This window comes from Clostridium sp. LS3 (assembly GCF_055330225.1).
This window is the reverse complement of sequence record NZ_CM143921.1, coordinates 2,136,342-2,251,684: the sequence shown is the minus strand read 5'-3', so window position 1 is coordinate 2,251,684 and position 115,343 is coordinate 2,136,342. Positions and strand designations below refer to the sequence as shown.

General features: G+C 28.5%; 111 protein-coding genes and 3 pseudogenes. 105 read left to right on the top strand and 9 right to left on the bottom strand.

The window, feature by feature from the left end:
- The first annotated feature begins 1,467 nt into the window (after positions 1-1,467).
- From ACZJV1_RS10450 to scpB, 15 genes and pseudogenes are all read left to right on the top strand, one after another.
- Complete coding sequence (locus ACZJV1_RS10450) at positions 1,468-1,710, top strand: hypothetical protein (protein ID WP_463650085.1); 243 nt, start codon at positions 1,468-1,470, stop codon at positions 1,708-1,710.
- Positions 1,711-1,739: 29 nt separating this feature from the next.
- Complete coding sequence (locus ACZJV1_RS10445; protein ID WP_463650084.1) at positions 1,740-2,450, top strand: hypothetical protein; 711 nt, start codon at positions 1,740-1,742, stop codon at positions 2,448-2,450.
- A 170-nt stretch (positions 2,451-2,620) separates the two neighbouring features.
- Complete coding sequence (locus tag ACZJV1_RS10440; RefSeq protein ID WP_463650083.1) at positions 2,621-3,154, top strand: hypothetical protein; 534 nt, start codon at positions 2,621-2,623, stop codon at positions 3,152-3,154.
- A 213-nt stretch (positions 3,155-3,367) separates the two neighbouring features.
- Complete coding sequence (locus ACZJV1_RS10435; protein ID WP_463650082.1) at positions 3,368-3,676, top strand: hypothetical protein; 309 nt, start codon at positions 3,368-3,370, stop codon at positions 3,674-3,676.
- Positions 3,677-3,953: 277 nt separating this feature from the next.
- Entirely contained in the window at positions 3,954-4,076 is a 123-nt protein-coding gene (locus ACZJV1_RS10430) for a hypothetical protein (RefSeq protein WP_463650081.1), read from the top strand.
- 311 nt (positions 4,077-4,387) lie between these two features.
- The gene (locus tag ACZJV1_RS10425; RefSeq protein ID WP_463650080.1) at positions 4,388-5,053 is read left to right on the top strand and encodes a recombinase family protein; all 666 of its coding nucleotides are present in this window, start codon (positions 4,388-4,390) and stop codon (positions 5,051-5,053) included.
- A gap of 56 nt (positions 5,054-5,109) precedes the next feature.
- Complete coding sequence (locus ACZJV1_RS10420; RefSeq protein ID WP_463650079.1) at positions 5,110-6,054, top strand: hypothetical protein; 945 nt, start codon at positions 5,110-5,112, stop codon at positions 6,052-6,054.
- A 214-nt stretch (positions 6,055-6,268) separates the two neighbouring features.
- Positions 6,269-6,406: pseudogene (locus ACZJV1_RS10415) on the top strand (sporulation initiation factor Spo0A C-terminal domain-containing protein); the annotation flags it as partial.
- 207 nt (positions 6,407-6,613) lie between these two features.
- Positions 6,614-7,132, top strand: coding sequence for an NUDIX hydrolase (locus ACZJV1_RS10410; protein WP_463650078.1), 519 nt, complete (start codon positions 6,614-6,616; stop codon positions 7,130-7,132).
- Positions 7,133-7,343: 211 nt separating this feature from the next.
- Complete coding sequence (spoIIM, locus tag ACZJV1_RS10405; RefSeq protein WP_411167906.1) at positions 7,344-7,979, top strand: stage II sporulation protein M; 636 nt, start codon at positions 7,344-7,346, stop codon at positions 7,977-7,979.
- Positions 7,980-8,049: 70 nt separating this feature from the next.
- Positions 8,050-8,928: a tyrosine-type recombinase/integrase gene (locus ACZJV1_RS10400; RefSeq protein WP_411167905.1), complete on the top strand. Its 879-nt coding sequence runs from the start codon at positions 8,050-8,052 to the stop codon at positions 8,926-8,928.
- Between the two features lie 56 nt (positions 8,929-8,984).
- Positions 8,985-10,289 (top strand): pyrimidine-nucleoside phosphorylase, encoded by a 1,305-nt coding sequence (locus ACZJV1_RS10395; RefSeq protein WP_460287328.1) that lies wholly within the window; start codon positions 8,985-8,987, stop codon positions 10,287-10,289.
- 86 nt (positions 10,290-10,375) lie between these two features.
- A complete protein-coding gene (locus ACZJV1_RS10390; protein WP_463650077.1) occupies positions 10,376-11,596 on the top strand; it encodes a D-alanyl-D-alanine carboxypeptidase family protein in 1,221 nt (406 codons plus the stop codon).
- 115 nt (positions 11,597-11,711) lie between these two features.
- Positions 11,712-12,461 carry a segregation/condensation protein A gene (locus tag ACZJV1_RS10385; protein WP_463650076.1) on the top strand — a complete coding sequence of 250 codons (750 nt, stop codon included), beginning with the start codon at positions 11,712-11,714 and terminating at the stop codon, positions 12,459-12,461.
- Positions 12,454-13,062, top strand: coding sequence for an SMC-Scp complex subunit ScpB (gene scpB, locus ACZJV1_RS10380; protein WP_463650075.1), 609 nt, complete (start codon positions 12,454-12,456; stop codon positions 13,060-13,062). Before ACZJV1_RS10385 ends, scpB begins: the two co-directional genes overlap by 8 nt.
- Before the next feature lie 42 nt (positions 13,063-13,104).
- Here the strand turns inward: scpB and ytfJ are convergent, their stop codons facing one another.
- Together ytfJ and ACZJV1_RS10370 are read right to left on the bottom strand one after the other, a co-directional pair.
- A complete protein-coding gene (gene ytfJ, locus ACZJV1_RS10375) occupies positions 13,105-13,587 on the bottom strand; it encodes a GerW family sporulation protein (protein WP_463650074.1) in 483 nt (160 codons plus the stop codon).
- Between the two features lie 2 nt (positions 13,588-13,589).
- Complete coding sequence (locus ACZJV1_RS10370) at positions 13,590-14,198, bottom strand: DUF2953 domain-containing protein (protein WP_463650073.1); 609 nt, start codon at positions 14,196-14,198, stop codon at positions 13,590-13,592.
- A gap of 256 nt (positions 14,199-14,454) precedes the next feature.
- On the opposite strand from ACZJV1_RS10370, the gene ACZJV1_RS10365 reads away from it, so the two are divergent.
- The 5 genes from ACZJV1_RS10365 (at position 14,455) to ACZJV1_RS10345 (ending at position 19,419) form a co-directional block, all read left to right on the top strand.
- Positions 14,455-15,501: a D-alanyl-D-alanine carboxypeptidase family protein gene (locus ACZJV1_RS10365; protein ID WP_463652160.1), complete on the top strand. Its 1,047-nt coding sequence runs from the start codon at positions 14,455-14,457 to the stop codon at positions 15,499-15,501.
- A 142-nt stretch (positions 15,502-15,643) separates the two neighbouring features.
- Positions 15,644-16,636, top strand: coding sequence for a sulfide/dihydroorotate dehydrogenase-like FAD/NAD-binding protein (locus ACZJV1_RS10360; RefSeq protein ID WP_463650072.1), 993 nt, complete (start codon positions 15,644-15,646; stop codon positions 16,634-16,636).
- Positions 16,636-17,913, top strand: coding sequence for an FAD-dependent oxidoreductase (locus ACZJV1_RS10355; RefSeq protein ID WP_463652159.1), 1,278 nt, complete (start codon positions 16,636-16,638; stop codon positions 17,911-17,913). Before ACZJV1_RS10360 ends, ACZJV1_RS10355 begins: the two co-directional genes overlap by 1 nt.
- A 474-nt stretch (positions 17,914-18,387) precedes the next feature.
- On the top strand, positions 18,388-19,182 hold the full coding sequence (locus ACZJV1_RS10350) for a hypothetical protein (protein ID WP_463650071.1): 795 nt from the start codon (positions 18,388-18,390) through the stop codon (positions 19,180-19,182).
- 78 nt (positions 19,183-19,260) lie between these two features.
- A complete protein-coding gene (locus tag ACZJV1_RS10345) occupies positions 19,261-19,419 on the top strand; it encodes a hypothetical protein (RefSeq protein ID WP_463650070.1) in 159 nt (52 codons plus the stop codon).
- 234 nt (positions 19,420-19,653) lie between these two features.
- On the opposite strand, the gene ACZJV1_RS10340 is transcribed toward ACZJV1_RS10345, so the two are convergent.
- The gene (locus tag ACZJV1_RS10340) at positions 19,654-20,736 is read right to left on the bottom strand and encodes an NAD(P)H-dependent amine dehydrogenase family protein (protein WP_463650069.1); all 1,083 of its coding nucleotides are present in this window, start codon (positions 20,734-20,736) and stop codon (positions 19,654-19,656) included.
- Between the two features lie 215 nt (positions 20,737-20,951).
- Here ACZJV1_RS10340 and ACZJV1_RS10335 point away from each other — a divergent pair, with 215 nt between their 5' ends.
- Positions 20,952-21,800, top strand: coding sequence for a MerR family transcriptional regulator (locus tag ACZJV1_RS10335; protein WP_463650068.1), 849 nt, complete (start codon positions 20,952-20,954; stop codon positions 21,798-21,800).
- Positions 21,801-22,133: 333 nt separating this feature from the next.
- On the opposite strand, the pseudogene ACZJV1_RS10330 reads toward ACZJV1_RS10335, so the two are convergent.
- Positions 22,134-22,286 (bottom strand): annotated as a pseudogene (locus ACZJV1_RS10330) (IS110 family RNA-guided transposase); the annotation flags it as partial.
- A 562-nt stretch (positions 22,287-22,848) separates the two neighbouring features.
- Between ACZJV1_RS10330 and ACZJV1_RS10325 the strand changes: the two are divergent.
- From ACZJV1_RS10325 to ACZJV1_RS10300, 6 genes are all read left to right on the top strand, one after another.
- Positions 22,849-23,478 carry a hypothetical protein gene (locus ACZJV1_RS10325; protein WP_463650067.1) on the top strand — a complete coding sequence of 210 codons (630 nt, stop codon included), beginning with the start codon at positions 22,849-22,851 and terminating at the stop codon, positions 23,476-23,478.
- Positions 23,479-23,710: 232 nt separating this feature from the next.
- Positions 23,711-23,899, top strand: a complete 189-nt coding sequence (locus tag ACZJV1_RS10320) for a hypothetical protein (protein ID WP_463650066.1) — start codon at positions 23,711-23,713, stop codon at positions 23,897-23,899.
- 174 nt (positions 23,900-24,073) lie between these two features.
- Positions 24,074-24,580, top strand: coding sequence for an HIT family protein (locus ACZJV1_RS10315; protein ID WP_463650065.1), 507 nt, complete (start codon positions 24,074-24,076; stop codon positions 24,578-24,580).
- Between the two features lie 96 nt (positions 24,581-24,676).
- The gene (locus ACZJV1_RS10310) at positions 24,677-24,991 is read left to right on the top strand and encodes a hypothetical protein (RefSeq protein ID WP_463650064.1); all 315 of its coding nucleotides are present in this window, start codon (positions 24,677-24,679) and stop codon (positions 24,989-24,991) included.
- 323 nt (positions 24,992-25,314) lie between these two features.
- Positions 25,315-25,452: a hypothetical protein gene (locus tag ACZJV1_RS10305; RefSeq protein ID WP_463650063.1), complete on the top strand. Its 138-nt coding sequence runs from the start codon at positions 25,315-25,317 to the stop codon at positions 25,450-25,452.
- A gap of 36 nt (positions 25,453-25,488) precedes the next feature.
- Complete coding sequence (locus ACZJV1_RS10300) at positions 25,489-25,662, top strand: hypothetical protein (protein ID WP_460287302.1); 174 nt, start codon at positions 25,489-25,491, stop codon at positions 25,660-25,662.
- 143 nt (positions 25,663-25,805) lie between these two features.
- Here ACZJV1_RS10300 and ACZJV1_RS10295 read toward each other — a convergent pair whose 3' ends face one another.
- Positions 25,806-26,564 carry a polysaccharide deacetylase family protein gene (locus tag ACZJV1_RS10295; protein ID WP_460287300.1) on the bottom strand — a complete coding sequence of 253 codons (759 nt, stop codon included), beginning with the start codon at positions 26,562-26,564 and terminating at the stop codon, positions 25,806-25,808.
- Positions 26,565-26,959: 395 nt separating this feature from the next.
- Here ACZJV1_RS10295 and ACZJV1_RS10290 point away from each other — a divergent pair, with 395 nt between their 5' ends.
- Both ACZJV1_RS10290 and ACZJV1_RS10285 read left to right on the top strand, forming a co-directional pair.
- Positions 26,960-27,508, top strand: a complete 549-nt coding sequence (locus tag ACZJV1_RS10290) for a sigma-70 family RNA polymerase sigma factor (protein ID WP_460287298.1) — start codon at positions 26,960-26,962, stop codon at positions 27,506-27,508.
- Positions 27,505-28,248, top strand: coding sequence for a hypothetical protein (locus tag ACZJV1_RS10285; RefSeq protein ID WP_463650062.1), 744 nt, complete (start codon positions 27,505-27,507; stop codon positions 28,246-28,248). Before ACZJV1_RS10290 ends, ACZJV1_RS10285 begins: the two co-directional genes overlap by 4 nt.
- 423 nt (positions 28,249-28,671) lie before the next feature.
- Here ACZJV1_RS10285 and ACZJV1_RS10280 read toward each other — a convergent pair whose 3' ends face one another.
- The gene (locus tag ACZJV1_RS10280) at positions 28,672-29,565 is read right to left on the bottom strand and encodes a LysR family transcriptional regulator (protein ID WP_463650061.1); all 894 of its coding nucleotides are present in this window, start codon (positions 29,563-29,565) and stop codon (positions 28,672-28,674) included.
- Positions 29,566-29,772: 207 nt separating this feature from the next.
- On the opposite strand from ACZJV1_RS10280, the gene ACZJV1_RS10275 reads away from it, so the two are divergent.
- The 9 genes from ACZJV1_RS10275 to ACZJV1_RS10235 all read left to right on the top strand — a co-directional run bounded on the left by ACZJV1_RS10275 (position 29,773) and on the right by ACZJV1_RS10235 (position 42,882).
- Entirely contained in the window at positions 29,773-31,473 is a 1,701-nt protein-coding gene (locus ACZJV1_RS10275; protein ID WP_411167875.1) for an FAD-dependent oxidoreductase, read from the top strand.
- Between the two features lie 84 nt (positions 31,474-31,557).
- On the top strand, positions 31,558-32,811 hold the full coding sequence (locus ACZJV1_RS10270; protein ID WP_463650060.1) for a YeeE/YedE family protein: 1,254 nt from the start codon (positions 31,558-31,560) through the stop codon (positions 32,809-32,811).
- A gap of 73 nt (positions 32,812-32,884) precedes the next feature.
- A complete protein-coding gene (locus tag ACZJV1_RS10265; RefSeq protein ID WP_460287288.1) occupies positions 32,885-34,231 on the top strand; it encodes an APC family permease in 1,347 nt (448 codons plus the stop codon).
- Between the two features lie 352 nt (positions 34,232-34,583).
- Complete coding sequence (locus ACZJV1_RS10260) at positions 34,584-35,423, top strand: hypothetical protein (RefSeq protein ID WP_460287286.1); 840 nt, start codon at positions 34,584-34,586, stop codon at positions 35,421-35,423.
- Positions 35,424-35,591: 168 nt separating this feature from the next.
- Positions 35,592-38,273 (top strand): FAD-dependent oxidoreductase, encoded by a 2,682-nt coding sequence (locus ACZJV1_RS10255; RefSeq protein WP_460287284.1) that lies wholly within the window; start codon positions 35,592-35,594, stop codon positions 38,271-38,273.
- Between the two features lie 356 nt (positions 38,274-38,629).
- Positions 38,630-39,829: a MerR family transcriptional regulator gene (locus ACZJV1_RS10250; protein ID WP_460287282.1), complete on the top strand. Its 1,200-nt coding sequence runs from the start codon at positions 38,630-38,632 to the stop codon at positions 39,827-39,829.
- Between the two features lie 100 nt (positions 39,830-39,929).
- Positions 39,930-41,105 (top strand): DegT/DnrJ/EryC1/StrS family aminotransferase, encoded by a 1,176-nt coding sequence (locus ACZJV1_RS10245; protein WP_460287280.1) that lies wholly within the window; start codon positions 39,930-39,932, stop codon positions 41,103-41,105.
- 41 nt (positions 41,106-41,146) lie between these two features.
- Positions 41,147-42,268, top strand: coding sequence for a DegT/DnrJ/EryC1/StrS family aminotransferase (locus ACZJV1_RS10240; RefSeq protein WP_460287680.1), 1,122 nt, complete (start codon positions 41,147-41,149; stop codon positions 42,266-42,268).
- A 461-nt stretch (positions 42,269-42,729) separates the two neighbouring features.
- The gene (locus ACZJV1_RS10235) at positions 42,730-42,882 is read left to right on the top strand and encodes a hypothetical protein (protein WP_460287278.1); all 153 of its coding nucleotides are present in this window, start codon (positions 42,730-42,732) and stop codon (positions 42,880-42,882) included.
- Positions 42,883-43,059: 177 nt separating this feature from the next.
- Here ACZJV1_RS10235 and ACZJV1_RS10230 read toward each other — a convergent pair whose 3' ends face one another.
- On the bottom strand, positions 43,060-43,422 hold the full coding sequence (locus ACZJV1_RS10230; RefSeq protein ID WP_460287276.1) for a hypothetical protein: 363 nt from the start codon (positions 43,420-43,422) through the stop codon (positions 43,060-43,062).
- Between the two features lie 510 nt (positions 43,423-43,932).
- On the opposite strand from ACZJV1_RS10230, the gene ACZJV1_RS10225 reads away from it, so the two are divergent.
- From ACZJV1_RS10225 to ACZJV1_RS10100, 26 genes are all read left to right on the top strand, one after another.
- A complete protein-coding gene (locus ACZJV1_RS10225; protein WP_463650059.1) occupies positions 43,933-45,552 on the top strand; it encodes a vanadium-dependent haloperoxidase in 1,620 nt (539 codons plus the stop codon).
- A 329-nt stretch (positions 45,553-45,881) separates the two neighbouring features.
- Positions 45,882-46,679, top strand: coding sequence for a MerR family transcriptional regulator (locus ACZJV1_RS10220; RefSeq protein ID WP_463650058.1), 798 nt, complete (start codon positions 45,882-45,884; stop codon positions 46,677-46,679).
- Positions 46,680-46,801: 122 nt separating this feature from the next.
- Entirely contained in the window at positions 46,802-48,799 is a 1,998-nt protein-coding gene (locus ACZJV1_RS10215; protein ID WP_463652158.1) for an oxidoreductase, read from the top strand.
- A gap of 155 nt (positions 48,800-48,954) precedes the next feature.
- A complete protein-coding gene (locus ACZJV1_RS10210) occupies positions 48,955-50,040 on the top strand; it encodes a UvrB/UvrC motif-containing protein (protein WP_460287270.1) in 1,086 nt (361 codons plus the stop codon).
- 278 nt (positions 50,041-50,318) lie between these two features.
- Positions 50,319-51,017 (top strand): DapH/DapD/GlmU-related protein, encoded by a 699-nt coding sequence (locus tag ACZJV1_RS10205; RefSeq protein ID WP_463650057.1) that lies wholly within the window; start codon positions 50,319-50,321, stop codon positions 51,015-51,017.
- A 484-nt stretch (positions 51,018-51,501) separates the two neighbouring features.
- Positions 51,502-51,732, top strand: coding sequence for a hypothetical protein (locus ACZJV1_RS10200; protein ID WP_460287266.1), 231 nt, complete (start codon positions 51,502-51,504; stop codon positions 51,730-51,732).
- 24 nt (positions 51,733-51,756) lie between these two features.
- The gene (gene rfbF, locus ACZJV1_RS10195; protein ID WP_460287264.1) at positions 51,757-52,521 is read left to right on the top strand and encodes a glucose-1-phosphate cytidylyltransferase; all 765 of its coding nucleotides are present in this window, start codon (positions 51,757-51,759) and stop codon (positions 52,519-52,521) included.
- Complete coding sequence (locus ACZJV1_RS10190) at positions 52,515-53,495, top strand: GDP-mannose 4,6-dehydratase (protein ID WP_460287263.1); 981 nt, start codon at positions 52,515-52,517, stop codon at positions 53,493-53,495. Before rfbF ends, ACZJV1_RS10190 begins: the two co-directional genes overlap by 7 nt.
- A 3-nt stretch (positions 53,496-53,498) precedes the next feature.
- On the top strand, positions 53,499-54,416 hold the full coding sequence (locus tag ACZJV1_RS10185) for a hypothetical protein (RefSeq protein WP_460287262.1): 918 nt from the start codon (positions 53,499-53,501) through the stop codon (positions 54,414-54,416).
- A gap of 27 nt (positions 54,417-54,443) precedes the next feature.
- Positions 54,444-55,622: a glycosyltransferase family 2 protein gene (locus ACZJV1_RS10180; RefSeq protein ID WP_463650056.1), complete on the top strand. Its 1,179-nt coding sequence runs from the start codon at positions 54,444-54,446 to the stop codon at positions 55,620-55,622.
- A gap of 32 nt (positions 55,623-55,654) precedes the next feature.
- Positions 55,655-56,593 (top strand): hypothetical protein, encoded by a 939-nt coding sequence (locus ACZJV1_RS10175; RefSeq protein ID WP_460287260.1) that lies wholly within the window; start codon positions 55,655-55,657, stop codon positions 56,591-56,593.
- A 555-nt stretch (positions 56,594-57,148) separates the two neighbouring features.
- Positions 57,149-57,643, top strand: a complete 495-nt coding sequence (locus ACZJV1_RS10170; protein ID WP_460287259.1) for a helix-turn-helix domain-containing protein — start codon at positions 57,149-57,151, stop codon at positions 57,641-57,643.
- A 421-nt stretch (positions 57,644-58,064) separates the two neighbouring features.
- Complete coding sequence (locus ACZJV1_RS10165; protein ID WP_460287258.1) at positions 58,065-59,081, top strand: alpha-hydroxy-acid oxidizing protein; 1,017 nt, start codon at positions 58,065-58,067, stop codon at positions 59,079-59,081.
- Positions 59,082-59,545: 464 nt separating this feature from the next.
- Positions 59,546-59,968, top strand: coding sequence for a MarR family winged helix-turn-helix transcriptional regulator (locus ACZJV1_RS10160; protein WP_460287257.1), 423 nt, complete (start codon positions 59,546-59,548; stop codon positions 59,966-59,968).
- Positions 59,965-61,173, top strand: coding sequence for an MFS transporter (locus ACZJV1_RS10155; protein WP_460287255.1), 1,209 nt, complete (start codon positions 59,965-59,967; stop codon positions 61,171-61,173). The genes ACZJV1_RS10160 and ACZJV1_RS10155 overlap by 4 nt, the downstream gene beginning before the upstream one ends.
- A gap of 199 nt (positions 61,174-61,372) precedes the next feature.
- Entirely contained in the window at positions 61,373-63,619 is a 2,247-nt protein-coding gene (helD, locus tag ACZJV1_RS10150; protein ID WP_460287254.1) for an RNA polymerase recycling motor HelD, read from the top strand.
- A gap of 235 nt (positions 63,620-63,854) precedes the next feature.
- Positions 63,855-64,841 carry an aldo/keto reductase gene (locus tag ACZJV1_RS10145; protein ID WP_463650055.1) on the top strand — a complete coding sequence of 329 codons (987 nt, stop codon included), beginning with the start codon at positions 63,855-63,857 and terminating at the stop codon, positions 64,839-64,841.
- A 31-nt stretch (positions 64,842-64,872) separates the two neighbouring features.
- On the top strand, positions 64,873-65,253 hold the full coding sequence (locus ACZJV1_RS10140) for a MerR family transcriptional regulator (protein WP_411167849.1): 381 nt from the start codon (positions 64,873-64,875) through the stop codon (positions 65,251-65,253).
- A gap of 952 nt (positions 65,254-66,205) precedes the next feature.
- Entirely contained in the window at positions 66,206-67,219 is a 1,014-nt protein-coding gene (locus tag ACZJV1_RS10135; protein WP_463650054.1) for a zinc-dependent alcohol dehydrogenase, read from the top strand.
- Between the two features lie 25 nt (positions 67,220-67,244).
- On the top strand, positions 67,245-69,185 hold the full coding sequence (locus tag ACZJV1_RS10130; RefSeq protein WP_463650053.1) for an alpha-amylase family protein: 1,941 nt from the start codon (positions 67,245-67,247) through the stop codon (positions 69,183-69,185).
- A gap of 50 nt (positions 69,186-69,235) precedes the next feature.
- Positions 69,236-70,354, top strand: a complete 1,119-nt coding sequence (locus tag ACZJV1_RS10125; RefSeq protein ID WP_463650052.1) for a sugar ABC transporter substrate-binding protein — start codon at positions 69,236-69,238, stop codon at positions 70,352-70,354.
- Between the two features lie 88 nt (positions 70,355-70,442).
- Positions 70,443-71,096 (top strand): dihydrofolate reductase family protein, encoded by a 654-nt coding sequence (locus tag ACZJV1_RS10120; RefSeq protein WP_460287248.1) that lies wholly within the window; start codon positions 70,443-70,445, stop codon positions 71,094-71,096.
- A gap of 70 nt (positions 71,097-71,166) precedes the next feature.
- Positions 71,167-71,829 (top strand): HAD family hydrolase, encoded by a 663-nt coding sequence (locus tag ACZJV1_RS10115; RefSeq protein WP_463650051.1) that lies wholly within the window; start codon positions 71,167-71,169, stop codon positions 71,827-71,829.
- Between the two features lie 57 nt (positions 71,830-71,886).
- Positions 71,887-73,305: an amidophosphoribosyltransferase gene (gene purF, locus ACZJV1_RS10110; protein WP_460287245.1), complete on the top strand. Its 1,419-nt coding sequence runs from the start codon at positions 71,887-71,889 to the stop codon at positions 73,303-73,305.
- A 72-nt stretch (positions 73,306-73,377) separates the two neighbouring features.
- A complete protein-coding gene (locus ACZJV1_RS10105) occupies positions 73,378-74,775 on the top strand; it encodes an MATE family efflux transporter (RefSeq protein WP_463650050.1) in 1,398 nt (465 codons plus the stop codon).
- A gap of 152 nt (positions 74,776-74,927) precedes the next feature.
- Positions 74,928-76,118 carry an MFS transporter gene (locus ACZJV1_RS10100; RefSeq protein ID WP_463650049.1) on the top strand — a complete coding sequence of 397 codons (1,191 nt, stop codon included), beginning with the start codon at positions 74,928-74,930 and terminating at the stop codon, positions 76,116-76,118.
- A 316-nt stretch (positions 76,119-76,434) separates the two neighbouring features.
- On the opposite strand, the gene ACZJV1_RS10095 is transcribed toward ACZJV1_RS10100, so the two are convergent.
- A complete protein-coding gene (locus ACZJV1_RS10095) occupies positions 76,435-77,850 on the bottom strand; it encodes a DUF4317 domain-containing protein (protein ID WP_463650048.1) in 1,416 nt (471 codons plus the stop codon).
- Between the two features lie 437 nt (positions 77,851-78,287).
- Here ACZJV1_RS10095 and ACZJV1_RS10090 point away from each other — a divergent pair, with 437 nt between their 5' ends.
- The 15 genes and pseudogenes from ACZJV1_RS10090 (at position 78,288) to ACZJV1_RS10020 (ending at position 93,485) form a co-directional block, all read left to right on the top strand.
- Complete coding sequence (locus ACZJV1_RS10090; protein WP_463650047.1) at positions 78,288-78,815, top strand: hypothetical protein; 528 nt, start codon at positions 78,288-78,290, stop codon at positions 78,813-78,815.
- Positions 78,816-79,268: 453 nt separating this feature from the next.
- Positions 79,269-81,158, top strand: coding sequence for an endonuclease MutS2 (locus tag ACZJV1_RS10085; RefSeq protein ID WP_463650046.1), 1,890 nt, complete (start codon positions 79,269-79,271; stop codon positions 81,156-81,158).
- A 297-nt stretch (positions 81,159-81,455) separates the two neighbouring features.
- Positions 81,456-82,751, top strand: a complete 1,296-nt coding sequence (locus tag ACZJV1_RS10080; RefSeq protein WP_463650045.1) for an SPFH domain-containing protein — start codon at positions 81,456-81,458, stop codon at positions 82,749-82,751.
- A gap of 18 nt (positions 82,752-82,769) precedes the next feature.
- Positions 82,770-83,435, top strand: coding sequence for a hypothetical protein (locus tag ACZJV1_RS10075; protein WP_463650044.1), 666 nt, complete (start codon positions 82,770-82,772; stop codon positions 83,433-83,435).
- Between the two features lie 24 nt (positions 83,436-83,459).
- The gene (locus tag ACZJV1_RS10070; protein WP_463650043.1) at positions 83,460-84,098 is read left to right on the top strand and encodes a UbiA family prenyltransferase; all 639 of its coding nucleotides are present in this window, start codon (positions 83,460-83,462) and stop codon (positions 84,096-84,098) included.
- Positions 84,099-84,346: 248 nt separating this feature from the next.
- Complete coding sequence (locus ACZJV1_RS10065) at positions 84,347-84,988, top strand: hypothetical protein (RefSeq protein WP_463650042.1); 642 nt, start codon at positions 84,347-84,349, stop codon at positions 84,986-84,988.
- Positions 84,989-85,268: 280 nt separating this feature from the next.
- A complete protein-coding gene (locus tag ACZJV1_RS10060) occupies positions 85,269-86,096 on the top strand; it encodes a helix-turn-helix domain-containing protein (protein ID WP_463650041.1) in 828 nt (275 codons plus the stop codon).
- A 276-nt stretch (positions 86,097-86,372) separates the two neighbouring features.
- Positions 86,373-87,308, top strand: a complete 936-nt coding sequence (locus tag ACZJV1_RS10055; RefSeq protein ID WP_463650040.1) for a DUF5692 family protein — start codon at positions 86,373-86,375, stop codon at positions 87,306-87,308.
- Between the two features lie 90 nt (positions 87,309-87,398).
- A pseudogene (locus tag ACZJV1_RS10050) lies at positions 87,399-87,579 on the top strand (LiaF transmembrane domain-containing protein); the annotation flags it as partial.
- Between the two features lie 164 nt (positions 87,580-87,743).
- The gene (locus ACZJV1_RS10045) at positions 87,744-88,205 is read left to right on the top strand and encodes a hypothetical protein (protein ID WP_463650039.1); all 462 of its coding nucleotides are present in this window, start codon (positions 87,744-87,746) and stop codon (positions 88,203-88,205) included.
- 328 nt (positions 88,206-88,533) lie between these two features.
- On the top strand, positions 88,534-89,196 hold the full coding sequence (locus ACZJV1_RS10040; RefSeq protein WP_463650038.1) for a response regulator transcription factor: 663 nt from the start codon (positions 88,534-88,536) through the stop codon (positions 89,194-89,196).
- 142 nt (positions 89,197-89,338) lie between these two features.
- Positions 89,339-90,655, top strand: coding sequence for a sensor histidine kinase (locus ACZJV1_RS10035; RefSeq protein WP_463650037.1), 1,317 nt, complete (start codon positions 89,339-89,341; stop codon positions 90,653-90,655).
- 264 nt (positions 90,656-90,919) lie between these two features.
- On the top strand, positions 90,920-92,350 hold the full coding sequence (locus ACZJV1_RS10030) for an ABC transporter permease (protein WP_463650036.1): 1,431 nt from the start codon (positions 90,920-90,922) through the stop codon (positions 92,348-92,350).
- A gap of 12 nt (positions 92,351-92,362) precedes the next feature.
- Positions 92,363-93,034, top strand: a complete 672-nt coding sequence (locus tag ACZJV1_RS10025; protein WP_411167830.1) for an ABC transporter ATP-binding protein — start codon at positions 92,363-92,365, stop codon at positions 93,032-93,034.
- 238 nt (positions 93,035-93,272) lie between these two features.
- Positions 93,273-93,485: a hypothetical protein gene (locus ACZJV1_RS10020; protein ID WP_411167829.1), complete on the top strand. Its 213-nt coding sequence runs from the start codon at positions 93,273-93,275 to the stop codon at positions 93,483-93,485.
- Positions 93,486-93,690: 205 nt separating this feature from the next.
- Here the strand turns inward: ACZJV1_RS10020 and ACZJV1_RS10015 are convergent, their stop codons facing one another.
- Positions 93,691-94,641: a 5'-nucleotidase, lipoprotein e(P4) family gene (locus tag ACZJV1_RS10015; RefSeq protein ID WP_463650035.1), complete on the bottom strand. Its 951-nt coding sequence runs from the start codon at positions 94,639-94,641 to the stop codon at positions 93,691-93,693.
- A 425-nt stretch (positions 94,642-95,066) separates the two neighbouring features.
- On the opposite strand from ACZJV1_RS10015, the gene ACZJV1_RS10010 reads away from it, so the two are divergent.
- The 26 genes from ACZJV1_RS10010 (at position 95,067) to ACZJV1_RS09885 (ending at position 115,095) form a co-directional block, all read left to right on the top strand.
- Entirely contained in the window at positions 95,067-95,375 is a 309-nt protein-coding gene (locus ACZJV1_RS10010) for a DUF2089 family protein (RefSeq protein ID WP_411167827.1), read from the top strand.
- The gene (locus ACZJV1_RS10005) at positions 95,368-95,661 is read left to right on the top strand and encodes a hypothetical protein (protein ID WP_411167826.1); all 294 of its coding nucleotides are present in this window, start codon (positions 95,368-95,370) and stop codon (positions 95,659-95,661) included. Before ACZJV1_RS10010 ends, ACZJV1_RS10005 begins: the two co-directional genes overlap by 8 nt.
- Before the next feature lie 191 nt (positions 95,662-95,852).
- On the top strand, positions 95,853-97,043 hold the full coding sequence (locus ACZJV1_RS10000; RefSeq protein ID WP_463650034.1) for a serine hydrolase domain-containing protein: 1,191 nt from the start codon (positions 95,853-95,855) through the stop codon (positions 97,041-97,043).
- Between the two features lie 64 nt (positions 97,044-97,107).
- Positions 97,108-97,929 (top strand): hypothetical protein, encoded by an 822-nt coding sequence (locus tag ACZJV1_RS09995; RefSeq protein ID WP_463650033.1) that lies wholly within the window; start codon positions 97,108-97,110, stop codon positions 97,927-97,929.
- 457 nt (positions 97,930-98,386) lie between these two features.
- Positions 98,387-98,965 (top strand): DUF6434 domain-containing protein, encoded by a 579-nt coding sequence (locus ACZJV1_RS09990; protein ID WP_411167823.1) that lies wholly within the window; start codon positions 98,387-98,389, stop codon positions 98,963-98,965.
- 58 nt (positions 98,966-99,023) lie between these two features.
- Positions 99,024-99,587: a GNAT family N-acetyltransferase gene (locus tag ACZJV1_RS09985; protein WP_463650032.1), complete on the top strand. Its 564-nt coding sequence runs from the start codon at positions 99,024-99,026 to the stop codon at positions 99,585-99,587.
- A gap of 33 nt (positions 99,588-99,620) precedes the next feature.
- A complete protein-coding gene (locus tag ACZJV1_RS09980) occupies positions 99,621-100,169 on the top strand; it encodes a lysozyme inhibitor LprI family protein (RefSeq protein WP_411167821.1) in 549 nt (182 codons plus the stop codon).
- Positions 100,170-100,290: 121 nt separating this feature from the next.
- Positions 100,291-101,580, top strand: a complete 1,290-nt coding sequence (gene uraA, locus ACZJV1_RS09975) for a uracil permease (RefSeq protein ID WP_411167820.1) — start codon at positions 100,291-100,293, stop codon at positions 101,578-101,580.
- A 270-nt stretch (positions 101,581-101,850) separates the two neighbouring features.
- Positions 101,851-102,189 (top strand): DUF3784 domain-containing protein, encoded by a 339-nt coding sequence (locus tag ACZJV1_RS09970; protein WP_322459139.1) that lies wholly within the window; start codon positions 101,851-101,853, stop codon positions 102,187-102,189.
- Between the two features lie 263 nt (positions 102,190-102,452).
- Complete coding sequence (locus ACZJV1_RS09965) at positions 102,453-102,797, top strand: hypothetical protein (protein ID WP_411167819.1); 345 nt, start codon at positions 102,453-102,455, stop codon at positions 102,795-102,797.
- Between the two features lie 86 nt (positions 102,798-102,883).
- Complete coding sequence (locus tag ACZJV1_RS09960; protein WP_411167818.1) at positions 102,884-103,084, top strand: hypothetical protein; 201 nt, start codon at positions 102,884-102,886, stop codon at positions 103,082-103,084.
- 129 nt (positions 103,085-103,213) lie between these two features.
- Positions 103,214-104,062 carry a PhzF family phenazine biosynthesis protein gene (locus ACZJV1_RS09955; protein ID WP_411167817.1) on the top strand — a complete coding sequence of 283 codons (849 nt, stop codon included), beginning with the start codon at positions 103,214-103,216 and terminating at the stop codon, positions 104,060-104,062.
- A 79-nt stretch (positions 104,063-104,141) separates the two neighbouring features.
- Positions 104,142-104,480 carry a hypothetical protein gene (locus ACZJV1_RS09950; RefSeq protein WP_322413123.1) on the top strand — a complete coding sequence of 113 codons (339 nt, stop codon included), beginning with the start codon at positions 104,142-104,144 and terminating at the stop codon, positions 104,478-104,480.
- A 184-nt stretch (positions 104,481-104,664) separates the two neighbouring features.
- Complete coding sequence (locus ACZJV1_RS09945; RefSeq protein WP_411167816.1) at positions 104,665-105,465, top strand: CPBP family intramembrane glutamic endopeptidase; 801 nt, start codon at positions 104,665-104,667, stop codon at positions 105,463-105,465.
- A 269-nt stretch (positions 105,466-105,734) separates the two neighbouring features.
- On the top strand, positions 105,735-106,202 hold the full coding sequence (locus ACZJV1_RS09940; RefSeq protein ID WP_411167815.1) for a hypothetical protein: 468 nt from the start codon (positions 105,735-105,737) through the stop codon (positions 106,200-106,202).
- A 568-nt stretch (positions 106,203-106,770) separates the two neighbouring features.
- Complete coding sequence (locus ACZJV1_RS09935) at positions 106,771-107,319, top strand: RNA polymerase sigma factor (protein WP_411167814.1); 549 nt, start codon at positions 106,771-106,773, stop codon at positions 107,317-107,319.
- 4 nt (positions 107,320-107,323) lie between these two features.
- Complete coding sequence (locus ACZJV1_RS09930) at positions 107,324-108,664, top strand: DUF4179 domain-containing protein (protein WP_463650031.1); 1,341 nt, start codon at positions 107,324-107,326, stop codon at positions 108,662-108,664.
- Between the two features lie 240 nt (positions 108,665-108,904).
- Positions 108,905-109,303: a nucleotidyltransferase domain-containing protein gene (locus ACZJV1_RS09925; RefSeq protein WP_463650030.1), complete on the top strand. Its 399-nt coding sequence runs from the start codon at positions 108,905-108,907 to the stop codon at positions 109,301-109,303.
- 50 nt (positions 109,304-109,353) lie between these two features.
- Positions 109,354-109,752 carry a cytidine/deoxycytidylate deaminase family protein gene (locus tag ACZJV1_RS09920; RefSeq protein WP_463650029.1) on the top strand — a complete coding sequence of 133 codons (399 nt, stop codon included), beginning with the start codon at positions 109,354-109,356 and terminating at the stop codon, positions 109,750-109,752.
- 26 nt (positions 109,753-109,778) lie between these two features.
- A complete protein-coding gene (locus ACZJV1_RS09915; RefSeq protein WP_463650028.1) occupies positions 109,779-110,261 on the top strand; it encodes a hypothetical protein in 483 nt (160 codons plus the stop codon).
- 114 nt (positions 110,262-110,375) lie between these two features.
- A complete protein-coding gene (locus ACZJV1_RS09910; RefSeq protein ID WP_463650027.1) occupies positions 110,376-110,897 on the top strand; it encodes an NUDIX hydrolase in 522 nt (173 codons plus the stop codon).
- Positions 110,898-111,043: 146 nt separating this feature from the next.
- Positions 111,044-111,481 carry a hypothetical protein gene (locus ACZJV1_RS09905; protein ID WP_463650026.1) on the top strand — a complete coding sequence of 146 codons (438 nt, stop codon included), beginning with the start codon at positions 111,044-111,046 and terminating at the stop codon, positions 111,479-111,481.
- 106 nt (positions 111,482-111,587) lie between these two features.
- Complete coding sequence (locus tag ACZJV1_RS09900; RefSeq protein ID WP_463650025.1) at positions 111,588-112,115, top strand: GNAT family N-acetyltransferase; 528 nt, start codon at positions 111,588-111,590, stop codon at positions 112,113-112,115.
- 98 nt (positions 112,116-112,213) lie between these two features.
- Positions 112,214-112,561 carry a TIGR04076 family protein gene (locus ACZJV1_RS09895; RefSeq protein WP_463650024.1) on the top strand — a complete coding sequence of 116 codons (348 nt, stop codon included), beginning with the start codon at positions 112,214-112,216 and terminating at the stop codon, positions 112,559-112,561.
- Between the two features lie 638 nt (positions 112,562-113,199).
- The gene (locus ACZJV1_RS09890) at positions 113,200-113,403 is read left to right on the top strand and encodes a hypothetical protein (protein ID WP_463650023.1); all 204 of its coding nucleotides are present in this window, start codon (positions 113,200-113,202) and stop codon (positions 113,401-113,403) included.
- A 696-nt stretch (positions 113,404-114,099) separates the two neighbouring features.
- Positions 114,100-115,095 (top strand): serine hydrolase domain-containing protein, encoded by a 996-nt coding sequence (locus tag ACZJV1_RS09885; protein WP_463650022.1) that lies wholly within the window; start codon positions 114,100-114,102, stop codon positions 115,093-115,095.
- Positions 115,096-115,343 lie beyond the last annotated feature (248 nt).

Genomic DNA, 115,343 nt, shown 5'->3' with positions numbered 1-115,343 from the left:
TTTAGTCCACTTTTTAGACAAGGAGTTGATAGGGGAACTTTTCTTTATTCTTGGTCTTGTTTAATTCCAAAGTTTATTTACAGCAATAAAACTATTAAAAGTAAATTTGCTGGGCTTAATTGCTCCAGCTTTTTTATTTTGGGGTATAGTCCAGTTTTTACCCTAGTATATTTAATTTTGGGTTAATGGTGTTCTAATAGTAGCTTAATGTTTAAAAATTTTTATTTTATCCTGTATTTTAGCTGGGATTAATTGTTGTCATATTGGTTTTATTGCTGGATTATTACTGTTCTAGTGGGCTTTAACTGTTATAAAAACATTAAGAAAATGGCAACTAAATGCAACACTAAAAATAAGCCTCCTTCATTCTGTTGCATTTACTCCCTTTTTAATTCCTATATTATTAATGGCTTCTATCCCTGTATTTTCAATGGGTGGGGGTGTTTTAAAAGTGTGGCTATATGTTTTTAAATGGGGTGATACTTTATGCAACCAATGGGGCTATGTTGCATTTAATAGGGGCTGTGGTCTTTATAGCTGGGGTATATATTGCAATATATAACAGTATATAAAGGCTTGTTTAAAAATTCTTATTTATTGTATAGAAAACCATGGTTTTTTAAATGGTTATTTCTATACTATTTCATGGGCTTTTTAAACACTTTCTAAACACCTTTCTATAACATGGCTTTTAATTGCTTATATCTGAATCAATAACAAGAATGATTTATTAATATTATGCCTGATGCTAAAACCTTTTTAATGTTGTTTGAATAAATCAATATAACAGCATATAAAAACCATATAAGAAGCCCAACAGCTGAAGTAATAACAATTATATTGGCTTCTGAATGGCTTTGATAGTGTTTGTATATAAAATATATTAATCATTTTATAACTGTTTATATAAGCTTCTGAAGTGAATTAATAATATTTACTTTATTCTTTTATGTTCTAATTTTTCACTTTATATTTTGTTGCTGATGGGGGCATATGGTGGGGCTAGCCCTTAGCTTTCATAGGTCAAGTGTTCAGAAAACTTTTATTTCAAATTTTATATTTAGTACACTTTCTGCACCTCAACAGTAAAAAGATTAATATAAAATTAAAAAAATATAGTCACAATGTTATTCCAATCTTTAATTAATATCATATAAAGACATTGCTTACTGTTATTCTATGGGGGCTACAATCTTACCCTACAAATTTTAATATTGATATTAAGGAATAATTTTAAATGCTCTTATTCCTTGATGTGAGTATTAAAAAGGTTATAAAGCTAAGATTTGAAATGATATATAATCACAGCTTTATAAATTTTAATACTTAAATATGTTTTAGAATTATTTATTAATAGTCTAAAATGTGAAAATATGTATTCATTAAAAGAAAAATAAGGAGTTTAAAGTCTTCTTCTTTTTTCTATTCTGTTTTATGTTGATCTATTTAAAAAGGGGGGGGAATTACATGTTAAATATAACACATTTATTAGTTAGGTCTATTTGTACTTACAAAGGTTGGTCTAGTGTAGATTTTTATAATAATATGGGGCTTGATAAACACTATACATTGTCATATTTTTATAAGATTCTAAAGGGATTAAAACCTTTAAGCAATGATTTTAAAATAGTGCTAAACAATAAAATTAATGAGGTTCTTACAACACAAGAATTAATAAAAGTAATTAAGATTCAGGAATATTTAAAATAAAAAAGTATAAGAAAGGTGGAATTTATATTATGGAAAATATATATATTAAAAACCCTGTTGTTATCAAAGAGGTTGAACAAAACTTTGAGGTTTTAGAAAAATTTAAAGCTGGTAAAGAACAAGTAAAAGAAATTAATAACAGCTTAATTAATGAAATTCAAAAAGAAGAAGCCACAATAAAAGAAGCTGAAGGGCTTTTGAATGCTCTTGTTAAAGAAAAGGAAGATTTACAAACTTTAATAACTAGGGGTAATGGGGGGCTTACTGTTAAGTTATTAGATACTCAAAGAAAGATAAATAAACAGCAAAAAGAAATTATAGAAGCTAAAGAAAGATTAGAAGAAGTAAAGGGGCTTCAAGATGAACAAATAAAACATTTAGAAGGTTCTTTATATAATGAATTTATAGAAAATAGGGAATTAAGAAATGAATTTATCAGTAATGCTGAAGCCCTACAACTTCAATATTACAGCCTGTTATATGGGGCTTTTGAAGTGGCTAACTCCTTAAAAGATTTAGAAAAAACATACTATAATACTGTTGACCATTCCTTTTCCCATGCTTACCCATACAAGGGTTTTACTGATTTATTTAATTATTTACCCTTTGTAAATGAAGTAAAAAACAATTTTCCACATCCTGATAGACATCATAATGGTTATAGTGTTGAGAATGTAACAAGATTTACAAAGAAATTTGATAACATAGAAGATAATAAAGACTTTACTTTATATAAATAAATATCTATTCCTTTTCCTTTATGCTGGGGTATCTGTGGGGGCTGTTGCTCCTGTGGTCACTTCAGCATCTTTTTTATTTTTATAAAGATACAATAAAATACATTTATTCTGATTAATGTAAACTGTATGATATAATTATAAATAAAGATACTTGCAAGGGGGAAAAATGTTTGTTAAATAAGGATAAAGGTAAAGAATATCAAAAAAATTTAATTGATTTAAGTAAGGAGGAGGTATGGGTATCCTTTAATAATTGTTTTGAGGATTTGGGGGTATGTCTAGGAATGGAAAAATTACAAAATGTTATTAGCTATGTATTGGAATTAGAAGAAGAAAAAATATATTATGGATTAATAAGAATAGATAAGAGGGTGATAAAGAGCCTATATAATAAAATTGAGAAATGTAGATATGGATATAATGAAATTGAATCTTATATTAAATATGCAGAAGAACAATATAGAATTGATAAAAATTTAAGTGAAAATTGTGTTTTTACTTTAGCTCTTCCTAATAATAATATGGTAATTACTTTAGAAGAATTAATAACCTTTTACAAATTGTTGATAGGGTTAGAAAAGGATTATAGTAATGTAATTGAAGTAACAAGATGTTTTTATTCAATGAAATCATATTTTAGTATTATAAGAAATTTAAAAGAGAATTTAGAAGAAAGGTTAATTTATAAATTTATATTTAATTGATAAATGCTATATACATACCAAATTATTAAACTTTATAAACAATTGATATTAGAAAAAAAATTAGATGATAATATAATAAAAGTAATAAATAGATTTCTTCAGGAGCATTGGCAATAATAAAGCCTGTGTTTCTTATTTTTTTGAAATTTAATGTCACAATGAAAATTCACTTCTTAATAAATCTCATGAAGATATTATTAGGAGGAATCAAAAATGGTTAATATAGAACACATTGAATTAAGAAATATAATTGAAGGTAGAAGTAAAGGTCATGAACAATTTATTTTAGAAGTTTTAAGATGTTGGAATTACATGGTTTTAGATGAATTTGAAGATGATATAAAATATATTAATGTTGAAAAATTTATGGTGAATAAATATGTAATTAATAATATTATTTTAGCTTTAGATAGAAATGGATTTGAAAACTTTTTAGAAGCATGGGGTTCAAATAGTAAGAGAAGATATTATGCAGAAATATGCCATATTTATATTAAAGAATATTTGGAATGTATTGCATAGATATTGGGATAATGATAAAAATATAAAAAATTGATATAAGGTTGTAATTGTCCTATTGTCATTAAAGGAAATAAAGTTGGGTATGCTTATATAAATACTTGCAACACTGTCCTTATTTTGATTATAGGGCATATTTTTATTTTAGATTTATATATAAGTGTGACACATTGGGGAATAACTGTAACATATTAAGGAATATAAGTGTAACATGTTGTGGAATTAAAAATGATATGAATAGATAAGTGACACACTTTATTAATGTTTCAAAAGCATGGTTTTGAACAGCTTAACAGAAGAACCTTTAAAGCTTGATTCTTTGGTTGCTATTGAAACAGATTTAGAAACAATTTTATATTTCAGTAAGGATGTTTCAAAATGTATAGAAATAGGGACAGTTTAAAAAGATGCTAGAAAGTGGCATTCTTCTGCTGTAATCAACTGTTTCTATTTGTGTATAAATATATTTAGATATGTTTTAAAATATAATTGACATTTAGAAACAAAATTAATATAATAAAGTTACAAAATTAATCATATGAACAACAGTAAATATTTACTTTAATTTGTTTTCTTATTTGTTCATGAATTATACATGAAAATAGAGACACCACACATATGGGGGTGGAGGGGCAGATGCTACACCAACAAGCAAGGTTGTAATATCTATCACATATTTTTAAATCTATATAGGAAAAGAAAGGAAATGGACTTATGAAATTAACAGGAAAAAAGTTTGGCTATGCTAGATGTTCAAGTGATAGCCAAGATTATAAATATCAAATAGATGAATTAAAGAAACAAGGGATCAATGAAGCTTTAATATTTGCTGATAAGGAATCAGGGAAGGATTTCAATAGAACAGAATACCAAAGGGTAAAAGCAATCCTTGGGGAAGGTGATGAACTGTATATTACTGCTCTTGATAGATTTGGCAGAAATGCTGTTGAAATGGAACAGGAATATAAAGAACTACAGGGGAAGGGTGTTGTTCTTAGAATTTTAGACTTTACACCTTCAATGATGGATTTTAAATCAGGTGATGAAGTTTCAGAAATGGTATTTAAGATGATGTCAGAAATGATGTTTAAAATGATGTCTTATATGGCTGACATTGAAAGAAAGAAAATTAAGAAGAAGCAAAGGCAAGGAATTGATTCAATGCCTATTGATGAACTAACAGGGAAAAGAATATCAAGCAAAACAGGAAAGGCTTATGGTAGACCAGCAAGACAGTTTCCTGAAAATTGGGAAGTGGCTTATGATGATTGGAAAGTTGGTAAGGTAACAGCAACAGCAACTATGGGAATGTTAGGAGTTAAGAGAAATACTTTTTATAGATTGGTTAAGGATTATGAAAGTATAAGGGAAAACAAATAAACAATACATAATAATCAAAAGATGGTATAATAAGTATGGTGGTATAGGGGAATATTATGGAGGTGAATAATATAAAAGTATCTGAATATTTAGAAGATTCTAGCCCTAATTATATTGATATAATGATGGGAGAAGGAATTGATGAACTAAGATTTGTAGATATGTATACAATAATTCATACTAATTCACTTAAAGATGGATTTGAATTTAAAGATAGGGTTATTGAAAAAATAAGAACATATTTTGAAGAAGTATTAAAGGCTGTAAGAGATAAAGATGATAGTAAGTTAAACTATCTATCAAAACATATACATGAAGCAAAATATACATGTCTTGGATATTCTGTTTCAGGTCCTGGAAAAGGATTTGGAGAAGATAAGTTCAAATTTTTAGTATCATCAATGAAAAAAAGTGAAGCATTTAAAACAGGATTAATAGAAGATGTTTTAGATGTTGAACTATATGTTAGTAATATAGGTGTAGATATCATATCAGACCTATTAACTAATTTGATTCAGGATGTATTATCTGAATATACATTTGAGAAAGTAAATAGTTTAGCTATGGCAGACAAAATAAGAAATATAAAAACACATTATTGGAATGAAGAAAAAAGAGCATGGGAAATAAAAGACCTTCCTATGTTAATGTATTCTTATGGTATAGGTGAAAAAGAGTACTTATATTTATTAGTGCCAGATGGATTCACTGCTAATGAAGGGCAAAAGGAAAAAATCTTAAAAAAAATATTTGATGATTGCATATATGGATTATATACAACAAAAATATTGGCAGATGAAGATAAGTATAGTGGCTATATAAAGGAAGAAAAGAGTGGCAAGAAAGTTACTAAGAAAAAGGTAGCCAAGCTTATAAATGATGAAATGGGTGAAGGTTCAGCATATGAAGGCAATCATTATATTACAAGTAAGGGGTTGCTTGATTTAATTGTTCAATATCCTAAAATCAAGGAATTTATTAATAGTTCAATAAAGAAGTAAAGAAAATTAGCCCCTATATCACTATATAATTTTCTTAAAAAGAATAGTTCTTATAATTGCAATTTGTTGTTTTATAATGTATATTAAATATAGCAACAAATAATAACAGGAAAAACCAACTAAGAAAGTCAGTTAAAATGCTGATTTGATATTAATTTGATTGGTCAAATACTGTTGTTCAACATAAAATAAAACTGTCTTAAACCTAGGCTATGCTTGGGGTAGAGGTCAAGTTGATGCAATAAATAAGTTATTTGGATACACTATACACAATGAAAAAGGTAAGCCAACTAATAGTGAATTTATTGCCATAATTGCTGATAAGTTAAGACTTAAGAATAAAGTAAGTTAATTGTATAAATATAATTAATAAGCAAAATATTTTATGTTTATTTAATAAAAAAAAATTATAAATCCTACTCTAATTAAGTTTAAAGTAGGATTTTTATTTTATTTAATAGAGATTTAATTTTTATGTTATTAAAGATTATGTATAGATGTAAATGTAAAATAATAGTGTATAATAAAATAGTATAAATAAATTAGGAGGAAATATTTTATGGAGTTAGATGAAAAAATATTAAGTGATAAGTTAATTCATAAAGGAAACTTTATAGATTTTGTAAACATAGATGTTACTTTACCTAATGGTAAAAATACTAATAGAGATGTTATTAAGCATCCTGGAGCATCTGCAATTATAGCATTTTTAGATGAGGAGAATATAATTTTAGTAGAACAATTTAGATTGCCATTAAACAAAGTTTTATTAGAAATCCCAGCAGGAAAGCTTGATAAAAATGAAGATCCTATGGAATGTGCCAAAAGAGAACTTCAAGAAGAAACAGGTTATATTGCAAAGGATATAGAATATTTAGGATCTATTGCAACAGCACCTGGTTTTTGTGATGAAATTATACACTTATATAAAGCGTGGAATTTAGTAAAAGGTCAAAAAAATGAAGATGAAGATGAATTTACAAATGTTAAAATATTAAATATAAAAGATGTAAAAAGTATGATAAAAAATGGTGATATAATAGACGGAAAGACGATAAGTGTTTTTTCATACTTATAAAATTTATTAAGTTCAAATACAAAAAGATACAAGGTCGTAGTTAGGGCACTGAAAAACAAAAGTTTTTCAGTGCTATTTTTAATTCCTTCATTGTATGTCCACTTTTTTATTTAAATTTTTTAATAAAAAAGGTTTTACATATATTCAATTATGAATAATGATGGAAGTTTAAACATATTATGTTCTATAGCAACTATGAAGGAGGAATAATATGAATTTAATAAAGAAGTTGAATTCAAACTTTAGAGAAAATAAAATATTTTATTTACTTGTATTAACATTTTTCTTTGTAGGTATACTACTGGGTTCATATACCATAAAATATATGGATGGAGTAGATGCAAAGGACTTATCAAATTACTTTACAGGATTTATTAAAAGCTTAGATATTCAATCAGTAAAAACTAATGAACTTCTTATAAGCATTATAAAAAATAATATAATAGTTATTTTACTTATAATAGCACTTGGATTTACTGTTTTTGGAGCTCCAATTATTTTAATTATTGATTTGATTAAAGGATTTACTTTAGGATATACCTTTAGTTTTCTATTAACTACCTTTGAAGGAAAAGGGATTTGGGTTGCTCTAGCATCAACAGTTCCACAAAATATATTTTATATACCTTTTTTCATAGGAATAAGCATTATTTCATTAGAATTATCTTCTGCAAAGCTAAAAGAAAAATTCTTTAATGGGGTGGCATCTAATAAGTTAATATCAAATGAATTAATAATGAAATTAGGTTTTTTTATTTTCCTATTTGCTATAGGTGTTTTAATTGAGTGCTATATGTGTCCAGGATTAATAAGATTGGTAGTTACGAAAGTTTATAACTTAACCTAATCCAATGAGAATAAAGAAGGAATAAGAATTTTTTTGTCGAATTAATAATATATTAGGATAGGGGAGAATTATGAAAGAAATTGTGAATAATTATAAGGAAGCTTTATTAAAAAGTCATAAAAGTGAAAATACTGTTTATGCCTATGTAACTGATGTTAACTTATACGTTAAATACCTAAATAGTAAGAACATGAGTGTTGATGAAACAGATAATGTATCAGTACTTGGATATATACAACACTTACTTAGTGAAGGAAAATCGGAGAGATCTATAAATAGGATAGTTATAAGTCTTAGAAGTTTTTATAATTATTTAAAAGATCAAAAAGTGGTGAGTGAAATACCTAAAATTTATTACAAAAATACAGCAACAACTAAAAAATTACCAGAAATATTAACTGTTGATGAAGTCGACAGAATAATAAAAATTGTTGATAAATACTGTAATAAGGGGATAAGGGATAATGCTTTGTTAGAACTTATGTACGCAACAGGTATGAAAGTCTCTGAAATAATAGGGATAAAGGTTCATGATGTTAATTTAGAATTAAATTTTGTGAAGTGCCATGATAATAAAAATTATGAAAGACTTATTCCAATAGGAAGAAGTGCAACAGAAGCGATAAAGGAATACTTCAAGATAAGAGATCAGATTGCATCCACAGGCGTTGAAAACTTATTTGTTAATTTAAATGGAAATCAATTAACAAGACAAGGTGTCTGGAGAATAGTAAAAGAATATTCTCATAAAGCAGGTATTAAGAAGGAAGTTAACTTAAACACATTTAGGCACTCTTTCGCAGTTCATTTATTACAAAATGGTGCTAATGTTAGAGCTGTACAAAAGCTTTTAGGAAACCAAGTGTTAACTTATATGGACACATATTATGAAATAATAAACAATGACAAAATAAATATTGTATATAAAAACTCTCACCCTAGAGCATAATAATAACAACTAAGAAATAATTTTTTATAATATACCTAAGCAGGAGGGAAAGTCTTATGAGAATGTACGATGTAATATTAAAGAAAAGAAAAGGTTTAGAATTATCTAAAGAAGAAATAGAGTTTTTTGTAAAAGGATTTACAGAAGGAGAAATACCAGATTATCAAGCTTCAGCACTACTTATGTCTATATTTTTTAATAAAATGAATAAAAGAGAAACCGCAGATTTAACTATGGCTATGGTTAATTCAGGAGATAGAATTGATTTATCATCTATAAATGGAGTAAAAGTAGATAAGCATTCAACTGGAGGGGTTGGTGATAAAACTAGTATTTGTTTAACACCATTAGTTGCATCACTTGGAGTTCCAGTTGCGAAGATGTCAGGAAGAGGTTTAGGGCATACTGGAGGAACTATAGACAAATTAGAAGCTTTTGATGGATTCTCAGTAGAGCTTTCTGAAGAAACTTTTATTAATAATTCTAATACAATAGGAATAGCATTAACAGGTCAAACAGGAAACATTGCGCCAGCTGATAAAAAAATATATGCTCTTAGAGATGTTACTGCAACTGTAGATAATATGTCTTTAATTGCATCAAGTATAATGAGCAAAAAGATTGCTTCAGGAGCAGATGCTATAGTATTAGATGTAAAGGTTGGAGATGGAGCCTTTATGAAAACCCCAGAAGATGCAAAGGCCTTGGCAAGAGAAATGGTTGACATAGGAAAATCTGTTGGTAGAAAAACTATAGGAGTAATTTCTGATATGGATCAACCTTTAGGGTATGCAATTGGAAATTCACTTGAAGTTATAGAAGCCATAGAACTATTAAAGGGAAATGGTCCAAAGGATTTATTAGAATTAACATTAACTTTAGGTAGCTATATGCTTATTTGTGGTAATAAAGCAAAGAGCTTTGAAGAAGGTAAAGCATTATTATTAGAAAATATAAATAATGGAAAAGGATTAAAAAAGTTAAAAGAGTTTGTTAAGGCTCAATTCGGAGATGCAAGCTTTGTAGATGATGCTAATAAATTCCCTAAAGCTAAACATATTGTGGAAGTTAAATCTACGCAAAGTGGTATTATATCAAAAATAAATGCAGAAGAGTTTGGATTAATAGCAATGGAACTTGGAGCAGGAAGAGAAACTAAAGAAAGTATAATAGATCTATCTGTAGGAATAGTTTTAAATAAAAAAAGAGGAGAAGAAGTAAAAGAGGGGGATATACTAGCTTATATTCATAGTAATGATGAAAGTAATATAGAGAAAGCTAAGAATGATATAATAAATAATATTCTTATATCTGATAAGCTAGAAAATGAGATTCCTTTAATTTATGATATAGTAGAATAAATTAAAAATATGATAAGAAGAATTTAGTTCTTTTTGTCATATTTTTATTTTTATTGGTAATAATAAGCTTGAAGGGAGGCAATATAATGAATAAAAAAATTATAAATAAAGTTGTTGCAATTGTTTTAAGCTTATTATCTATATCTTCAATTACTGTAAAAGCAGATATAAAGCCATATGATAATTCAGTAGAAACTTATGAAGAGTGGACTATGGAGGTTCTTAGTGATGAAGGAATAAATGTAGATGCAAGGTCTGCATTATTAATAGAGCCAACTACAGGAAAAATGCTTTATGAAAAAAATATTGATGAAAAATTTGCACCAGCATCTGTAACAAAAATAATGACTATGCTTTTAACTATGGAGGCTATTGATAGTGGAGAAATCTCATTATCTGATAAAGTAACTTGTAGTGAAAATGCTAAAAAAATGGGTGGAAGCACTATGCTTTTAGATACAGGTGAAATTAGAACAGTAGAGGAATTATTAAAAGGTGTTGCTATTGCATCAGGTAATGATGCTGCAGTAGCGTTAGCAGAATATTTAGGTGGAACTGAATCAGCTTTTGTAGATATGATGAATAAAAGAGCTAAAGAATTAGGTATGAATAATACTACATTTAAAAATTGTAATGGCTTACCAATAGAAGGACATTTATCTACTGCTAGAGATATATCAATTATGTCTATGGAGCTTCTAAAGCATCCAACAATTTTAAAATATTCAGGAATATATATGGAAACTATATCAGAAGGAAGAAAATCTCCTATAGAATTAGTTAACCATAATAAGCTTGTTAGATTTTTTGAAGGTTGTGATGGATTAAAAACAGGATATACTGAGGAAGCAAAATATTGTATTTCTGCAACTGCAACAAGAAATGGAGTTAGAATGCTATCTGTAATTATGGGAGCACCAACATATAAGGTTAGAAATAGAGATGCTGGTATGCTTTTAAATCATGGCTTTTCTAAATATGAAGGTAAAAAGGTCTTATCTAAAGATGAGGATGTAGAAAATATATACTTAAGTAAGCAAACAGATAAATTATTAGTTGCTAAAGCTAAAGATGATTTAGTAGCGGTAGTTCCAAAAGGAACAAATGCAGAGTTAGAAAAGAAAATAGTACTAGATGAAGTTAAGAAAGAATACAAACAAGGTGATATAGTAGGTAAATGTGAAGTTTATCTAGGAAATGATAAAATTGGAGAAGTAGAATTATACTCAGATAGAGATATTAAGCTAGGTGGTATATTTGAAAACTTTAAATTTAATATGAAGAATATGTTTAAAAAAGGAATATAGTAAAAGGGGATTTTTAATAATCCCCTTTTATAATGTAAAAAATGTTGTTCTTTACTATTAAAATTGATATTATATATTGGAAAGAAACTAGTATTATCAAAGAGGAATGATAGTTATGGAAATGCCAAAAGTAAAAGTAGCAAATTTTGAGGGCCCATTTGATTTATTGCTACATTTAATTAAAAAAAATGAAATGGATATTTATAATGTAGAAATATATAAAATAACTACTCAGTATTTAAAATTTTTAGATGAAATGAAAACTATGGATTTAGATATAACATCAGAATTCATAGTAGTTGCAGCTACACTTATAGAAATAAAATCTAAAAAGCTACTACCAAATATTAAGGTTTCTGAAGAAAATGAAGAAGATATAGAAAAGAATCTTATGGAAAAGCTTATAGAATATAAGAAAATAAAGGGAGCGGCACTATTTTTAAGAGAAAAGTATATAAATTCTGGAGATGTATATACAAAAAAGCCAGAAATAATAGAAGAAATTAAGAATGATAAAAAAGATGAAGATATATTTAAAAATATAACAATAATAGATTTATACAATATTTATAATTCTTTATTAGAAAACTTTCTTATGAAACAAAATAAAGAAAATATAATTCAAAGAAAGATATATGTAGATAAGTATAAAATTGAAGATAAGATGGACGAGCTTTTAATTAATATACAAAATAATAAAATTATTAAGTTTAGAGATGATATAATAAATAAAAGCGAATGCAAATTAGAAGTAGTAGTAACATTTTTGGCATTATTAGAGCTAATAAAGCTTAGAATGGTAAAGGTTTATCAAGATGAGAGCTTTAAGGATATATTAATAGAAAGAAGGAAGTTAGATGAATAATATTGAGGTTAAACAATATGAATTTGAAGAAGTTTCATCAAAACCTAAAATTAAGTCTATAATTGAAGGTTTGTTATTTGTTAGTGGAGAGCCATTAACAATTAAAGAATTAAGTAATTCTATAGAAGCTTTACCTAAAGTTATCTCTAGTATATTAAATGAAATGATTTCAGAATATGAAGATGAAAAAAGGGGAATAAAGCTAATATCAATAAATGGAGAGTATCAATTAGTGACTAAAGCAGAAAATGGCGAATACATACAAAAGTTACTAAAAAAGAATAAGAGACAATCTCTTTCACAGGCTTCTTTAGAAAGTTTATCAATAATCGCATATAAGCAACCTATTACAAGAGTAGATATAGATGAAATAAGAGGAGTAAAATCTGAAAGCGCACTTCAAAAGCTATTAGAGAAAGATTTAATTAAAGAAGTAGGAAGATTAGAAGTTCCAGGAAGGCCAATATTATTTGGAACTACAGAGGAATTTTTAAGGCAATTTGGATTAAAGGAATTAAAGGAATTGCCAGCTTTAGATTTATATTCAGATAGTGAAGAAGAAGCGATAGAAATGATGAATAATATAATTGATGAAATATAAGATATATTTTAGGTTAAATCCTAAAATATATCTTATAAGCTTCTAACTTAAATTATTAGAAGAGGAATCACTTTCGTCAACTTTAATAGAATCATAGCAATTGTCTTGAACAGTATTATTTAAATCTTTATTTTTTTTCTTATCATTATTAATAAAACCTTTAATCATATCAAGAACTTGTGGAACAGAATCTACTATTCTATCATATGTACAGTTTTGATCAACAGGTAAAAGCCTTACGGCATCATCTCTAAGAACTAAAAAAGCAACTGGTTTAACTGTAACACCAGCACCTGATCCACCACCAAAAGGATGTTTAGCATCTTTATCAGGAGCAGGCTTACATTGGCTTCCAAACTCGCTACCACCAGATGCAAATCCAAATGTTACCTTTGAGATAGGAATAATATAGCTACCATCACGTGTTTCAACTGCTTCACCAATAACAGTGTTTACATCTATCATATCTCTTAGGTTTTCCATGGTACTTTTCATTAAATTTTCAACAGGATGTTCATTTGACATAATTAATCTCCCTCTTCGGGAGTCACCTCCTTAAATTCAAAAGATATATATATTAAATATAATATATATATAATATTAGCAACATTAAAGTAAAATATACTATTTATATCAAAATATAGAATTTCAGTATTAAATTTAGGTTTAATGTCTAAATTTACTCCTTTAACTTTAAAAGGTTTATCTAAGATTAGATTTAAAACAGTAGGAATATTACAAATTAGCCCATAAATGATTGCACAAGAAGCAGAATCTTCTACGCCGAATTCTAGGGTTCCATTTATTTTCATTAAAGGTTTAAATTTATTAGTTGAGATATTATTATATAAACTTTTAATTGATAATCTTTTATTAAGTTTCTTATGTTTTAGGGAGGAGGAGTTAATGGTCTTCTTATCTTTACAATTTACTTTAGATTTTTCCTTATTCTTTAAATTATGTTTATTAATAAAATTTTTGAAAAATTTATTTTCAATTCCTTTATTAGAAGAAAACATATTTAAGTTAAATAGTTTAAATTTAAATATATTTTCACTAAAGATAAATTCAAATTTTAATGGTATAGGAATAATAAGTAATAAAATTATTATTAAAAGTATCAATATTAAAGCCATTTGTAAACTCCTATCTATATGATTGTAATAATTACCATAATAAAAAATATAAAAAATAGTAAAAATAGTGTTTAAAAAATATCTTTTGGAACAAACTACTTATAGATGGTTAACATAGAGGGTGATTTTTATGAAAGTTTTAAAAAAAGTTATTTTTACTATTTTATTAGTATTATTGACAACAGAATGGAATATTTATTCAGTAAAAGCATTTATTGAAGACTATGAAGATATTAATAATGAAAGCTCAGAAACGATAGAGGAAGATTTTGTAGATATAGATGGAAATAAAGTAAACACTAAAATTCCATTGAGAGTATCTGCAAGAAATGCTATAGCTATTGATGCAGAAACAAGGCAAGTCTTATGGGACCAAAATGGATACGAAATTGTTCCAATGGCGAGTACCACTAAAATATTGACATCCCTTGTAGCTATAAATTATGGAGATTTAGATAAAAAAGTAACCATCAGTAAAAATGCTGCATCTATTAGGGGTTCAACTGTAGGATATAAAGCTGGTGAAGAAGTGACAATGAGAGAATTGTTATTTGGGCTTATGTTTAAATCAGGAAATGATGCTGCTATTGCAATAGCAGAAGATATAGGTGGCTCAGTTGAAAAATTTTCTAATATAATGAATGATTTTGCAAAAAGTCTAGGAGCTATAGATTCACATTTTGAATCACCACATGGTTTAGATAGCTTAAAGCACTATTCTTCAGCATATGATTTAGCTCTTTTAACATCTAAAGGTATGGAAAACGAAATTTTTAGGGAAATCGTAGGAGAAAAGGTTATATCTAAAGATAAATATAATTTTACAAGAGATTATCAAAATATAAATAAAATATTACATAGAATACCAGGAGCAAATGGCGTTAAAACCGGATATACAGGTGGTGCTGGAAAGTGTTTAGTTTCATCTGTAAACTATAATGGTAGAAATATCATAATAGTGGTATTAAATTGTGCTGATAGGTGGAATCAAACAGAAAAAATATTCAATTATATAACTAGTGCTAATACCTTTGAAAATATATCTAATAAAGATATTCTAGAAAAGGAAGGGTTAGCTGGACTAGGTAATATAGTAGAAAATAGTGATATTACTTATGGATATAAAGAAAAGGATGTAGTTGAAGTAGAAGTATTTAAAAGATGTATGGATATTGAAAATGGTGATATTTTAGGAAAAATTTCAATAAAAGATGAGAAAAAAGAAAAAAGTAAATTCCCATTAATAAGCAATGTAAATATGAGTAAAGAGGAATTTGAAAAGATAATCTTTAATAAAGAGTAAAGCTAAATAGTATAAATAATAAGAGTAAGGTAAGTTATATTATATATAATTTACCTTATTTTTGTATTTACAAATATATTGTAACAAAATAAAAAATAAAAAATAATCTATTATTATGTAAGAAATTCGCTAGGAGATTTAAATGATTAAAGAAGCTGTAGATTGTATAGATGCAGGAACGGAGTATTGCCCTTGCCATCTAGCAGAATCAAATGAATGTATACTTTGCTCTCAATTACAAGGAAGTTGCTTTTGTGACTGCCTAAATTGGAACGGAGTATGTATATATCATGAATTTATTAATAATGGATCCAAGCCAAAGGAAGGGAGAAAAACATATAATTGTTTAGTTGAAAAAAAGATTCTTTATCAGCGAGATGTTCTTCTAATTAAATTTAAGGTTCCACATAAATTAGCAATTGACTTGGTTAAGCCAGGAAGTTTTATTTTTATAAGAACTAACGAAAATATATACTTCGATGTACCTATATCAATATTAGAATCAAATATTGAAACAAATATTGTAACTATAATGATAGAAATAAGAGGAATAAAAACAAAGAAGTTATTAGACATAGAAGAAGGTGGGGAAATAACTATTAGGGGACCATATTGGAATGGTGTATTTGGATTAAAAAATTTAAATAAACAGGTAAATAATAATGTATTAGTTATAGCTAGAGGTATTGGTATGGCCCCAATGATACCAGTAATAAGAAAATTATCATTAAGTAATAATAATATAAATTTAATTTTAGATAAAGCACCATATGAAGATAATTATGTTAAAGAATTTTTAAATGAATATAAATTAAATGTAATTGAACAATCTGTAATAGATAGAGGAGAGTTAACAGATGAAGCAAAAGTAAGTATAAGGTCTGCTATAAAAGAAAAAAATGTAGGATATATTCACATAGCTGGAGCAGATATATTGACTGTTAAAATGATAGATTATTTAGATACAATTGGAGGAGAGGATATAAAATTATCTTGTTGCAATAATATAAAAATGTGTTGTGGTGAAGGTGTATGTGGAAGCTGCACTGCAAGATTTTCTGGACACAGAGTAAAACGTTTTTGTAAGGTCCAAGCTGATCCAAGAAATGTGTTTGAAGGGAGAAGATTTATATGATAAAGACAATAATAGTTGGAGGAGGCTGGGCAGGATGCGCAGCTGCTATTACAGCAAAAAAAGCAGGAGCAGAAGTACATTTATATGAAAAGACTGATTTATTGCTAGGCCTTGGAAATGTAGGCGGAATAATGAGAAATAATGGAAGATGGACAGCTTCAGAAGAATTAATTGAACTTGGTGCTGGAGATTTAATAAATATAGTAGATAATACTTCAAGGCATAAAGATATAGAGTTTCCAGGTCATAAGCATGCAACATTATATGATGTAAATTTGATTGAAGGTAATGTAAGTAACTATTTAGAGGAACTAGGTATAAATATTCATATAGAAAGTAGAGTTACTGACGTTAAGATAGAAGGATCTAGAATACAGGGAATTTACCTTAGTGATGGCACTTACGAAGAAGGAGATGTATTTATTGAAACTACAGGAACAACAGGCCCAATGGGAAACTGTTTAAGATACGGAAATGGATGTTCAATGTGCATTTTAAGATGTCCAGCTTTTGGACCAAGATTAAGTATAAGTGAAAGATGTGGAGTATCAGATATACAAGGTGAAAGAGACGAAGATAATTTGGGAGCTATTTCAGGATCCTGTAAATTAGCAAAAGAAAGTTTATCGAAAGACATAGTAGAAACGTTAGATAAAACAGGTTGTGTCATTTTAGAAGTACCAAAAGAGGATATAAACTATGATAAGCTTAATGCAAAGGTTTGTCAGCAATATGCTTTAAAAGAATTTGCAGAAAATATAATACTTCTTGATACAGGACATGCTAAGCTAATGACTACCTACTACCCTTTAAAGAAGTTAAGAAAAATAAAAGGATTAGAAAAAGCAAAATATGTAGATCCATATGCAGGTAGTAAAGGGAATTCAATAAGGTATTTATCAGTAGCTCCAAGAACTAATGATTTAAAGGTTAAAGGAGTAGATAATTTATTTTGTGCTGGAGAAAAAAGTGGTCTGTTTGTAGGACATACAGAAGCAATATGCACAGGTAGCTTGGCAGGACATAATTCTGTAAGGCTTGCAATGGGAATACCTCTATTAATTTTACCAGGATCTATTGCAATAGGAGATATAATATCTTTTGCAAATGAAAAAGCAGGAACAAGAGAAGGTAGAAAAAATAGATATACTTTTGCAGGAGCTGAATATTTTAAGAGAATGAAGGAAATCGGATTATACACTATTAATAAAGAAGAAATTAAAGATAGAATTAAAAAAGTTAATTTAGATGGAGTATTTAGTCAAAGATTAATATAAAGGATTATTAAGATAAAGTATAAAAAATATCTAGGAAGGACATCTGTAAAAAGGTGTCCTTTAAAATAGAGTATATTCAATATTAATTTTACTTAAAACGAGGTGCAATCCTTAATATAATTTCGTACAAAGCAGCAAGATACTAAGAATAAGTGAAAAGTATAAACAAAGGCCAAGTGAGATCATGGGGATATCAAATACTCACTTGGATTTTTGTTTTGATGAAGCATGTGAATATATTTTATCTATGAAAACTTTTAAAGAAGTTGAAAAGGGTGGCAATTTATATAAATAGGAAAGTTAGATTAAAGGACCTCAGTGGAATGATATAGAAAAGGAAAAAATAAAGCAAATAAATAATAGTGAATTGGTAAAAGAGATGAAAAAAATCTTGGAAATATAACTAAATCATATAGTTAGATTCCTAGCATTAAATGGATAATTATGGTATATTTTATGAAGGGAGGAGATTATATGAGGAGAGTATTAATATTTAGTCTGTTATTATTTAGTCTGTTATTCTATGGATGTGATAAGGAAGAAATCAAAAAGTTACCCATGGAGGAATCTATAAAAAAAGTTTATGAACAATATAATCCAGAGGAAAAGTATGATGTTGGTGATAAGGTAGAAGTAAAAGGTAAAATTAAGGAGATTAAAACTAATAATAATTCTACTTATTTTTACGAAATTGAGAGTTCTATTTACGGGTATGATGTTATTGTGCAGTTAAAAAATAATATAATAACTGAAGATGCTGAAATTGGAGACTATATTACTTTAAATTGTATGATAGATTCATTTAATAATTCAACATTTCCTGATGCAGAGGCAATAGTATATTATGAGAATACAAGTCAATCTAAACCTAATGAACCAAAACCGAGTGAAGTTATTGTACAGGAAAAGTTAACTCTAGAAGAAAGTAAAGAAGAGCTAGCAAATATTAAAGATAGTATAACAAATGAAGAAGGTAAGGTTGAGTATATATCTGGTGGAATAGAAAGTGGATTAATACCGATAACTATAAAGATGAAGGATGCTAACGGAGAAATTAAAGATACTACAATAGATGTTTATGAAATGAAATTTGTTACAAGAAACAATACATCTCATAGGGTGTATATTAGTATTGAGAATATAGGTAGCAAACATACTTATCAAAAAGGAGATGGCATCTATTATGATATTAAAAAAGATAGTATTCTAAATAAAGCTTGGTATATTGGTGAGAATAAGGAAGTATTGTACTTAATTTTAATTGAATAAATAAATCAAAAAAGAATTCTTGATATTCAAGAGTTCTTTTTTGATATCTCAAATTAAGAAAAAAAGGGGAAATATATTATGGAGACTACAATTATAGTTGATACTATTTGGGTATTTCTTTCAGGTATTTTAATACTTTTTATGAATTTAGGTTTTGCAGCTGTTGAAGCAGGGTTTGCAAGATCAAAGAATACAGTTAATATTTCATTAAAAAACTTTATTGTATTTGTAGTTTGATCATTAGGACTTATGCTGCTTGGATGGGGATTTATGTTTGGTGGAGAGAATCCTTTTATAGGAACTCAAAATCTATTTATTTTAGGTAATTCTGATTTATCTTTTTATAATGAAACATTAACATCATTATCTACTATTACAAAAATTAATTAAAAAGGATATTAATAAAAAAAATCCCTATAAAAAGGGATTTTCTATTAATATGTTTTTAATATAAGAAATTTAATATTCTAATTATTTGCTTTTAACATATTCATGCATTGGTTTAACAAGGTAATGATTTACAGGAAGCTTTTCAGTAGTGATATATCCAGCTTCAGCATCAATTAACATAGGAATTCTATTAACAAGAGTAGCACATGTTAATTCTACTGTTGCAGGTCTATCAACTTTAATTGATGTTTCAGGTTCGCCTTCAAATGTCCAATCATTTTTATCAAAATCATCAGGACCATAAACATAACCTTGACATTGAGTTTCTAAAGTTATTCCTTCTTCAGTTTCAGTTGTAACAATGGCTGACATTCCAGTTGCATCTCCAGCTTTAACAGTCATATCTAATGTTGAAGAATACAAATCTTCTCTATGTGTCATAGGAATACATTTTTGAGTTTGTGATTTTATAGTTAATCCTAACTGACTACATAACCATCCATTTTGGTTCCACATATAAGAAGGAACAACTTTACCGTTCTTAATTGCTTGTGCAGTTTCCTCATGATTTAATCCATTATAGTTACCAATTTCTTTTTTAAATTTTTCAATAGAAAGACCAGCTCCATGACCTTCTGCAAGAGCAATTCCGTAATCTTCTACATTATAGCTGCTAACGCCTCTTATTTTAGTAATTTTATGCATTGACCCTGCTAAAGTTGTAATTAAACTTCCCCAATACATATCAGGATATCCACTTCCACATAATGTACAACCGTTTTTCTTTGCAAGTTCATCTAATTCTTTTGTAATATCATAAGATGAGTTCCAAGGATACAAGGCTTCTTCGCAAGTACTGATAGCATTTACACCATTTTCAGCACAAACTGTAAATGCAGGTTTTAAATCTTCCATAGTTGATCTTGTAGAGATAATGCAAACATCAGGTTGAGTTTCCTTTAACAATTTATCAGCTTCTTCAGCGCTGTCTACCTTTACACCGAGTGGCTCCATATCTAATAGCTCACCAAGATCTTTTCCAATTACTTCTGGATTTAAATCTAAGGCACCAACAAGCTCTCCACCATGTTCTAATACATACCTCATAAGATATAAACTCATTTTTCCACAGCCATATTGAACTACTTTCACTTTATTTTCCATTAAAATTCCCTCCTAATATTAAAAAATTGAATTTTCTGATTTCATTATAAAGCTTATAGTAAGTATAAAGTCAAATAAATTGTTAAATTTTTTACATTCTAGGAATTAACATATGTGTAAGAGTTAATAAGCTTGATGATTTGAATCTTTATGTTTTATAATATAAGTATATTAATTTGGAAAGATTATACTATAGTATAAGGTAAGGCATATATATGAGTGAGAATTATTTAACAATAGGACAAATGGCAGAATTAAACCATGTATCAACTCAAACACTACGTCTTTATGATAAAAAAGGATTGCTAAAGCCAGAGTATCAAGACCCAAAAAACGGCTATCGCTATTATCATATAGCTCAAAGCGATGAATTAGACTTAATTCATACCATGAAAATATGTGGAATGACCTTAGAACAAATTCATAAACAGCTTACCCAATCATCTCAAGAAGATCTTTACAAATCTCTTATGGAGCAAGATAAAAAGCTAAGCAAAGAAATTAAGCAGCTTACAAGAAGTTTATGTACTATAAGGCGGTTTACATCAAATCTAAGTCGTCTAAATTCTATTCCGCCTATAGGAAAGATAGTATATGAGTATTTACCTGAAAGAAGAATAGATACCTTTACTTCAGATATTGATTTTTTTGAAAAGGGATATTCAGGGTATGAGAAAATGCTAAGAGAATTTAAAAGCTATATGATTAAAAATGGATTACCACTTTCATACTTCTTTAATGCAGGAACACTTATTGAAAAAGATGATTTTATAAGACAAAAATTAAAATCAGAGAAAGTATTTATATTTGTAGATGACGATTATCCTATAAGCAAATCTAATCGTGTTTTACCTGAAAATATGTACATAACAATTTATGCAGATGATACAATACAAGAATACCAATATGCAAAACAAATATACTCTGAAATTGAAAAATCGGGGTATGAAATAGCCGGAGAATATCTTTGTGAAGTTATTTTATATACTCCGTATAATAAAAAACGAAATAAATCCATTAAATACAAAATACAAGTCCCAATTACACACAAAAATAGAGATTAGGAAAAGGATTTAATATAGGAGTAATTAGATGAGGTTTTAAAAATAGATCTTAAAAATAGGCTATTAGCTAAGTAGGCAATAAAAATAAAATTAAAAAGTTAAATATTGACAAGTAATATTTGGTATGATATTATAACGATATTAAAAAAAGAGAGCAGAGACGTTCTTAAAAAGAACGTCTCTGCTCTCTTTTTATTTAGAAAAGACCAGCTAATAATAGTCAAGTAAAATTTTAAAAAATATTTTTAATAAAAAAGAGCATGACAAATAAATCATTTCGAAACACGAATGATTACAAAATATGGATATATTAAGCTACGTTATTTATAGATTTATTTTCTTTACTAAGTGGTTGAAGCCATTAACATCATGCTTTATTCGAAAAGACTTCTTGTAAATATCTCCGTTAGGCGCAAGTATTGTAACATATGAAAAATCTGCTGAAACATCAATACCTACTGTAGGACTATTAAAAAATTTAGACATTGTATATATCTCCTTTAAATTTAGTTTAGAGATAGAATAGAAATTCCAACCTATCAGTTAGTCTATAACCTTGTTTGTGACACGGGTAATTCCCAAAGGGAAACCCAACCAGCTAAACATAGAAATCTACCTGATGGAATGATACGCTTTCTTACGGGTATTAGCCTATAAAGCTTCCCAGGGGGGATACATCTATCCTCTATTCAGGAGTTATTATATTAAAATATATTTAATTTGGTTAGGTCCCTAATAGGGATTTAGATAGAAAACTAATATTACAAAAGATATGCGTTTCGCATCGTAAGATGCTAGACGGGATAAATATTAAAATAGGAATAATAAAATAATGATGTGATGTAATATTCGTTAGAATAATATAAGTTTTCTATTAAATGTTATAACTACATCATACAAGGGGGGAGAGTATGTGTTAAGTGCAGGGCAAGCAGTTGCTTACTTAACTTTAGTAAAATAGATGCAAGAAAATTTGAAAAAATATGAATAGGAAATAATTGTTAATATAGTGTATAATATATTTATCATGTATTATAGGGGTATGATTATGAAGAAATTTATATTAAGTTTAACTATTATTTCAATTATTACTTTAGTTGGATGTAATAGTAATACGTCTGAATCTAAAATTAAAGATTTAGAAAGTGAAATTACATCTTTAAAAGAGGAAGTTAAAGAAAAAGACGAATTAATAGCAAGTTTACAAACAAATAATAAGCAGGAAAAGGAGATAACAGAAGAATCAGCTAATTATCTTTCTGAGGGAGAAGTATTTATTACCAAAAGTGAATTAGGAGAATATGAATTTAGAGTCTTAGAAGCTAATTACATAGCACCTAGACAGGGAGATCCTAAGTCATTTGTGCAAATAGTTTGGGAAGTCAATAATATATCTTTTAATGGAAGAGAAGAGAATCCAAGCGGGAAGAAAATTGATGAAGGTTTTTGTCAAGTAGGAGTAGATGCTTTAAAAGTTAAAGATGATGATAATTATATTCTCGATAGCTCTAGTTCAGCATATGAAAATGAACATTCAAATGAATATCAGAAAGTTTATAAAGGTGAAAAGGTAAAGCAAAAATATATATGGGGGTTAAATGAAGATAATACTGATTATGTATATGTATCTTTCCCAAGAATGGAAAACAAAGAATATAAATTAAAAATTAATAGATAAAGCTAGATTAAAGAATCACTTATGTGGTTCTTTTTTGTGTGTTCAAATTTGAAAAAAGGGGTGAATATGTGATAAATGCAGGTCAAGCTGTTGCGTATTTAACTCTAAATTATAATGCATTTCAAATGGGATTAAAAGTGCTTATCAGGAATTAACTACATTTATGAATAATAGTGAAAAGGCAGGGACAAGAGTACAAGCATTAGGTGGAGCTATGACGAGTGTATGAAATATGATGACTAAGACATTTACTGTGCCTTTAGTTCGTGCAGGGACAATGCTTACTAAATTTTCTATGGATTTAGAAGCAGGATTAGCAAAGAGTAGTACAGTTGCAGATGAAACAGAAGTGTCTATGGGAGATATGGGAAAGGCTGTAACTAACTTAAGTAACGAGACAGGAATAAATAAAAGAATTTAGTTTAGATGGGATTATTGAAGCTTATAAAAAAGAGAGCATTTATGTCTTGAAAACATCGGGTTTAGTTTTAATGCAACTTTCAGACTATATAAAGGGATTATTGGAATATATTTGTAAAAATGTTATTATAGTAGTAAACTGTATTTATTAATGCTATGAACGGGAGTGAGTAAATTGTACGTTAAAGAATTATCTGAAGAGGAAAAAAAAGCACTAAATAAAAGATTTAAAAAGATAAAAGAGTTGCAAGAAAAAGGCATATGTTTCTCATGTCATAACTTCAGTACAGGAGATATATTCCCTGATGATGGCTTAATTTTTTATGAGGATGAAAAGGTGCGATGCCAATTTGAAAAATACCCAAGAGCAACTGGACATACAATTATTGTAGCAAAAGAACATTATGAAGACATTTCTGAAATGCCTCTTGAATTAGGGGTACATATATTAAAAATATCAGATGCAATAATTAAACTTCATAAAGAAATTATAGGTGCAGAAAAAGTATATATGTGTACAATATGTGATGGTAAAAGAAATCATTTACATTTTCAGCTTTTTCCTCGATTAAAAGGAGAGACCATAGGCTTTGGAAATTTTGCCAGAGAAGAGGGAATTATTATGGATTATCATGAAACAGTAGAACTTTATAGGGATAGACTGAAAGGAAGTATACTATAGATTGCGTAATAGTAAACTTAATTACTTTACAATATAAATTAGGAATTTATCGAGAACCTAGTGTACAAATAAAAATTTATATAAAAGGAGAATATTATGATTACTTTACTTAATCCTGCCAGTTTTGTGCTTGGTTTAATTTCTTGGATACTTCCTGTTGTTAATATTATGCGATACAAAAAGAATGACAATAGAAATTGGGGTGTTCTTTCAACCATAAGCCTGAGTGCTTGTGCTATTTCGCTATTTTTTCAGATCCTTTATACTAATCATCTGGTTAATATTTGGGATTGGACTGCTCTCATGGATATAACGAATTCTTTAGTGTTTGTCGCATCAGTTCTTATTGTTATTACCATTATATTAAATGCAATTACTCTGATTGTATATCGTGGCAGAACAGCAAAGTAGGATGTCAAATTCCAGTTTACAATGTTGAAATAATTAATTCATAATGCAAAAAGGATTAACTCATATTGCGATAAAGAAAGGTTAGCAGTTTAGCTGACCTTTTGATCTATGATTTTATCCTAAATTTCATAATGAAAATGCTTATGCTCTTTGGTTTTAAGTATAAATATATATAAGGATTATTGGTATTAATTTGTAAATTATGCTAATATAAGAATAAATGATTAATAAGTAATTATAATTTATTGATTATTAATAAGTTAATGTTTTATAATGGAAAATTTAAAATGGTTGCCTTAATATTATTAGGAGGCAGTATATGTATGATACTTCTAGTAAATAATATAGTGTCTATTTTACATAAAGTTAGAGATGGAAAAGATACTAGTAAGAGTATATTTATTTGTTGTATAACTCTTATATACTTATGGGTTAGCACAATATTTTTAAGTGCTTCTTAGTAGTTATTGAAAATAATATATAAAGGAGTATTTTGAATGGAAATTAGCATTATTATTGCCACTATTATTAATTTGACTCTATTAATTGCCATAATAATATTATTATATAAAGCCATAAAAGGTATTAAAAGTTTTATTAATAAAAATAAAGAGTTAAATAAAAAAATAGATATTATTTTAAGTGAAATGGACAAAAAAGATAGCAAATAAAAAATAAATTATTTTGTTATATCAATAGTAGCTAAATATAGAATCTTAATTAATGATTCATCGTTAGGAAAAAAAGTATGCCATAAATGTCCATAAAAATTGTAATGGACAGCCTTAAGGGCATACTTTAAAATTTCTATATTTTATTCTAGAATATCAAATTCATAGCCATTGTCTTTAAAAATTTTAATTATTCCTGGCAATGCTTGAACGGTGGTTTTCTTAGTCATACAATCATGCATAAGTACAATTGCTGGATTTTTTAGATTGCCATCTTTATCTTTAATCTCTTTTAGAACATTATTACATAGTGTACCTGAAGATATATTATTACCATGAGCATCTCCAGAGTCTACATTCCAATCATAACAATGTATACCTTGTTCTTCTAATTTAATAATTATATTTTTAGTAAAATCTTTTCCACGAGCACTTCTAACTATAGTATTTTTTGATCCACCAGGAAATCTAAAGGCAGTGCTTGGACTTCCTGTTATTGATTTTATAAAATCTTGTTGCTTGTTAAAATCTTTAAAAAATGCTTCTTCAGATGTATAAACATATTTGAATTCATGATTATATGTATGATTACCTAGAGCATGGCCTTCATCATAAATACGTTGAACAATTGCATTATGACTTTCTATATAAGGATGAATAATAAAAAAGGTTGCTTTAATATTATTTTCTTTTAATATATCTAAAATCTTTGGAGTATTTTTACTAGGTCCGTCATCAAAGGTCAAATATACAACCTTTCTATTAGAAGAAATATCGGAAGGTGTATCAACTAATATTTCTTTACTACTATAACAAGAAGTAGTTTTTAAAAAGTTAAATCCTATTATGATAATTGAAGTAAGGAATAAAGTTTTACTAAACTTACTTAATATATTTCTCAAAATATACCCCTCCTTATTTTTAAACATATTAGTATTTTTATCATAACTATTGTAATTATACCTTCCATATATTGATAAGAATTTTCTATACATAGTAAAAGTAATGATAGTTGATGATATGAAGAGTTACAAAATGAAATAGGTAATGGCTAGTTGTAAAATCAAATTGAACTAAATAAAAAAATCCATAGAATTACTTTCCGCGTTAAGATTAAGTCGCGAAACAAATTGAGATTGCAATTTATAAAAGATAAAATATTAAGTCTATTAATATTTTTAAAAGTATATATTATTTTGTTTATTTTAAAAATATTAGAAAAATAATGAAATATTTTCTTATTATATGCGACTTAATTAATGAATACGATAAATTTTTCGTAAGGAAGGAGGATTATATGATTGATCAATCTAATTTCATTAGTGAATTAAAAAATAAAAATGAAGAAGCACTAACTTTCGTCATTGAAGAATATGGGAATTATATATATAAAATTGCTTATCTATACTCTAATTCTTTAGAGTTAAGCGAAGAATGTGTAAATGATGTTTTGTTAAAGATATGGAAAGGAATAGATGGTTATAAGTATGATTCAACAGTTTTTAAAAAGTGGGTAGCTTCAATTACAAAATATTCATCTATAGACTTAATGAGAAAAGAAAAAAAGCATAATACTTCCACTGTATTAGATGAAAATTTGACTAAATGTACAGATAATATAGAGGACTCATTAATAACAAAGGAAGAATTAACAGTTGCAACGAAGTTTATGGAAAGCTTAAATGATGTAGATAAAAAGATTTTTAAAAGTAGATTTCTAGAAAACAAAAACTCAAAAGAAATTGTTGAGAAATTAAATCTCACAGAAAACGCCATTAATTTAAGAGTCTTGAGGATGAGAAATAAATTAAAAAAATATATGTATGATTTGGAGGGCGAAGAATGAAAGATTATGAATTAATTGATATAGATGAAAATAGTCTACCTGATGTATCTTTAAGCCAAGAGCAAATAAATAAAATTAAAGCAACTATTACTTTTCATCTATCTATGTGTATTGAGAATAGTAAAGACCTAGATATTGATTACTCATTTAAAAATATTATTTCTGTCTATGATAGCTTAGGAAAAGAAAGAGACTTCACAATTCATGGTGTAAAATATGCTAAAGTATTTGAAAAACTCATTATTCCAGCTTTTGATAAAAAATATTCTCCAAGTGATGAAAATCTAATTTTTAAATACTTTGGTTCTCCTGGAGACTTTGTAGTAAGTTGGTCACCTCTTTGGAGCGATATGCTTCATTATTGTCAAATTTATATAACAAAGACTCATTTAATTATTTATTATTTTAACTATATTTTTAAGATGGTTAAAAGCTATGAAATCCCTATTGAGGAAATTAAAAATGTCACCTTTAAGAAAACTATTAATTTGTACTGGAATATAACTTGTGAATACTTGAAGATAGATATTAAATCTACTAATGATACTTTTCCTAGAGGCATAAATTTAGTAATGAAAAAAAATAATCTTGAATCATTGAATAATCTAAAAAATTCTTTAGTATCTCTTGGTGTATCAAATAATATTTATCATAGGAATAAGATATTTAAGTACTATTGGTATTTTATTTTTATGCTTACATTGCTAATAATATTGTATATGGTATGGTTGATTTTCTAATAATATTGTATATGGTTTCAAATGATCTTTATTAGCATAAACTTATAATTCTATTTTAAAATTTGCTGGAACTATTGCAATAATGGGATACATTATTAAATGTAAATTACCTGATAGTTCTAGTACTAATCATTATATATATTAAATGCAAAAGTTAATTGAGTGAATAAGAAAAGAGATGCTTCAATTTCTATAGAAATATCAAGTGTTTTTATAAAAAAAACTTGGGGAGAAATCAATAAAAAAAGCTTAACCACAGACTTTAAGGAGTTTCTGTGAATGCTAAGTTGATAAATAAAGATAATTCATAAAAATAAATTTTAATGAAGAAATTATAAGAAAATAAGGGTGGATGCAGTAATTTTGTATCCACTTTTCATATTAAATAATTGTATACGTTGTAAACTTTAGAAAAATAAATCTTTAATAGCAAAAACATCTCTTTTTTGAAGTTAGAAATTTAGCAAGCTTTTGTTCGTTACTTGTAAGATGATAATTTTTTCTATAAGCCATACAATAATCAATAGGCATTTTTAAATTATCAATAGTAATCTTTTTTAAAGTACCTCTTCTCAATTCATGGCGTACAGATGCTTCAGGAAGAAAAGATAAAGTTTTATTTCCTATAACACTAGCCTTTATTGATTCAATTGAATTTAATAGAAGAAGAATATTTAAATTATCTATGTTAATGGAATGTTTAGATAGTTCATTATTTAAGGTTTTATAAATTCCTGAATATTTATTTTTTAAAATAATTGGATAAGAAGGCAATTCTTCCAGTGAAATAGAATCAGGAGCTGACATATTACCTGATACTAATATAAGATCATCTGATATAATATTTATTGTATTTAGATTACTTGGCAATTCTATATTTTGAATTATAGCTAAATTAACGCTATGTGTAAGTAAATCTTCTAATATTTTAGTATGATTTTCTAGTTCCATTTGTATGTCAATATTAAAGTAAATTTCTTTAAAGGTATAAATACTACATGGCAGGATACTTTGTCCTATGCTATGGCAACATAAAAAATATAATTTATTATTTTTAATCCTCAATTCTTCTAAATTTTTCATTATATTATCTTCTAAAGCAAGCATACTACTTGCAGATTCATATAATATTTTACCAGCATCTGTTAATTCCACACCTTTATTGCTTCTATCTAATAGAACTTCTCCAATTTCTCTTTCTAAACTTTTTAATTGTCTACTTAATCCTGGTTGGGTTAGATGTAGTTCTATAGCTGCCTTTGAAATGCTATTACATTGTATGGTAGTATAAAATGCCCTTAAATACGTCAAATTCATTTGTTTCACCTCATAAGTTAGTTAATAAACAGTAGTTTAAATATACACCAAGTATCGAATTATAGCAAATAAAGTAAATTTATGTATAACATAATGTTATTTAGCATGATATTTTCGCATAATGCAACAGGAAAAAAGTATGATATAGTTAAACTATGATAAAAAATTAACAAAAATAATAAATCTAATTAAGGGAGAGATAAAGAAATGGGTAAAAAAATAGTTATTGTTGGTGGAGTTGCTGGTGGAGCTTCAGCAGCAGCAAGACTTAGAAGGCTAGATGAAAGTAACCAAATAATAATGTTTGAAAGAGGTCCTCACGTATCATTTTCAAATTGTTGTTTACCATATCATTTAAGCGGACAAGTAGAAGATAGTGAAGATTTAGTTTTAATGAGACCAGATAAATTCTTTAGCCAATATAGAATTGATGCTAGAGTTTATACAGAAGTTGTAGCAATATATAGAGATAAAAAAGAAGTTAAAGTAAGAAATGTTGTATCTGGAGAAGAATACACTGAAAGCTATGACAAGCTAATACTTTCACCAGGGGCAAAGGCTATAGTTCCTCCAATAAAAGGAATTGAAGATGTTAATGTATTCACAATAAGAAATGTTGTAGATATAGCTAAATTAAATAACTTTATTAAAGATAATAGATGCAAAAAAGTTTCTGTAATAGGTGGAGGATTCATAGGTGTAGAAACTGCTGAAAACTTAAAAGAAGCTGGATATGAAGTAACATTAATAGAAGCAATGGATCAAATAATGAGACCATTTGATTATGATATGGTTCAAGTTTTACATAAGGCTATGTATGATAATGGAATAAATTTAATAGTTGGAGATAAAGTAAGCTCTTTTAAGAAAGATACTATTGTATTAGAATCTGGAAAAACTATAAAAGCAGACGCTGTAGTTATGGCAATAGGGGTAGCTCCAGAAACAGACTTAGTAAAAGAAGCTGGATTAGAAATAGGTGAAACTGGTGGCATAAAGGTTGACCAAAACTATTTAACTAACGATAAAGATATCTATGCTGTTGGTGATGCTGTAGAAGTATTCCATGCATTAACAAACCAAATAACTAAATTACCATTAGCAGGCCCTGCTCAAAAACAAGCAAGACATGTTGCAGATCATATTCACAGAAGACAAGTTAGAAATTCAGGATATATAGGATCTTCTTGTATTCAAGTATTTGATTTTAATGGAGCATCTACAGGTTTAACAGAAGGATTAATAAAAGCTACAAATATGAATACTAAATATGAAGTAGTTAGAGTAATTCCACAAGATAAGGTTGGATTAATGCCAGGAAGTGAACCATTACACTTTAAGCTTATCTTTGAAGTTCCAACAGGAAGAATTTTAGGTGCACAAGCTATAGGTAGAGGTGCAGTTGATAAGAGAGTTGATATAATAGCTACTTTAATTAAAGTTGGTGGAACAATTGAGGACTTAAAAGATTTAGAACTTTGTTATGCACCTCCATTTGGAACAGCTAAAGATGTTGTTAACCATGCAGCATTAGTAGCATCAAACTTATTAGAAGGAACTTTCAAGCAAGTATATGTTGGACAAGTTAGAGAGTTAGTAGAACAAGGAGCATTTATTGTTGACGTTAGAGAAGTTAACGAGTATGCGCAAGGTCATATAAAGGATGCTAAAAATATTCCTTTAAGTGAAATAAGAGATAGATTAAGTGAAATACCAAAAGATAGACCAGTTTACTTACATTGTAGAAGTGCTCAAAGAAGTTACAATGCAGCCTTAGCATTACAACACTTAGGATATGATAATGTATTTAATGTTGCTGGTGGATTTATGGGAATATCTTTCTATGAGTATTACAATGACAAAGTATTAGATAGAGAACCAATAGTTACAGAATATAACTTTAACTAGTATGAAAATTATTAGAAAGTTCTTTATAAAGGACTTTCTAATAATTAATAAATAATAAAATATTTAACTATTTTGGAGGAGCTTATGAAGAAGAATCAGATATATATAGGGTTTTCGTTAGTATTAATAACTTTAGGGTTTGCATATTTTAAAGGGCAAGTAGATAGCAAACTAGCTTTATTCCTAATTACTGGATTAATGATAGGATATTCTCTTCAAAGATCAAGATTCGGTTTTGCTGGTGGAGTTAGAAAGCCAGTAATGATGGGAAATGCGGATTTTGTTAAGGCTTTACTTGTTTTATTTTCAATAACAGTTGTAGTAACAGCTGGTATACATTATGCATCAACTATAAAAGGTGGAGAAATTGCTTTCAGAGCTGCGCAAGGTGCTAGTATAGTGCCAGGATCACAAAGTGTAAAGCCAGCAACTTTAGGTTTATTTATTGGTGGATTACTATTTGGTATTGGAATGATTGCGGCTGGATGTTGTGCATCTGGAACTTTAACAGACATTGGAGAAGGCGCTGGAAGAGCAATAATAGTTTTACCGTTTTTTTGTATAGGTAGCGTTTTGGGTGTTTGGCATTTAGCAAGCTTAGAAAAAACATTTTTATATCAAAAGGCAATTACTGTGTATTTACCAGATCATTTTGGATATTTAGGTTCAATATTAGTATCTTTATTCTTATTTTTATTAATATATATTTTCGTTAATAAATATGAAAGTAAGAGAAAAGCTGAAGGTACATATAGAGAAGAAAACTATGCAGATTGGGAAAAGGAAATCGAAAAACAAAAAGATTATAAATTCTTTAGTAAAGAAACTTATCATTCTTTCTTTGTAAAGAGATGGTCATTTATGACTGGAGCTATTTGGATGGCAATTTTATTCATATTCATTTTAGTTACTACAAATAAGAGCTGGGGAGTTACTAGTACATTTGTAGAGTGGGGAATTTGGTTATTAAGTTTAGTTGGTATAAACTTTACTAATGTAGAAGCTTTAAATGGTGCAGTTAAAATAGTTAATAAGGGACTTTTAAATGACCCAGGATCATTAAGAAATATTGGAATAATTATAGGTGCCTTTATTTGTATGCTACTTGCAGCTAAATGTGAGTTTAACTTTAAATATAAATTAAAAGATATTGCTTCATATATAATTGCTGGTCTTATGATGGGATATGGCGCAAGATTAGCTGGTGGATGTAATGCTGGAGCATTGCTTGGAGGTATATCTAATTTATCATTATCTGGCTGGACTTTCCTAGTAGCTATGGTTATAGGTGGTTTAATAGGAATTAAATTTGTTAAAAAGTGTGATATATCAATATAATAATTTTTATGATTTAAAAAACTATGTAGAATCTATTACATAGTTTTTTATTTAGAAAAAGAGAGGTTAAATTATGAAGAGTAATTTAAGTAAATTTAACATATTTTCTATTGTTCTTGGTGGAATAATTGGATGGGGTTCTTTCATGTTACCAGGAACTAAATTTTTAAAAGAAGCAGGCGTTATAAATACTTTATTTGGTCTTGCTTTTGGTGCTTTATGCATTATCATAATTGAAAAAAATTATGTAGTGATGATGGATAGTCAAAATGAAGAAGGAGGAGAGTTTTCCTTTACATATAATAATTTAGGGGAAAAACACGGGTTTATTGTTGGATGGTTTCTTACATTAGCCTATTTTACAATGATTCCATTAAATGCAACTGCATTTCCACTAGTTATTAAGAAAATTTTTGGTGGTGTATTAGAATTTGGATACCTTTATAGCGTTGCCGGATTTGATATTTATATAGGTGATATTCTTGCATCTAGCTTTATAATCCTTGTATTTGCTTATTCAAATATAAAGGGATTAAAGGAGACTAGTAAGGTGCAAAATATAATAATAATAGCATTAATTTCTATGGTATTTATTGTTTTCGTTGGAATGATTTTAAAAGGAGATAGAGCTAAATTTAATGAGGTATATATAAGTAGCTATAAATTTGATTTGGGTGAGATTGCTAAAGTTTTTGCTATAACTCCATTTGCTTTTGTAGGTTTTGATGCAATACCACAACTATGTAAAGAATTTAATTTCTCAAATAGAAAAGCATCTTTAATAGCAGTAATTTCATTAATTATGGGAGCAATGATATATAATATATTAAATATAATAACTGCTTTAGCATACGCACCAAGCGAAGTTGCTAATTTGGAATGGGCAGCAGGAAGCGCTGTTATAAGTACTTTAGGTAAAGGAGCATTTATTATGTTAGTAATTGCATTATGTGCAGCTGTATGGAGTGGAATAAATGGATTTATGATATGCGGTTCAAAACTACTTGGTTCAATTGCTCAATATAATATGCTTCCAGAATCTATGGGGAAATTAAATAGTAATGGAGTTTTTAAGAACTCAATTATTTTCATAGTAATTGTTAGCTTGATTGCACCATGGTTTGGGAGAGAGGTTATTAGTTGGATAGTTGACATGTCTTCTTTAGGCGCATCTATTGCATATTTCTATGTATCACTAATTGCTTACAGAAAATGCAAAAACATAAGTGGAAAAATTTTCTCAGTTTTAGGTGTAGTTGTTAGTATAGTATTTATTTTATTATTACTACTACCAATGTCACCAGCAGGACTTGGAAAAGAATCAATAATTGCTCTTTTAGTTTGGAGTGCTCTTGGTTTAGGTTTCTATTTATTAGTTAATACTACTTCCAGATGTGAAGTGGATAATGGAAGTATTTAAAAGTATAGTGCATATAGGTTAATTGGCTGACCTAGGAACAGTTAATAACCATATAATTGGAAAATGTTATTTAGTTGAAAAAATAATTTTAAATAGTCAAGTACCACCAGCTTAGCTGGTGGTACTTGACTTTATTTATAAACTCATCATAAAATTTTTGCTTTAGTTTAAGTAAATTTAAAATAATTGTAGATATGAGAATGTATTAGCTATATTTATGATAAATTGGAATAAATAGAAAATTTTAATAAGAAAACGATTAAAACACTAGATATTTATGTTGATTTTATGTAATATTATATTAGTATTGGGAATAATTTCTAATACTAATTTGAGGGAGGGGATTTATATTATGAATATTCCTGTTTGGCATTATGTACTTTCAATGGCAATTTATTTTATTTTTCTTCTCTTCATGATTGAATTCATGAAGAACCACTATAAGTTTTCAGCTGTTTTTTGGGTTGCAGCATTATGTACTTTTCCAATTTGGCTTATGGGAGGTGTAAATGGCTGGTTCCGTTGGGCAAAAACATTTAGTGCTATACTTCCACTTGCAATAGGTGGATTCTTCCGTTTAGCTGATCAAGAACAATATCAAGGTAAATTTTGGGATCTCATGAGGAAGGATTGGATAGTTTGGTTTGTATATTTAGTATTATTCTTAAATATTGCTGAAGCTACACTAAAAGATGTTGCTTTAGGAAACTATGCTAATGCACTTTGTGGCTTATTATTATGTGTTACTATTCCATTCCCAAATGGAAGGAAATTCTTCAAATTAAGTGCTGAAGATAAGAGTATGTTTATAGCTTATACTACTGTAGCTTGGAATTTTCTATATACAACTTGGAATTTATGCTTTGTATATGGTGAAACTGGCAAATATTTTGCAAGCTCTATATGCATATTAATGGCAGCAGAAGTATATCCAATTATTAAAAGGAAACCTGAACTTTATATAGCTGCTCGTATTTATACATTATCAGCTCATGTGCTAATTAGAGCTTGTTTCCCTAACTTATTTCCAGCTGTAATGGATGCATCAACATGGATGAATGCAGATGTGTTATATGTATGGGGAATAGTTAACGCTATACTAATAATTCCTTATGTTTTCTGGTATATATGGCAACTGCACACAGGCAAGGCTGAACAAAGCTTCAGCAGAGGTAAAATTAAAGCAGTATAGGCATTATTCTAAATAATATATAAAGTTAGGGATTATAAAAATAAGGACAAGTATTCCTATAACCTGTGAAGTAATATTTATTTAAATAAAACAATAAAAAATATAAAATGTAAGGGGGATAGATTTAGTGAGAGTTTCATTAATACCTTCTCTCGCTAAAGAACAAATATGGCAAAGGAAAAAGTACTAGAGCTTGCTAATAAGATTGCTAAGACAAAACGTGGTTCAAAATCAGAGATTACAGAGAATCATCCAGAGTATAAAGCCCTAGAGCCTGTTGTTACAGAAAAAATGGCAGAAGTAGCACTTTATCTTGAATTTCGTAAACCGCAAAGTGCAGAAGAAGTAGCATCACTTTGTGGTAAATCTATAGAAGAAACATCTAAAATTTTATGGGAATTAGCTGTTTCAGGTGCCTGTCTAGTAGGTAACAAAGATGGGGTTGATAAATATTGGCTTGAAATTTGGGTTCCTGGACATATGGAACTTATAGTTAATCATCCACACAAAGAAGATATTAATAACTTTACTCAAATAGGTCAGGCATTTGATGAATACGGGAAAAGAAAAGCACCTATGGCAGCAGGTATTTTTCCAGTAGGAAAGGGGCCTATGCGTGTTATACCTATAGAAAAGGCTATTGAAGGAGAAACAAGAAGAGCATCTTATGAGGAAATTTCTAAATATCTAAATGAAAATACTGTTTTCTCAGTTTCAGACTGTTCTTGTCGTACAGCAAGAGAAGCCATGGGTGAAGGTTGTGGGCATTTAAAAGAAGACATGTGTATCCAGCTTGGAGATGCTGCTGAATACTATATACGTACAGGTAGAGGACGTAAGATTACCCGTGAAGAAGCTTTTGATATCATAAGAAGAGCAGAAGAAAATGGGCTTATGCATCAAATACCAAATACAGATGGTTCAGGAAAAACTCATGCAATCTGTAACTGCTGTGGTTGTTCTTGCTTAGCTACTAGAAATGCAGGAATGTTCTTACACAATGATTTTGTTCGTTCAAATTATATATCACAAATAGATAAAGACAAATGTGTTGCTTGTGGAGAATGTGTTAAGGTATGTCCTGTTAATGCTTTAAAATTAGGACAAAAATTATGTACTAAAACACCAATTATTGAAGAAAAAAGAGAAGAGTTCCCATCAAATACTGAATGGGGACCAGATAAATGGAATGTTGATTACAGAACTAACAGAGAAAATGTAGTTAAAACTGGTACAAGTCCTTGTAAAACCAATTGTCCAGCACATATAGCTGTTCAAGGATATATAAAGCTTGCTTCTCAAGGAAAATATAAAGAAGCACTTGAACTTATAAAAAATGAAAATCCATTTCCAGCAGTATGTGGACGTATTTGCCCACGAAAATGTGAATCTGCTTGCACAAGAGGTGATATTGATGAACCTGTTGCTGTAGATGAAATTAAAAAATTCATAGCAGAACAAGATTTAAATATGGAACATCGTTATGTGCCAAATAAAAGACATGAATATGGTAAAAAGATAGCTATTGTTGGAGCAGGACCTTCAGGTTTATCTTGTGCATATTACTTAGCTATTGATGGATACAAGGTAACTGTATTTGAAAAGCAAAAAGTACTTGGTGGTATGCTAACACTAGGTATTCCATCTTATAGATTAGAAAAGGATGTAATAAATGCTGAAATAGATATTTTAAGAGAATTAGGCGTAGAATTCAAAACTGGTGTTGAGGTTGGCAAAGATATAAGTCTTAAATACTTAAGAGATGAAGGATATAAAGCCTTCTATATTGCAATAGGTGCACAAGCAGGAAGAAACCTTGGTATAGAAGGAGAAGAGGCAGAAGGTGTTATGACTGGAGTTGATTTCTTACGTGAAGTTAACTTAGGAAATGAAATTAATTTAGATGGAGAAGTTGTTGTAATCGGTGGTGGTAATGTTGCAATTGACGTTGCAAGAACTGGTGCAAGAGTTGGTGCAGCTAAAACTTCTATGTTCTGTCTTGAATCAAGAAAAGAAATGCCTGCTTTAGATGAAGAAATAGATGAAGCTTTAGCTGAGGATATTGAAATAAATAATTCTTGGGGACCAAAGAGAATTCTAACTGAAAATGGTAAGGTAGTTGGAATTGAGTTTAAGAAATGTATTTCTGTTTTTGATGAAAATAAAAGATTCAATCCAAAGTTTGATGAAAAGGAAGTTAAGATTGTTAAGGCAAGCCATATATTAATTTCTGTTGGACAAGGAATAGGGTGGGGGAATCTTTTAGAGGGAAGTCAGGTAGAATTAAACCCAAATAAGACAATAAAGGCAGATTCATTTACATTGCAAACTAGAGAAAAAGATATATTTGCAGGTGGAGATGCAATGACAGGCCCAAGCTTTGCAATAGATGCCATTGCCATGGGTAAAGAAGCAGCTATTTCAATTCATCGGTATGTTCATCCAGGTCAAAGCTTAGTTAATGGACGTGATAGGAGAGCTTATCATGCACTAGACAAAGAAAACTTAATTTTTGCAAACTATGATCGTATGCCTAGACAAAGAGCACTCCATGTAGATGGTAAGAAATCAAAAGAAACATTCAAGGATTTACGCCATACTTTCACAGAAGAGCAAATGAAAAAAGAAACAGAACGTTGTCTTGGCTGTGGAGCTACAGTTAGAGACGAATACATGTGCATAGGCTGCGGAGCATGTACAATTAGATGTAAGTTTGGAGCCATATCACTTGTGAGAAAATATGATGAGGAAGGTGTAGAACTAAAAAAACTTAAGCCTATAGTTATTAAAAGTATGATTAAACGTAAATGTAGAATCACAGTTAGAAAAGTAAGGAAATTTTTTAAATAATAAAAACTTGCTCATATGTGATTACACAACTCTCATATCAACAAAAATGTCTAACAAAGCAAAGAACTAAATAAATTTTATTAATAGAAAAGTACACAATCTTAGTTGAATGTGTGCTTTTTTTCTTTGCCATAAGGTTTATATGAATACCAGGAAAATAAAACATTATAATTTACACGACTGATGGGATAAACCCTCATAGTTTTTTTATTTTATAATTTAATAATGATGAAGAAATTTTTGCGACAGAAGATAATCTTAAATTAAAAACTATTGACCTTGACCTTACGTCATGGAGTAATATATAGGTGTGACGTTACTAAATAAAATTTATTTTCTTTTGAGAGGATTTTTTTATGAAAGATAATTTAAAGAAACAATTTACTATTGGTGAATTTAGTAAGAAGGCAGGAGTTACTCTTAGGACTTTGAGATATTATGATAAGATTGATCTTTTAAAGCCTTCTTTTCATAATGAGTCGGGATATAGACTTTATAGTAAGAATGATTTTCCTAAACTTCAAAAAATCTTAACTTTAAAATTTATTGGGTTATCCCTAGATGAAATTAAAGATGTTATGAAAGAGGAAGTAAAGGAAAATGATTTTGAAAAGTCATTAAAGATACAAAAGAAAATTATTAAGGAAAAAATAAATCACGAATTGAATGTTATTCAGGCTATTGATGAGGCTTTGAAAATGATTGATACAGATAAAAATTTGAATTGGGATAAGTTTATTAACATTATCAATTTGATAAATAAAGATAATAAGTGGATGAAGCAGTATATAGATGCTTCTAATTTAAAGGCAAGGATAAATATTCATGATAAGTTCAGCACTAATAAGGAAGGTTGGATGGAGTGGTTTTTTAAGCAACTACCTTTAGAGACAAATTGCAAGGTTTTAGAGCTAGGTTGTGGTGATGGCAGCTTGTGGGCTAAGAATTATGAAAAGATACCTAAAGAATGGGAGATACATATTACTGATTTTTCAGAAGGTATGGTTGAAGATGCTAAATTAAATTTAAAGGCAAATTTAGATAGATTTCATTTTAAGGTTGAAGATGCTGAAAATATTTCTTATGAAGAGGAGACTTTTGATATAGTTATAGCGAACCATATGCTATATCACTTAAATGACATGGATAAAGCACTAAGCGAAATGCAAAGAGTTCTAAAAAAGGATGGATACATTTTTATATCTACTGTTGGTGAAAATCATATGAAGGAAATGAGAGAATTTTTATCAATGGTTGATAAGGAGATATTAGAAGCTGAAAGTTTTAATTTAACAAAGAAATTTCAAATTGAAAATGGGTTAGGTATCTTATCAAAGTTTTTTAAAGACATAGAGTGCAATCTATATATAGATAATTTAAAAATAACAGAAAAAGAAGCATTATTTCAATATATGCTTTCTATGGAAAGCGATATAGTTAAAAAAATAAGTGAAAATAAGTTGATGAAGTTAGACAAATTACTAGAGAAAGAGTGTTTTGACAATGGGTATATATACATATCAAAGCATACAGGATATTTCAAAGGAAAAAAATAGATTTAAAAAAGGATTATAAAAATAATGAGTCATTATTAATAAAGAAAAAAATACTACATTATTTATTAAAGTGTGACTAATTGCAAAGGAGAGATTTTAAATGTCAAGAAAAATACCGTTATCACCACCAGATATTACAGAAAGAGAAGTAGAAAGTGTTGTTCAGGTTTTAAAATCAGGATGGATTACAAGTGGCCCTAAGGTTTTAGAATTTGAGCAGAAAATAGCTGGTTACTGTGAAAACGAAAAAGCAGTGGCCTTAGGTAGTGGAACAGCTGGTATGGAGCTTATTTTAAAATTTTACGATATAAAAGAGGGGGATGAAGTAATAACCACACCTTATACTTACACCGCAAGTGCTAGCATTATTCTACATAGAGGAATAAAGCCAACCTTTGTAGATGTTGCTAAAGATAGTTTTATAATGGATTTAGATAAATTAGAGGAGGCAATAACTGAAAAAACTAAGGCAATAATAACTGTAGATTTTGCAGGTGTTCCTGTAGATTATGATAAGGTAAAAACAATACTTAAAAAGTTAAATAGAGAAGATATAATACTTATATCAGATTCAGCACACTCTTTTGGTGCAACTTATAAAGGAAAAAAAGTTGGATCTCAATATGATTTCCATGTATTCTCATTTCATGCAGTTAAGAATTTAACTACAGCTGAAGGTGGAGGAATAACATTTAATAACAATAATTTTCATGGAAAAGAAGATTTATATAAAGAGTTTAAATATATAGCACTACATGGGCAAACAAAGGATGCTTTATCTAAGATGAAAGCTGGTGCTTGGCAATATGATATAGTAACAGATGGATTTAAATGCAATATGTCTGATTTACATGCAGCTATAGGTGTGTCTCAATTAGATAGATATGAGGAAATGTTAGATAGAAGAAGAGCAATATTTGAGATTTACAACAAAGCTTTAGAAGATAAGGAGTGGGCTATAATACCTTTCTCTAAAAATGAGGAGATGGAAACATCATATCATTTATATCCATTAAGAATAAAAGGATTTGAGGAAAGTGATAGAGCAAATGTTATAGAAATATTAGCTGAAAAAGATATACCTACAAATGTTCACTTTATACCACTGCCAATGTTTACGCTATATAAAAATTTAGGGTATAAAATAGAAGATTATCCCAATGCATATAATCAATATAAAAATGAAATAACATTACCAGTGTACTCAACCTTATCTTTAGAGGATGCTAAGTATGTAATTGAGGAGCTTATTAAAGCTGTAGAAGAGGTAAAATAAAGTTTGAATTTTAAGTTACATTTAAAAAGGAGAGATTTATGATAAAAGTAGGATTTTATACATCACAAAGAGAATACGAAGAGAAAATGGCTGAGTTTAATGAAGCTATGATAAATTCAATAAAAAATGGAGTTAAAACTTTAGGTGAAGATGTTATAGCTTTTGAAAAAGAAGTTCAAGACTTTGCAAAGGTAAAACACGCTATGGGTGTTGCTTCAGGGACAGATGCTTTAGTTATTACAGCTGATATATTAGGATATAAGGATGAAAAAGAGATAATAACATCTCCATTTACTTTCTTAGCATCTACCTCATGTATTGCAAAGCATAGAGGAAAACCAGTATTTGTAGATATAGATGAAGAAACCTTCAACATAGACACTAGAAAAATAGAAGAAAAAATAACAAAAAATACAGTAGGGCTAATTCCAATACATTTATTCTGCCAAATGGCTAATATGGATGATATTATGGATATAGCAAAAAGACATGATTTATCTGTATTAGAAGATGCAGCAGAAGCTTTTGGTATGCAATGGAAAGGTAAGGATGATACATACAGACACGCAGGTACTATAGGTGACATGGGTATCTATTCATTCTTTCCAACTAAAACACTAGGAGCTTATGGTGACGGTGGATTAATAGTTACAAATAATGATGAACTTGCAGATATTACTAAAATGTATAGAGTTCACGGAGCTAAAAAGAAATATCACTATGAGTATATAGGATATAACTCAAGATTAGATAACATACAAGCAGCAATTTTACGCGTTAAATTAAAATATATAAATGAGGCACTAGAAAAGAGAAGTCAAATCCATGACTTATACGTTGAAAGATTAAAGGATATATCAGAAATTACCTTACCAAAAATCAAAGGTGATCAAATACCTGTTTATTATGTATTTAACATAACCTGCCATAAGAGAGATGAATTAAATCAATATTTAAATGAGCAAGGAATAGGTACTAGCATATACTATCCAATTCCACTACATCTTCAAAAGTGCTTTAGCTACTTAGGATATAAAAAAGGAGATTTTCCAGTAGCTGAAAGAGTATCAGAAAGAATATTAGCGCTGCCAATTTACCCAGAGTTAACTATACAAGAAATAGATTATGTCTGTGAGAAAATAAGAGAATTCTATAGAAAATAGTTACTTAGCATAATGAATGATGAAACGTATCATAAATGACGTAGACCTTACCATAATAAGAAAAATAATTATACTACAATAAATGATGCCACTTAAAATTTAAAATATAGATAAAATATTACAGGATAATTATAAAATAAAACTTACAAATAATTGTATAATTTTAAAAAATTATCATAGAGAGAAATCCTAAGAGAATTAGAGAAAATCGTATATTCTATATGTGTAATATTCTCAGAATACTTAAACTTAGTGGATAGTTACCATCATGAAAAACACGAAAATCTAAAATGTTAGATTTTCGTGTTTTTTTATTCTATAAGAAGTTATATATGTTAGTAGTATTGATAAAAAATAAATTTAAATTAATATTTAAATTTTATCTATAATTTTTGACTGTAATACTAAGAATAATATAGTACTCAATGGCAAATATAAATATTACAAGAGGTGAGAAAGAAATGAGTAATAAACATAAAAATAGTAAGAAGAAAATGGCATCTTTAGGGCTCAGAAAAGATGAAAATGGAGATTATAAATATATTGATCCTAATGATACAACTTCAGAATTTGTTCCAGTAAGAAATAATAAATCAAAGTCTACAAAAGATTAATGAGTATACAGAAAAAAACTATATAGAGGTTAATTGCAATTATATAGAAAAAATAGACTATGTTTTAAACTAGTGTTGATAATTACATAGTAAAGTGGACCATTATACTCCTATCCACTTTACTGGGTAATTCATATAACATTAGTTTTAATGGTGTAGTTTATATATTATTTAATTTTATAAATCAAAAGTCCATCCCATTTCTTGTAGTTTATCTAATATATCTTTAGGGATATCATTTACACTACCTCTTTCTATAAGTTTACAACTATATATTTGAGTTTGTGCAGGATAAGTTTCGTTAATTAAATCGTAAGTGATTTCAATTTTATCTCCACTTTTCAAATCATCAAAAATATTTTCTTTACCTGTTTTGTTACCAATAAGAGTTGGACTGCTATCCTCACCAATAATAATATTGCTTCCGTTAATTGACTTTAAATATATACCAGTCATAGAAATTTTACTATTTACAGAACATCCTACAAGTAGAATTATACTGAATGTAAGTAGGAAAAAATATACTAATAGTTTTTTCATATCTCATACCTCCTATTATATACTTATTAGATATTTTATTTGATTTAAAAGTTCCAAATAATAAGTTATAATTATTGATTTGCTATATTATACATATTTTATGCTCATAAATTCCTCATAGAATTCTTCTTTTCCTTTAAGCATCTCATCAGAATATTTTCATTTATTGCAGTAATAGATTTATATTTTTCGATTATTAATTTTATTCTTTTCTTTTTATTTTTAATTCACTCATTGTTTTTAGCAAACTTATACATTTTATGGTTGTAACATCTAGGACAAGTAATTTTCTATTAGATTTGCTCAATGATTTCTTTCATCTTTCTAGGCGGTAATGTCTTTGTGGCGAATTTATTTTTAGCAATGATGCTGTAACAATTATAAAAACAAATGAGATTAATAATAGAAATCTAATAACTTGCTACATATAATATACTGAAGAATTTATATAGATAATATATTTAAATTTTAATAGAGGAAAGTTCTAACTAAATAATAGGAGTGATTAAGATGGAAGAAAAGCAAGATAAAAAGAAGGAAACGAATGAGAGCGAAGATAAAGTTTGTATTACTAAGTCCGTATGCCCTAAATATAATACAATAACAGAACAGTGTGAAATTGGGCCTTTAACACCAGAACAGAGGCGCATTGAGGCCTTTGAAAAACGAACTGAGTCTGCTTTATTTCAGAAGAACTTGATTCTTCAGGGACAAAGATGCAATAATGATGAAATTTTATATGTAAACAAGATTGGAAATTATACAAAAGCTTTACCTCATAATTTGTTAGGAGAAGTAAATTTAGATGCCTACAATATTTGGATAAGGGCATTAACTACTGCAAATCCAGAAAAATTTAATTTGATACCACTAGGAGGGAGTAGAAAATTCGTTAACCCTCAGGCCTCATATGCGTACGAGATGGTAGGACCAGATTCTAACCATCTTACTATAGCACCAGCTCCGAGCTTTTCCAGTGCTATAGAAGCAAGTGAAATGGCTGAGGATTATTGGATGGCTTTAATTCGTGATATCCCTTTTGTAGATTATGATACCAACCCTATAACTAAGGCTGCAACCGAGGATTTATCAAAGTTTTCGGTTTTTGATGGTCCTAAGTGCAAATGCAAAGTCACTACGGAAACATTATTCCGTGGTAATGCCCCTGGAGCTTTGGAAGGACCATATGTTTCGCAGTTCCTCTTAAAGGATATTCCTTTTGGGGCAAAAACTATAACACAGAAATACACTGTACCTATGGAAAAAATCGATTATATGACCTCATATAATGAATGGCTTAATATACAGAATGGACAGGCACCCTCTTCAGTATTAAAACTTGACCCGCTATCTCGATATATTAGTAATGGCAGAGACCTCGGCGAATATGTCCATAAAGACACCAGCATTCAGGCGGCACTAACGGCTTGTTTGATACTACTAGGCTTTGGTCAGGAAGCTGTATCTTTAAGTAATCCCTATCTATTTTCAAAAACCCAGGAGGGGTTTGTTACCTTTGGTACTGCACATGTTTTGGATTTTGTGACTCGTGCAGCCAGGATGGCACTTGAAGCAACCTGGTTCCAAAAGTTTTTGGCTCATAGAAGATTAAGACCAGAAGAGTTTGGGGGATGCATACAAAATCTTAAGATAGGTGCCGCAAAGCATCCGATTAATCAGGAATTATTATATTCAAGGGTATTAGAGATAGTATTCAAAAAATATGGAACCTATCTTCTACCTATGGCCTATCCTGAAGGATGCCCAGCTCATCCTGCATATCCTGCAGGTCATGCAGCTCAGATTGGAGCAGGTGTAACTATTCTAAAAGCATTTTTCAATGAGGATTATATTATTCCTAATCCAGTAGTAGCTAGTGTCGACGGACTTAATTTACAACCATATCTTGAGGATAATTTAAAAGTAGGAGGAGAATTAAATAAGCTTGCTTCTAATATTTCTCTTGGAAGAGATTTTGTAGGGGTTCACTGGCGTTCAGACGGCTTAGAGGGAATGAAACTTGGAGAAGCTGTGGCAATAGGATTACTTCAGGACTATAGAAGCACCTATAATGAAGAGTTTCAAGGTTTTTCCTTCACAAAGTTTGATGGTACAAAGGTAACAATTTAAAAAATATGCTTATAAAATATGTAATAATAAATTATTAAATAAAGAGACTATCGTTAAATGATTAAAAATTTAATGATGGTTTCTTTTATTAGAAGAAAATTTCCTCTATTAAGAAAAAATTTTTTATTGTAAATAAAATGTTAAAAACTAGAAATAATTTAAGAAACATGTTATCTTAAATAAAGAGAATATTTAGAAAAAATAATGGTATTTTTAAAGAATATAAATTATAAATGCAAAAAGTAACGAGTTTATTTAAGTAATTCAGAAAAACATATATATTAATTTTAAATAAAGGCTAAAGCTACTTTAGGTTTTGGAGGATAGAAATGAAATATAGTGTTAAGGATTTGTCAAATATATTGGGAATAACAACAAGTGCAATTCATTTTTTTGAAAAAGAAAATTTGATTAAGGTAAATAAGGAGAAAAATGGATGGAGATATTATAATGTAGTAGATGTATTTCGCCTATTATCTTATACAAAGTATAAAAATATGGAAATGCCTATGAAGGCTATTATTAAGCAGTTTAGTGGTGAAGACAGTAGCTATTTATCTACTAAGGATAGGATGGAAGAATATAAAAAAAAGGCAGAAGAAAAAAGTAAGTATTATAAAGAGCTTGCAGACTCAATAGAAGAAAATTTAAAAAGTATACGCCTTATTAATGAACTGCTTAATAAATATGAGTTTGTTAAATCTCCAGAAATATTAATGTTGTATGATGATGAGTGTGGATGGATTTCTAGAGATAGACGAGCTCAAAAGATGGTCCAACAGTGCGTTAAAGCAATGCCAATAGTTCAGCTAGGTGTAATTAAGCATAGAGATAGTAATATATGCAATTTTGGATATATGGTTTTAGAGAAGCATATAGATAAGTTTAACATTTCTGTGGACTTGCATAGGAAGAATTTAAAAGCTACTTCATGCATTCATACAATTCAAGTTATTGATGATGAATTAACAAAGAGTCCTGAAGTAGCTTTTAAAAGTGCGAAGGAGTATGCGAGTGCTAGAGGATTTGAAATTATAGGAGATATGGTTGGAAAGATTCTTCTTGTAGATGTTGAGAAACCAGCTAAATTACATACTTATATAGAAATATGGATACCTATAAAATAAATTACTTGATAAAATTATCACAATAACTATTGAAGTTAAAGTTCCTTTATGTTCTATAATGATTTTTAGATGGAGGTATTGCCAATCATAAAATTATTTTAGAGGGAGAGGGATGTCTTATGATAAAAGAAAAGTACAAAGTTTTATTTGAACCAATTAAAATAGGTAACTTAGAAATAAAAAATAGGTTTGTTTTAGCACCAATGGGGCCAGATGGATTATGTAATTCTGATGGAAGTTTTAATGAAAAAGGGGAAGAGTTCTATGTTGAACGTGCTAAAGGTGGTACAGGTTTAATAATGACAGGTGTTACTATGGTTGAAAATGACATTGAAAAATGTGCATTACCATCAATGCCATGTCCGACTTTAAATCCTCTTAACTTTATAACAAGAGGAAAGAGTATGACTGAACGTGTTCATGCTTATGGATCAAAGATATTTTTACAGTTATCAGCTGGATTTGGACGTGTAAGTATTCCATCAATTGTTGGTAAAACAGCAGTTGGACCATCTGCAATTCCACACAGATTTTTAAAGGATGTAGTATGTCGTGAACTTACAACTGAAGAAGTAAAAGAATATGTTAGAAAATTTGGAGAATCAGCAGAAATAGCTAAAAAAGCTGGTTTTGATGGTATAGAAATACATGCTGTTCATGAAGGATATTTACTTGATCAGTTTGCAATTTCATTCTTTAACAACAGAACAGATGAATATGGCGGAAGCTTAGAAAATAGATTACGTTTTGCTTGTGAAATAGTTCAAGAAATAAAGAAAAGATGTGGAGAAGATTATCCAGTATCTTTAAGATACAGCATTAAGAGTTTTATAAAAGACTGGTGTAAGGGTGGTCTACCAGGTGAAGAATTCGAAGAAATGGGAAGAGATATTCCAGAAGGAATAGAAGCAGCTAAAATATTAGTTGCTGCAGGATATGATGCCTTAAATGCAGATGTTGGATCATATGATTCATGGTACTGGAGCCATCCACCAATGTATCAAAAAAAGGGATTATATTTACCATATAATGAAATTCTTAAGAACGCAGTAGATGTTCCAATAATTACAGCAGGAAGAATGGAAGATCCTGAATTAGCAAGTGATGCTATATTATCAGGAAAGACAGATATGATTGGACTTGCAAGACCATTACTTGCAGATGCTGAAATTCCTAATAAAATATTAGCAGATGACTATAAGAATGTTCGTCCGTGTTTATCTTGTCAAGAAGGATGTATGGGAAGATTACAGAATTTTGCAAATATAACATGTGCAGTTAATCCAGCATGCTGTAGAGAAAAGGAATTAGAACTTAGAAAAGCTGATGAAAAGAAAAAAGTACTGGTTATTGGAGGAGGCATTGCAGGATGTGAAGCTGCAAGAGTAGCTGCAATAAGAGGACATGAAGTAGAAGTTTTTGAAAAATGTGACAGATTAGGTGGGAACCTAGTAGCAGCAGGAGCTCCAGATTTTAAGGAAGATGATATAGCACTTGTTGAATGGTATGAATTACAATTAGAAAAGCTTGGCGTAAAAGTAAAATACAATATAACTGTTACAGAAGAAATAATTAAAGCAACTGATGCAGATACAATTATAGTAGCTACAGGATCTACTCCAAGAAGATTAACTATTGAAGGAACAGAAAATGTATATACTGCAGAAGAAGTATTACTTAAGAAAAAAGATGTAGGAAACTCTACTATAGTAATAGGTGGAGGACTAGTAGGATGTGAAACTGCTTTATGGCTAAAAGACATGGGCAAAGATGTAACTATTGTTGAAATGATGGGTGATATATTACAAGTTGGTGGACCTTTATGCCATGCAAACCACGATATGTTAAAAGAGTTAGTAACTTTCAAGAAGATTAATGTAAGATGTGGATCTAAAGTAATAAAAGCAACAGAAGAAGGATTTTTAATTGAAGGTAAAGAATCTCAAGAAATAGTTAAAGCTGATTCAGCAATCGTTGCAATTGGATATGACTCAGAAAATTCACTATACGATAAAATTAAATTCTTACACACTAATATTAGAATGATTGGTGATGCAAACAAAGTTCAAAACATAATGTATGCTATATGGGATGCATATGAAGTAGCAAGAAATATCTAATCAATAACTTAATTTTAAGCTCTGATTGAATTATTTAGTCAATAATTTAATCAGAGTTTTTATGTTTTAAAAGAAATAATAGTTAAATTATTTTGTAAATCAAAACAATCCTATGATAAAATGTAATAAATATTTGCCTTAGGGGGATCATAACTTTGAACATAAAAGAAAAAATTAAAAAACTGCCTTCTTCACCTGGAGTATATCTTATGAAAGATTCCTTAGATACTATTATCTATGTAGGAAAATCTAAAAATCTAAGAAGTAGAGTTGGATCCTATTTTATAAATTCGAAATCTCATTCTCCAAAGGTAATAAAATTAGTGAAAAATCTTAAGAACTTTGATTATATTCTAACAGATACGGAATTTGAAGCTTTATTGCTTGAATGTAAATTAATTAAGGAAATTAAACCAATATATAATAGACAAATGAAAAGTCCAAAAGGTTATTGTTATATCAAAATAAAAATGAACGAAAAATATCCAGATATTGAAATATGCAACGATCTTAACAGTTCTGATGGAGAGCTTTATTTTGGACCTTATACTAATAAGAATACTGTAGAAAAAGCTCTTTACGGTATAAAAGAACATAGTAAAATTTTGTGTACTAATGCTTCTAGAAAGGCTTCAGGCTGTCTAAAGTATTCTATGAACTTGTGTATTGGTATGTGCACAGCCAATCCTTCTAAAGATCATTATTTTGCTTTAGTAGAAAAAGTGATAAAATTGCTTAATGGCACTGATTTGACTATTTTGGAAGAAATGGAGCAGGAAATGAATATTGCTGCTGCAAACCTTGATTTTGAAGGTGCAGCTAAATATAGAGATTATATAAAAGCAGTAAAGCATTTGATAAGTACTGCAAAAATTATTAGATTTACAGAAGCTAATAAAAATATTGCTTTGGTAGAGTTTCTAAATAATAAAGAAATTAAGTTTTTTCTAATAAGATATAATAAACTGCTTTTCAGTGAAAGGTATAAACTTAGCAATCTTAGTATTAATGAAATAAAGCATAAATTTAAAAGTAATATTATATCCCATTTCAGTGATGCTTTGAAAAGTTCAGTTAATGTTGGTAAGGATGAAATAGATGAGGCTCATATAATATATAATTATTTAAAAAGTAAAGAAAGTACATGTAAATATATAGCTATTCTAGAACAATGGATTAATGATATGGATAGCTTAAGTGTTGACAGAGCTATTGATGAATTTATTTCAGATAATTTGTAATTAACCATAAGAATTCTTATATAAGCGTAGAATGTGACACAGTGAACAATATCATAAATAAGTACGGTTTTTACCAATAAAGTAAGGGCAGTGTAATATATATGACTATTAATTATATAAACTCTTTAAAAAATGTAAGTTAAAAAGCCAGCAAGGTTTATCGTAAAATCCACCATAACTAAAGTAAAGTGTTATAGTGGATTTTTATACTTATAGGAGATTAACAAATTAATATTAAGCTTAATATAATGTAATATTAATTTAAGGAGAAAATTATAGTGGATAATAGTATAAGAAAAGATTATAGACCAATAGGGCCAACTAATTTATATGCTTACTTTATTGGAGAAAACCCAGTTACTTCATTTAATCCTATAAGTGTATATCCTCGAATAAGTGAAAGTGCATTTATAGGGCCATTTTCAAGTGTAATAGGTGATGTAGTAATAGAAGAGAATGTATTTGTTGGTGCTAATGTAGTACTAAGAGCAGATGAGGGAACACCATTTTATATAGGTTACAATTCTAATGTACAAGATGGGGTAATATTACATGGACTAAGAGATGCTAAATACTATGTAAATGGTATAGGGTATTCAATATATATTGGTAATAAAGTGAGTATAGCTCATGGAGCATTAATTCATGGACCAGCTATTGTAGGAAACAATACATTTGTTGGATTTAATTCAATTGTATTTAACGCTATAGTAGAGGACAATTGTTATATCGATACTGGAGCAATAGTAACAGGGGGAATTAGGATAGCTACAAATAGATATGTTCCAATTGGTGCAATTATAAATACACAAGATAAGGCAGATAATCTTTTAGAAGTACCAAAGGAAAGATCAGATTTTTCAGAAAAGGTTATTAAAGTTAATGTAGAACTTTCAGAAGTTTACGACTTGAAATTTGGTGATACACGTTGTAGTTGTGGTCTCTGTTGTAATCATAGTACCTTAATTCACAATTAGAAAAAAATCATAGTTAATAACTTGTTTTATTATTAATGCAAGCAATATTATATACATTTGTCAGTTATAAAAGGTAGGATATATAAATATTCTATCTTTTTTGCTAACAAAAAAATAGCACTTGTTACTGATATGGAAAACTGCATCACAAATAAGTGAGTAAAGAGTTGATATGTAAACTTAAATTTTGTTAAGTAACTAAATTTACCATATAAAAATAGAATATTACAAACAGTAATAAGCAGTGAAATTATTATATTCTACATACTCTACCTTTGGTGGGTTCTTTTCTTTTAGACAGGGATTTTACCATTATATTTACTTAATTTCCCTCTCTCATTCTTTATTGCATACCAATATAGATAAAATAAATGTCTTCTTAGAGAAATCTCTATATTTCAGCTTAAGAAATTAAAATGGGTAGCACAATAAAATTTTATGAATAATATATATTATGAAAAACAGTATGGGGTAGGTAATTAAAATGAAAATAAAAATATTAAAAGGCTCAAATACCCAAAAACTAGAATGTGAAGTTAATGAGTTTATCAAAGATAAATGTATTATAAATATAAGTTATGAGATAGCTGTTTCGAGGATGAATGATAGATATGTAAATACTTTGGTAATTATAATTTTATACGATGAACAGGATCATTGTGGATATTTAGATCTTGATTCAATACTAGATTTAAAAAATAACAAAACTAATTAAAAGAAAAAGAGTGGAGGACAAAAGATGAAAACTGTTATACTTGCTGGAGGAAAAGGAATTAGAATGAGTCAGTTAACAATGAATATTCCTAAGCCTTTGTGTGAGGTTGGGGATAAGCCTATAGTATGGCACATAATGAAAATATATAGTCATTATGGATTTAATGATTTTATGTTTTTGTTAGGCTATAAAGGGGAAAAAATAAAAGAATATTTTATAGATTATTCATGGAAGACTAGAAGTTTTCTTTTAGATATGAAAAGTGGGGATATTAATATAGATTCTGAATCAGAGCCATGGAAGATAAACTTTATTGATACAGGTATTGAAACTATGACAGGAGGAAGGTTAAAAAGGGCTCAAAAGTATATTGGTAATGAAACATTTATGTTAACTTATGGAGATGGACTAGCAGATATAAATATAGATGAATTATTAAAATTTCATAAAGAACAGGGAAAAATAGCAACAGTTACAGGCATATATAAGAAAAGTCAATATGGAATTTTAACTGTAGAAGATGGATTAGCTAAATCTTTTGACGAAAAAAAGAGTACTGATGGAATAATAAATGGTGGATTTTTTGTTTTTGAACCAGAAATATTTGATTATTTAGAAAATGATACAACATGCGTTTTAGAACAGAATCCCTTAAAGAAATTAGCGAGAGATAATGAATTAGCAGTATATATTCATAATGGCTTTTGGACTGCTATGGACACCTTAAATGATATAAATAATGTAAATAAAATTTGGAACGAAGGAAAAGGAGAATGGAAAATATGGTAAACAAGTTTTGGAGTAATAAAAATGTTTTTATAACTGGTGGTACTGGATTTTTAGGAAGTTATTTAGTTAAAAAACTAGTAAATTATGGGGCAAATGTAACTATATTAGTAAGAGATTATATACCAAAATCAAATATATATATTGGGGAAGAATATAAAAAGGTTAATGCTGTATACGGCGCTTTAGAGGATTATTCATTAATAGAAAGGATACTTGGAGAATATGAAATAGACACAGTATTCCATTTAGCTGCTCAAGCCATTGTTGGAGTTGCAAATAGAAACCCATTAGGAACTTTTATTTCTAATATAGAAGGAACTTGGAATATACTTGAGGCAGCAAGAAGAAGCCCATTAATTAAACGAGTAATAGTAGCATCTAGTGATAAAGCCTATGGTGATCAAGAAAGGCTTCCATATGATGAAAATATGCCACTTCAAGGAAAGCACCCTTATGATGTTTCAAAAAGTTGTGCAGATCTAATTTCTCAAACTTATTATGAAAGCTACAAGCTGCCAGTATGTATTACAAGATGTGGAAATCTCTATGGCGGTGGAGATTTAAACTTCAATAGAATTATTCCACAAAGTATTCAATCTATATTAAATAAAGAAGCTCCTTTAATAAGAAGTGATGGAAGCTTTATTCGTGATTATTTTTATATAGAGGATGCAGTAGACGCATATATTAATTTAGCTGAAAAAGTTGTAGATCTCAAGCTAGGAGGACAAGCTTTTAACTTTAGTAATGAAATACAATTAACAGTTTTAGAACTAGTTAATAAAATATTAAAAATTATGGGTAGTGATCTAAAGCCTATAATATTAAATCAAGGAAATAATGAAATAACACATCAATATTTATCAGCAAAGAAAGCAAGAACTTTATTAGGGTGGAGTCCAAAATATACAATTGATGAAGGGCTAAGTAAAACTATAGAATGGTATAAAGATTTCTTTAAAAAGGAGATATAAATAATGCAAAAGAGTGTTTTTTGTATGGTTGTATCTAGTACTAGATTAATTCAGGCAATTGCATGTTTTTTATCTTTGCATAAAACTATTGATAACTTTAAAATATATATTCTTTGTGCAGATGACAAATGCTATGAGTTTCTTAAGAAAATTAATTTAGATAAAGTAGTATTAGTAACAATTCCTGAACTAAATAGAAAAGATTTGTTAGAAATCAAAGCTTCAAGAAAATTAAATCAATATTGTTGGACATTAAAGCCCAGTTTTATAAAGTATATATTTACTTTGGATAATTCAATTGAAAGAGTAACTTATATAGATTCAGATTTATTCTTTTATCAAAATCCTAATGTAATATTTGAAAATCAACCATATGCTTCCGTATTACTATCTAGTGGAGAAATATTTTTGCCAATGTATTCAAAAGAATTTAATCATACTATGCAATCTCTAACTGGAAATTTTAACTCGGGATTTATTAGTTTTAAAAAAGATATTAACGGATTAGCGTGTGTTAATTGGTGGGATAAAATGTGTATAGATAGTTGTACTTCAAATCCTGAAGATAATAAATTTGGAGATCAAAAATATCTTGATGATATGCCATTCTTATTTAATAATGTTCAGGAAATAACAACTCAAGGAATAAATATAGGACATTGGAATTATTCGAAATATAATTTCACAATTTTAAATGATAATATAATGGTGAATAATAATAAATTGATATTTTATCACTTTAGTGGTTTTAGAATAATTAGCAAATATGATATTAGGCAGGTTCACGAACAAGATAGAGTAAATATACCATTTATTTACAAAATATATAGAGGAGCATTGGAAAAAATTATTGATGATGTTGAAACGATAGATCCAAATTTTAAGGAATATAGGACTACAGCTGCAGTTGATGATAATTAGAAAAGATTAACGAGGGAGGAGAAAGTAATGAAAGTAAGTGTTATAATACCATCATATAATTCTAAAGAACGGTTATACTACAATCTTATATCCTTAAATAATCAAGATTGTGACTTCAATATTTTTGAAGTTGTTGTAGTAGATAATGGATCTAACGATAATACTCTACAAATGTTAGAAAATTTTAAAGCTAACTTTGTATTTAAATTTGTGAGACTTGAAAAAAATAGAGGAATTGCTCGTGGAAGAAATGAAGGAATAAGAAGAGCAGCTGGTGATATTCTAATATTCCATGATAGTGATATGATAGCTCCTAGAGATTTTATAACTAGACATTTAAAAAATCATGAAGAAAAAAATATAGTTGTATGCGGAATTCCGTGGAAAAGAGTTTTTACTTTTTATTATAAAGAACTAGATGTAAGCAATGAAAATTATTTAGGTGAAAATGTGCCTAAAACAAATGAGAAGTCTAATATGCCAGATAAGCATCCATTAATAGATGTTGAATCAATAATTGATGGAAGTTATATGAAAAATTCTTTTGACTTAAATACAGAATTTATGCGAGGTCTAAAAAATATATTGGAACAACACAATGAAGAATTAAAAGACTATGTTTTGCCATGGAGATTTTTTATAACTAATAATGCTTCCGTAGAAAGAAATAGAGTTATAGAAGTAGGGATGTTTGATGAAGATATAGTTGGATATGGATTTGAAGACTATGACTTAGGAATAAGACTATATAAGTCTGGTAGCAAATTTATATTTGATAAAAATATATTAAATGTTCATCAAGAGCATCCTACAAATATTAATATATTTGAAACTCGTGAAAATATAAATTATGTATGTAAAAAATACAATAATATTTATTTTTTAGATGTACTATTAGTTTGTATGTCTGGTATAACATCGATTAATGATTATGATCTTAATGAATTAACTAAAGATATAAATAATATGATAGCTGTAAGCTATTTCAAGCCTTTTTTAGATATATTTTTAGAATTACTTCAAACATGTAGACGACGCTACTTTATAGAAGGTGTTACAGATATAAATAAAGTTATGCCAACTATAGATGTAGATATAAATAAATTAATTATTGAAGCTAAAATTTTAAGAGATATATTTGGAATTAAATATATTACAGAAGCTATGTTAGCCTTAATAAAAGACATTTATAATGTTTATTATTAAATTCTAAAAATGTACTGAAGAGGAGGATAACTATGAGTAAATATCATTTATCAATGATTTTATCGGAAGCAAATTTATTTAAAGCCATACCAATGTATGTTTCTTTAGAGAACTGTTGTAGTGATTTTAAGTTATTTATTTTATGTATGAATGATTCTGTTTACCATATACTAAATAAAATAGGTTTCAAAAACATGATTCTAGTACAACTAAAAGATATAGAGAGAACTAATTATGATTTAGTATTAGCTAAGTCTAATAGAATATTTCATGAATATTGTTGGACACTAAAACCTATTTTTTTATATTATGTAATTAATAAATATGACAATGCGAAATATTATGCACATGTAGATGCAGATTTATTCTTTTTTTCTGATATAGATTATATTTTTAATGAGAATCCTGATGCGTCAATTTTTTTAACAGATCATAGAAATTCAGAAGAGTTTAAGTTCTATTACGAACTAAGTGGATTATATAATACAGGATTTGTAGGATTTAAAAATAATAATGAAGCAAAAACTGCAGTGAGACTTTGGGGGGAGAGGTGCTTAAAAAAATGTACTGTTGAATATGATGTGGTTAATAAAACTTTTGGAGACCAAAGGTATGTAGAAGATTGGCCTAATATATTTAAAAATGTTCATATAGTAAACTCTATTGGAGCGAATGCTGCATTTTGGAATATAAAGAATTATAAAGTTTCAAGAAAGAATAATGTTGTGCATGTGGATTATTCACCTCTATTATTCTACCATTTTTCTGGGGTAGTGCTATTGGGAACAAGAGAATTTGATTTATGCCCTTTTTATCACATAGAGGATGAAAACTTAATAAATTATATATATGATCCTTATATTAGATGGTTATCACAATCAATAGAAAACGTAATTAGAGAATTTCCATGGTTTAATTCAGGATTTATTGATAAGGCTAATATTGTGAATTTGAATAACTATAAAATATAATTAATATAAAAAGTAGTTATTTATTTTGTTTTAGTGATATAAAAAGAATTAAATAAATTATTAATATAGAAGCACACGATCTACGTTGGATTGGTGCTTTTTCTCTTTGACATAGGTTCTATACAAATACCAGGAAAATAATTCCTCACTATTAATTCAGAAACAAAAAGGTTATAGTAATGTTTATAAATATTATTACCTATTTTTACCTTTATATTATACGTCGTCGCTTAAATGTTTTAGGGGCAGGAATTGTAGTTTTTGACATTGGAATTCCACCTAGTACATTTATTTAATCAGAGTTTTTATGTTTTTATGAAGCATTTTTAATTTAGAATAATTAAGAAAGAACTGTATCACAAATAAGTAAGTAAAGAGTGATACGTAAACTTAAAATCTGTTAAGTAATTAAATTTACTATATAAAAATAGGATATTACAAACAGTAATAAGTAGTGAAATTACTACATTCTACTTATACTCTACATACTCTACCTTTGGTGGGTTTGAATATAGTGACTTTTGAATTATCATATTATTAAAGGAGGGTGTTATTATGGATACACAAAAAATTGGACGATTTATAGCAGAAGCTAGAAAAAACAAAAAAATGACTCAAGCAGAGTTTGGAGAATATCTTAATGTAACTGATAAAGCAGTTTCAAAGTGGGAATGTGGTAAGTGTATGCCTGATAGTTCATTGTTTGAAGAAATAGGTAAAGTGTTGGAGGTTTCAGTTAATGAGTTACTAAAGGGTGAATATATTGAACAGGAAAATGAAGAGGTGGAAAATAATAAAAATATAATTTCATTACTTAATGAAATTCAAAAATTAAAAAGAAATGAATCATTGGTTGGGGCCTTATGTGCATTATTGATATCATTTATTACAATAATTTATTCTGCAATATATAAACCTAGTATAAAAGCTTATGAACAATTTTTTTCGGGATTTATTAAAGCTATCAGTGCAGGTTGTCTTGTTATAGGAATACTTCTTATATTCAATGCCTGGGTGAAGTACTCAATAAGGAATTCTAATAAAAACTAGAGTATAAATTTGCTTTTTTATCATTAGGAGATATACAAATAATGATAGAAGAAATAAATAGTTATTGGAATATCAAGATTTAAATGGATATTTATTAAGATTTTGTTCGAAATAGGTAATTTGATAAAAGCATTATTAGTGGTTAACTTTTATCAAATTCTGAAAGTAAAGAAAAGGTTATGTATAATGTACACACCCTTGGTGGAATGCAAGAAATGTGGGTTTTAATAGATATAGAAAAAACACATAATATTTTTTCAAGAAACTAAATAATTATATATTCTGTGATATACTTAAGAGTAGGTTGACGTAACAATTATAGATAAGGAAACTCCATAACTTATATAGATTTGTAGGTGTAAGCAAGCTTACAAAATAATAGACTGGGAGTTTCACTTATAGAAAGTAAGGGTGTAGTAGAATGAATTATCAAGAAGTATTGAAGAATGCGAGAACTTGTATTGGTGATTATTGTAAAGCATGTAATGAATGTAACGGAAGAGTATGTAAAAATCGAATGCCAGGTCCAGGGGCAAAAGGCGTTGGTGATGTAGCAATACGTAATTATGATAAGTGGAAAGAAATTCGTATTAACATGGACACATTAACAGAAAACAAAAAGGTTGATACCAGTATAGAATTATTCAATAGAAGATTTAAGTATCCATTTTTTGCTGCGCCAGTAGGAGCTGTTCAAGTGCATTATGGTGATAAATATGATGAGATGCAATATAATGATATTTTAGTTTCTACATGTGCAAAGGAAGGAATCTTAGCCTTCACTGGAGATGGGGTAAACCCAGAGGTAATGAAAGGCGCTACAAGTGCTATAAAAAATGCAAATGGATTAGGAATTCCTACTGTAAAGCCTTGGAATATAACAACAATAGAAGAAAGAATGAAGTTAGTTAGAGAATCGGGAGCTATTGCAGTAGCTATGGATATTGATGCAGCTGGACTTCCATTTTTAAAGAATATGAATCCTCCAGCTGGAGCAAAAACTGTAGACGAGCTTAAGGAAATTATTGAACTTTCTAAACTACCGTTTATCGTAAAAGGTATAATGACTGTTAAAGGTGCATTAAAAGCTAAAGAAGCTGGTGCTGCTGCTATAGTTGTTTCAAATCATGGTGGAAGAGTACAAGATCAATGCCCAGCAACTGCAGAAGTGTTAGCTGATATTGTTGATGCTGTAGGTGGCTCAATGAAAATATTCGTAGATGGCGGAATACGTTCAGGAGTAGATGTTTTTAAAGCATTAGCTTTAGGAGCTGATGGAGTACTTATATGCAGAACATTTGTAACAGCACTTTATGGTGGAGCAGAAGAAGGGGTAAAAGTATATATTGAAAAATTAGCAAATGAGCTTGAAGATACAATGGCAATGTGTGGAGCCTATTCTTTAGAAGATATTACTAGAGATATGATAAGATATTAATTAATACATTGAAGATAATTTTATTTAAAGTCATAGAGAAATCTATGGCTTTTTTATATATAATTGAGAAACAATTATATTAAAATACAAAATAAAGTTTATTACTTTTATTAATTACCTTTGCTTTTGAGTAGATTATATTGCCAACAATTATTTCTCCATCACATGCAATAAAATCTAATTAGTGGATAAATGCATTTATCTTATATTCTAATATTTTGTAAAAAATATATTCATCTTAATTACCTAAATCTAATAAGCCATGTACCAATCCCATCTCTTACTTATGTATAAATTCAAGGTATTTTGGCTATCATGTTTGCATAGCACTGAAAAACAATTGATTTATTGAAGCGTGAATATGCATACTAATAGAGAAACTTGACATATATATATATATAATATATAATTACCTTGGTTAACAGTTAATGAAGGTAACTATATTGAATTAGGAGGTATTAAAAATGCAAGGCTTTTTTCAGCGATTCATATCTTTATACCGACCAATAATAAGTAAGCTTAATGATTTGTTAAGTGAATATAATCTTTCGTATTCTTTATGGCAAGTTATTTTTTATCTAAAAAACAATGGACCATCTTCACTTGTAGATATTTCTAAGTACTATAATGTAGAAAAACCTAGCGTGACTAGAAGGGTTCAAAGTTTAGAAGAGAAAATGATTATAAAAGAAATAACCGGCAAGAATAAGCGTGAAAAAATCATTCAGTTGACTGAAACAGGAGAAGAACTCTATCAAATCTGTCGTGAAAAAATAACATGTTTAGAATATGAAGTGATGAAAGATATTACAAAAGAAGAGCAACAAATTGTATTTGAAGTAATTCCAAGAATATTAGAAAATATTACAAATGAAAAGGAGAGTTGAAATTGAATCAACCTAAATTATGGACAAAAAATTTCCTGATTGTTACTACGGCAAACTTTTTTCTTTATTTTACTTTCTACTTATTGATGGTGACAATGAGTTTATTTGCATCAGAAAAATTTCATGCTACACCTAGTCAAGCTGGGTTAGCTTCTGGAATATTTATAATAGGAACACTTGTCTTACGTATTTTTTCAGGGAAATACATAGAAAAAATAGGATGTAAGAGAATGCTTTATATTGGTTTTACCTTATTCTTAATAACTACTTGTTTATATCTTTTAGTGAACAGCATGGGAATGCTTTTGGCTAATCGTTTCCTGAATGGAGCAGCTATGGGAATTGCATCAACAGCTACAGGAACCATTGTGGCAAAGATTATTCCTAATGAACGTCGAGGTGAAGGTACTGGCTATTATACATTAAGCTTGACTTTGGCTGCTGCAATTGGACCATTTTTAGGAATGTTAATCACTGAGCATGCAAGCTTTTACATGAATTTCATTGTATGTGTTGCTTTTTTAGCAATTAGTTTCATTGCAGTGTTCTTCGTGGAGGTTCCAAAATTAGAGCTTGCAAAAGAGCAATTAAAGAAGAGGAGTAACTTTTCTATACATAATTTCTTTGAGATCAAAGCAGTTCCAATTTCTATAGTTTCAGCATTAATTGCTTTTGGCTACTCAAGTATTCTTACATTCATTACACCTTATGTTAAAGAAATCAATCTAGCTTATGCAGGGAGCTTTTTCTTTATTGTATATGCAGTTTTTGTTTTTGTTTCAAGACCTTTTACAGGAAAATGGCTTGATACAAAAGGAGAAAACTTTGTTATGTATCCGTCTATAATATTGTTTGCTATAGCTTTATTTATTATGAGTGGAGTCAATAATGGATTTACACTCTTATTAGTTGGAGCTTTAGTGGGAATTGGATATGGTACAATATCTTCAAGTTGCGTAGCAATTGCAATAAAAGTTTCTCCGAAGCATAATATAGGATTAGCTACTTCAACTAGTTTTATATTTCAAGATTTAGGGGTAGGTTTTGGGCCGTTCATATTAGGACTTTTGGTACCGTCAATAGGCTATAGAGGATTATATTTAGCGATGGCAATAGTTACATTTATTACTGTGCTATTATATTATTTCTTACATGGAAGAAATAGTGTGTGTGAAGATAATATTAATGAAGCAACTTCTGTTTAAGAAGTAAAAAAACAGTTAAAAGGCAGTCTTTTATGAGGCTGCCTTTTTTATATTTAAACTAGGAATTTTTAATATATTTTCTCTACACTTTAATTATAACATAAATAATTAGATAATTACAGACTGGTAATTTCGGGTGTTTATGATTAAATATTAATATCACTTTAAAATGCTTTTTTCATTGTAAGGAGGAGATATATTGTCAATAAATAAATCTGAATGGATAATAGAAGAGGAATGGTTACAAAGGGTATTAAGAGAGGTAAAAAGTCAATTAGAAGAAAAGAAAAACTATAAAGAAAACTTTAAAAAAGATGCAATTAAAACTCAAAGAGAGCTATGGGAAAATGTTGGAGCAGTTTCAGTAAATAATGGTTTGCAGCATATTGTAGATTTTATACAGTTTATAAATACTATGAAGATTCAAAAGCAAAGTCATGAGTTTGAAAGAAAGCTAGTTGATAAATATGAGCAAATGCTTTTATCACCCTATTTTGCAAGAATGGATTTTATTGAAGATGGAGAAGGAAAAGAGGAAAAATTCTATCTTGGAATTTCTAATTTAATTAATGAAGATTTTGATTTCCTTATATATGATTGGAGAGCACCAATTTCAAGTATGTTTTATGATTATGAGATTGGAAGTGCTTCTTATGAATGTCCTGAAGGAATAATAAATGGCAAGATAACAATGAAAAGACAATATAAAATTAATAATGGTAAGATTGATTATATGTTTGATAGCAATATTAAAATAGATGATGAGGTCTTACAAGATATATTAAGTAAAAGCAGCGACAGTAAAATGAAGGCTATAGTTACTACAATTCAAAGAGAACAAAATAAAGCAATCCGTAATGAGAAGTATAAAAACTTAATAGTTCAAGGACCAGCAGGTAGTGGAAAGACATCAGTTGCCCTTCATAGAATAGCATACCTTTTATATAAACATCGTGATACTATAACTTCTAAAAATATAGTAATTTTTTCGCCAAATAACATATTTAATGATTATATTTCTAATGTATTACCTCAGCTTGGTGAAGATAATATGTTGCAAACTACATTCAAAGAATATATGCATAAAGTTTTAGAGGATGTAAATGTTAAGGAAGATTATTGTGAAATGATGGAAAACATCTTTGGTGATGAAGGGGAACAATATTATGATGTTAGAATTAAAAGTATAAAGTTTAAGTCTTCTATGGAATTTGTTAAGCTATTAAAAGTATATATTTCAGACCTAGAAGAAAATCCTAAAGAATTTTTTGACATTACTTTAAGAAATGAAACTATAATTTCTTCCAAGGATATAAATGAGCTATATTATAAGGATTATGTTGATCTTCCCCTTAAGAGAAAATTAGAAAAGATAAGAAATAGAATTTTATTTCTTATAGAATCTAATGAAAAAAGATTAGTAGAGAAAGTAGCAAAGGAAATAGAGGAAACGGGAGAATATCTAGAGAAGAGAGAAATCAATAAAGTAAGTAGGGCCTTAGTTAATGGAGGGATAAAAGATATAATTTATGAAGTTGAAGAAAAGACTAAATTTAACTTGCTAGATACTTATACAAATCTTTATGAAAACTTAGAATATTTCTTAGAAAAGGCAAATATTGATTTTGATAATGATACTATTAGAGAAATTAAAAGATATACATTAGAGAATTTTAGAGCTAAAAAGATTAATTATGAAGATCAAATAGCACTTTTATTTATAAAAGGAGCAGTAGGTGATATTCCAAAAACATCAGAAGTAAAATATGTAATTATAGATGAAGCACAAGATTATTCGCCATTACAGTATGAAATATTTAATCAATTATTTGGCTCTGCAAATAAAACAATACTAGGAGATATATCTCAATCTATTAATCCATATATGAATGTTGGAAGCTATAGTAATATTGTAGAAATACTTAATCCAGAAAATACTTCTACTATTAATTTAACTAAAAGCTATAGATCAACAATGGAAATAACTAAATTTTCACGAAGAATACTAAATAAAGAAATAGCTGATGAATATGTTGAAAGAAATGGATCTGAACCAAGGCTAATTGGATTTTTAGAGGAGAAGGATATAAATAAAAGAATAGTAGAAGAAGTAAAAGCTTATAGGAGTGAAGGTTATAACTCTATTGGGATAATAACTAAAAATATTAGTGAAGTAAAAAATGTCTACAATTACGTAAAAGATAAGATAGATGCTAAGATGATAATAAATGATGAAGATGAATATATTAATGACATTGTAATTATTCCTGCTTATCTTGCAAAAGGATTAGAGTTTGATGTGGTTATGATATATAATGCAGGTGATTCTAAATATAAGGATGAAGAAGATAGACTGTTACTTTACACTGCTTGCACAAGGGCACTTCATGCTTTAGATATATATTATATAGGGAATTTATCACCATTATTAAATAACTTTAATTAAGGAAGTTTTTTAATAAGATAAAATAATGTTTTTAAAAATAGTTATACAATTTGGAAAAGGTTATAGATTTAGAAATGAAAATTAATGAGCTGTCTTATGGAAGCCTTTAGGCTCAGCTTTAATTTATTTAATAATTAATAAATAATCCCTTGACCTGAAGTTAACTTAAGGTTGTATGATATAAAAGATGTTTTAGAACATATATTTATTAATGTTTGAGAGGGATGTGAGTTTTATGAAAAAGAGAAAATTAGGAAATAGTAATCTTGAAGTTTCAACTATTGGATTGGGATGCATGGGAATTAGTCAAAGTTACCCTCCTTTTCCTGAAAAAAGTGATATGATATCTTTAATTCATTCAGCCATAGATTTCGGTGTAACTTTTTTTGATACAGCAGAAGTTTATGGAGCATATACAAATGAAGAATTAGTTGGGGAAGCATTAAAACCTTACCGTGATAAAGTAGTTATTGCCACAAAATTCGGTTTTAATATTCAAAATGGTAAATCAGTAGGGGTAGACAGTCGTCCAGAAACTATAAGAAAAGCAGTTGAAGGTTCTCTTAAGCGTTTAGGAACTGATTATATTGATCTTTTATATCAACATCGTGTTGATCCTAATGTACCAATTGAAGAAGTAGCAGGAACTGTCCAAAGGTTAATAGAAGAAGGGAAAGTGAGATATTGGGGCCTTTCAGAAGCTGGTGCGCAAACAATTCGTCGTGCTCATTCAGTTCTTCCTGTAACTGCTATTCAAAGTGAATATTCTATGTGGTGGAGAAAACCAGAGAATGAATTATTACCAACTCTTGAGGAGCTTGGAATAGGATTTGTACCATTTAGTCCTTTAGGAAAAGGATTCTTAACTGGTGAAATTAATAAAGATACAAAGTTTGAAAGCAATGACTTTAGAAACACAATTCCACGTTTCAATTCAGAAAATCTTTCTGCAAATGAAGCTCTAGCTGAATTAGTAAAAAAGATTGCTAAGGAAAAGAATGCAACACCAGCACAAATTGCACTATCATGGGTACTAGCTCAAAAACCTTGGATTGTGCCGATTCCTGGAACTAAAAAGCTTGAACGTTTAAAGGAAAATATAGGATCAGAAAATATTAGGTTCACAGCAACAGAATTAACTGAGATAAATGACGCACTTTCTAAAATTGAAATTATAGGGGAACGTTATCCAAAAGAACAAGAAATATTAACTGGATTATAAAGCAAAAGTATGTGTTGAAATTGGAGAGATAATGATGACAATAAAGGAAGTATCAGAATTAACAGGAATATCAATAGATAATCTTAGGTATTACGAGAGAATCGGACTGATTCCTCCAGTTCCTAGAAAAGAAAATGGGATAAGAGATTTTGATGAGATGTCACTACATTGGATAGATTTTGCTATGAAGTTTAAAAGAGCAGGGATGCCTTTAGAAGCAATTATTGAATATATGAGATTAGCTAGATTAGGTGATTCTACAAGGGAAGCAAGAAAGCAAATTTTAGAAGAGGCAAGAGATAATATTATAAGAAAGATTAATGAATTACAGAAAACTTTAGATTTTGCAAATTATAAGATAAACGATTTTTATGGTGATTGTTCAAGTGAAATAGATAAACTTGTTAAGTAAAAAGAGGATAAATAGCAAATTTTGAATGTCAACTTCTAAGAGGATAAATAATTAGGTGCAAGTGGAGCTGCCGTACAAAGAAATTCAACTACAATATAGTGTATAAGTTATTTTATTAAATAGCAATATATTGTGTTTGTATCTTTTAGTACGGCAGCTTAATTTTTTTTCAATAGTTTGTAAAATATTAATGGAAATAATCATACAAATAAAACAATAAACTGTTGAAAAAGCATTTCAAATTTTACATTTATGCATAAGAATCAATGAGGGTAAGAAATGAATTATTAATGATAATTTTGTAAACAATTATACATGTCAATTATTAGTTAAATATATAATTATATATCGAAAAATAGAAAGTTAACATAATTTTAATAAAATAAAAGGATTACAAAGGAATAATTGTAAAAAAAAGACAAAAATATTAGGAATATATTGTAAAAATTTACAGTATAAATTTAATATTATAAGAGTTATAATTGAAAAGTGGTTAAAAAAGACAAACATAGAAGTATGAGGGAAAAATTGATGAGTGTAAGATGAGTATATTTACTTATTTAGGTTATATTGTATTGAAGGTTCCTACTGATATGTTTTAGCTATGAGCAAAGCTTAAAGTATTAGTGTTTTATATAAAGTGATACTTTTCAGGTAAAATTTTATATCTTAAGTAAATTAAGTTGAACTTGGTTGATGGCTATGATTTCATAAAAATATTTGAAGTATGGGTATGATTTACCCTTTTATGCAAGCGCTTGCTACCGAAGAAGTAAAATCTTTAGAGATTAACGAGATAGTTTCATCAAGTTGTGTAATACATGTATTGTGATTTAGACAAACATTTATCTTTAAGCATTGTTCTTGCGAAATGTTATACTGCACTGATAGATTTATAGATTCAGCTTTAAAATTTTGTGCATTGAGCACATCGAAAGGAATGATAGCTAATATGAAAGGATTAATTATTAACAAAAACAGAGAAATTGATGTAATGGAGGTTAATGAACCACAAATATATTCTGAATGTGACGTCAAAATTGAAGTCAAGTATTCAGGAATATGTGGTACAGACTTGCAAATGTTAAAAGGAAACATGGAATGTACATCTGGTATTGTTAGAGGTCATGAAGCAGTTGGTATAGTAGTAGAAGTTGGTCCTAATGTAAAAAATGTAAAAGTTAATGATAGGGTAGTTATTGATCCTAATCAGTATTGTGGAAAGTGCCATTATTGTAAGAATGGTCAAACTAATTTTTGTATAGGTGATAATGGTAAATTAGCTATTGCAGGAGTAAATAAGACTGGGTTATTTGCAAAATATTTTGTATGTGATGAAACTTTTGTTCATAAAATACCTGATAATTTAAGTTTTGGAGCCGCAGTGTTAGTTGAGCCATTAGCTTGCGTACTTCATAATATTAAAGCCGCAAACATACAGCCAGAAGAATCAGTACTTATAATAGGGGCTGGACCAATGGGAGTACTTACCCAAATGGTTTGCAAAAGAATAGCAAGGTTAACTGTAAGTGTTGAAAAGAATGATTTTAGAAAGAACTTTTCAAAAGAAATAGCTGATTATGTATACTATCCAGAAGAACTAACAGAAGAAGTAAGAAGAATAAATATGGATAGGAAATTTGATGTAATCATAGACTCTGTAGGAAACCAAATGGAATTGTGTGAAGCTATGATAGAAAAAGATGGAAGAATTATTTTATTAGGAATTGATCCTTCTTACAATTTTAAATTTAATCCTGCTTATTATCAAGGTAATGGTATAAGAATAATAGGTGCTGGTGAATATAATTTATTATTCGAAAAAGCTATAAAATATGCAACTAAATTAAACGGCTTGGAAAAACTAGTAACTAAAAAATATCCTATAGAAGATGCGAAAGAAGCATTTGAAGAATTATTATCTAATAATATAGAGTCTATGAAAACTGTTTTTGAATTTAAATAAAAATGAAAAAATGGAGAGTAGAAAAATGAAGAAAGTAAGTAATTTAAACAAAATAGATGAGTTTATAGAAAGTCAAATGGAAAAGAAAAAGTACTTGGTGTGGATGCCTAAAATTTGGAATACTATACATTTTGAAAATATATTATCTGAAAGCGAAGATGAAATTCAAGTAGATGCATATGAATATATTTCTATACTACTAAAATTTCTAAAATCGCAAAATTATGAAATGTCTTTGAATAATGACTTTAATAAAAGTTCAATATATTGTTCACTAGTTAGGTATTCAACAGCTTGGGATTACAACCATGATGGAAAATTAGAAATGGGAACATTTTTGAGATTTATTATATTGTTACCTATGCTAAAAAAAATAGGAATAGATATATTATATTTATTACCCATAACAGAATACAGTGACTTATATAAAAAAGGGGATATTGGAGGTCCTTATGTAATAAAAAATTATTTTAAGTTAGACGAGAATTTACATGATGAGATGTTAAATGAAATGGATGATTTCTCTATAGACAATGAATATGCTGCATTAGTGGAAGCTTGTCATCTTTTAGGCATAAGAGTAGTAAATGATTTTGTTCCAAGAGTTACTGCACGTAACAGTGACATAATAAAGGATCACCCAGATTGGGTATATTGGATTAAAAAAGAATATTTAGATGATTTCAAAACACCACAGATACCCGAACTAGGATTTTTTGAAGAGTGTACACATGATAATTTAGAGACAATATATAAATCTGAAGAGACTAAAATGCATCTAAGAAAATTTTCTCAATCACCAGATATATTAAATTCTAGTCTATGGGAAAAATTAAAGGTTCAATCAGAAGAAACAGGGGAAGATTTATTGTTATTAGTTGAAAAAGAAATGAAAATAACAACTCCACCTGCACATTCAGATTGGGTAAATGATGTACAACCAATTTGGACAGACATTACTTTCTTAAAGATATATAAGGATGTATATCCAGAGGTTAAAAAGTTTTTAAATGATGATCAACCACCATATGTTATGTTTGATACGATAAAAGCTAATAAGTTTCCAGGAACAGAGCCAAATTATGGATTATGGGAGCTTTTTGAAGAAGTTATGCGTTACAGCATTACAGAATATGATATAGATGGAATAAGAGTTGATATAGGACATACTATACCACCAGTACTATTAAATCATTTATTTGATGTAGTAAAGGAGTTAAAGCCTAATGCTATATTCATGAGTGAGGATTTATTCAATAAAAACCATGAAAAAGCTTATGAAAGTGGTTATAACATAATGCTTGGCAGTGAATGGCTAGAAATGTATAGATTAAATAAAGAGAATTTAACTAATTTTTTGAAAGAAGTACAAAACTTAAAGCTTCATATATTTGGGTGTGCTGAGACTGCGGATACTCCAAGAATAACAACGAGGAATGGTGGAATTCAATTAGCTCGTTCAATTGCAGTATTTAATATGTTTTTGCCTAACGCAATTCCGTATGTAACTACAGGTGGAGAAGTAAATGAAGATGAACCTATAAATTGTGGATTGGCAGATAATACAAATGGAGCAGAAATACCAAGAGCCTTTTTTAATAAAATGAAGATTAAATGGACTAACAAAAATGCTAATGGAATGCTTAATTTATTGCAGAGCTTAAAAGAGTGTAAAAGCAAATATTTGCATCTATTAAGTTTAGAATATTTTGAAATTTTAAATTCTTCAGATGAAGTACTAATATATGCATATAAAAATATCGATAAAGCGCTAGTAGTAGTATTTAATTTAAATATGGATGAAGAAAAAGTAATAAATCTAAATGAATCAATCAACTTTACAAAAAGCTCTAAGATTGTTGCAAATAGTGTAGAAGATGACCAAAGGAAAGTATTAAACAGTGAAATTGACAAGTTAGAGGCTGGACAAGTTATTGTTTTAGTTGATGATTATCAAAGCAATTAAAAATATTCCATAGAGAATTAATAATATCAAAGGATAGTGAGGAATGAGAAATGAGTATAAAAGATAAAAGTGAAGTAATAATATGGCATGAATGTGATGGAGAGGCAGATTTAACAGCAAATTTGCTAGAAGATGTAGCTAGAGAACTGAGTGAAATAACAAATGTAAATTATAAAATAGAAATCATGAATATAGTGGAGTATATAGAAGCTCTTACAAACATCCATAAAACAAAAAAAGGTCCACATTTAGCACTGATACCATCAGATTTAACAGTATTTGCAGAGCAAGGATTATTCTCTGATGTGCCAGAAGGATTACTTCAAGGTTATGTGGATAAGAAGACATGTGAAACAATGAGTTATAAGGCTAAGCAATATGGTGTGCCTATAATAGGAGGCAACAATGCAGTTGTTTATTATAACAAAGAATTAGTAAAAGATGTTCCGATGGATTTTGAAGATTTAAAGAGAATGAAAGGAAATTTAAAAAAAGAAGGAATTGTTCCAATAGCTGTTGATCTGGAAACACCTTATTGGTTTATACCATTTTTTTCGGCTTTTGGTGGATGGCCAATTAAAGATGAAAATCTAGATTTAGATCATGAAGCATTAAAAGAAACATTTTCATTTTTAAGAGAAGCAATACATGAAGGTGTAATTGTTCATTATAAGGCGACAGATGCTATGCTAAAAAATTTCATTGATGGGAAAATAGCATGTATTTTAAATGGAGAATGGGTATATAGTTATTTATCTAAAAAATGTGAAGATAAATTAGGAGTATGCTTAATGCCTACTATAGAAGGTAAACAAACAAAAGTAGCTACATCTACAGTAGGATGGGTATTTCCTTGTAAATCATTAGAATCTGAATATAAGAAACCTATAATGGAGTTTGTTAATTACATGATAAGTGATGAGTGCCAATTAAGATTATTTAACGAAGTTCATAGGTTGCCTGTTAGTAAAAAAATAATTAAAGAAGTTGAAGAAAATGCATCTGAAAATATAAAAGGTATTTTGAAACAACTTAATTTTAGTGAAGGTATCCCAGTAGACTTAAAAATGAGAGATATATGGGATGATATAGAGCTGGGATTGAGCATGGTAAAAGATGATTCAATTTCAATTGAAGATATAGTTAAAGCTGTTCTTCATCAAAATTAGTTAAAATAATAATCAGAAGTATTTTAAAAAAATTGGTAACTAATAAATATGTTTAATATTCAGCGAATAGTAGGGGAGGGTTAGATATATGAAAGTAACACTTTTTAGTCAAGTATCAATAGATGGAAAATTAACATTAGGATCAGGAAATTCTAGCAAGGATTTGTTTAACCTTCTAGATAATGATGATAAAAGATTTATTCATGGGTTTAGAGGAAAAGTCAATGGGATAATGGTTGGTAAGAAAACTATAGATATAGATAATCCATTTTTGACTAATAGATATGAAGAAAGTAAAAGTCCGGTAAGAATAGTGCCAACAAGTACAATGGATTTAGATTTATCTTCAAATATTTTTACTGATAGTGAAAAGACAATAGTAGTAACAATTGAAGAACAAAAAAATAACCCAAAAGCGGACTTAATAAGGGGTTTAGGGAAAGTATGCGTATTTTTTGGAGAAGACAAGGTTGACTTTAAGAAATTCTTTGAGTACTTAGAAAAAGAATTTAATATATCAAGTATAATGCTTGAAGGTGGTGGATATTTAAATTGGACACTTTTTGAACAAGATCTAATAGATGAAATAATACTTATGCAATTACCAGTAATAATAGGTGGTTACAATAACACTTCACTTGTAGATGGTGATGGATTCAAAGACTTAGAGGATATAAAGAAATTTAAACTTATAGAATGTAAACCAAGAAAAAACTATAATTTATTGAGATTTGAAAGATAAAGAATAGTAGTAGAGTCTTACAGTTTAATTATATGTTAATTTTCAACATAGTAGTTGAGGGGATTGATAAATGATGAATAGACAAGAGATTAAAGCAGTTATTTTTGATATGGATGGAGTTCTTGTTGATAGTGAACCTGTGTATTTTGAAATAGAAAAATATTTATTTTCATACTTTAATGTAAATGTATCTAAAGAGCAACATCAAGCCTTTGTTGGGACTAGTATAGAAGATATGTGGGAAAAGATTATAAAAGATAATAACTTAAAGGAGAACAAAGAGGTGATAGTAGATTATCATAAAAATTATGTTATAAAACATATGGAGATGTTGAGTAAACTATCATTAACAAAAAATGTAAAAGAACTTTTGGAGGATCTAAAAAGAAAAGGCATAAAAATTGGATTAGCTTCATCATCGACAAAACAGTTAATAGATATAATTTTAAATAAGTTAAATATAAGAGATTTTTTCCAAGCTATTGTTAGTGGAGATGAGGTTAAAGAAAGTAAACCTAATCCAGAAATATTTATAAAAGCAGCGCAATTTTTAAATGTGTCACCAAATGAATGTGTTGTAATCGAAGACTCATCAAATGGAGTAAAGGCAGCTAAAGCTGCAGGGATGAAGTGTATTGGTTTTTTAAATCCTCATTCAGGTAATCAGAATTTAAAAAATTCAGATATGATAATAAGTGAATTTTCTAGCATAAATTCATATTTAGACATTTAAATATATATTTGTATTTTTGTACTTATATTCAAAAGTATTAGAGAGAAGGTAGTAACAATGACTTTAGAAATAGACGATAAATTTAAAGAAGAGTGTGGAGTTTTTGGAGTTATAGATTTCAGTAAAGAATTCAATTGCAGTGAGTTAACTTATTATGGGCTATATGCACTACAACATAGAGGTCAGCAAAGTTGTGGAATAGCTGTATATCTAGAAGATAAGATAAAATACTTCAAAGAGGTAGGCATTGTAAATGAAGTATTTAATGAAGATTTACTTAATGAGTTGAAAGGCAGTTTATCTATAGGCCATGTTAGATATGCAACGAGTGGGCAAAATTTAAGTATAAATGCTCAACCTTTTATAATTGCTAATGAAGAAAAAAAATTTGCAATTGCTCATAATGGGCATATTTTAAATATAAACAATTTAAAAATTCAGTTAACTAAGTATAAATTAAAGACATCAACAGACTCAGAAATATTAGGATATATGATATTAAGGGAGCATGAAAGGGGCATATCAATAGAGAACAGTATATTAAATATAATGGATAATGTAAAAGGAGCATATTCATTGGTTATAATGGCGAAAGATAAACTTATAGGAGCAAGAGATCCTTTAGGTATGAGACCTCTTTGTATTGGTAAATTAAATAATTCATATATCATAGCATCAGAAAGTTGTGCTTTAGATTCTATAGGAGCAGAATTTATAAGAGATGTAGAACCAGGAGAAGTGGTTACTATAGATAAAGATGGGATAAAAAGTATAAAAAAGCCAGCAAAAAAGGAGAAAAAGCTCTGTATATTTGAATTTGTCTATTTTGCAAGAGAAGATAGTAAAATAGATCGCATAAGCGTTTATAAAGCAAGAGAAAACATGGGAAAAGAACTAGCAAAATTATTTAAAATAGATGCAGATCTAGTTATAGGGGTACCTGATTCTGGAATACCAGCAGCACTTTCTTATGCTAAGGAAAGTGGTATTCCATATGGACAAGGCTTTGTAAAAAATAAATATACAGGAAGAACCTTTATACAATCTACTCAAAGTGAAAGAGTAATGTCTGTTAGAATTAAGTTAAGCCCAATACAAGAAAATGTAAAAGGAAAAAGATTGATATTAATAGATGATTCATTAGTTAGAGGGACAACATTAAAAGGTATAGTTAAACAATTAAAAGAAGCTGGAGCAAAAGAAGTACATGTTATAGTTGCAGCACCGCCTATAAAGTTTTCATGTTTTTATGGAGTAGCAACATCAAATAACAAAGAATTAATAGCTTCTAATAAATCTATAGATGATATAAAAAAATATTTATCAGCAGATTCGCTAAATTTCATTAGTATTGAAAGTTTATTAAAATCTGTTGAAAAACAGAATGATAAATGTGGATTTTGTACAGCGTGTTTTGATGGAGAGTATCCGCATTTAGAAGAAGTGCAAATTGATTTAAATCCGAAAATTGGGTAATTTTTAAATTCTTATAATAGTAAGTAGTGCAATATGCACTACTTACAAATAAAGTGAAAATGAGGAGAAATTATGATTGAAAAAATTTTTAAAAAAAATAAATATTTAAGCACTATGTTAGCAATAGCAATACCAGTTTCTATTCAAAGCTTATTTCAAGCTTCTTTAAGTATTATTGATCAAATTATGGTAGGACAACTAGGACAAGATGCAATTGCAGCTGTAGGACTAGGATCAAGATTTCCAAATATTTTTATAGTAACTTTAAATGCTATTGGTGCTTCAACTTCCATTATGATATCCCAATATTGGGGAAAAAAAGATAAAGAAAATATAGCACGTTCCTTTGGTGGAAATTTATTTTTTGGGCTTGCTATAACTTTAATATTTTCTTTGTTTTCATTTGTATTTACAACTCAAGTATTAACTTGTTATACAAATGATCCTAAAATAATTGAGCTAGGAAGTGAATACCTTAAGATTACTGCAGTTGGGTATATACCAGTACTTCTAATCACTATGTATTCATCAGTTTTAAGAAGTACAGATCATGTTAAATTACCTATGTTTGCAGGAATATTTGGAATAGTGATGAATACTTTACTAAATTATATTCTTATATTTGGTAAATTTGGATTTCCTAAAATGGGGATACAAGGTGCAGCTTATGCTACCACTATAACTAGATTTTTAGAAGTTTTGGTTCTTTTGGGATGTATCTATTTAAAGAAATATCCAGGAGCATTTAAAATAAAACAAATTTCTGATTTATCATTTGATTTTTTAAAGAAAATTATGATAATAACTACTCCAATATTAATAAATGAGTTCTTTTGGGCCTTAGGTGAAACAATGTACTCTACTGTATATGGAAGAATAGGTACAGCACAAGTTGCGGCAATGACATTAACATTTCCAATACAAAGCTTCAGCATTGGATTATTTTCAGGAGTCAGTGTTGCAGCAGGAATTATGATAGGAAATAAGCTTGGTAAAGATGAAAATGATGAAGCATTTAAGTATTCACGAAAGTTTGTTCATTTAGGTATTGTTGGTTCAGCAATATTTGGAGTTTTATTAATTTCAATATCTAAGTTATATGTAATTTTATTTAATGTATCTAATGATTTAAAGGATTATACAATAAAGTTAATAATTGTGTTTGCATTAGTATTATGGATTAAGGTTTCAAATATGATAATAGGTGGTGGGATCTTAAGAAGTGGTGGACAAACTAAGTATACATTATATTTGGATATGTTTGGAACATGGGGAATAGGAGTTCCAATAGGATTTATCTCAGCATTTATCTTCAAACTTCCTATTGAATGGGTTTATTTGCTAATTTCTAGTGAGGAGCTTGTTAGATTAATTATTGGACTAAAATTAATGTATTCAAAAAAATGGATGGCAAATATTACTGAAAAAGATGTAACTAAATCAGCAAAACCATCTATTACGGAATGTTAATATTAAAGTTAAATTTTTAATAAAGTTTCATCATGTTCGTATTTAGATTTAAGTGAGATGTTCAAGTTTTAAATGTAGGATTTTTATTTTGCAGAATATGTAAGTGATATTGTCAAAACATAGAGCATGAAAAAGAAATGAGGGATATTAAAATGCGAACTAAATTAAAAATTAGCGAGAATTACAATCATACCATTTATGCTTCATTTATTGGTTATATTGTACAGGCAATTATCAACAATTTTGCACCGCTGTTATTTTTAACTTTTCAGAAAGAGTATAATGTATCATTCGACAAGATTGCCTTACTTATTACATTTAATTTTGGAATTCAGTTGCTGGTGGATTTGTTATCTGCAAGGTTTGTTGATAAAATTGGATACCGGATATCCATTGTGAGTGCACATATCTTTGCTGCTACTGGGCTGATTGCACTCTCGATTTTGCCGACACTTTTCTCTAATCCTTTTGTTGGTTTGCTTATAGCAGTTATGCTGTATGCAGTTGGAGGTGGTCTCACTGAGGTACTGGTCAGTCCAATTGTGGAAGCGTGTCCAACTGAGCAAAAAGAAGCAGTGATGAGTCTGTTACATTCTTTTTACTGCTGGGGACAGGCGGGCGTTATTCTATTATCTACTGTTTTTTTTATTGTAGTTGGCATTTCGAACTGGAGAATACTTTCCGTTATCTTGGCCATAGTTCCATTGTTGAATGGGATTTACTATACTATTGTACCTATTCATACATTAGATAAAGAAGAAGGTCTAAGTATTAAGCAACTTATGAAGAAAAATATTTTCTGGGGTATGATTATTTTGATGATATGTGCAGGAGCATGTGAACAATCCATTAGTCAGTGGGCATCTGCTTTTGCAGAAGCTGGACTTGGTGTGTCTAAAACAATAGGTGATTTGGCAGGACCATGTACATTTGCTATTCTTATGGGAAGTGCCAGGGTATTTTATGCAAAATTCAGCAATAAAATAGAATTGCAGAAATTTATGATGCTAAGTGGAGGCTTATGTTTTATAAGTTATTTAATGGTTTCTCTTTCACCATCTCCAATATGGGGATTAATTGGATGTGCTCTAAGTGGGTTGTCAGTAGGTATTATGTGGCCAGGAGTATTTAGTATATCGTTTGCCAGAATTAAAGGGGGAGGAACAGCAATGTTCGCCTTGCTTGCTTTAGCAGGAGATCTGGGATGCTCGGCAGGACCAAGCTTTGTTGGATTTGTTTCGGAAAGCCTGAATAATGACTTGAAAAAAGGGATTTTGGCAGCAGCTATTTTTCCTGTAATACTCATTGGAGGATTATTATTCTGTAGAAAAACAGGGAGCTGATGTAAAAGTAATTAAATAAATTTTATTAATAGAGAAGCACAATCTGAGTTGAACTGTCCTATGTATACTTGATAGAGGAAGTTCAGTTGGATTGGTGCTTTTTCTCTTTGCCATAAAGTTCTATATGAATACTAGGAAAATACAACCTCATTATTAATTTATAAAGTTTATTATGATGAAAATAAGTGTAAAAGATATAACTCTTATAACAGCAATATGGAAAATGATGTAATATATATTGCGATTAAAGTTTAATAAATAAGAAATAGTAAAGAAAATAGCAAACTTTATCTTTAAGTTTGCTATTTTATATTTCTTAAATCAAGTCATCTAAGCCATTAACTGTAGTTTGTTCATCCTCATTAATAGGAATAACTATGCATTTTTGGCCATCAATTATTTGAGATTTTATTTGAGGTATTTTTTCAGGTTTTACTTGAAGTATAACATCATAATCAGGAGTAGTATTATTATCCTCTGAATTTATATCTTCAACTTTCTCTAAGTTAGTTTCTAAAGTTTCTTCTGAATCAGTTTCAGAAACTTCTTCTAAAATCATATTATCATTAGTACCTTCTAAACTATCATCATTATTTGCTGGATTATCATAATTACTTTCTGTAGATAGAAGAGCTTCATTATCTACAGCAGCCTCTTGTTTAACTTGATCAAGTTTAGTCTGAAGTATTTCTACTTGTTTCTCAAGGCGTTCTTCCTTTTTTCTTTGTTCACTTGCTTTAAGTGCTTTTGCATCAATTAAATTTTCTACTAGAGGAAGGTCATCACCAAAGGTTTCTACATAGGATTTTTCAATCTTACTAGTAATTTCTTCAGTAACTCCACTATCTATTAAAAGGTTTTGTATATCATTCTTAGTTAAAGTTATAGGTTCACAATCTGTATCATCATATATACAATTGTATTCTTCTATCATAGTATTTAGATTTTCTTGCACTTCCATAAAAATTTTATCAGCCTTCTTTTCATCAGCACTAAAAGAATCTTTAATAATTGATTGGAATGTTTCTTTCTGTATAGTAGCAGTTTGTTTTGAATAACAACCTAAAGCATTTTCCATTAATTCAGGATGTGTATCCTTTGCATTTTTTGTGTAATACATAATAGAGTTAACATCTGAACTTCTATCAATAAAAGCAGGAAACACAAAGCCATTAGTTGGAGCATCAACCACCCAATCTCTAATACGTGCTTTTATTTTGTTTTCTTCTTCAAAGTATCTAAGACCAGGCTCTGAAAGTGAAACGGGACATATTGCACACAAAACATATTCATATACTTCTTCAGATTCATCTATCTTTGCATTATCTTTAGTTTTAGTAATAACATCATAAGCGTCATGAAAAACAAGTATTAAAAAGTTACCAGTATAATCGTAATTATCTATAATTGATTCATAAAAATCATCAAGAAGAGCATCATCCTTTAATTGACTGTTTTTAAGCTGCATAAGAGAAATTTGTCTTTCATTTATAAGATCTTCATTAATTGGAAAGTTAAGCTCTAAAATATTATTTCCAATAGTTCCAGACAGTACTTTTTTAGCAATTTCTAAGTATTTAAAGTATTCATCCTCATCTAAATTAAGAAATGTTTCTCTAAATTTTAAAATAATATGTTTTTCTCCATTAACATAGCAACCACACATTTTAGTGAAGGTACAATGATCTTTTTTTAAGCGTCTTTTTAACTCAAGTATATCTTTTTTTCTCATATATAAACTCCTAAATCTAGTTTTTTTATTTGTAGGTATTAATTATAATCAAACTAATTGTCATATTCATTTCAATTATTAAGTTTCTGAAAGTCAAATCAAAGATTTGTACACTTACTTAAGTATAATATTTTTTTTACATTAATTAAAGGTTTAATTAGGGGAACTTAAAGCAGATGGAATACAAACAATAATCATTAGATCTTCTTTTAATAATTATGCATATAAAGAGAAAAGAATAATAAAATTTGATAGGTAACTTTTATTGTTCATTGAATTTGGTATATTATATAAATAGCTTTCCTTAGAAAGTATTGGTAAAAATATTTCTATTATTAATTATTATTGATAATGGAATAGTAATATGGAAAAATAGAAATATACCTAATTGGTTAAATAATACATTTCTATAAAAATGAAAGGGATGGGGAATTAAAATGAAAAAGATAAAAATAGTTTTAATTATTATGTTATTCATTAGTATAGGAGTACTAGCATTCTATTTCATTCCAATGAGGATAACGCCAAAGGTTCCTTTAACAAGTGAAGATATTAGTATAAAAGTTGAAAGAGCTTCAGGAAATACAGGACCAGTTTTTAAAGTAGGTGAGGATAAAGCTAAACTTAAAGAGATACTAAAGGAAAAATATCCAGATAAAGATATAGACCCACATTATATTGAATTAAAGGGAAACTTACCACGTGGAGTGGTAAATGATCCAATATTATTGGGGAATTATGTAGTTCATGGTAAGATTGTTTCAGCAGATGGTGGTGAAGAAAAAAGTACAATAATTGATGTTAAATATTCAGATGCAAAGATTGCAAGATTTTTTAGAGATGATTTACCAAAGAGTGAAAATGAAATATTATATGTATTTGTTGCATTAGTAATTATGTTTATATCAGTAATACAATTACTCTTAATTAGTATTACAAAAAGAGCGAGTAAAAATTATAGGTAAATAATATGCCAACCTTTACAATTTTTTAGGAGCTAACGGAGCTAGAAAAACTTCAATCTATATAATTCTATTTATTATAATGAAAATAACAGTATAATAAATAAATATATCCTAAAATAAAGTTGATAAAATATGTATTTTTACATATAATGTTTAATAGATAGATTTCAAATAAAGAGAGGTATTTTTGTGAGTGTTTAGTATCTAAAATAGTAACTTAATATTAATTCTAAAAAATTAAGGTGTAAAAGACCTTTAATTGTTATGGAATTAATCACTATTTGAAGATACGAGTCCACGAAACTACTTTGGGGGTATTACCCTTATTTATGTTGCGATTTAAGCTGTGGAGTATCCATAGCTTTTTTTATTTTATAATAAATAACTATAAATTCAAAATGAAGTCTATCTATGTTTCGTTGACTTGAATAAAGTTAAGGAAGGAATTTAGAAATGGATAATACAACGTTAGAAAAATTACATTACAATCAATTAAAGGAAATAGTTAAAGAATATTGTGCCAGCGGTTTAGGGAAATTCATAATAGATAAATTAGAACCAAGTACTAATATAAAGGTAGTAAATAGAAGATTGGATGAAACCTCTGAGGGAAGAACACTTTTAGATGCTTCATACAACATACCTTTTGATGGAATATTTAATGTAAGTCCACTTATAGATAAAATGGAGAAGGGTGCCTCATTAGATCCAGAGGATTTAAGTATGATGGCAAACTTTTTAAGAGGTTGCAGAAAGCTTAAAGTATTTATGAAGGATAAAGAAGGTTATGCCCCTACTTTAAGTTTATATAGCAATAATATAACAGATTTAGGCTATATAGAAGAGGAAATAAATATATCAATAGTAGGAAATAGAATAGATTCCAATGCTTCAAAGGAGCTTAAAAAAATAAGAAGGCGCATTGATATATGTGAAGGGAAAATAAAAGAGAGACTTGAAAGATTCTTAAAAAGCTCTGCAAATAAACAATATATACAAGAGTTTTTTATAAGTCAAAGAAATGGAAGATATACTATTCCTATAAAAGCTGCCTTTAAAAATCAAGTTGAAGGTGCAATTATTGAAACTTCACTAAAGGGTAATACCGTATTTATAGAGCCAAATGTAGTAGGTAAATACACTTCTGAACTAGCAATTTTAAAAGCTGAAGAGTCTATTGAGGAATATAAAATATTAGCTACTTTAACAGAAATGTTATATGAAAGAATAAAAGAGATTAAAATTAATGTTGAGGTAATATCAGAGTATGATATGATTTGTGCAAAAGCAAAATATAGTAAAGATATAGACGGTATAAAGCCTAAGATAAATGATCATGGTTATATAAAAGTAGTTAAAGGAAGTTATCCTTTAATTAAGAATGGAGTACCATTAGATTTTGAAATAGGAAAAAATTATAGATCATTAATTATAACAGGACCAAATGCAGGAGGAAAAACAGTAGTGTTAAAAACTTTGGGAATGTTAACTCTTGCAACACAATCAGGCTTTCATATAAAAGCTAAAGAAGGTACAGAAATATCTATATTTAATAAGATATTTGTAGATATAGGAGATAATCAAAGTGTAGAAAATGCTTTAAGTACTTTTTCATCTCATGTAAAAAACTTAGCTTATATAATAAAAGAAAGTAATAAATCAACATTATTATTATTTGATGAAATTGGTAGTGGAACAGAGCCAAATGAGGGAGCAGCTTTAGCAATAGCTATCTTAGAAGAATTGTATCAGAAGGGATGCATAACAGTAGCAACAACTCACTATGGAGAAATTAAAAACTTTTCAGAGCAACATCCAGACTTTGAAAATGCAGCTATGGAGTTTAAAAAGGAAACTTTAGAACCTTTATATAAGCTTAATATAGGAAAGACAGGAGATAGTAATGCTCTTTATATATCAAAGAAAATGGGGATTTTAGATAATATAATTGAAAAAACTAGAAGATATATAGAAAGTAAGAACTATAATTATGAACTAATAAAGGATAGCAAAATTAATAAGAAAAAGGATTTTGAAGAGGAAAGCGTAGAATATTATGAATTTGCTGTAGGTGATAAGGTTCTTTGGCTGGATAAGAATGAAAGTGCCATTGTTTATAAAGAGAAGGATAAGTATAATAGTGTAATTATTTTATTTAACAAAGAGTTTGTTAAGGTAAATTATAAGAGATTAAAGTTAGAAATTAAAGCCTCAGAACTATATCCAGAGGGATATGATTTAAATCAATTATTTGTTGCTTATAAGCAAAGAAAACTTAATAATGACATAGAGAGAGGGTCAAAGAAGGCTTTAAGGGAAATTAAAAAAGGTCACTTGAAATAGTTACTGCGAAGTATATTATAAGAAAATAATGTTTTTACTAAATTAGGATAATTAATAAAAAGAAGATATTAATACAAGTTAGTATCTTCTTTTAGTTAGCTTTTTTTGTAATAAATATTTTATTTGTTTTGTATAATATTAATAACAACTATGAAAACACATGTGAGGTATAACTAACTTAGAAAATAGTAAAAATTTCAAAGCTTTATTGACTAAATAATTACAAGTTAATATAATTTAAATGAGACAATGTAATATTTTATCAAAAAAAGAAATGTGGGGAAGTGGTGAGTAATAATGGCTATTGTTGAAGTCGTTAAGTATAATGGAGGAACGGACTTATTTGCATGGAAATATCCTAATGAAGAGCTAGGAACATGGACTCAATTAATTGTAAATGAGTCACAGGAGGCAATTTTATTTAAAGGTGGAAAGGCGTTAGATGTATTTGGAAGTGGTAGACATACACTAGATACAGCAAATATTCCAATTCTAAATAAATTAGTTAATTTACCTTTTGGTGGTAGGTCTCCCTTCACTGCTGAAGTTTGGTATGTGAATAAAGTTTATGATTTAGATGTAAAGTGGGGAACAGCCTCACCTATTCAATTACAGGATCCAAAATATAATATATTTGTTCCAGTAAGGGCTTTTGGACAATTTGGAATACAAATAGAAGATTCTAAAAAGTTCATAGTAAAATTAGTTGGAACAATGCCTGTTTTTGATAAAAAAAGTATGATTAACTACTTTAGAGGATTATATTTGACTAAAGTAAAGGATTCAATATCTACTTATTTAGTTAAAAATCAGATAAGCATTCTAGAGATAAATGCTTATTTAGAAGAATTATCTGAAGAACTTCAAAAAAAGATGATAGATGTTCTTAAGGACTATGGGATTAAATTAGTATCATTCTATGTTAATGATATAAATGTACCGGAGGATGACAAAGCAGTAATTAGATTAAAGGATGCTTTATCTAAGAAAGCTGAAATGGATATAATAGGATTCAACTATCAACAAGAAAGATCCTTTGACACTTTAGAGGGAGCAGCAACTAATCCAAATTCAATACAAGGTAATATTATGGGTGTTGGAATGGGACTTGGAATGGGTGTTGGAGTAGGTGGAGCTGTAGGGTCACAGTTTAGTGGACTTACTAGTAATATTTCCACAAAATCTGAAACAAAAAAATGTCCAAAATGCAATGCTGAAATAAGTAAAGATACAAAATTCTGTGGTGAATGTGGATATGATACTACTATAAAAGTAGAAGAGAAGAATACTGAAATAAAGTGTTCATCTTGTGGAGCAAAATTAACTGAAAATACTAAGTTTTGTCCAGAGTGTGGTGATAGATACAATCCATGTCCAAATTGTAAAGGGGATATGCCAGAAGGTGCAACGATTTGTCCTATATGTAATGAATCCCTTCCTAGAAAGTGTCCAGGCTGTGGTGTAGATATTCTTAATAAAAATGCTAGGTTCTGTTCAGAATGTGGAATGTCATTAGTTAAGAAGTGTGGTAAATGTGGTAGTGAAATAGAAGGAGAACCAAAATTCTGTCCTGAGTGTGGTAGCAAGCTATAATAGAATGGAGGATATAGAATGAGTGAAGATAAATGGTCAAAAAGTATACTTATAAGTGGAGGCATTGTATTTGTTGTAACAGTCCTTATTTATTTTATTGGATGTAGAAATATAATTAAGATTCCTATGGTACTGTTATCATTCTTTTTTGTAATTTTAGCTGAAGTAATGACTTTTCTTATAATAGCAAAAACTAAAAAGGAAGTATTAAGAAGTAGCGTAATTACAGCTGTAGTATTATATCTTTTTTCTACTACAGTATTAGCTTTAGTATTTATTAATTTCTTAATGATATTTTTAACTTTATATATAATAATAAATATTATGTTAATGGGGATTACAGGGATAGTAGTAATTAATCTAAATAATTTTGCAGATCATGTAAATAAGAGTAATGATAAGACTTTAGCAGCAGAGGGTATAATGATTGAATGTGAAAGCAGGATTCAATCTTACATGAATGATAGTGAGTACAGTGAATATAAAGCAGAATTAAACAAAATTTATGAGGATATAAAGTATAGTGATATTTCATCAGAATGTGGTATGGAAGGATCATTGTTGCAAAAGATAGAAGGTATATCTGAAAATAAGGAAAAATTATCAGAGTACTTAAAAGAAATTTCTTTCCTTATAAAAGAAAGAAATATAAAGATGAAAAATATAAAAAAAGGATCAATATAGTTTTTATGATGTGGAGTGGAAAAGATGAATAATAATGATTATAAAAAGAAAATAAATCCATTATATTCTTGGCCTGTAATTATAATATCTATTATAGTATTTTGGCCATTAGCAATATTCTTAGTATATAAGAGGGTTAGAACTGATAAAAAGGCAGGCTTTACTATTGGTAGAGTTGTAAAGTATGGATCATACTTCTGCTTCTTTATGGTAGTAATAGGAATAATAGCTTGTTTAGGTCAGGGGGTCACAGGGCAAGATGTGGGAATGATTTTATTCTTCCTTATTGCAGGAGTAGCATTATTTATGTTTGCTAAAAAGCTATCAAGTAATGCAGAAAAATATAAGAAGTATATTTCTATAATTATAAATGGAAATGAATATATTTTAGATAATATTGCAAGTGCTATGTCTTTACCTATAAATATTGTAAAAAAAGACTTAAAGGATATGATTAATAATGGATATTTCCAAGGTGCTTATATAAATGATAGTACTAACGAAATAGTTTTACCAAAGACAAGTAAAGAAAATATTAATGACATTGCATCTAATGATGAATCGCAAATTGAGGCAAAAGTTATAACATGCAAATGTTGTGGAGCTCAAAATAAGGTAACTACTAGTGGAGCAGAATGTGAATATTGTGGATCACCACTATAGAACAATATTTAGAAATACACATAAAATAATTTAAATAATATTTAAAAATATCATATAGAGTAGAAGAACTATATGATATTTTTATATTTAATTGTTAAATTAATATATATATAATAATAAATAATGATAAGTGAGTACAGTGAATATAAATAACTATTAAATAAAATTTATCAGAGTATTTTAGAGAAATACAAAGATAAAGAGTATAAAAAAGGTCAATATAAATTCTAAGATACGGGAGAAAATAAATGAATAATATTAATTATTATAATTATAAAAAGAAGGTAAAACCACTATATTCTTTACCTGTAATCATGATATTTATGATAGTATTTTTTCCGTTTGGACTATACTTAATATACAAGAGAATTAATATTAATAAGAAGATAGCATTTGCAAAAGGTATAGCATATTTCTGTTTCTTTATGGGTGCAGCAGTAATATTAGTAATATTAACATCTTCAAATGCTAAAATAAGCGATATTATTCCACAAGCTATAATGTTATTTCTAATAGGGTTAGCTGAACTAAGACTTTCTAAAAAAAATGTTTTGAAGGTAGAAAGGTATGAAAAATATATTTCTATAATTATAAGTGAAAAGGAATATATTATAGATAATCTTGCAAGTTATATGTCTTTACCTACATATTCTGTAAGAAAAGACTTAAATGATATGATTGACAATGGATATTTACAAGGTGCTTATATAAACAATAGTACTAACGAAATAGTTTTACCACAACAAAGTAAGGAAAATATTTATGAGACTACATCTAACAATAGTGAACTAAAAGCTGAGGAAAAAGTTATAACATGTAAGTGTTGTGGGGCTCAAAATAAGGTAACTACTAATGCTAGAGAATGTGAATATTGTGGATCGCCACTATAGAACAATATTTAGAAAGACACATCAAATAATTTAAATAATATTTAAAAATCTCAGATATAGTAGAAGAACTATCTGAGATTTTTTATATGCAATTATATAATAGAAACTTGAAGTTGAAAATATTATAAATATATTGTATATGAAAAAATCTAAAATTTTATTAACCACAGATGAATACTTGTAAATACAGAAGTTGCAACTGCTGGTTGACGAAAAGAAACTGATAGTTGGTAGATTAAAATATGGTAATTATGTATAATTTTTAATGGAGGTGAGATAAGTGAGTTTAGCTGAAAAATTACAATTATTAAGAAATAATAATAGACTATCTCAAGAAGAATTAGCAGAGAAATTAGGGGTATCAAGACAAGCAATTTCAAAATGGGAGTTAGGACAATCAACACCAGATTTGAAGAAGTTAATAGCAATAGCTGAACTATATAATGTAACTATTGATAGTTTAGTTAAAGATAGTGATGAATTTGATATTTTACAAAGTAATGAAATAAGTAATACAGAAGAACATGAAGCAGAAAAAGTAGATGATAAAAAAACACAGGTAGTTATTAATATAAATAGAAGGTCTTCAGTGGAATATGAATATAAAAGTAAGAGAATATTATTTGGATTACCACTTGTTCATATTAATATTGGAAGAGGTTTCAAGAAGGCGAAAGGTATAGTCTCAGTAGGAAATATATCATATGGGATAATATCAGTAGGTTTTATATCTTTTGGTATTTTAAGTTGTGGTTTTATGTCTATTGGATTAATTACGTTGGCTCTTTTATCAATAGGGTTACTGCTAGCAGTAGGGGTTATTTCTTTAGGAACTTTTTCAATTGGGGCAATAGCTATAGGAATTTTTTCCATTGGGGCAGTGTCAATAGGAAAATATGCAGTAGGCGCTGGAGCTATAGCATCAGACATAGCAATAGGAGACTATGCAAAGGCTAATATAGCTATAGGAAATAAGGTAGAAGGAATAAATACACTACCATTAGATACTTCAGCAGAAGATGTAAAAAATTTAATAAAACAAGAATATCCTAATTTAAGTGAGTGGATTGTAAATATAATTAATTTTATAATTTCTAGGAAAGTATAAAAGTTTAAACTTTTGAAAAGGTGATTGTATAAGGCTTTTAGTAATTCAGAGTGAAGAAGTAGATTTAATTTATACTTTCCTTACCTTCAGTTTGTAAGTGGACATATGTAAGTTTGCGTTGACTTGGAGTGGATCGACGGAATAATTAAATTTACATATACCACTTTTTTATTAGGCTCTGTAATCAGAAAATATTGATATGAAAGTAACTTTTTGTTCTAATTTCTATTAGTAATTAATAAATTAAATAGAAGTTAGAATTTTGGAGGAATTAAAATGGGAATTTTATATGAAGTTACAAGTTTTACAGGATGGGGAATTTGGTTTTTTGTATTATTTTCACTAATGGCATTTAATGAGCTTGCTCGTTCTAAGAAGTGGGCAGGAATAATATTGTTTTTAGTAGTTCCAACAATATTAACTATTTTTGTATGGCCTCAAACAGCAGCACCAGGAAATGAATATGGAACTGGAAATTGGTTTAACTGGGTAAAAACTTATTCGGCCTTAGCTGGGTGTTTAGGATTTATGGCTATTAGATATATACCTTCCTTAGCAAAAAAGAAATGGATGTTATTGTTTCCACCATTGATTTTAGCTATTAATATCATGGAAGCTGTAATACGTGACTTTCAATGTTTTTCATATGGTGCATGGGAAGGCACATATATAAATAATCTTTGGGCTATGTCTGGCACTTGGAATATTATGAATGGTATTGCAGGAATACTTAATATTATTGCTATTTGTGGATGGTTTGGAATATATGTGTCAAAGGATAAGACACAAGATATGATATGGCCAGATATGATATGGCCATGGATTATTGCCTATGATTTATGGAATTTTGCATATACCTATAATTGTATAGCTGATCATTCCTTCTATTGTGGACTAGCATTATTATTTTCATGTACAATACCAGCAATCGTTATTAAAAAAGGGGCATGGCTACAGCATAGAGCACATACTTTAGCCTTTTGGGCAATGTTTTCATTAACAGTACCTCAATTTGCAGATAAGATTGCTCCAGTGTCAACTACACATAATCCTACAGTCTTTTTTGTAGTTAGTCTACTATCATTAATAGCAAATGTAGCCCTTGTTATTTATCAATTTAGAAAAATATTTAAAAATAAGATTAATCCTATTAAAGATGAAATATATACTGATACAAAAGCATACAAGAAAATTATAGCTGAGAATATATAATTAAAGAAATCATAGTTTGTTAAAATAATTTAATAGTAAAAAGCGAGGCTGTTAGATATAATTACAACCTCGCTTTTAGTTTCAAAGTGGATTAATGTTTCTTTTTCAGGAATGGAATTATATGTGCCAAAAACTTGGAATATTGATGATAGAACCAATGTATTTTTAGGAGGTATTAGTGAAAAAAAATAAAAATGATAAAATAACAACAAATACTTTAACATTAGTTGGTGATATTAATTTTTCAGGAGTAGAAATAATTTATACATAGATTTATTATAGAGAGAAGTGAAAGCTATGTCAGTTAAGGAAACTGGCATAGCTTTTAAAATATTATTTATTATGCACATATTATAAAATATATTGACTATTTATATAAAAAGTAATAAAATAGTTCGCATAGGAACTAATTACTTGCGAACGGAGATGATAGTAATGGAACTATTAGAAAAATTTGAGATAAAAGCTAATAAAAGAACACTTTTTATACTAGGAGGAGCTTTATGGGGCATTGCTGGAGGTAATGTATTAAATCTTGGCGTTGAAGATCTATTTAGAAATGCGAAAAATCCAATTCCATTTTTAATTATTTCTTCTATAGTTTTCTTTACTTTTTATAATTTTATATTTAGCAAAATGGTAAAGAAGCATATGGTGAGAATAATTAATAGTACTTTAGGTAAACACTGTGTTTTTTCATTTTTTGATTTTAAATCATATTTAATTATGGCATTTATGATAACATTCGGAATATTATTAAGAAATTCTGGTATAGTAAACCCTATATATCTTGGAAGCTTTTATATAGGTTTAGGACTTGCATTATTAACTTCAGGGGTATTATTCTTATTATCTGGAGTAAACTTTGAGAAATCAAAGCTAAAATATACAAAATAGATTGTGCAAAAGTATTTTAAATATAACAACTAGGGAGAAGGTCTAAATGAAGTTTGGATACTTCTTTTTTTGTTTGCAATATCTTTCTATGCTTAATTGTACAAGTATAAAATTTTTGATATTATTAAGATATTAAACATAGTGTAGGGAATAGAAATTTATGAGTGAATTAAAAAACTACATAAGTAATACATATAATTAGTTTTACCGTACATAGTAGCTTTAAAAGTTAATATATACGGTATTTTTATGTGTAATATTAAAATTTTTAACTTCACAGAAAAAACACAATTATACTTTATAATAATTAAGATAGGAAGGTGAATTTATGAATGAAAAGATACTTGTAATTGAAGATGATTTAGATATACAGGAAATAATACGTGAATTTTTGTATGCAGATGGATATGTTGTTGAAGTAGCTGGGGATGGATTAATGGGCATTGAAAAATTTAATTCAGGCAAATTTGATTTGGTGATTCTTGATATAATGCTACCAAAGATTGATGGCTTTGTTGTATGTGAAATCATTAGAAAGACATCTAAAATACCAATAATAATGTTAACTGCTTTAGAAGAAGAACAAGATCAAATAAAAGGTTTTGAATTAAAAGTAGATGATTATATAACGAAACCTTTCTCAGTTAATCTTTTAATTAAAAGAGTTGAAGCAGTACTTAGACGAACAAAAGCAGCAGATGATGGTGTTAAATTTAGTTTTGAAAATATTATACTAGATGCTAGCTGTTTTAAGGTTTGGGTAGGTGAAAAAGAGATTGAACTTACAGCTAAAGAGTTTGATCTGCTAAAAATTTTTATTAAAAATAAAGGCAAGATTTTAACAAGAGAAATGCTATTAAATCAATTATGGGGTTATGATTTTTATGGGGATGCTAGGGTTGTTGACACTCACATTAAAAACTTAAGGTGCAAGTTAAAGGTTGATTATATTAAAACGATTAGAGGTGTTGGCTATAAACTTGAAAAATAGTACAAAAAAAAGTATTACTTTTAAAATTTTTAAAATTACATCTGTTTTACTAATAATCTCAACTTTATGCATCTATTTAATATTATATTTTTTACTACCAAGCTATTATTATAAATATAAAAAAAGTACTATTGAAACAGGATTGAATAAACTAGAAAACACTGTTTCAAAGCTTTCAATTAATGACGCTAAAAAATACTTTGATGAGTTTAGTGTTAAATATACTGTTAGTTTAACTATACAAGATAGTCTAGGAAGGCTTGTATACTTACCATTTAATTTGATAGAAATGTCTGTATTAGATCAAGGTAATATAAATAATACGTCTCAATCCATGGATACATTCCAAGCAGGTGGCATTGTAATTTCGGGTAATAATATATCTCCTTCTACCTATGTGGTTTCAAGACAGATAACTTTTTTAAATAATAATGAAAGCTACACTATGAATGTCGTAGTACCACTTCAGCCAATAGATGAAGCTTCAAAGGTTATTTTTAATTTACTACCATTAATTGGCCTTGTAGTCCTTATTATATCAGTTGTGGGAGCCTTTATATATTCAAAAATAATTACTAAGCCATTACTTAAAATAAATAACGCAGCTAAACATCTAGCTGCTTTAGATTTTGAAAAAAGCTGTGAGGTAAATAGTGAGGATGAAATAGGGGAAATTGCCTTAAGTTTAAATGAATTAGCTTCTAATTTACAGCATACTATGAATGAACTCAAAAATACTAATTTAAAGCTTTTGGATGACATTGAAAGAGAACGAGAAATTGAAAGAAAAAGAAGAGAATTTACTGCTACAATTTCACATGAATTAAAAACACCTATTACAATAATAAAGGGGCAACTTGAAGGTATGATTGGAAATATTGGAGCTTATAGGGATAGAGATAAATATATGAATAGAGCCTTAGTAGTCTTGAATGATATGGAATCAATGGTAAGAGAAATACTGGAAGTATCAAAACTAGAAGGTCATGGGTTTAAACCACAATACACTGAAATAAATCTATCTTATCTAGTTAATAATTGTATTGAAAAACTCATTTATATTGCAAATAAAAAGTATATAAGTTTAAATATAAAAATAGCCGAAGAAGTTTATGTTCAGGCAGATGAAAAACTAATTAAAAAGGCAATATCTAATATAATTAGTAATTCTATTATACACACAGCGAGGAATGAGAAGGTCTTTATAAACTTGTGGGTAGAAAAAGATGAGGTAGTGTTAACTGTTGAAAATACAGGGACACATATAGATGAAACTGAATTTGAAAAGATCTTTAATCCTTTTTATCGTATAGAAAGATCTCGAAATAGAAGTACTGGAGGTACTGGTTTAGGGTTATATATTGTAAAGACGATATTTGAAGCTCATGGAATAGAGTATAAAATGAGCAATACCGATTCAGGAGTTTGTTTTAAAATTATTTTTAACAGAAGCAATTAAGCTTCTGTTTTTTCATTTTAAAAACACTTAGACTTCACAGTAACTACACAATACAAATTTACAATTAATAATGTAATAAGGCATCTTCAAAAAATAAATAAGTCAGAATGCTCGTCTATTTTGTGTTATACTGCGTCAACAGAACCCTTAGATAGTGCTATTATCTGCGGAACCTGTTTCCTTTTCTAACTCAAAATATACTTCCAATCTTTGACTTATTATTTATTTTCAGATGCCTAAAGATTAAAAATAGGAGGAAGAACAATGAACTTTATAAAAAGAGCAATATTAAGTGTTACTAAAAGAAAGATGAAAACTATAATATTAATTGTAATTTTAAGCGTCATAGCCAATATGGTTCTTGCTGGTTTAGCAATACGATCTGCTACTGTTAAATCAGGTGAACTTGCTAGAAAAAAACTTGGTGGTGCTGTAACTCTTGGAATTGATATTGAAAAGGCAATGTCTAAATCAGGTAATAAAGGTGGTAAACTCGACATAACTCCACTAACTATTAAAGACGCGGATAAATTAAAAGACTTAGAGCATGTTAAAGCATATAATTACTCATCCTCAGGACTGGCTTCAGCAGAAAATTTTAAACCCTTTGTGAAAGAGCAGGATGATAAGAAGGATGATAAAAATTCCTCTATGGTATCATCGGTTGGACCACCGGGTATGGCTGATCCTGATGTATCATTCGAAGGCGATTTATATACAGAGCTTTCTCCTGACTTTACCGAAGAAAGAAGTAAGCTGATTGAAGGAAGAAACTTAACAGAGAGCGATCAGGGAAAAAATGTAGCAATTATAGAGAAAAAACTAGCAGATGAAAACAAGTTAAAGCTTGGTGACAAAATAAAAGTAAAAAACTTAGAAGGAAAAAATACTCTAGAATTAGAAGTGGTAGGAATATATAAAGCTGAAAAAATTGAATCAAATCCTATGATGGATGCGATGACATTTTTAAGTCCCTATAATAAAATATATGTTCCTAATTCAGTTACAGCACAATTGGCCTCTTACTCATCTGGGGAAATAGATACTATTGAAAATGCTGTATATTACATGGATGACCCTATGAATATTGAAAGCTTTAAAAATGATGTAAAAGATTCAGGTATAAATTTAGAAGATTATAAATTAGATGCAAAGGACTCTTTGTATAAACAGATGATGGGACCTATTGAAAATGTTGGATCATTTTCAAAAACAATAGTTATTATAGTTGCCATTGCAGGTGCAGTAATTCTATCACTTATAATAATTTTATCACTTAAGGATAGAAGGTATGAAATTGGTGTGTTAATGTCTATGGGAGAAAGCAGATTTAAAATTATTAGTCAATTATTAGTAGAAATCATGATTGTTGCTTGTATAGCTTTTAGCATATCAACATTTACCGGAAATGTAGTAGCACAGAAAATAGGAAATAATCTATTACAGAATGAAATAGAGGTCACTGAAAAACAAAAAAATTCGCAACCTTCAAACTCAGGAGTGGTGATGGTTGGGCCTGGGGGAACAATGAACGAAAAGGTTGATGCCATAGATAAAATTGATGTTGGAGTAAGTTCAAGTGATCTTCAAAAATTATATTTAATAGGATTTCTAATTGTAATTTTAGCAACAACGGTTCCAACAGTATTAATACTTAGATTTAACCCTAAAACAATTCTTTTAAAGAATGAATAAGGAGGTATAGAAATGAGCGCAATATTAGAATTAAAAAATATAAGTTATCACTATCAAGATGCTTCAAAAAAAATATCTATTTTAAATAATGTTGATTTCAGCTTTGAGAAAGGAAAGTTTTATACTATATTAGGCTCCTCTGGGTCAGGTAAAACAACACTTCTTTCTTTAATTAGTGGCTTGGATACACCTAAATCTGGAGAAATACTATATTGTGGTAAAAATATTAATACTTTAGGTTTAAATAACTTTAGAAATAAGAACATAGGCATAGTATTTCAATCCTATAATCTTATACCATATATGACATCTTTACAAAATGTTGTAACAGCAATGGAAATAACTAAAAATAAAATAGAAAACAGAAAACAAAAAGCTTGTGCTTTATTAGAAAAAACGGGATTAACAAGGGAAGAGATTAAAAGGAGTGTATTAAAGATAAGTGGTGGACAACAGCAGAGGGTTGCCATAGCTCGTGCATTAGCCACAGAAGGAGATATACTTTTTGCCGATGAACCTACAGGAAACCTTGACCATGACACGGCTATTGAGATAATAAAACTATTTAAAGCTTTGGCTCATGAAAGCAATAAATGTATTATTGTTGTTACACATTCAAACGACGTAGCAGCTCAATCAGATGTTAAACTTAAACTGAAGGGTGGTAAACTTGTTATAGCTTAAAGATTTTATTAGTTTATTATCAAAAGAAGTTATTATTATTATTCAACAATGCCTTCCAGTTGCTACTATTGAAAATTTTTCTCTTAGGCAAGATATTACATTTAATTATAAAGATCTAGCAATACTGCGGGTTCCATATTTATTAGGTACTCCTTACTAATAAGGATGATAATGATATAGTGGCATAAAGTAAGGGTAAGGTAATAAAGATATTGAAGATAAAGGAAGTGTTTTAGAGATGAAGTGGAATGGTAGGTTATTTTTGTCAGATGAAGAAATACAAGTTTTAGCTATGTTTTTAGCTTATGGAGTAGGACTTGGAGTATTGGTTGGTTTATTCACAGGCAATATACAACTATTCTTTGCCTTAGGAGGAGTTGTATCTATATTGATTTCACTTTTAAAAAGCTTTATTAACAGAATTAAGAAATCAAAGAAGATTCATATATAAATAACATTACGAATAATATATAGTTTATTTTAACATCCATCTATATATTATTAAGAACAAATATTAAAGGTTCAACTTTTAGAAGAAGAAATGCAAGATCTAAAAGCTCATATGTAGATTTTTTAGCTACATATGAGCTTTTAGATCCTTAAATCAAATATTATTACTACAATACTACTTTAGATGAAACTATGATTTAAGTGGTTTAATTTCCAAGTTTATACCATTGTTCATATTTATCAGTGTTTGTATAACTATAATTATTTAAGATTTCTTTAATAGCTTGGACTTTTTCAGCTTCAGTTAAATCTTTTTTATTATTCCATACTGAGTCAACATAGTTTCCGTAAGTTGCATTTGGTAGTACTATCCATTTATCTCCCCAAAGATCTTTATATTTAGGGTCAGAAGCAAGTTCAGTTCTCTTTACTGTACCTAATTCTCTTGAAAAGTCTTCTGTGAAGTCACCAATATTATCTCCTAAATACATAACAACTTCGTAATCCTTAAGAATATTTTCTCTTCTTTCTGTTTTATCTGAAGATCCACTTTCATTACAAACTTGTACATGTTCTTTATCAGCATTAGGGAAACCTAAACGCTGAAGCTGAGCTACTGATAAATCAAGCTGATCATGCTCTCTGTTAGTAATATAAAATGTTTCTACTCCATTATCAGCTGCATAGTTCATAAATTCAACAGCACCTGGGATTGCAACGTTTGAAGTTGAAGCGATTGAATCATAATAACCATTCCAAGGTCCGTTGTCCCATTTTTCATCCTGCATTACAATTCCAGCAATGTAATTACAGTCTGAGGCAAGTGTATCATCAATATCTGAAATTATAGCAATTGGTTTTTTATACGTACCAGCTTCTCTTTCAGTAATTCTTTTATCAAGTTGTACTCTTGCAAGTTTATATGCCTGATATTGTAAACCTTTAACTTCAGCTGATAATTGATAAAGAATACCATTTATATATGATTCTTTTCTCCAGTCATTTGTAACAGAACCTTCATTGATTGTAATTTTTTCAGTGTTATTTGCTTTTTCATCATTTGGTTTTGCATTACAACCTATTCCCAATGCACTAACACACATTATTAATAGAGTTGCAAGTAACAATCTAGACCCTTTTCCATTTTTCTTAAACATAACAATCCTCCATCCTAAATATTTTAAAAATACTATTCATATTTTCTTATAAGTAAAACAAGTAGTAGTTGTAATTAAAAATAAATGATTGGTACATATTTAACAATACTATTATTTCCATAAAATGTCAATATTGCATTATATTGAATAATGTTTTTGGTTAAATTATTTAACTATAATTAATTATGAATTAAATTTCTGAAATATGCGGTGCTAAAGGCTAAATTATGTAAATGTTATATTGAAGAATTTACTTCAGTTTACATGAAGTATTTTTAATTAAATGAACTCTGAAAATCATTGATTTTTAGCTACTTTTCAACTGTCTTAAATTAAATTTTATTAATAAAATTAAAAAATAAATTGATATTGACTTTAATAAAATTAATGTTATACTTAATATTATTAAAGAAGGGAGGCTTGAAATGGATATTGATAAAATTCCTAAATGGGTATTTGCTTTAGAAAAGGAAGATTTGGGGTTTTTAAAAAATTTTGCATTAAAATCAGGTTCTTTAAAGGAGATTGCAAAATTATATGATGTTTCGTACCCAACTGTAAGATTAAGATTAGATAAACTTATTCAAAAGATAGAATTAAATGATAAAAGTGAGGAGGAGCCATTTCAAACATTTATTAAGGGGTTAGCAGTTGAATCAAAGATTGATATTGAAACTGCTAAGTTAATTATAGAGAAATATAATGAGGAGTGTAAGGAGAATAAAAATGAGTGATTCAATGGTGCTTATTATAGCATTAGGAGCTAGTGCAGTTATGTTAATTATGCAACAATTATTAAGTAAACGTGAAAATTGGATATTAGGAGGTATTTTGCCAATAATATCATTACTATTTGCAATAGGAGTATTTAATTTGAGAAAAATAGAACTCAATATAGGAAATGTATTACCTTTTATTGTACTTATAGGCATACAAGTTTCTACATGGGAAGAGGGAAGAAAAAAGATTAAAGAAAAGAAAGAATTAGAATTAAATAAAATGAAGAGCAAAGATTTATAATCAGAAGATGCTAGCGTTAGTTAGTATCTTCTTTTATTTGCATAATGAGGTTATAAAATAGATAAAATATTTTTCCAAGTTAATTTAACGAAATCAAGAAAGTATATCATTGCTACCCGAAATTGTTAACTTTATATTATTAAGAACAAGTGTTAAAATAGTATGGAGAGAAAAAATCTAACGGGGGAATTATGAAGAAGAGATATTTATTATTAGGAACAGCACTTATTTGTAGTTGTATGATAACTTTATCTGCATTTAGCAAAAAATCTGTAGATAACACAAAGAATGTAAGTGCTCAGGAAGATATTAAAGAAAAAGAACAGACTAAAGAAAATGCTGAAGAAAATATTCCAAAAATTGTTGAACCAGGATATGAAAATTTAGAAAAATTTTTAGATGAAGAAGCAGCTAATAATAGATTTCAAGGAGTAGCACTTGTTGCAGAGGGAGATAATATTAAATTTGCTAAGGCATATGGATATGCAGATGCTGATGATAAGAGAGAAAATAAGTTGACAACACGATTTTCTATTGCCTCAAATACAAAACAATTTACGGCAGCAGCAGTAATGCAATTAGTTGAACAAAATAAAATTAATCTTGATGATACAATAGATAAGTATTTTCCAAAGTATAAGTATGGAAATAAGATTACTGTAAAGAATTTATTGCAAATGAGATCAGGAATTCCTGATTATCTCAATGAAATAGATGTATTCATGAAAGATGAAGAGACTTTGAAAATTCTTAAAGATTATGAAAATAGTAGTTATTTTGATAAATATGTTGAAGATAAGAGATGGTCAAAGGATTTGATATTAAAAAATCTATATCTAACAGAGTTATACTTTGAACCAGGTGAAGCCTACGACTACAGCAATACAAATTATTACTTACTTGGATTAATTATTGAAGAAGCCAGTGGGTTGTCTTATGAAGATTATATAAATAAATATATATTTAAGCCTGCTAAAATGACAACTAGTAGTATGGAAATGGAAAATTTAGATGCGAAAGGTCATGGAAGTGATGTGTCAGGAGAAATAGCAGCTAACCCTAAATTTACTTATGCAGCTGGAGATATTCATGCTAATATTTTTGATATGTTCCGTTGGAGTAGAATGTTACATAAAGGTAACATAGTGTCAGAAAAATCTTATAAGGAAATGACAACTCCTGTTGATTGTTATGGGTATGGACTTTTTATACATGATAATATTATAAGACATAGTGGATGTATAGACGGATTTAGTTCAAATACAGAATATAATGTAAGTAAGGACACCACAATAATAGTTTTAGAAAATAACGGTAAAACAACAGGACCATTAGATGCACAATATCATACAAGCCTAATAAATGAAGTTATATCAAAATAATATAAGAAAAGGAGAGTTAGTGAGGATTGGTACTTGCGATACATTCCTTCACTAAAGATAAAATATGATATTAAATATTATAAAATTAAGCTTAATTCTAACATTAAGTATTGCAGGAAGCTTCTTAGTCTTTGGATTCTTAATTGGTTATATTCAAGGAAAAACAAATATTAATTTATTAAAGACCTTTGGGAAAAAGGGAATTATTGCGACAAATTTTATTGGAACTACTGTACATGAGCTTAGTCACTATATAATGTGCATTATATTTCTCCATAAGGTGGACAAGGTTAAGCTGTTTTCATTTAAATTAAATGAAAGTGGTGTTTTAGGTGAAGTACAGCATTCCTATAATAAAAAGAGCATTTATCAAAGAATAGGTAACTTTTTTATAGGGGTAGCTCCAATATTTGTAGGTGCGATAGTTTTAATATTATCTATAAGATTGTTGTTGCCAACTACTTTTATAAGAATTTTAGAAGGTAAGACAATAAGTAATTTCCTAGCTTCTTTAGAATTCACAACATTAGCAGGATATATTAGCTCCATAATAGATGTTTTAAAAAATTGCTTAAAGTATATATTTACTATAGAGAACTTTACAAATGTGAGATTTTGGATATTTATTATAATAGCATTTTCAGTAAGCACTCATATGACATTAAGCAAAGCTGATTTAAAAAATTCAAAGGATGGAATAATAACAATTTTCTTATTATCAATACTTGTTAGCATAATATTAATGCTTTTTTATTCATATAAAAGTTTTATTTTTAGAATGCTTATATTATTTAATAGCTTTTTAATACTGATACTTTCTATAGGGTTGTTTTTTTCTATTTTATCGTTTTTAATTTCAGCTGTATTTGCACAAATTAAAAAGTAGCAATTTCTTTTAAAGATATTTTAAGCGAAAAAATCAATCTTTCTGTTAGAGATGTAAAAGAAGATGTAGCTATTGGAGATATATTAGAATTAATAGATAATATAACAACTAATAAGTTTATAAAAACAGAGTATGGAGAATTAACATAAAAGGTTTCAGCTCAAGTAGTTACTAAAAAATAAATGCGGTAACTACGTAGTAATAAAATAAATTAAAAATAAAGCTATTGTGAACAATAAAAAATGTGGTTTACAATAGCTTTTATTATTTCTGTAAATACCTATGTGAATTAATATGTAATTTGTAGTGTGGGATTCTTTTAAAAGAAAAGGATATTTAGATATAAATGGGAAATTGTGTTATTATGATATTAAGAAAATAATATTTATCAATATTAAATTATACAGTAGTTTATATTTAACTAATAGATAAAATAGGAATTTGTAGGAGAAGATGAATGACTAAAAGACCAATATTAAATAGAGATTTGAATAGTAAAACTTTTCAAGAGTATTACTATCTGAAAGAAGAACTTGTTACATTTTGTAGAAACGAGGGACTATCAACAAGTGGTGGCAAAATTGAATTAACTGATAGAATTTCACATTTTTTAGATACAGGAGAAAAGAGAAAATCAGAATCTAGAAAGAAAACAAAAGTAATTGATGTTCAAACTATAACAGAAGAAAGTAAAATTGAAGATAATTTCGTTTGTTCAGAAAAGCACAGAGCCTTTTTTAAGAAAAGAATTGGAGATTCATTTTCTTTCCCTGTGACATTTCAAAAGTGGTTGAAAGAAAATACAGGAAAGACATATAAAGAGGCAATAGATGCCTATTATCAAATTTTAGAAGAAAAGAAAAAAGTAAGAACAACCATAGATAGACAGTTTGAATACAACACTTATATTAGAGATTTTTTTGCTAATAATGAGGGCAGATCTCTTGAAGATGCAATTAAGTGTTGGAAATATAAAAAAGGATTGAAAGGGCATAATCGGTATGAAAAAACAGATTTAAGTGTATTGACTATATAGTTTGAAACTCCAATATGTAGAGTGGGTTAAAAAATAGGAATTTGAAAGTGAGATTATTATGTGTAATGTCTATTTTAATTGTCCAGAGTTCGAAAATGATAGATATAAGTTAAGATTAGTTTTGGAAGATGATTGTAATGATTTATTGAAAGTTTATTCTGACATAAAGGCAGTGCCCCTATTTAATAGTGATAATTGTGGTGGCGATGATTTTTATTATACTTCTGAAAAAAGAATGAAAGAAGCTATTGATTATTGGAAATTTGAATATAATCGTAAGGGATTTGTAAGATGGTCAATTATTGATAAAGATATAAATGAAGTAATAGGTACAATAGAATTATTTCATAGAGATTCAGAAGATTATTTTAATAATTGTGGTTTACTTCGCTTGGATTTAAGAAGTGATTATGAAGAAGAAGAAATAATAATAAATATTTTAAGCCTAATTATTGATGAAGTATATTCACTATTTGAATTTGACATGGTGGCAACAAAAGCTATTGATATGGCAACTAAAAGGATAACTGCATTAAAGAAACTTGGTTTTTCACTTACAGATAATAAATTGATTGGACATGATGGAAGAGAATATTCATCATATTATTTTTTAGAAAGATAAATTAAATAACAATAAAAATAAGGGCGAAGAATTATGAGTAAATTTATTAAAAGTAAGATTTGTATTTTAGGCACATGTGCATTATTTTTAGTGGGATGTAGTAATGGAGTAAGTGAAAAGGAAGCACAAACTAATAAAGAAGAAAAAGTAGTAACTTCTTCAGAAAAGATAGAAAATGAAAATAGAATTGATTCATCCAAGGATAATACCAACACATATTCAACGAAGCAAATATATTTAGAAAAATTAAATAAGTTAGAAGTTAATTTAGAAACATCATTAAAAGAAAAATATGCTAGTCCTGTAACTCAAGATATGATTGATGCAGCTAATGAAGAATTTAAACAATGGGATGACATGCTAAATGAAGCTTATGCTGAATTAGAGAAACAATTATCAAAAGAAGAAATAGATAAATTAAGAGATGAAGAGCTTAATTGGATTAAGAGTAGAGATGAAAAAAGTGAGTCAGCTGCTGATGCTAACAAAGGTGGAACAATAGCACCTTTAAATAGAGTAACGAGTTTAGCAGCAAGTACAAAGGAAAGATGCTATGAGTTAGTTAATAAATATATGAAGTAAAAATATATAAAGTTTTTTATTTATCAAATGTAAAAAAATATTGTATTTTAATAAAAAAAATGATATATTTGAAAAAACACTTTTAATTTAGTTCTGAGAAACTAAGAAGGGAGACAATAATATGAAAAAAACGTCAGAAAATGAAATTTTAATGGTTGATGTCAATGAAAAAGTTCCAATGGGGAGGGCAATTCCATTAAGTATTCAACATCTATTTGCCATGTTTGGCGCATCTATTTTAGTACCTATCTTGTTTAATATTGATCCAACAACAGTACTATTTTTCAATGGAATTGGTACTTTACTTTATGCCTTTATAACAAAGAAAGGTATACCAGCGTATTTAGGATCAAGTTTTGCTTTTTTAGCTCCAACATTTTTATTACTTAGTGAAGGTTATAGTTTTCAAACTGTACAAGGAGGCTTTGTAGTTTCAGGTCTTGTTTTTTCAATAGTTGCAATTATTGTAGGTTATACAGGTACAGGATGGATTGATAAATTATTTCCACCAGCTGCAATGGGAGCAATAGTTACTATAATAGGATTAGAGCTTGCTAGTACAGCAGCTGATATGGCAGGTTTCCCAGTTGGAGGATCAAATTCACCAGAACTTAACACAACTTGGGTTATAGTATCAATGATTACTCTTACAACAGTTATATTAAGTAGTGTATTACTTAGAGGATTTTTAAAGGTAATACCTATTTTAATAGGAGTTGTTGTTGGTTATATAACAGCTTGTTTTATGGGACTTGTAGATTTTACTTCTATCAGCAATGCAGGGTTCTTTACAGTACCACAAATAAAAATGGCTAAATTTGATATAACAGCTATATTAACTATACTTCCAGCTACATTCGTAGTAATAGCAGAGCATATCGGACACTTAAAGGTTACTAGTAACATAGTAGGTAAAGATTTATCAAAAAATCCTGGACTTCATAGATCACTTTTAGGAGATGGATTATCAACTATGATTTCAGGTATGTTTGGATCAGTACCAACTACTACATATGGTGAAAATATTGGAGTTATGGCATTAACAAAGGTATATAGTGTATATGTAATATGTGGTGCAGGAATAATTTCAATCATATTAGGGTTTTCAGGTAAGCTTTCAGCTATAATAAGTACAATACCGACTCCAGTAGTAGGTGGTGTTAGCTTATTATTATTTGGAACTATAGCTACATCCGGACTTAGAACTTTTATAGAAGAGAAAGTAGACTTTTCAAAATCAAGAAACTTAATACTTACATCAGTTATTTTTATGGTTGGATTAAGTGGTATAAAATTAAGTATAGGTGTTGTAGAGTTAAAAGGAATGGGACTAGCAGCTGTAGTTGGAATTGCTTTAAACTTAGCATTTATAATATTTGATAAGTTAGGAATTATGAATGAAGAATCCTAAGGATAGTTCATAAGTATTTGGAATAATTAAGTTAAATACAGATAGAGTATTAGAATATCGCATAATTCAGAAATGAATTTGCGATATTTTTTATTTTGCAATATGTAGAAAGCACGATGCAAATATTCTTTAAAATTGAACAGATATTATTGGGAAAATATGTTATAATAATATAAAGTTGTGAGATAGTTGTTTAATAAACCAATATATAAATAGGAATTCGCCTGGCTGTTTCATAGGAAGAAAATTTATACTTTGTGAGGTGATGATATGGAAACATGGCGCATTGTTTCAGGTTGCATTGTAGGATTTATTGCTATTGCTTTAGTGGTTTATGTCTCATTTACAATAAGATGTAGAGGCCCTATTTTTTCAAATTCATATTTATGGCTTTCGAAAGAAGAAAGAAAGAAAGCAGATAAAAAAGCAGAATATAAGCTTGTTACCGTTGTATTTGCCTGCTTAGCTGCAGTCTTTGCTCTTTTGTCGTTACACATATTTACGCTGTGGAAGTTGCCATACATTTTGATGTGGTTTGTAATAGGTTTTGTTATTGTTTATGCGATTGTTGATGCTGTGAAAACTGAGAAGCGTAAGTACAGAAAATGAGCATAATCTCCATTTTAAATTATAGTTTATGTGGAGGTTCTAAATAGCATACTATTAAGTTGAAAATAGATAACATAAAAAATATCGCATAATTCAGAAATGAATTTGCGATATTTTTTATGTTGTAATATGCAGAAAGTACGATGCAAATATTCTTTAAAATTGAACAGATGTTATTGGAAGAATATGTTATAATAGTGTGGAGTTATGATATGGTTATTTAATAAACTAATATATAAGTAGGGATTTGAAAGGGGATTGGAATGAAGGTAAACAAATATCTTATTGGTATAATCTGTGGAATTATTGGAGCAATAATAAATATTACATTTTTATTGTTTGCGACAGGTCTTGATACGGAAGTATATTTATCAACTGGGGTAACATGGGTAGTTATTGGTTTGCTAATATCCGCATGTGATTTTAAAATTAATTCATTTTTAAAAGGAATTGTTGTTTCTCTTTTGGTGTCTTTGTCCTCGCTTATATATACATTTTCATCTTCTTTGAGTGGAGCGATATGGACGATAGTTAATACTATAATAGTCGGAGCAATTATTGGATTTGCTTTTGAAAAAATATCAAATATGAGCAAAACAAAGAGATAAATTTGAATTTATCTAAAAAATAACATGAAATTAAATATGGATAATTGTATTATATTTGAGATTAAATATATTTTGGGAGAGAAGTTATGAGTAATAATAAAAATTTAATTAAGTCTTTTATATTATCATTTATTATTGTTTTTGTATTTATTATTTTATTTCAAATGTTAGGATTTCAACAAGAGCAAATGGGTATTGTAGTTGCTACAATAATTGTTTTTACTGTATTACTTTGTACATATGCCATTATTGATGAGATAAGGAAACTTAAAGATACTAACAAGTAATGTGATACTTTTGCGTAGTAAATGATAAAGATGTTCTTTGAAAATTAAATAATGCGGTATTTACACTATATGTTATAATTTTAGGCAAAATAAATGTTAATTATATTTTTTATATAAGGAGGAATTAAAATGGAATATTTTCATGTTGATGTTTTTAGCAATGAGATTTTATCTGGCAATGGATTAACTGTTGTTTTTTGTAATGAGGAATTAGAAGATAATCTTATGTTGAAAATAACACAAGAGTTTAAGCAATTTGAAACAATTTTTGTGAGAAGAATAGATGATAGTATATTTAGTGCAAGAATTTTTACAGTAGATGAAGAATTGGATTTTGCGGGGCATCCTATTTTGGGAGCAGCTGCTACTATTCATAGTCATATTTTTAGAAATGAAGAAGATATAGCAATTACATTTCAATTAAATCAAAAAACAATTATAGTTAATTCAAAAAAGATAGAGGAATATTATGAAGTACAAATGAATCAAGGAAAAGCGGAATTCCTCTGTGAAGTTTCAAAAGAGAAGAGAAATAAATATGTACATGCATTGAACTTGTCAGAAGAGAATTTAAGCGAAGAATTTCCTATGGAAGTTGTATCAACAGGATTACCATACTTATTAGTACCATTAACTTCAGGAATAGAGAATGCAAAAATAATTAGTTCTAAATTTGAAGAAATGTTAAAAGAAGTAGGTGCTAAATTTGCTTATATATTTGATGTGAATTATATAGAAGGACGGACCTGGGATAATCAAGGAAACGTTGAGGATGTTGCTACAGGAAGTGCAGCTGGACCATTAGGTGCATATTTATATAAGCATAATATTTTTAATGTAGGTCATGAGATTATAATAAATCAAGGAAGGTTTGTCGGCAGACCTAGTAAAATTAAGGTTTCTATGAGCATTTCTGAAAAAGAAATATTAGTGTCTGGAGAGGTAGCTATTTTGGCAAAGGGAACTATTTTACTATAATAATAAACGTAAAAATATGTCATAATTTATTTTACAATTAGATAGATAAATAAAAATTTAATGGAGGGGGAAATGGAAAATGCCTAAAAACGTATTTACTACTAAACAAATAGAAACAATTCAGCTTAATATCATAGCTTTATTGTGCTATATAAAAAGACACGATGAAGGGGCATTACCTAGATGCTTTAAATTTTGTGAAATCATTGTAAAGAATATAGATATTTGTAGGAATAATGGATATTCTGATATTGATGAATTATCAGAATATATTAGACAAGATTGGAATAGCGCTATGGAAATTCATACAGGATTACCAGAATACTATATACCAAATTGCAATTTTGAGATTCAGAAAGCCATAAATGAAGCTATAAAAAGACAAATAATGTTTATAGAGGAGTATTTAAATATCTAGCAAAAAAATTCTGGCTTACCAATTAGGCATTATTTAGGTTAGATAAATAAATTGGAATTTGTAATGGGGATTATTTTCGCGAGCACAACTTTGAATTAGCAGAAATCAAACATTAGGTGATAAAAGTCAAAGCGTTCATCCATTAAAATTTAATGTATACTTCAAAACGTGAGGTGAAGAAATCATGACAGATAAAAAAATCATAGTACAATTTACAATGCTGACATTTTGCATAGCCTATCTTGTGTCAGGTGCTTTGATTGCTCTTGGGCAATTCGGATATTCGGTTTACAATTGGGTTCACTCGTTACAGCAATTCGGGATGAATATTCCTTTTGCAATCTATATTTTGTCACCTGCTATTGCTTCATATATCGTTCTGAAGAAGAATAACAAAATAGCAGATTTTAAGGAATGGTTGAAAACTGTTTTCTACGCCAAAAATAACATATTTCCTTATTTATTCGTCGTTGCAGGACTTGCACTGTATTTTTTGATACATATTGTAGTTTCAGGCCGCACGGAAATGGTACTTCCATTTTATACGTTCTTCCTTTCCCTACCTGGTGGCCTTATTATCGGTGGCTTGGAGGAAGCTGGCTGGATGTACATATTGCAGCCTGAGCTTGACAAAAAATATGGCTTTGTTTTATCTTCTGTTTTCGTTGGAATCATTTGGATTTTTTGGCATATCCCTCTCTTCTTCATTCCAGGAACTAATCACGGAGAGGGACTCATCAACTTTTGGATGTTTGCAGTTCAACTCATGGCGTTTCGGTTTTTCAACGGGGCAATCTACAGAATATCAGGAAAAGGCTGTGTGTTTATGTGCGTATTATTCCATACCATGTTCAATGCGGTATCCCCCATCTTTGGCACTATGACTATGACTTGTGCGGGAACCATTGTCGCAAATGCTGTGATTATTCTTGTTTCAATTGTAACTGTTGTGATATACGACAAAAAGAATAGGCGAATAGTATAAGCATAATCCGTGTTCGTCAAATTTTAGTTTATCAATTATGAATTATTAAGTGAAAAATAGATAACGTATTAAAATACCGCATTATTCAAAAGTGACTATACGGTATTTTTTAGTTCGCAATTCAAATATATTATGAACAATTTGAAATTATTGCGAACTAAATGATCTTTGAAAATTGAATAATACGGCATTTGGTAATATATGTTATAATAAATTCGTAATAGTATTAAAATGTGTAATAGAATATCTATTTTGCGAGGAGATGTGAAATGAATAAAAAGCTATTTTTGAAATTAGGATTATTGTTATTATCTCTGTCACTTGTTGCATGTGGACAGAAAAATAATTCATCAGGAGAAGATAATTCTTCTAAATCAAGTACAAGTCAATTGGTTAGCAGCACTCAAAGTTCGGTAAAAGAAAGTGTAAAAACTACATCTCCCTCTGTTGAAAATGCAGTAGAAAGCAAACAAGAGGATGTACAAAAAAATACACAACAAGACACGAAACCAGATACACAACCAGAAGCAACTGAAAAAAAATACTATGACTTAATAAAAGAAGCTTGGCAGAAGCAAAAGGATTACATTGATTCTATTGATGATCCTAAAGTAAAACAATCAGTACAAACCACGCACTCTGCAGCTATTTTAAAGTCAAATGAATTACTTTTGGCACATCCTGAAGACTCTAAGGCTATAAATGCAAGTCTAAAGAGGGTTCTCGCTGGCGAATAATTTTCAAGCTTTGGTAAGGTAAAGTTGGGTGACTAAATACGTAATGCTTATATATTCCTCTGTTTTTTCATTAGTGATACTATCAATTTTATTATTTAGGGCATCTTTATCACTATTTAAACCTCTATTTTCTTCTTTAAGTTCAGTGATTATACTTTCATATTCAGATAACTTAACTTCATTTAATTTCAATTGTTCCGTAGTATTTTAAATTTATGCGAATTAAATTGAAAAGCCAGTGAAACTTAACTAGTTTTATTGGCTTTTTTATGCATAATTGATACTTTCTATAGAATTGTTTTTCTCTATTTTATCATTTCTGATTTTAGTTGTATTTGAATAAATTAAAAAAATAGGATTTATTTTTATCAAGATAAAGGGAATGATATATTTTTTGTTATGTGTTCTAATGGAAAATTATGTTACAATATTTAATGAAAAATATTATAGCTATTAACCAAGGGATAAGTCCCTTGGTTTTTGTATATTTTTATTTAAAAATTATTAAAAAATTTCATAAATTATGAAACTATTGATGAATTTTAAGTATCTAATATACGTAAAAGGAGTGAGAATTTTGAAATCTTTATGCATAACAGATAAAACATTAGATAACTTTGAACATATAACAATGCTTGCTAAAAAGGGAGAAGAGGAAGCTTTCATATCGTTAATTCAATTAAATTCAACTGCTTATTATAGAGTAGCAAAAGGGATTTTATTTTCTGAGGAGGATATAAAGGATGCAATTCAAAATACAGTTATAATAATTTACAATAAACTACACACTTTAAAGGACATAAAATTATTTAAAACATGGTCAATAAGAATTTTAATTAATCAATGTAATAAGATATATAATGCCAATAAAAAGTTAGTTAATACAGAGAACATTGAAAATATATCTACATATTCAATTAACTCTGAAGATAAAATAGATCTTTATAATGCAGTTTCATCCTTAACTAAAGACTTAAGAATTCCTACTATATTGTTTTACTTTGATGATTTATCTTACAAGGAAATATCAGATATTTTATCTATTCCAGAAGGTACAATCAAGTCAAGAGTTTTTAGAGCAAAAGAAAAGCTATATCAAATTTTAAAGGAGGATTAGCGGCATGGATGAAAATTTTGATAAAAAATTAAGAGAAATGGCTAGGAATTCTAATGTTAAGGAACCTTGGGATATTAAAGAGATTGCAAAAACAGTTTGTGAAAACAATAAAAAGAAGTCAAAGTTATTAAATTATAAAAGAGCTATAGTTGCTGCAAGTATAATGCTCATATGTACTATATCATTAGGGGTATTTGGAAAAATAAGTGCTAAGGAAATACCTTTTGTTAATGGAGTTTTAGAGTATTTTACTAGAAATAATAAGGTAGATAAGGGATATGGCAACAATTCTATAGGAGAAGATTATGCAATAAATAATGAAAATTATAATATATATATTGAAAATGTATATTATGATGGGGGTAAATTAGTTTTTTTCTATAAGATTAATAGTAAAGAGCCATTAGATAGAACGAAAGAATATTATTTAAATACTGAATTAAATATTAATGCTGATATAAAGGGCATGGGAGGATTGGAGCAAAAAGATTTTGTAGACGATTATACTTATGCTGGAATGATAGGTTATGGGATAGAATCAAGTAGTAGAGATACTTGGCCAGAAAAATTAGAAGGATATATAAAAATAAATAGTATAGACATATACGGTAAAGGAAATGATGTAAAATCTGTAGCAGTTGAAGCAGAACCATTAAAAATATCATTAGATAGTAATAGTGTACCTAAAAAGGAGTTAGATATAAATAAAAATATTTCTAAAGATGGTCTTACAACAGAAATTAGTAAATTAATTAAATCACCAACTGGAATAACATTAGAAATGATTAATAGTAGCTATTCAGTAGATAATGGAATATATTTTATGACATATTTATGGGATAGTGAAAAAGGAATCTTGAAATGGCAAGGTAAAACTAATGATGAAAATGAAAAGGGCATTATAATAAGGGAGGAATATGAGAATCCTAGTAAAAATGGAACACTTTCTATTATAAATTTCGCAAGTAATTCAGGACCTATAGGGGATGGTAATGATAGAAAAAAACAATATAGTCTAAAGGAAGGAATAGATTTAGATTTATTAGATTTAGGTAATTTAAAGGTTGAAAAAATAGAAGATAAAGATGATAAAACCTTAATTACAATGGACTTAAAAGGTTATATAGCAACAAAACAAGATTTACAAATTTTTAACGGTTCTAATAAGTATATGCCAATACAAATAATAAATAAAGAAGTAAAAGGAGATTTGGAGATAAAAGCAACCTATGTATATCCAAAGCTAAACTTATCTGATGATATTGTTATTTCATTATTTCATCCAAAATATTTAGAACTATTAACAGATCAAACTATTAAAATAAACTTAGATGAACTTAAATAATCTTAGTGGTACTAAAAAGCTATGAGTGTTTTCATAGCTTTTATTATTTCTGTAAATACCTATGTGAATTAATATTCGATTTAGAGTGTGAAATTCTTTTAAAAGAAAAGAATATTTAGATGCAAATGGGAAATTATGTTATTATGATATTAAGAAAATAACATTTATCTATATTAAATTATGTAGTAGTTTATATTTAACTAATAGATAAATTAGAAATTTGAGAGAGGATATATGATTATGATAGAAAATTTTTTTAAAGATGTTGAAGAATGGGCAAAAGGAGATTTACATATAGAAAGTGTAATTGTAGTAGGTTCTTATGCACGTGGAACAAATAAGAGCACTTCTGATATAGACCTTTGTATAATTACATCAAACAAAGAAACTATGGTTAAAAATCAAGATTTTACGAAAATATTTGGAAATATTGATAAAAAACAAACTGAATATTATGGAAAGTGTACTTCAATTAGAGTATGGTATAAGGAAGGCAGAGAAATTGAATTTGGTATTGTAGATCCATCATGGATAGAAAGTCCGTTAGATGCAGGAACGTATAAAGTATTAAGTGATGGATATAAAGTTATCATTGATAAAAAACATTATTTCAGGAATATTGATATTTATAAAAGCTAAATTTTAAATATGTAGAGTAGGTGGGGAAATAGGAATTTGGAGGGGTAGATTTGAAAAAATTAGATTCTAAAGATATTGAGCTTATTGAAAAAGCAGTTGAGATAATAAAGAAAAATTATGATAAAAAAAATTACAATCATACTGTTGCTGCAGCGGTCAAATGTGGTAGTGGTAAGATATATGTTGGCATGAACGTTTTTTCTTTGCATGGAGTTTGCGGAGAACAAGTTGCAATAGGAACCGCTGTTACAAATGGAGAAAAACAATTTGAATGCATTGTTGCGGTTAGAGGTGAAAATGGAGATGAAATATTATCTCCATGTGGAAATTGTAGGCAAATGTTATCAGATTACTGCCCTGAATGTGAAGTGATAATACAAACAAATGATGGATTACGAAAGGTATTAGCAAAGGATTTAATTCCATTCTCATATAGCTTTGAAGGTTAACAAATTCCAATTTAGGGTGGGGTTGAATGTTAAAAAAGCAATCTGAATTTATATATATTAATAATAAACAGGTCATTTATAATTGGGAGATGAATATTATGAGATTATTTAATAAACTAGCAAAAGAAGGAATGAAGAACTCAGAATCCACTAAAAAGGTTGTATGCCAATGCATGGTAGTTGAGAATATGATTAATGGCGAGAGCCATGGTGATTATATTGCGAATATTAATAGGCTCAATGATTTGGAAAAACAGGAGATAATTGAGCTTTATGCAGGAGATAGTTATATTAAGGATGTAGCGTTACATTGTGAAAAAGAGGATCGATATACGATGAGCCATTATTACAGATGCAAGAAATGTGATAAGGTATTTTTTATAGGATTTTGTTGTAGAGGAGGCTATATATTTAAAGTAGATGATATTGACTTGAACAGTATTGATTTTGCTCACATTATGTCTGGTAAAGAACAACTGGGAAGCTATTTTAATAATTCCGAAAGATAATAAAAGTAAATGGCATATCTTGTAGCACAAATTCCAATATGTAGATTAGATTGGAAAATAGAAATTTATAATTATAAGGTAAGCAAAAATTACTTATATTTGGTGAGGTGAAAAATGGAGATTTGGGATATTTATGACAAGAATAGAATCAAAACCGGTGAAACAATGATAAGAGGAAGTAAATTTAAAGAAAATGCTTATCATATGGTAGTTCATGTTTGCATTTTTAATTCAGATGGAAAGATGTTAATTCAGCAAAGGCAACCTTTCAAAGAAGGGTGGTCAAATTTGTGGGACATTACTGTTGGTGGTAGTGCTGTATCTGGTGATTGTAGCCAATCAGCAGCTGAACGAGAGGTCCTTGAAGAAATAGGATATAAGTTGAATCTTAAAGATAAACGTCCTTCATTAACAATTAATTTTGAATATGGTTTTGATGATTTTTATCTAGTGAAACATGATATTGATATTAATGACTTGAAACTACAACATGAAGAAGTTCAAAAGGTTATGTGGGCTGATAAAAATGAAATTATCAATATGATTGATGCAGGATATTTTATACCATATTACAAGAGCTTTATAGAATTATTGTTTGATATGAAGAATTGCATGGGTACTCATAGTAAAAAATAGTATCTAAAAAATGAGCATGATGCAAACTAAATAAATTTCAATTTAGTAATGATGTAATATTCCCCAATTCATTTTAATTTTAGTGCAAATTAGCTTTAACAAATATTAGAGCTTATAAAATTACTATAAAATATGGAGGTTGTTTTATGAAGACATTTATTTTAATTTGTAACATTACTGTTCCATTACTAATGGTTAGTATAGGTTTATTATATAAATATAGTCTATATAAAAAGATTAATAAAATATTAGATTTATTTATGCCTATAGTAATGATATTTAGTGGGGCTGGCGATGATGGTAAAAATGATTTTTATAAGAATACAAATTTACTTGCTTCTGCTAATAAAAAATGTAGTTTAATATGGAGTATTTCGGGGATATGCACATTAGTGATTACTATAATAGTATTAATAGTAAATAAATCTAATATTATTAATGCTAATACTTTTTCTGATATGAGTAATGTAAGTGTTATTATGTTAGAAGTTGAATTTGCAATAGTAGTTGCTGTATTTATAAGCGTAGAATATTTTTTAAAGAAAAAGTTTTATAAAAAAATAGATGCCAATCTTAAACCTTAGCCACATAGCTAAATATCAATGCGCATTAATTTTTTATAAACTACTTATATAAATAGAAATTTATCGAACAGCTTGTAAGAAGATTATTTATACTTTGGAGATTGATATGAAATATATTAAAATAGAGACAGAAAGCATTAATCGAGAACTATTTGCTCACTTTCAGCGTCATCAAAGGGTAACAAAGTGTTGGAGAAAAGTCGATGGAAAGTGGTGTATCAAAGAAGTTGCTTTTATCGATGACTGGACGGAAGAAGAATACTCTGAACTGTTTATCACTTTAAAAAACACTGTGGCAACTGGTGGATTGGTACTTGGAGCATTCTTAAATAAAGACTTAAAAGGCTTTGTATCTATAGAACCTAAAATCTTTGGTAAAAACAAAGAGTATTTGGATTTATCTAATATTCACGTTTCAGAAGACATGCGAGGAAAAGGTATCGGGAAAGAATTGTTTCAACAGGCAAAAATATGGGCAAAAGAGTATGGAGCACAGAAACTATATATTTCAGGGCATTCGGCAGTAGAGAGCCAAGCATTCTACCGTGCAATGGAATGTGTGGAGGCACAGGAATATAGTACAAAACACGTAGCAAAAGAACCATGTGACTGTCAGTTGGAATGTAGAGTATGAGTATAAAATGTAATGACTAAATTTCAATATGTAGATTAGATTGGAATTTAGGAATTTATCGATAATCTAGTGTACAAATTAGAATTTGGAGGTTAATCATGAAAAAATGGTATGATGAGGAGTACAAATTTGAAATTGAGGTAACTGGGTTTCTTCGCAGTGACCATACAGAGCGGTACTGCCGAAACGGCGAGGAAGTGGGGGATAAGTATACCTGCACCTATGGCTGTCCCATAAATTCGGATGGACAGGGTATTTGTTCCAAGGTTATGATGATTATGTTCCCAATCATGGAGTCGGTCAGAAGTGGCGGAGATTTAGAGAACATTGGTGGCAATGGTAAATATAGCAAGGATATTGTATGCCCAGATGGCTGCGTCATGTTCAGGATGACGGCAAAGAAACTTGACAATGAGAATTTTTATAAGGGGAAGTTTTTTGATTAGTTTTGATTTTTATTGTGATCAGTTTGAAGATAACCGAAATATATAAATTCCAATTTTTTGAGGAGTTTTATTGTAAATTACATTGTGAATAGGTAGGTTATTATAATATTATGAAATCTATATTAAATTATGCAGTAGTTTATATTTAGCTAATAGATAAAATAGGAATTTGACACTTAATTAAAGTGTTGAGCAATTGTATTAAAGTATTAAAGGTAACGTAGTAATAATAAAAGACAATTGTTATCAATTTAATCTTAGGTTAACTGTGAGGTAAAATTTTAATTAAGATATGTATAAATAATAAAAAGTTAAAAATTGCATTAGTAGCATTTATATTGTTTAGAATATTCATATTTATACTTAATAAACAATTCGATTTATATATAATGGTTTTCGGAGTTAATCAATGGATTATTAATTTATTAGTAAATATTTCAATCATTATAACTATTGTTAAGTTAATTTTAAATTATAATACAAAAAAAATATTAAAGTATGTAATAAATTTTTTAGCAGTGATATGTATAGTATTACTTCTATTTATAAATCTACTATTAAACAGTTCTAAAAGTTACTTTTATTTTAAATCACCTGATAAGTCCCATACATTAGTTGTAGAAGAAGATTCTTTTTTTATGAGTGGGTGGAGCAACTTTTACGAAAGAAAGGGTTTCGTATTTATAAAGGATTTGAAACAACAAATAGATACTAATAACGGTTACAAACCTTTTTCATGTAATGATTATGAATTAAAGTGGTTAGATATTAACTCTATAGAAATAATTTATGTTTTTGGTTCAATGAATGTATATAAAAAAGAAATTATAAGATTTGATTAGACATAATAAAAAGATATGATGAGCAATTTTAATATATTGCAAGCGACAAATTCAAATTTGAAATGGGGATTAGTCTAAAAGAATCAGAGAGTATTTTTAATTCATTAATGCAAAAAGCATTTAAATGTTAATTATTTAATAATAATTTTTCTCTCTACAAGGGATTTAACTAAACGTTAGCTCCTTTGCAAACTATTGATTTTACTGGATTTAAGGCTTTTATTAGCTTGGAAAAATATCTACTGTTTAAATATGAAGAAAAACATAGCTTTTAGAATTTCAAATTACCACTTTTACTTGACTCAAACAGTACTATATAATTGTCTAGGTATAATATGGATTTTATGGTATAATATTTATATTAAATATGAGAGAGGTGCTGAAATGATTAAGTAATCTATTTTGGAATGACATAGTTTTTAGGCGTACTGAGGGTACGTTTTATTGTGTTGCCAAAGTTAGATTATATATCATGGATGTGCTTAGTTATATAAAAATAAGTGCGTTTATTTTATGTACGTCTAAAAATCATTTGGCAGCAAATGATTTTTTTTATTGGAGGTATATTATGAAAAAAACAGCCGTTCTTATTTAGAATGATTTTTGTAATTTTAAGATTAGTGTAGCTTTGGAAAAGTAATAGATGGTTATCCAAAAGCATTGGAGATTATAGAAGATTAAAAAGGGGAGAATTATATGAATAAAAATTTAAATATAAAATTAATAGAAGATAAAATTAACAATATGAAAGAATTTTCAGGTGTCATAAGAATAAATAGAGCTGAAGAGGTATTGTTTGAAAAGGCTTATGGCTTTGCTGATATTTCAAATGATAGGATAAATAATATTAACACAAGGTTCGGAATAGCTTCAGGTGCTAAGTTGTTAACTGCAATTTCTATATGTAAGTTAGTTGAACAAGGAAAACTTAAGTTTGATTCATTATTAAAAGAGTATATAGATTGTGATAATTTTGATGAAAATGTAACAGTAAAGCATTTATTAACGCACACCTCAGGGTTACCAGATTATTTTTATGAAGATTTTACTGAAATAACTATTCCTATGTATATGCTGAAAGAACCAAAAGATTTTCTTCCGTCTATGATAATGCAAAAAAGTATTTTCAAGCCAGGTGAAAAGTACCAATATAATAACGGAGGATATGTAATTCTAGCCTATATAGTTGAAAAAGTAAGTGGAATGAGATTTATTGACTTTGTAAAAGAACACATCTTTGATATTTTAGAAATGAATTCAAGTGGTTATTTTAGTATGGACATGTTACCTAAAAACTGTGCTTATGGATACGAAGAAAATAGTGATGGTACGTTAAAAACTAATATATTTTCAATCCCAATAATTGGAGGAGGAGATGGTGGAGTTTTTGTAACAGCTAACGATATAAGTAAGCTATGGGATGGATTATTAAATTATAAATTATTAAATAAGGATATTACTAATGAATTATTGACCCCACAAGTATATGTTCATTACGACGTATACTATGGTTATGGTATTTATATAGTAAAAAGAGATGATGGTATTTATAAATATTTTATAACTGGTGGAGACCCTGGTGTTAGCTTTGAGTCAACAGTATATCCTAATAAAGAAATTGAGGTAACTATACTAGGAAATAGAAAATTTAGTACCTATGAATTATTAATGGAAATAGAAAATATAAATTAGATAATGAACAAATTTAATGTGTTTTAAGATATAACTAAATTCAAATTTTGCACCTCAAAAGGGAATCAGCTATTTAAAGATGCACTCTTCGATAAATTAGCCATTTGAATTTTAAAAATATAATGTTGTTTGGTACTTATTGGCTTGGGGATAACTAAAGCTATACACAGCCTATCTTTTATAATATTAAGAAAGTAACATTTATCTATATTAAATTATTCAGTGGTTTATATTTAACTAATAGATAA

Excerpts from the sequence above, each read along its gene's own strand:
- ACZJV1_RS10450 (WP_463650085.1), top strand. The coding sequence starts at position 1,468 with ATGTTAAATATAACACATTTATTAGTTAGGTCTATTTGTACTTACAAA.
- ACZJV1_RS10445 (WP_463650084.1), top strand. The coding sequence starts at position 1,740 with ATGGAAAATATATATATTAAAAACCCTGTTGTTATCAAAGAGGTTGAA.
- ACZJV1_RS10435 (WP_463650082.1), top strand. The coding sequence starts at position 3,368 with ATGGTTAATATAGAACACATTGAATTAAGAAATATAATTGAAGGTAGA.
- ACZJV1_RS10425 (WP_463650080.1), top strand. The coding sequence starts at position 4,388 with ATGAAATTAACAGGAAAAAAGTTTGGCTATGCTAGATGTTCAAGTGAT.
- ACZJV1_RS10420 (WP_463650079.1), top strand. The coding sequence starts at position 5,110 with ATGGAGGTGAATAATATAAAAGTATCTGAATATTTAGAAGATTCTAGC.
- ACZJV1_RS10410 (WP_463650078.1), top strand. The coding sequence starts at position 6,614 with ATGGAGTTAGATGAAAAAATATTAAGTGATAAGTTAATTCATAAAGGA.
- spoIIM (WP_411167906.1), top strand. The coding sequence starts at position 7,344 with ATGAATTTAATAAAGAAGTTGAATTCAAACTTTAGAGAAAATAAAATA.
- ACZJV1_RS10400 (WP_411167905.1), top strand. The coding sequence starts at position 8,050 with ATGAAAGAAATTGTGAATAATTATAAGGAAGCTTTATTAAAAAGTCAT.
- ACZJV1_RS10395 (WP_460287328.1), top strand. The coding sequence starts at position 8,985 with ATGAGAATGTACGATGTAATATTAAAGAAAAGAAAAGGTTTAGAATTA.
- ACZJV1_RS10390 (WP_463650077.1), top strand. The coding sequence starts at position 10,376 with ATGAATAAAAAAATTATAAATAAAGTTGTTGCAATTGTTTTAAGCTTA.
- ACZJV1_RS10385 (WP_463650076.1), top strand. The coding sequence starts at position 11,712 with ATGGAAATGCCAAAAGTAAAAGTAGCAAATTTTGAGGGCCCATTTGAT.
- scpB (WP_463650075.1), top strand. The coding sequence starts at position 12,454 with ATGAATAATATTGAGGTTAAACAATATGAATTTGAAGAAGTTTCATCA.
- ytfJ (WP_463650074.1), bottom strand. The coding sequence starts at position 13,587 with ATGTCAAATGAACATCCTGTTGAAAATTTAATGAAAAGTACCATGGAA.
- ACZJV1_RS10370 (WP_463650073.1), bottom strand. The coding sequence starts at position 14,198 with ATGGCTTTAATATTGATACTTTTAATAATAATTTTATTACTTATTATT.
- ACZJV1_RS10360 (WP_463650072.1), top strand. The coding sequence starts at position 15,644 with ATGATTAAAGAAGCTGTAGATTGTATAGATGCAGGAACGGAGTATTGC.
- ACZJV1_RS10350 (WP_463650071.1), top strand. The coding sequence starts at position 18,388 with ATGAGGAGAGTATTAATATTTAGTCTGTTATTATTTAGTCTGTTATTC.
- ACZJV1_RS10345 (WP_463650070.1), top strand. The coding sequence starts at position 19,261 with ATGGAGACTACAATTATAGTTGATACTATTTGGGTATTTCTTTCAGGT.
- ACZJV1_RS10340 (WP_463650069.1), bottom strand. The coding sequence starts at position 20,736 with ATGGAAAATAAAGTGAAAGTAGTTCAATATGGCTGTGGAAAAATGAGT.
- ACZJV1_RS10335 (WP_463650068.1), top strand. The coding sequence starts at position 20,952 with ATGAGTGAGAATTATTTAACAATAGGACAAATGGCAGAATTAAACCAT.
- ACZJV1_RS10325 (WP_463650067.1), top strand. The coding sequence starts at position 22,849 with ATGAAGAAATTTATATTAAGTTTAACTATTATTTCAATTATTACTTTA.
- ACZJV1_RS10320 (WP_463650066.1), top strand. The coding sequence starts at position 23,711 with ATGATGACTAAGACATTTACTGTGCCTTTAGTTCGTGCAGGGACAATG.
- ACZJV1_RS10310 (WP_463650064.1), top strand. The coding sequence starts at position 24,677 with ATGATTACTTTACTTAATCCTGCCAGTTTTGTGCTTGGTTTAATTTCT.
- ACZJV1_RS10305 (WP_463650063.1), top strand. The coding sequence starts at position 25,315 with ATGATACTTCTAGTAAATAATATAGTGTCTATTTTACATAAAGTTAGA.
- ACZJV1_RS10300 (WP_460287302.1), top strand. The coding sequence starts at position 25,489 with ATGGAAATTAGCATTATTATTGCCACTATTATTAATTTGACTCTATTA.
- ACZJV1_RS10290 (WP_460287298.1), top strand. The coding sequence starts at position 26,960 with ATGATTGATCAATCTAATTTCATTAGTGAATTAAAAAATAAAAATGAA.
- ACZJV1_RS10285 (WP_463650062.1), top strand. The coding sequence starts at position 27,505 with ATGAAAGATTATGAATTAATTGATATAGATGAAAATAGTCTACCTGAT.
- ACZJV1_RS10280 (WP_463650061.1), bottom strand. The coding sequence starts at position 29,565 with ATGAATTTGACGTATTTAAGGGCATTTTATACTACCATACAATGTAAT.
- ACZJV1_RS10275 (WP_411167875.1), top strand. The coding sequence starts at position 29,773 with ATGGGTAAAAAAATAGTTATTGTTGGTGGAGTTGCTGGTGGAGCTTCA.
- ACZJV1_RS10270 (WP_463650060.1), top strand. The coding sequence starts at position 31,558 with ATGAAGAAGAATCAGATATATATAGGGTTTTCGTTAGTATTAATAACT.
- ACZJV1_RS10265 (WP_460287288.1), top strand. The coding sequence starts at position 32,885 with ATGAAGAGTAATTTAAGTAAATTTAACATATTTTCTATTGTTCTTGGT.
- ACZJV1_RS10260 (WP_460287286.1), top strand. The coding sequence starts at position 34,584 with ATGAATATTCCTGTTTGGCATTATGTACTTTCAATGGCAATTTATTTT.
- ACZJV1_RS10255 (WP_460287284.1), top strand. The coding sequence starts at position 35,592 with ATGGCAAAGGAAAAAGTACTAGAGCTTGCTAATAAGATTGCTAAGACA.
- ACZJV1_RS10250 (WP_460287282.1), top strand. The coding sequence starts at position 38,630 with ATGAAAGATAATTTAAAGAAACAATTTACTATTGGTGAATTTAGTAAG.
- ACZJV1_RS10245 (WP_460287280.1), top strand. The coding sequence starts at position 39,930 with ATGTCAAGAAAAATACCGTTATCACCACCAGATATTACAGAAAGAGAA.
- ACZJV1_RS10235 (WP_460287278.1), top strand. The coding sequence starts at position 42,730 with ATGAGTAATAAACATAAAAATAGTAAGAAGAAAATGGCATCTTTAGGG.
- ACZJV1_RS10230 (WP_460287276.1), bottom strand. The coding sequence starts at position 43,422 with ATGAAAAAACTATTAGTATATTTTTTCCTACTTACATTCAGTATAATT.
- ACZJV1_RS10225 (WP_463650059.1), top strand. The coding sequence starts at position 43,933 with ATGGAAGAAAAGCAAGATAAAAAGAAGGAAACGAATGAGAGCGAAGAT.
- ACZJV1_RS10220 (WP_463650058.1), top strand. The coding sequence starts at position 45,882 with ATGAAATATAGTGTTAAGGATTTGTCAAATATATTGGGAATAACAACA.
- ACZJV1_RS10200 (WP_460287266.1), top strand. The coding sequence starts at position 51,502 with ATGAAAATAAAAATATTAAAAGGCTCAAATACCCAAAAACTAGAATGT.
- rfbF (WP_460287264.1), top strand. The coding sequence starts at position 51,757 with ATGAAAACTGTTATACTTGCTGGAGGAAAAGGAATTAGAATGAGTCAG.
- ACZJV1_RS10190 (WP_460287263.1), top strand. The coding sequence starts at position 52,515 with ATGGTAAACAAGTTTTGGAGTAATAAAAATGTTTTTATAACTGGTGGT.
- ACZJV1_RS10185 (WP_460287262.1), top strand. The coding sequence starts at position 53,499 with ATGCAAAAGAGTGTTTTTTGTATGGTTGTATCTAGTACTAGATTAATT.
- ACZJV1_RS10180 (WP_463650056.1), top strand. The coding sequence starts at position 54,444 with ATGAAAGTAAGTGTTATAATACCATCATATAATTCTAAAGAACGGTTA.
- ACZJV1_RS10175 (WP_460287260.1), top strand. The coding sequence starts at position 55,655 with ATGAGTAAATATCATTTATCAATGATTTTATCGGAAGCAAATTTATTT.
- ACZJV1_RS10170 (WP_460287259.1), top strand. The coding sequence starts at position 57,149 with ATGGATACACAAAAAATTGGACGATTTATAGCAGAAGCTAGAAAAAAC.
- ACZJV1_RS10165 (WP_460287258.1), top strand. The coding sequence starts at position 58,065 with ATGAATTATCAAGAAGTATTGAAGAATGCGAGAACTTGTATTGGTGAT.
- ACZJV1_RS10160 (WP_460287257.1), top strand. The coding sequence starts at position 59,546 with ATGCAAGGCTTTTTTCAGCGATTCATATCTTTATACCGACCAATAATA.
- ACZJV1_RS10145 (WP_463650055.1), top strand. The coding sequence starts at position 63,855 with ATGAAAAAGAGAAAATTAGGAAATAGTAATCTTGAAGTTTCAACTATT.
- ACZJV1_RS10140 (WP_411167849.1), top strand. The coding sequence starts at position 64,873 with ATGATGACAATAAAGGAAGTATCAGAATTAACAGGAATATCAATAGAT.
- ACZJV1_RS10135 (WP_463650054.1), top strand. The coding sequence starts at position 66,206 with ATGAAAGGATTAATTATTAACAAAAACAGAGAAATTGATGTAATGGAG.
- ACZJV1_RS10130 (WP_463650053.1), top strand. The coding sequence starts at position 67,245 with ATGAAGAAAGTAAGTAATTTAAACAAAATAGATGAGTTTATAGAAAGT.
- ACZJV1_RS10125 (WP_463650052.1), top strand. The coding sequence starts at position 69,236 with ATGAGTATAAAAGATAAAAGTGAAGTAATAATATGGCATGAATGTGAT.
- ACZJV1_RS10120 (WP_460287248.1), top strand. The coding sequence starts at position 70,443 with ATGAAAGTAACACTTTTTAGTCAAGTATCAATAGATGGAAAATTAACA.
- ACZJV1_RS10115 (WP_463650051.1), top strand. The coding sequence starts at position 71,167 with ATGATGAATAGACAAGAGATTAAAGCAGTTATTTTTGATATGGATGGA.
- purF (WP_460287245.1), top strand. The coding sequence starts at position 71,887 with ATGACTTTAGAAATAGACGATAAATTTAAAGAAGAGTGTGGAGTTTTT.
- ACZJV1_RS10105 (WP_463650050.1), top strand. The coding sequence starts at position 73,378 with ATGATTGAAAAAATTTTTAAAAAAAATAAATATTTAAGCACTATGTTA.
- ACZJV1_RS10100 (WP_463650049.1), top strand. The coding sequence starts at position 74,928 with ATGCGAACTAAATTAAAAATTAGCGAGAATTACAATCATACCATTTAT.
- ACZJV1_RS10095 (WP_463650048.1), bottom strand. The coding sequence starts at position 77,850 with ATGAGAAAAAAAGATATACTTGAGTTAAAAAGACGCTTAAAAAAAGAT.
- ACZJV1_RS10090 (WP_463650047.1), top strand. The coding sequence starts at position 78,288 with ATGAAAAAGATAAAAATAGTTTTAATTATTATGTTATTCATTAGTATA.
- ACZJV1_RS10085 (WP_463650046.1), top strand. The coding sequence starts at position 79,269 with ATGGATAATACAACGTTAGAAAAATTACATTACAATCAATTAAAGGAA.
- ACZJV1_RS10080 (WP_463650045.1), top strand. The coding sequence starts at position 81,456 with ATGGCTATTGTTGAAGTCGTTAAGTATAATGGAGGAACGGACTTATTT.
- ACZJV1_RS10075 (WP_463650044.1), top strand. The coding sequence starts at position 82,770 with ATGAGTGAAGATAAATGGTCAAAAAGTATACTTATAAGTGGAGGCATT.
- ACZJV1_RS10070 (WP_463650043.1), top strand. The coding sequence starts at position 83,460 with ATGAATAATAATGATTATAAAAAGAAAATAAATCCATTATATTCTTGG.
- ACZJV1_RS10065 (WP_463650042.1), top strand. The coding sequence starts at position 84,347 with ATGAATAATATTAATTATTATAATTATAAAAAGAAGGTAAAACCACTA.
- ACZJV1_RS10055 (WP_463650040.1), top strand. The coding sequence starts at position 86,373 with ATGGGAATTTTATATGAAGTTACAAGTTTTACAGGATGGGGAATTTGG.
- ACZJV1_RS10045 (WP_463650039.1), top strand. The coding sequence starts at position 87,744 with ATGGAACTATTAGAAAAATTTGAGATAAAAGCTAATAAAAGAACACTT.
- ACZJV1_RS10040 (WP_463650038.1), top strand. The coding sequence starts at position 88,534 with ATGAATGAAAAGATACTTGTAATTGAAGATGATTTAGATATACAGGAA.
- ACZJV1_RS10030 (WP_463650036.1), top strand. The coding sequence starts at position 90,920 with ATGAACTTTATAAAAAGAGCAATATTAAGTGTTACTAAAAGAAAGATG.
- ACZJV1_RS10025 (WP_411167830.1), top strand. The coding sequence starts at position 92,363 with ATGAGCGCAATATTAGAATTAAAAAATATAAGTTATCACTATCAAGAT.
- ACZJV1_RS10020 (WP_411167829.1), top strand. The coding sequence starts at position 93,273 with ATGAAGTGGAATGGTAGGTTATTTTTGTCAGATGAAGAAATACAAGTT.
- ACZJV1_RS10015 (WP_463650035.1), bottom strand. The coding sequence starts at position 94,641 with ATGTTTAAGAAAAATGGAAAAGGGTCTAGATTGTTACTTGCAACTCTA.
- ACZJV1_RS10010 (WP_411167827.1), top strand. The coding sequence starts at position 95,067 with ATGGATATTGATAAAATTCCTAAATGGGTATTTGCTTTAGAAAAGGAA.
- ACZJV1_RS10005 (WP_411167826.1), top strand. The coding sequence starts at position 95,368 with ATGAGTGATTCAATGGTGCTTATTATAGCATTAGGAGCTAGTGCAGTT.
- ACZJV1_RS10000 (WP_463650034.1), top strand. The coding sequence starts at position 95,853 with ATGAAGAAGAGATATTTATTATTAGGAACAGCACTTATTTGTAGTTGT.
- ACZJV1_RS09995 (WP_463650033.1), top strand. The coding sequence starts at position 97,108 with ATGATATTAAATATTATAAAATTAAGCTTAATTCTAACATTAAGTATT.
- ACZJV1_RS09990 (WP_411167823.1), top strand. The coding sequence starts at position 98,387 with ATGACTAAAAGACCAATATTAAATAGAGATTTGAATAGTAAAACTTTT.
- ACZJV1_RS09985 (WP_463650032.1), top strand. The coding sequence starts at position 99,024 with ATGTGTAATGTCTATTTTAATTGTCCAGAGTTCGAAAATGATAGATAT.
- ACZJV1_RS09980 (WP_411167821.1), top strand. The coding sequence starts at position 99,621 with ATGAGTAAATTTATTAAAAGTAAGATTTGTATTTTAGGCACATGTGCA.
- uraA (WP_411167820.1), top strand. The coding sequence starts at position 100,291 with ATGAAAAAAACGTCAGAAAATGAAATTTTAATGGTTGATGTCAATGAA.
- ACZJV1_RS09970 (WP_322459139.1), top strand. The coding sequence starts at position 101,851 with ATGGAAACATGGCGCATTGTTTCAGGTTGCATTGTAGGATTTATTGCT.
- ACZJV1_RS09965 (WP_411167819.1), top strand. The coding sequence starts at position 102,453 with ATGAAGGTAAACAAATATCTTATTGGTATAATCTGTGGAATTATTGGA.
- ACZJV1_RS09960 (WP_411167818.1), top strand. The coding sequence starts at position 102,884 with ATGAGTAATAATAAAAATTTAATTAAGTCTTTTATATTATCATTTATT.
- ACZJV1_RS09955 (WP_411167817.1), top strand. The coding sequence starts at position 103,214 with ATGGAATATTTTCATGTTGATGTTTTTAGCAATGAGATTTTATCTGGC.
- ACZJV1_RS09950 (WP_322413123.1), top strand. The coding sequence starts at position 104,142 with ATGCCTAAAAACGTATTTACTACTAAACAAATAGAAACAATTCAGCTT.
- ACZJV1_RS09945 (WP_411167816.1), top strand. The coding sequence starts at position 104,665 with ATGACAGATAAAAAAATCATAGTACAATTTACAATGCTGACATTTTGC.
- ACZJV1_RS09940 (WP_411167815.1), top strand. The coding sequence starts at position 105,735 with ATGAATAAAAAGCTATTTTTGAAATTAGGATTATTGTTATTATCTCTG.
- ACZJV1_RS09930 (WP_463650031.1), top strand. The coding sequence starts at position 107,324 with ATGGATGAAAATTTTGATAAAAAATTAAGAGAAATGGCTAGGAATTCT.
- ACZJV1_RS09925 (WP_463650030.1), top strand. The coding sequence starts at position 108,905 with ATGATAGAAAATTTTTTTAAAGATGTTGAAGAATGGGCAAAAGGAGAT.
- ACZJV1_RS09915 (WP_463650028.1), top strand. The coding sequence starts at position 109,779 with ATGTTAAAAAAGCAATCTGAATTTATATATATTAATAATAAACAGGTC.
- ACZJV1_RS09910 (WP_463650027.1), top strand. The coding sequence starts at position 110,376 with ATGGAGATTTGGGATATTTATGACAAGAATAGAATCAAAACCGGTGAA.
- ACZJV1_RS09905 (WP_463650026.1), top strand. The coding sequence starts at position 111,044 with ATGAAGACATTTATTTTAATTTGTAACATTACTGTTCCATTACTAATG.
- ACZJV1_RS09900 (WP_463650025.1), top strand. The coding sequence starts at position 111,588 with ATGAAATATATTAAAATAGAGACAGAAAGCATTAATCGAGAACTATTT.
- ACZJV1_RS09895 (WP_463650024.1), top strand. The coding sequence starts at position 112,214 with ATGAAAAAATGGTATGATGAGGAGTACAAATTTGAAATTGAGGTAACT.
- ACZJV1_RS09890 (WP_463650023.1), top strand. The coding sequence starts at position 113,200 with ATGAGTGGGTGGAGCAACTTTTACGAAAGAAAGGGTTTCGTATTTATA.
- ACZJV1_RS09885 (WP_463650022.1), top strand. The coding sequence starts at position 114,100 with ATGAATAAAAATTTAAATATAAAATTAATAGAAGATAAAATTAACAAT.